Here is a 115,343-nt window from a genome sequence, read left to right as displayed (position 1 = left end):
CACCGCGCAGGGTCATGCGTTGGCCGATACCCAGATATTCAAGGTCGAAAACCTGTGTACCCGCACCGGGCACCACTGGCGGTGCCTGATTAAGCGGATCCCAGCTTAGCGGTTTATTATCGCCTCCGTAGCGCTGCCCCAGAAATTCACAGCTCAGTTCAAGGTTGAATTTGGGTTTGCCGTACTGTTTCACATAGGTCAGGGTGAATTGCGTAATCTTGATAAACCCGAGATCGACATTGAGCCCGATGCTGACGTTAATTTTGCGGGTTTTGAGATGTACGTTGACCGTCAGATTTGGAAGCGAAATTTTCTCCAGCGCATTCCAGGGATCGCCCAGCGCTATATTTCGCCCCGGTTGGGCAAAGGAGAGAAGAAACGCAAACAGATCGCCCACATTGCTCTTTTCCAGACTCACTGCAACGTAGGGATCGATGTCATCTTTGTGATAAACCACTTTAAGGTTGCGGTAGGCAAAAATAATGTCTGTCGTCGTCGGGCTAAAGATGTAAGAGCAGGTGAGGATCATGTTGTTGATATCAACAATGCCGGTTAACTGCCCGGAATAACTTGCCGGATCGCTGGCTTTCGCGCGGTCCGACCTGATCAACAGATCGGCCGTAATACTGATTGGCAGGAAGTCGAGCGTCCATTGCAGGGTGGTCTGTACCATGAAGGTGTTGGCGGCGGTATTAAACTTCACCTGCAGCGCATTCAGCGTAATATCCGTCGGCAGGGATTGCGGAATGAAGGGCAGCAACTGGCTGGCAACACTGATCAGACTCACCGGCTTGCTTGCGATCATTCGCCCCTCAAACACCCAGGCTTTGGATTGCGTCGAGGTTTGTGCGCTGACGATAAACGGGATCCCCAAAAATTCCGTGTGTGCCTGAATGGTGGCGGTTAAGTTGGTCGGCGTCCGCTCCAGATCGAGGCGCAAACTTTTCAGCGACACGGCTTTGATGCCGCGGCCAAACTCCAGTGTCCAGGCTCCCGATTTGGGCGCAATGGTTCCGCTGAACTGCCAGGCGCCGGTAGCGGGCTGGATCTGCGCAGATAATCCCCCCGCCGGGGTGACAATTCCTGACTCTGGCAGTGTTGGCAAACCGGGGACGATATTCAGTAATTGCAGGATATCGATCTCGGCATCGTTGTATGCCACTAACGTGACACTGTCACTACCGCCGGGTACAGAGAAACTTAATCCGCCGTAAAATTTCAGTTGTTCCTGGCCATTGAGTTTGAACAGGCCATTGATAGCGATCCATGCTGAGAGATCGACGCCCACGCTGAAGGTGAAGATGACACTCTCCAGCACCGCCAGATTGAGCGGCAGCAAATGGATTTCCGTGTGGGCTTTGACCGTCGCCGACACCTGCAACGTTCTGGACGCCGTAATGTCGAGGGTGAATGTCAGTTCTTGCAGCAGCAGATCGGTTCCCAGAGGAAAGCGGTTCGGCAGCAGGGCATCTGCGACTTCGCCCATCAGCAGGCTGGCGATATCGGCGACCGAACTCAGGGAGACCGCGAGCGAATCGTTGCTCAGCGCAAGGGGGTCGCCGTCATCAAGGAGAGGGAAATGCAACTCAATCCCCGACAGCGCCAGCGTTCCGGCATCAAAAGTGGCGATACCATGGCTGGTATCGTCGTCGGCTTGCGATGAAACAAACAGTAACCCCGCTTTTAGCGGTAGCAATCCGGCAGCCGGAACGGCGTCAACAGGCTCCGAACGTAACACAAAGGCGGGCGACAGCGCGCGATCCCTGGTCGGCCACTGGGTGATGCTCCCCTGCATCGCGGCGGGACGGGTTTTCCACATTCCCTGATAGCTGGAACCGGCGACCGGCTGCCCGCTGAACGTTACGCCTGTGCCAGCATCAGAGGACGAGGCGGTAAATACGGCATTGCGGAACAGGGTTATAGCCGCGGCAGAAACGTTTTGTTTTTTATCGTGGGGCTTCAGCCCCGGAAACGCAGTACCTAACGCAGTGCTGTTGTCGGGAAGGTGTGTGCTGACGCTGAGTTGCGCGACGCCGTTCGCCGTTACGCTAAAGGTGGCGCTGGCTGCCGGTTGGGAAACATTGAAAGAATTGCCATCAATTTGCCCCGTCAGAACAATCGTATTACCGTCGCCCGGTGGTTGCACCCCGCTAAGGGTCATCACCAGCGAGGCGGTGGGAAAGAGATCCGCATCATTAAGCAGCGCAGTGACAGGCGCTGAGTGCAGTGTATTGGCGGCCGGCAGGTTGAATTTTTTCTGATCGGCTGACAGGTAACCTGCCGACAGCAGGGTATTCCACAGATTCTGAATCGGCGTATCGATGCTGGATGGCGCGTTGCGCGTTTTTTTGCCGGGCATTATTGGCTCCTCTGTGCCGCCAGAAGTCGCTGCTGGAGTTGGGAAAGTGCGGATTCTGAGTGCAACTGTGTCAGGCGCTGCACCTGTTTTCCCCCCGCGCCGTCTGCGCCGTTTTTCACCCAGGCGGCGTACCAGCCCAGTGCGCCGCTGGTCTGCGCATCCGGGTTACCAAACATCAAAAGATCAATTTGCCCGTTCGGTGGAAAGCTCAGGGCAAGGAGTTTGAGGGCGATATCGCCCAGCTTGAGAATGTAGGTCGGCGGATCCACCAGGAAGGTGACATCAGCGAAAACCAGTTTGAGTACGCCTTCAATCGGGATAGCGCGCTCTCCACCTTTCACCCCTGGCAAGTGCAGGCCAATGTAGATCCCGGATTGATGCGTCTGGCTTGCCGGAGACCAGGCGAGGAGCAGGCCGGCGGTGAAATCGATTTTGGCGGCCAGCGCGCCCGCCGAGCCGAGATCCAGTTCATATTGCAACCCAAACCACGGCGCGGTCATCGCTATGCCGTTGAGCGGCGAATCCACCGGCATATACGCCATTTTGTCGGGTGTGACGTCGCCAGTCCCCTGAATCAGAGCCGTGAGTTTCATGGGAAAATGTGCCGCCAGGCTTTGCGCACGGACCTGGCTGGCGTTGGCATCCGGCAAAAGCGGCTGGGCATTAAACGTAAACTGACGGTACTGCGGCGTGGCAGGATCAAAGGTCATATCAATTGTCAGGCCGGAATAGGCCAACCCTTCCACATTGCCATTCCCCTGATTTGGCGTGGCGGCGCCATAGGAAAGCAGGTCAAACTGCGGCTGTTGCAGGAAACCGATGGTTCCATTGAGCGCAAACGTTGTGCGCGTTGTGCTGTTCTCCGCGTCGGCTTTACCGCCGCTGGCCGTAACAAAACTTGCCGCCCGGATACCGACGGCATCAAGGATCTGGCTGGTTATGCCGTAGGTGGTGTGATCCGCGGTCGTAAACAGATAACTTCCGCTGTTGCCGGATTTTTGATAAACGCCATACAGCAAAAGGTTGTTGCCGCTTGACGATGAATACTGTGTGGCGGGTTCTTCAAAGAGCTGGTTGATGAGCAGTTCGATTTTGCTGGAAAACGAGACGATCCCGGAGTTCGCTATCGCCACCTTCAGCGACAGGACTTTGAAGTCGTAAGGCGCGTTTCCTGAAAGGTGTTCACTGTCTTCATAATCAATCAGGCCAAAGACTGAACTGGGGTGGCTGGTCCAGGTGCTCTGGCCTGTTGCGATCGGCGTGACGGAAATACCGATGTGGTGCGCCTGAAAACGCGAGACATCAATTCCGGCGGCCAGCCCCTCAAGCTGAGGAGGAAGCCCGGTCAGCGGGACCTGGGCGTTCAGTGCGAGAACGCCATTCCAGCTTTCGCTCTCCATCACCGTATTAACGAAATAAGACAAATCGCCATCACCGGCCGCAACGCGTTCGGTGGCGGCAGCAAAAATCGCCTGAATCCGTTGTCTTGTGCCATCCGCTGAGCTGTTGAAACGATCTGCGTCCGCCCATTGCTCCGTATCGTCAACCAGTTGCGACAGCTTTTTATTACAGAATTTGAACAGTAACAGGGTGTTGTAATTGACCCAACGCCAAGGGGAGAGATCGAATTCCCAGTCTGCGACAAACAGGCTGAAATCACCCAGAGCATTGCGCACGGTGTCGAACACGTTTTCCAGTTGTTCCGGTGTAAACCTGGCCGCCAGATCGGCGCGCAGTGATGCTAAATCGGGCCACTGTGTCGGCACCATCGCGGCAAGTTTCGCGTTGACGTCCGGATCTGTTATTTGCAAAGCGAGCTGCCGCTGCCGCACGGCGGTGAGGGAATAGGGAATCGACGCGCACTGGCTCATGATCCCGGCGCCGGTGATGACCAGAAAAAGCTGGTTCGTCTGTAATGCGGATTTCAGTTCGCCGTTCACCTGGCTCAACAGTAGCCTGTCGGCGCGATGGGGCGGCGTGTTTGCCGCGCTGGATTGCCCCAGCGTCAGTTGCTGCCAGGTTAACCCTGTCGCGTCCTCACCCAGTGCCAGCAGTAATCCCTGCGGTGTCGTTGAGAAAGGTGGCGAAGGCAGCGATGCGCGTAAACGTCCGGCGCTTTCTCCTGTCTGAATCAGCGTCTGGACAACGGTGCGACGTTTCGGCGACAACACCTGAGTCTCCATATTTCTGATATCAGTGCCGGAGATGTTGGTCGCTTTAATCGAACGGTAAGGCGCCAATGGGAAGGACACGGGAGGTAAATCACCGTTATCTGAGCGGGCGAGGCGGGTTTTCTGGTCCTCAACGTCACCGACGGAAACGGGCAGGTAGGTCAGAAAATCAGTGTCTGCGGCAGCGTCGGGAGCCTGGTGTAAGACCGAGCTGTCGGGCTGGGCGAAGTATTCGCTGCTTTGCGCAGTTTGCAGTGTCACCCATGATGTCTTCCCGGCGCCTGTCAGAGTCCCGAATACCCGATCGCGCCCGGGGGCGGCATTTTGCAACGTACGGGCAAACGCATCCTGATGGGGAGTGAACGCCAGTATTGGGTTACCGGTATATTTGAAATACTCGACAGAGGATAATCCTCCCATCAGTGCGTTTTGCAGCGAGGCGGAGGTGGCGTCGGCTTGCCCCTGCGACGAGAGCAGAAATTCGAACTCACCTGCGGGCGTCAGATATAGCGACTGGTTACCGCGCAGAATGACGGGCTGACCGCTGGCATCGACCGCCGCCAGCCGTTCGGTAAACACCAGCCCGGCGCTGGCGAGTGGTTTTACCTCTACCGCCGCGCCTGCCGCGGATTGATAGTACGTGGGCAGCGAAAGCGCACCGCTGGACAGCTGCAGGAAGGAGCGCGTGGTGTCGCAGGGGGCGAGGGGATCAAGGGTCCCCTGAAGCGTTAACTGCGAAGTCGCATCCTGTAAATTAAAGATTCGGTACAGTGCGGTTTGGGTATAGCCGCCCTCTGCGGGCGCAGAGAAACTGCGTAATCCAATATCCAGAACATCACTTGCGGCTTCGCTGGTGACGGAAAACGCCAGCGACAGCACATTATTCGGCGCGGCGTCATTCAGCAATTCCAGCCCGAGATGATCGAGGGCGAACGGCTGCGGGGTTCGCTCGCCGATAGGGGTAACCAGCAGCGTACCGCGACTAAAGGTTAACGCCTGGGCTGACGCCACTATCGTGCTGTCTTTCGGCAATGAAAGGGCAAAATTGCCGAACGGCACTTCCGCCGTGCGCAGCAGGGTTACGTCGGTTCCGTTTTTACGGGCAAACAGGACGGTTGCGGTTAATCCCGCAATGCTGGTGAACCAGGCCGCCAGCGCATCCTTTCGCGCTGAGTTGCGAAACCAGACCTGCGCTTTTTGCTCAAATGCCGCCAGATCCGTAATGGCCGTGGCGGGAAGCTGAACAAACCATCCGTGGTACGCATAAAGCGCCTGTTCAACGGTGAGGCTGTCAGGCAGCGTGGTGACGTCTGTTGAGAGTAAAAAGCCACCAAAGCAGTTTTCGCCGCCCGGCGCGATGTACAAACGCGAACCCGCATAACACGGCACGAAATGAGCCATTTTACTCCTCCCCACTTTTTGTCACGCGTGTGGTGCTTAACGCGCCTGCGGGGTTAATCAGCTCCAGCGGGGCATCGTAGCGGTATTGGTGATCTTTATCGTAGACAGTGACCCAGTTCGCACCCTCGAGGAAAATCATGCACTGCAACTTGATGATCCCATTGTCATCCGCCTCTTCGGTTAGTGTCGGGGATGTGTCATCCATGCCAACTATTGCTGCGGTGAGAGCGGCGGAGTGAAACTGCACAAAGGCGCCTGCAAGCGTTGCGCTATGATCTTCGTTATAAATAGTCACATCCGCGACCGGAAGAAGTTCTGCATCCTTGGGTAGCGTGGCGGCTCTTGGCAGGGTAAAAGCTTTAACGCCAGGGGAACTCGCATTTTTTTGCACAAAAACGTTCAATAGCGGGGTATAAGAGACATCAAGGATAAACGAGCCCTTGTAGCCATTTTTGTTTTTAGTGACAGGTGGAATATTGATCTTCGCCGACCAAAACTTGCTATCCGGTATCGGGGAGACGCTATCGATGGAGAGAAATACGATATCCGGAGTCACAAGATCAACATAATACGCTGTGACTTGCGGCGGCAGCACGTCGGAAGGATTCTCCAGCCCGGCGCCGCTTGCCTTACCTTTACAGGCTTCCGGCACATAAAAATTCGGCTTATCGGCGTACACCATTAACGGGATCGCCAGACAGCAGGTGGCAAGTAAGTATGTTGATTGACGAAGCAAGCGCGAGACATTAAGAGGAGTCATGGGATGGTTACCTCTGCGCTAATTCCCAGGTGATCGGTCACGTTTTGACGCCATGAGAGATCCGAGGCGAAGGAAGCGCTTGTCAGAATTTGAACGTTATTTACCGTGAGGCTATCGGCATAAATAAAATGATCGTAGGCGCTGGCGCGTTTGCCTTTTGCACTCAGTGACGTTGGGACGTTCGGGGCTCCCTCCGCATTGTTCGTTGGCAGCCACTCGAAGCCTTTTGTGTATTTCCCGGCCTTATTTTTAAGGGGAATATTCCAGTCCCCGCCGATAATAAAGGGGTAGTTTTTTGCTTTGGGTGCGCCCGTTATTCGTACGTTTATCATGTATTGATAAAAATCTTTTACTTCAGCGGCCTCGTCGTATCGTTGCTGTACTCTTTTACCAAAAATAGAATGAATATTACCGACCCAGATATATTTGCTGGTGGCACTGACGGTGACTTTCAGTCCAATGGCATAAGGCGGTCGCTCAAAGGTTCCACCAGCCTGGTATCTATCATTGGTAAAGCTAACTTTCGGCGGTTTGATATAAAAACCGTAATACTCTTTATAAGAACTGGAACCCAACCCCGTCGAATTAACGATAAACTGGAACTTATTTTTTGTTGTTTCAGCAGGACAGGGATCAGCGTGCTGCATTAACTCCTGAATAATAATCACGTCGTTGGCTTGCATCATCTCGTCAAGCGCAAGACATTTATTTTTATTCACAGCGGATGTTCCCCATCCCAAATGGAGAAAGTTTTGCGAACGGATCGTAAACTTAACGGCTGCATACCCCTCTGTGCAGACCAACAGCAACAGAAAGCTCACGGGAAGCGTTGTAAAATAATTTTTAGTGCTGTTCATTTCCTGGCCCTCACCTGGGGTGCTGACGAACAAGAAGCGCGCGTGTACTACTCCGTAAGGCTAAGTTGATATCCATCTTTCGGGCCGACATAAATCCGATCGCCTTTTAACAGCGGAATATCGAATACGTCGCCGTCCGGTCCGCTCAGCGGCAGGCCTGAAGTGCTGTCTGGCGAGAAATCAAAATAGTCGACCTGAACCGTTGGGCCTGGCGAGGTGGAGGAAAAGGGTTTTTCGCTATTGGCCACCCAGCGTTGTAATTTGCAACTCAGCGATGTGCTATCGACATTCGAACCGGAAGTGACAATGTGTGCGGGCGGAACCAGCAAATACTGAAAGACGATGTCGCGCATCGATGTCCCCACCGGAACCTGTTGGGCAATATCATTGACAAAGATGCCAATAGCGGGCGTGACAAAAACCCGGCTGGTAAATGCGATGGCCACGATCGGATTATTGTCGGCGTCCGGCGTGATACAAAATTGCCCACCGCTAATCGCCGCCTCGGTGGCCGCCGCTAAATCGGTGTAGGTGTCAGCGCCCAGTAACAACGCGCTGTCAACGCTGCTGCTGCCGCTGTTATCCACATTCTGCGGCGATGGCAGCGATGACGGTGTAATCAGCCGCCAGTGTCGGCGGGCATTGCCGCTTAACTGAAGATCGATAGGGCTGGCGGCGAAAATCAGACACGGGTAGTTCTCATCGGGTGGCGTCGGCGGAGATAACTCAACGCCGTGCGTAAAACGGGATGCAAAACCGTTGAATGATAATTTCCCGTCTTGCTGCCAGCCGAGGCTGACTGTTTGCGTACCGGACAGGGTAAACGCATTCAATCCATAACCAGGGCTGGCGGGAGGCGCAATATATTGGTATCCGGCAGCGGCAATGGTCAGTGAAAAACCCGGCTCCAGATCAATATATTGATCATTAATATTAAAGTGATAAGTGAATTGCAGTAATTCACTTAATGTTAACGGCATATTGAGTGCAATTTGATAAAGCAACGCTTCTGTGACGCAGGGTAAAAGCCCGCCAGTCGCACTGGAAAGCGAAACTTCCAGTTTTTCAAGTTGCCCGGCAAATAGGCGAAATGAAGTGAGTAATATTTCACGATCGGCAGTCTGTGCACTAAAAATATATTGTTTAACTACGGTTATCTGCACTATTTTTATTACCGGATTAGGTGAGCTTCCTGACTGCGTAAAACTTAAACCAAACGCTTTCTGTTGCGGTATCTCGCCCGGCTGAATACCTTTGGTGGCTGAGGTTGTGGCGGGGACGCAATATCCTGAAAAGTACAACGCCAGATCGTTATTCGGGGTGGCATTTTTCAATCGCGGAGGAATAATAAAAGGACCGACGGCAGGGTTTGTTCCTCCCCCCTGATCCGGAAACGTAATGGAAAACGAAAATTTAGTGCTCGCAGCCCCGGACATGATTCCCCCTGAATAGCATGGGTAATTTATTCGTTAGTGACGGTAATCTGGAACGTCGCCGAGTTTGATTGTGAATTAATGGTATTGTAATCAATCTGTACCTGGTCGCTATCGCAGTAGGCATCCACTCGCAGAGGCGTGCCGGGTTCCCAGGTCCATTGCGCTATGAGGAACCCCCCAGAGGCGAGCTCAAATTTTACGGAGCCGCTGAGTGCGTCATAACTATTCGCAGCAATATTAACGGCATAAAAATAATTAGCGGGCGGGTAGGTTGAACCATTTTTTGGCGGCGTACCAGCCCAGGCTCCCTGATTTACGCTGGCCAGCACCAGCGTTAGCGTAGTGGCCGAATTATTACCCAGTGCAATGGCGAGATTTTTATTTTGTGAAAAATTGCCAGCAGTTATATTACTTGCCATTTGCAATCCTCATCAAATAATACTGGCAGGAAAATATTTCCTGCCAGTATTCATTCATTTATGAGCACGAAGTAATTTTGCTGCGGTATCGGCGCTGATCGTAACCTGTAATACAGGGTGATTTGATTGCGTATTGATCCACTGGTAACTGACTGCGAGTCCGGTTAAAGATTCCGTCCTGACGCCGCCAGAAACGCCCGAACCAAAAGACCAGTCCCATTTGATAGTAATAAGGCCACCTGAGGCGGGGGTCAGAACAATTTGGCCGCCAAGGGTTTCATAATTGCTCTCAACACCATTCACATACTCGACTTCTCCGGCTGGAGTAATGGTTGAACCGGGTTCTGGCGTTTTTTGCCACTGCCCACCGTTAAGGCGAACGTAATTTAGCGTCAGTGTCGCCGGGCTGGTATCTGCGATATCAACCGTAACTGACCGTGCAAAATCAGTCATTAGATAATTCCTTTGTTGGTTTGAAACTAACGGAACGACTAACTCAAAAAAATATAGACGGGGGAGAGGCCTTTGCAAATATAAAAATGTTTATTAAAACACTATTTTTAAAATAACCATTGATTTCCAGCGGTTACATGGAAGACTAAAAAAGTGGCATATTATATATAATATATAAATTTCTGAGTGTGCTTAATATTATTAAAGATTAACCGAAAAATTATTTTCAATATAATGAAAAATAACATGAATAGTTAATTTTTTAATAAAACAAAGTGATGGAGCTAATAATAATATTGTCATCTTTTTCAATGGGGAGGCGTTTGGCGCAGAAAAAATTTCATTTTCCTGGCAATATCTTTATCGCTCATTCGTCTACCCCATCACAGGCAACAATCCGCTACGGTAAGAGGAAAGAAGAAGATGAGAGATTTTGATATGCATGGGCACACTCGTGGACACGGTTTTGGCCGCCATCGCATGGTGAAACATGTGATTTTCGGTGTGGCGCTGGTCGTCATACTGGGGCTGCTGGTAATGTCGCTGTGGAATGCGCTGTTGCCCGCCATCCTCGGGGTAAAAAGCATTGGCTTCTGGCAGGCGCTGGGCGTGCTGGTGCTGTGCCGCATTTTGTTCGGCGGACTCGGTTTTCGGCCGGGGATGTTTGGCATGGCGCGGGCGCATCGCCGTATGCATGAGCGCTGGATGCAGATGACGCCGGAACAGCGCGAAGAGTTTATTCGCCATCGTCGCGACGGCTTTGGTCGTCACGGACATCGCGGACACTGTGGCTGGCGCGGACATCGCGATGAGCAGGCGGAAGATCGCACTCAGCCTGATGATAACCGCCCGAAAACACCGGACGCAGAGTGAACACAATGAAAGCCAGTGTGGCGGGAGAATCACTGCTCATGGCAGCGCTTAATGCCTGCCGATCGCGGCTGAAAGCCTTTATCCGTGGCCGCACTGCGGTTAGGGACGATGCCGACGATATCCTGCAGGAAGTGACATATCAACTGATGCAGGTGGAGCAGCCGGTGGAGAATGTCGCGGCCTGGTTGTTTCGCGCAGCGCGCAATGAAATGACCGATCGGGCGCGCAAAAAACGGGAACTGCCGTTATCCCGTTTTTTCACTGATGATGAGGGAGATGTTGCCGAAGATGAACTGGCGGAAACGTTGTTCGGTGTGCCGCAAACCCCGGAAGAGGAATTCCTGAAAACGCTGCTGTGGGAGGAACTGGAGCAGGCGCTGGCCGAGCTGCCGTCCGCACAGCGCGAGGTGTTCGAGAAAACAGAGCTTTACGGCTACAGCTATAAAGAACTGGCGGAGGAGAGTGGTGCCAGCCAGCAGGCGTTACTTTCCCGCAAACACAAAGCCGTGCTGTATTTACGCTCGCGCTTGCGCAGCGTTTACGAGGCACTGACGGAAGAGCCATGAAGCATGAAATGTCGTGAAAGTGCGGTTAATGCTTAAAAACTGAGGTGCTGCTTTATCTTGCTGAGGAAATAGTAATACTCCCGCAGCTCATATTGTTGCAGTTCGTACTCTAATGATTCATAACCGCTTTGCATGAGCCTGTCTGAGTTTTCATATTCCTCATTGCAACCGCGAATTTCTGATAAAGGTTTTTGCGGCGTTAAAGCGGTCGCAAGATTTTTATACAGATCGACAGGCGCAAGAACCGTGAAATCCGCAAAGCGATAATATTTAAAATGACTCAATTCATCAGCCCTGAGCCGTTTCCAGTTGTCGCTTTTTACAAAATCGGTATCGAGATTAGATAAGTGTAATGAAAAGGAGAAATACCAGATTTCGCTGTGGCCAGAGTAATCCGTAATTTCGATATAGCTATGGTATCGGTTGAGTTTTCTGTCTACCGGGTTGGCGGATGCCGCATGTTTACCGCTGGCTGAAAACCAGGCGAAAAACGGCGAGCTATGAAAGCTATAAAGATCATCGTGGGCATAACGGCGCGGAAATTTTATTTTCCGCGCGCGTTTAAATGCCGGATAGATCGTTTTGCTGATGCCGAGATTATTGCGGTTTTCGAGGCCGTCAAAAATCTGCGCCCGGCGGATACCGCCGAGCAGCGGGGTGATATGAATTTTATGATCGAGCTCGATAATATCGGATAAGGCGGAATTATAGATTTTTACGCTGAAGCCAGAGGAGGTGAAAAATTTTTTCAACCCCGAGATCTTGCTGAAATAGACAATATAGTTCCCGCGCGAATTGTAGCTGGTCATGCGGGAGGTCTTTTTATTCAGCGTCAGCGAAAGGGTGGCCACGCATAATGAAATGACTGACACCAGGACACTATTTTCTTTGATTAAATCCAGCATGCAACGCCTCTTCGTGACTCACCCTCTTAACCAGCGGGGGTTATTCCCCCCAGCGCTCCCGCAAATAGTTGACCGCTTGCTGCGTCTGCGGCCGGTTCAGGTAATCTTCGCGGAACAAAATCGTGCCGCTAATCTGCGGTAGCGATTCGTTTAAATCGAGCTGTTTTTTCAGCTCCGGTACACCGCCGTTGACCATCCAGTCCGGCTCCATCTTCGACGGTTCACCCACTTTATACAGCGCGATACCGATATACAGGCGCGTATGGGTGGGTTTGACGACATCGGCCCACCATTTTGCCAGTACGTCATACCGCGCAGCGCTGCGTGAGAAGGGCCAGTAAATTTGCGGGGCGATATAATCCAGCAACCCCTGCTGCACCCAGCGACGGGTATCGGCGAAGGATTCATCGTAAGCCGCCGCGCCGCGCGTGTCGGAACCCGCCGCATCGAAAGAGCGGTTGCGCCATACCCCGGCAGGGCTGACGCCAAATTCAACGCCCGGTTTCAGTTGTTTAATGGTGCGGGAAACCTGCTCAATCAGCAGCAGGGTGTTGTTGCGCCGCCAGTCCGCTTTGGCGCTAAAACCCTGGCCATATTGCTGAAAGGTCTGGTTGTCATTCAGTTGCGAACCGGGCGTTTCGGTATAGAAATAGTCATCAAACTGCACGCCATCGACAGGATAATGGGCGACCACTTCGGCCACGATGCTGGTGATCCAGTCACGCACATCGGGAATGCCAGGATCGAGCACCAGCCGGTCACCGGCGGTGCGGATCCAGTCGCGATGCAGCACAAAGACGCTGGCCGGGTGCAAAGGGAGCGTGCGGTTAAGCGCCGCGATGGTTGCAGGCTGCGTGTTAACCGCCACGCGGTACGGGTTAAACCAGGCATGCACTTTCATGCCGCGTTTGTGTGCTTCATCAATCACAAACTGCAACGGATCGTAGCCAGGATCCTGACCAATCGTACCGGTCAGCATGTCGGACCACGGCAAAATTTTAGAGGGCCACAGCGCGGTGCCGTCCGGCTTCACCTGAAAAAAGACGGTATTTATGCCAAGTCTTTTGAGTTTATCCAGTTTTTGCACCAGCGCCTGCTGCTGCATGCGAATGCGCGTATCGGCGCTGCTGACATTCACCGAGTTGACCGGCGGCCAGTCGAGGCGGGAAACCGTCGCCAGCCAGACGCCGCGTACCGGCTGTGAATTTTTTCCCGTTGCAGGCAGCGGCTGTTTTGCCACCGGCGGTAGTGGCGTGACAAGAGATTTAGGTGGTTTGGAGGAACAACTGACCAGTAAAAGCGCAGTAGCAAAAAGGACGACTGACTTTTTAAGGGACATCTTATTAGCTCTTATTGATGATTCGACTGCGGGTCCACGGATTGAAGGTGGGCTCATCCTTGTTGACCGGGGCGGCATCATCCAGGGAATCCAGATATAGCGCCTCGACTTCTGCGCGCGCCCAGGGCGTCCGGCGCAGAAACTTGAGACTGGATTTAACGCTTGGTTCGTTTTTAAAGCAATTAATATTGATGCGTTTACCCAGTTCGTTCCAGCCGTAACGGGCGACCAGCGCGTTGATTTGCATCTCCAGAGTGACGCCATGCAGGGGATCTTTCGACGTGTGAGCAGCCATGTGAAGTCCGGTAATTTCTGCTTTTCAACAGGTGAGATAGGTTGCGTGGAAGGGTACAAGAAAGCGTGTAAAGCGGCAATGCCCGACGATCCGTTCGTCCGGGCGGCCAGTGGAACAGGCCGTGTCTTCTTTTTCGTGCTGGCAGAGCGGGTTGTCTGCCAGCACTACGCCGGGTTTAAGCGCGGAGCTTGTCAATCGCCGTTATTCAAACAGACGGCGGTGTAAGGCTTTTACCGCGTCGTCTGCGGCCTCTGCGGGCAGCAGGAAACCGAGGCTGTGGCACGACGCGCCGTGGCAAATCAGCCGCACGGGATGATTTTCCAGCCCGGCGAACACCTCATGGCAAACGCCTTCAGCCTGCGACAGCGAATTACCGATCAGGCTGACTAAGGCAAGGCCGGTTTCCACTTCCACGCGGCAATGCGACGACAACTCGGTGAGCAGAGAGGTGGTCAGCAGGTTCGATTCACCGGAGGTGGCACTGGTGGCGTTCAGGATCAGCGCGATACTGGTTTCTGAGGTGGTGATGGAATCGACCGCCACATCGTGGCGTGCCAGCAGCGCGAAGGTATCCGCTAAAAAGTGGCAGGCGGGCTGCCCCTGCTCGCAGTGTAATTTCATCAGCGTCTGCTGACGGCGAACGGCCAGCGCGCGATAGCGCGGCGGGTTTTCGGCCTCGCGGCAGACCAGCGTGCCACCGGCTGAAGGGTGTTTACTTGAACCGACAAAGACCGGGATATTTTTGCGCATTGCTGGCAGCAGTGTCGCCGGATGCAGCACTTTTGCGCCAAAGGTCGCCATTTCGCTGGCTTCGGAAAATGAGAGCTGCTCAATGCGTTGCGCCTGGGAGACGATACGCGGATCGGTCGTGTAGATCCCGGCGACGTCGGTCCAGATATCCACACGCGCAGCGTGTAGCGCTTCACCCAGCAGCGAGGCGGTGTAATCACTGCCGCCGCGGCCCAGCGTAGTCGTTTGACCATTCGCCTCGCGGCCAATAAACCCCTGCGTGACCACTAATGCCTGCTCGATACGCGGACGCAGCCGCCTTTCAACGCGTTCTGCCGTTGCATCCAGCACCGGTTCTGCGCAACCAAAGCAGTCAGTGGTGCGAATAACTTTGCGGGCATCAAACCATTCGGTCTCGACATCGCGCTCGTGCAGCACTTCGACAAACAGCAGGCTGGACATCAATTCGCCGTGGCTGACCAGCGCATCGCTGAGCGCGGCCGAGCGGGCGGTACAGGCTTCTTCCGCCAGGCGACTGATGTTGTCGAGAAGGTGGTCGATCTCCTGGCGAATAGCATCCTGCTGTTTCAGGCGGGAGATAATGTTGTACTGAATGGTGCGCAGGGTTTCGATTTTGTCCAGGCGTTCGCGGCTTTCCAGACCGGCAGAAAGCTCGACTAAAATATTGGTCACGCCCGCAGATGCAGACAGAACAACCAGACGGACATCTTTATCGGCAAGAACGATGGTGGCGCTACGGCTCATCGCGTCAAAGTCAGCAACACTGGTGCCGCCGAATTTGGCAACGACGATGTGTGGAAAAGTGCGAGTCATAACAATCTCATATCAGGGCGCCATTAATTCATGGCAAGAAAATTTTCATTCTCGGCATAAGGTGAAATAACCAGTCCGGCTGCCCGGTGGTATTTGCCTTACGAAATGTCCGCCCGCGAACATTTCTGATGACAACCCAGGATTTGCTCCCGTTGTCGATAACCGGTATTGCCTGTCACGGGTTATCGGGTGATGCGCTTTATGGCTTAAATCGTTGACTTCCTGTTTACAGTGCGCCGCGCTTTGTACAATGTTTCGCCGCACAGGGAAATTTGGAGCGGGCATATTAAGTGATTTGCCCGGCTGAATCGATATTTTCCTTACGCTTTATGCACCAGAACTGAAAAATAACGCGTTAGCCGTTAATTTTCGCCATTATTAATGGCGATACCGCGCTTTGCAGGATAAAAAGCCAGCGCGCAAAGCGATAATTCCAGGCCTTTTATCCTTTGTTGGCGCTCCGCTTTGGTATTTGTAACAGAATTGCTTACAATTGAAGTAACGCAAATTCTGCGCAGATGTTATTTTTCTTATTGATTTTAAAGGTAATTATCGATAAGCGCCCTTGAAAATAAAAGATTGAGTCCGGCGTTAAAAAAACATATATTAGCCGCGTTTTTTTTTGAGCAAATCCCATAAACCATTATTCAATCAGGGTGAAACATCGCGCTGGTTGTAGGAGTGATATGATGACGGATAAAGTCCGTATTGATACTTTGAATGCAAATTCATTACCTCAGAACAATGAAACCTTCCTGGCACGACAAGCCGAGTTTGAATCCAATGTAAGGAGCTATCCGCGTAAATTGCCTCTGGCAATTGCAAAAGCGCAGGGCGTCTGGATCACCGATGTCGAAAATAATCAATATCTTGACTGCCTCGCAGGTGCAGGAACCATGGCTCTGGGTCATAACCATCCTGAAGTTCTGCAAAGCATCCAAAGTGTCATTACCAGCGGCTTACCGTTACATACACTGGATCTGACCACGCCGTTAAAAGATGAGTTCTCTGCTTATCTGCTGTCGCTGCTGCCGGGCCAGGGCAAAGAGTATTGCCTGCAATTCACCGGTCCTTCCGGTGCGGATGCGGTTGAAGCCGCGCTGAAACTGGCGAAAAAAGTGACCGGCCGTTCCGGCGTGATCAGCTTCTCCGGCGGTTATCATGGTATGACCCACGGCGCGCTGGCGGTCACTGGCAACCTGTCGCCGAAAGAAGCGGTTAACGGCATGATGCCGGAAGTGCAGTTCATGCCTTACCCGAACGAATACCGCTGCCCGCTGGGTATCGGCGGCGAAGCTGGCGTGAAAGCGTTGACCTACTACTTCGAAAACCTGATCAACGACGTTGAAAGCGGTGTGCGTAAACCGGCTGCGGTGATCCTCGAAGCCGTGCAGGGCGAGGGCGGCGTGAATCCGGCGCCGGTCGAGTGGTTACAGCGCATCCGTAAAGTAACGCAGGAACATGGCATTGTCCTGATCATTGACGAAGTGCAGGCGGGCTTTGCCCGTACCGGTAAACTGTTCGCCTTCGAACACGCCGGTATTGAGCCGGATATCATTGTGATGTCTAAAGCTGTTGGCGGCGGTTTGCCGCTGGCCGTACTGGGTATCAAAAAACAGTTCGACGCATGGGCGCCGGGCCACCACACCGGGACGTTCCGCGGCAACCAGCTGGCGATGGCGACCGGTCTGACGACGCTGAAAATCCTGAAAGACGACCGTATTGCCGACAAAGTGGCAGCGCAGGGCGTCTGGCTGAAAGACAAACTGGCCGGGCTGCAAAAACGTTACCCGGTTATCGGTCACGTGCGCGGTCTGGGCCTGATGATTGGTATTGAAATCGTCAAGCCGAACGAAGCGCAGGATCACATGGGTTGCTACCCGGCAGACGGCGAGCTTTCAGCGCTGCTGCAGAAAAAATGCTTCGAAAATGGTCTGATTCTGGAGCGCGGCGGCCGTAACGGTTGCGTGCTGCGTCTGCTGCCATCGCTGCTGATCAGCAATGACGAGCTGGAAATCTTCCTCGACAAGTTTGAGAACGCGTTGTTGGCAGCCGGCGTTAAGCCTGTTTAATCGGAGCAATTGAATGTCTGATGTAAATCCGATTCTTTCAGGTTCTGCGCAAAGTATTGCCGCCTATCAGGACGCCATTGAGCAGAGCACAAAAGCGGTTGTGCAGTGGCTGAAACAACCTGAGATGTACCAGGGCAAAACGGTTGAGCAGCTGAGTGAGCGCATCAATTTAGAATTTACCTCTCAGGGCCTGGGCAACCAGGCCGCGATTGAGCGCGCCGTTGAGTACTTCCTGAAAGACAGTCTTTCTGTGCATCACCCGCAGTGTGTTGCGCATCTGCACTGCCCGAGTCTGGTGATCAGCCAGGCGGCGGAAGTGCTGATCAACGCCACCAACCAGAGCATGGATTCGTGGGATCAAAGCCCTTCAGCCACCATCATTGAGATCAAGCTGATTGAATGGCTGCGCACCCAGGTGGGTTACCAGCCGGGCGATGCCGGGGTGTTCACCAGCGGCGGCACCCAGAGCAACCTGATGGGGTTGATGCTGGCTCGCGATGCGTTTTTTGCGCGCCAGAGCCACTCTGTTCAGCAGGATGGCTTAACAGGCGATCTGAGCAAAATCAAAGTATTATGCTCTGAAAATGCCCACTTCTCCGTGCAGAAAAACATGGCGCTGATGGGGCTGGGTTATCGCTCCGTGACGCTGGTGAAGACGGATGAGTTCTCCCGCATGGATCTCAACGATCTGGCGGCGAAGCTGGCGCAGGCGAAAGCGAACGGCGAACAGGTTCTGGCGATTGTTGCAACCGCAGGTACGACCGACGCCGGGGCTATCGATCCGTTAGCTGAGATTGCTGCACTGGCGGCGGAATACCAGACCTGGATGCACGTGGATGCGGCCTGGGGCGGCGCGTTGCTGCTGTCTGAGAAATTCCGTCACTACCTGGACGGCCTTGAGTTAGCGGATTCCGTAACGCTCGATTTCCACAAGCAGTTCTTCCAGACCATCAGTTGCGGCGCGTTCTTGCTGAAAGATCCGCGTCACTATCAACTGATGCGTTACCAGGCGGCTTACCTGAACTCGGACTTTGACGAAGAGCACGGTGTACCGAACCTGGTCTCGAAATCACTGCAAACCACCCGCCGTTTCGATGCGCTGAAACTGTGGATGGGCCTTGAAGCGCTGGGTAAAAAGCAGTACGCCGAAATCATTGATAATGGCGTAACGCTGGCGCAACAGGTGGCAGAATTTGTCGCGCAGGAGCCGCAGCTGGAACTGGTGATGCAACCTCAGCTTGCCAGTGTGCTGTTCCGCTTCCGCCCGCAAAACGATGATATGTCCGCCGTTGCGTTGCTGAACCAGCGCATTGGTGATGCGTTGCTGGCCTCCGGGGCGGCGAACGTTGGGGTAACGGAAGCTGATGGCATTACCTGCCTGAAGCTGACGCTGCTGAACCCGACGGTGTGTCTGCAGGATGTTAAAGTTCTGCTGGCAAGCGTAAAAGCCTGCGGAGAGCAACTGCTTAACGCTTAACATGTAGTGCAATATTAAAGCCGACAATGTTGTCGGCTTTTTTTTATCCTTTTTTAGTAGCCCTGCATATTCCAGCGTGCGGAGCTCATCACATCGTAGACTTTCTGATCGGTGAAAGGCGGGAAGACGGCTTTTTTCGCCGCCGCTTCCAGCGCTGCGCAATACTCTTTATCACCACCTCTGATAACCATATTTTGCAATTTACCGTCATAGTTAAAATCGAGATGCACAGTACAGGTTTTGCCTTTCCATGCATGGCGATCGGCGAGGGCGGAATCCAGCGCATTTTTAATTCCGGCCGCTTGTTGACCATAAATATCCGTATCGGTAACGTTGCCGGAACGATTATAAGCGCAGGACTCTAAGGCACTTTTTTTCAGGCAATCCGTCGGGTGAAGCGGCGTGCATCCTGTTGCAACGCTGACCAGCAGCGCCAGCATCATTAACTTCTCCATTGTTATTATTTCCTTTATTTCTGTTTACAGCGGTGTTTGTTCATCCGTAAAAAGCGCATCGTAACCTTTCCACCGATAGTTCAGCACAGAAAGCAGCCAGCAGAGAATAAACAATCCGACCACGAAAAACCCGGCGTTACTCAGGTTATTGTTCATCACGGCGATGATATCCCAGAATTTACCATGTAAATCAAGCTTATCCACGATTAGCCCCAGCGCTTCGCTGCCGCCGATAAATAACGCGACAATAACCGATGTGCCGGTGATGGTCATATTGTAATAGAGTTTGCGTTGCGGTTTGCTGAATGCCCAGCCATAGGCTTCGACCATCAGGATATTATCCAGCGTATCGATTAACGCCATGCCGCTGGTAAAGAGTGCCGGAAATACCAGAATAGACCACACCGACATGCCATTTGACGCACCGGCGGTGGAAATGCCCAGTACGCCAATTTCAGTGGCGGTATCAAACCCCAGGCCGAATAAAAAACCGACAAGGTACATATGCCAGCTTTGCGACACCAGGCGGAATGTCCGGTGAAAGATCCAGCTCATTACGCCGCCGGATGAAATTGTTTCGTCGGGAAGCGATTTATCACCGCTTTTGAATTGCCGGAAAGCGCGCCAGACATTACTGAGAATAAGTAAATTCACCAGCGCGATAATGATCAGAAAAAAAGCCGATACGCTGGTGCCAATCATTCCGCCAGTTTCATGCAGCCACGCCATGTGATGACGAAACGCCGTGGCGGTTGCCGCAATGGCAATGGTGGCGAGAATAACAATCGTGGAGTGCCCCAGCGAGAACCAGGTACCGATGCTGCACGATCTTTTCCCGTGCTGCATCATTTTACGCGTGACATTATCGATGGCAGCGATATGGTCGGCATCCACCGCATGGCGTAAGCCGTAGCACCATGCCAGCAGGCTTGCCGCCATCAGCGAGGCGCTGTCGCCAAAGGTGAAAAATGCCCAACCCCAGGCTGCGATATTCATCAGCAGCAACATAAGGATCAACAGGCAAGCGCGTGGATTCCTGACAAGTAAAGCGGAAAACATTTAAGGCCTCAAAGGGTTGCGTCGTTATGCGGCCAGGACATTTTGTAGCATCGCGCGGGCGGGGATGTTGATATCGATCTATCCGGCAGCGGTTCGCCCATTCCGGCGATGACGGAACAGGCGAAAGGAGCGCCGCCGTTAGCGGCGGGAAAGCGTCAGACGCTTAATTCATTCACCACTTCAGCGACACTTTTCACGCTGCGGATGCTGCCGATCCCGGTACCGAGCGCGATATAACCTTCGTCGCTGTTACCTTCCAGCATACCGACGCGTAAGCTGCTCACGCCGCCCATCGCGGCGGCGATCTCTTCCCGGCTGGCTCCGGCTTTGTCCATTTGCACCAGTTTTTCCGCCAGCTTTCCGGGCAGCGAACGGTAGTAGTCAGGAAGGGTGCGAAACAGCAGCATATCCAGCCCGTTTGCCGCGACGATTTTGTCCTTCACCGATTGCGGTACGCGGCTCTCATGGGTGCTGATAAACACTGAACCGGCAAACACCCCTTGCGCGCCAAGGGCATGAGCGGCGCGGGCAGTGCGGTTATCGGTAATACCCCCCGCAGCCAGCACGGGAACGTTTTTCACCGCATCGACAATCAGCGGCACGATGGAAAAAGTGCCTAGCGCGGTACCCGGCAGTGTTCCGCCTTCATCAAACCCTGTCGCGACGATAATATCGGCACCGGCCTCTTCAGCCTGGCGACTGTTTTCAGGCGTGGGATTGATATCCCGGTAGATGATTTTAATGCCTGCTTCTTTCAGTTCATCAAACAGTGCAGGGATCACCACGTCTTTGCCGTAGCCGGTATACACCACGGCCTGCACGCCTTCTTCTTTTATTACCTGCAGCATGGGCGGCGTCCAGATGTCATTTTCAATCGCCGGGATCAGATTAACGCCGAAGGGTTTCTCGGTGAGCATTTTGGTTTTGCGAATCTCTTCGCGCATTTTTTCAGCTGTCGCTTCCGGCGTCGAGACGGCGGTTTCCGCAGTCAGGCCGGCGTTTGGCCCCAGCACGCCCAGACCACCGGCATTACTGACCGCCGCTACCAGGCGGGCATCGGTCAGCCATGAGAGCGGCCCCTGAATAACGCTTTTTTCGATACCGAGAATATTGCTGACACTGTGATTTTGCATCGTCTGTTTCCTTAAAAAAAGATAGCGACAGGCCGGTATAATCCGCTGTTGATCAGTACCCTGACGGATTGTGTTCCGGAATAGCGCCATTCTAAGCGGCGTATTTATTATTAAAAATGGTCAATACGCTTCATCACTATTACGAAATAAGTAACAATAAGAGGTATTCCTTCCGGTAAAGAAGCGGGCTATGCAAATCAATGTCTACGAATTAATGCGGATCTTTATTGCGATCGTGGAGACGGGCAGTTTCTCGCAGGCGGCGGAAAATCTGCAAATCCACCGTCCCGCTGTGACCAAAGCCTTACAGCAACTGGAACAGCACTGCGGCGTGCGCCTGTTGCACCGGACCACGCGGCGCATCAATATGACGCCAGAAGGCGAGGAGTTTTATCGCAACAGCAAGCCATTGCTGGAGCAAACCGATGATTTGCTGGGATCGTTTGCCGCGGGACGCCCGCTCTGCGGGCCGTTGCGTGTCGATATGCCGGTTGCCATTGCCGCTTTGCTGGTCGCGCCCAATCTGCCGGATTTTTATCGTCGCTATCCCGGCATCGAAATTATTCTCAGCAGTTCAGATCGCCGTAAAGATATGCTGCGTGATGGTCTGGATTGTGTATTGCGCATGGGGGCGCTGGAGGAGGGGGATTATGTTGCCCGGAAACTGGGTAATATCCGGCTGGTCACCTGCGCCAGCCCCGTTTATCTGGCGGAACATGGCATACCGGAAACGCTGGAGGATTTGCAGCATCATCAGGGCGTGAACTGGGTTAACAGTAGCAACCGGCAAATTATGCCGTGGGTATTTCAGACGCCATCCGGAATAGAAGAAATTCACCTTCCGGGTAAGCTGGTGCTGGATAATTCAGAAGTGTACGTGGCGGCAGGTCTGGCCGGGGTTGGGCTGTTGCAGGGCATGGATTTCTTTTTACGTCCCCATATTGATGATGGACGGCTGATCGAAGTTTTGCCGCAAAATCCGGTTCCCGCGCGAAAATTGTCGATGCTCTATCCGCATCGCCATATCTCACCGAAAGTGCGCGTATTTACGCAGTGGCTGGAGGGGTTATTACTGCAGGTGTTGCACTGAGCGGTTGGTACATCATTCAACATTGAGAGGGCAGAATGGCTATTCAGGTGTTAATTCCGGACGACTATCAGCTTGCCACGCAGCAGCTCAGTTTTCTGCGGCAGAATGATAAATTCCATTGTTCTGCGCTGGGCGATTTAAGCAAAGAGACGCAGGCAGAGAGCGCGTTATTCAACGCCCAGGCATTAATCCTCATCCGGGAAAGAACCGTTGTTGATGAGGCGTTTTTGCGCCGCACACCGAATCTGAAGTTAATTAGCCAAACGGGTAAGCTGGCAAGAAATGTGGATATTGACGCCTGCACGCGGGCCGGTGTCGCTGTTGTCGAAGGTGTCGGTTCTCCGGTGGCACCCGCTGAATTAACGTGGCTCTTGATTATGGCATCCAGAAGAAAATTCGTTTCTTCGGTGAATGCCATGAAAGAGGGGCGCTGGCAAACGGAAATCGGATCGGCGGTGAATAAACAGGTTTTAGGGATCCTTGGATACGGCAAAATCGGTAAGCGAATTGCCAGCTATGCGCAGGCATTTGACATGCAGGTTCAGGTGTGGGGAAGCGAGCGTGCGCAGCAAGAGGCACGTGCCGCTGGGTTGCAGGTGCCGGAAAATCGCGAGCAGTTTTTCGCAACTTCCGATGTGATCACCGTGCATCAACGTTTGGTGGCGCAAACGGAAGGCAATATCACTTCCGCCGACCTCGCACTGATGAAAACGGATGCGTTATTCGTCAATACCAGCCGTGCTGAACTGGTTGCCGAAGGCGCGCTTTACCACGCGCTGCGCCAGGGGCGCCCCGGATATGCCGCGCTGGACGTCTACGAACAAGAGCCTGTATACGATACGCATAACCCTTACCTGGAAATGCCGAATGTGCTCTGTACGCCGCATCTGGGTTACGTGGAAACAGCCAGCTATGAGTTATATTTCAAAACGGCCTTCGATAACGTGGTGCGTTTTTTTGCCGGTGATACCTCACAGGTGATAAACCGCTGAAAACGGCCTCTCCGGCGGGAGAGGCGGGCAATGTTTCACAGCGACGCGGCGGTGCGGGCGGCCGTGTCGTAAAGGGATGAGATGGTGCGCAAAAGCTGCGCCGTTTCGCCAATGGATTGCCCCGGGATCCCGCTTTCCGCATGAATACTAATCAGGCAGGCTTCACGCACATCGCGGTATTTCATGCATAACGCTTTTCCTTCATCGGTCGTGGAGAAAAAGAGTTCCTTTCCGGCTTTTTCGCTCGTCACGTAGCCTGCTTTGATCAGCTTTTTCAGGGCGTAGGTCACCACATGCGTATCTTCTACGTTCAGGACGAAACAGATATCTGCCAGCTTTTTCTTGCGATTGCGATGATTCACGTGATGCAGAAGTGAGACATCAAAAGCCCCCATATCAGGTTCACCTGCTGCGGTCATACAGCGCACCATCCATTTGTTGAAGGCGTTGCTGGTCATGATCAATGCATACTCCAGCTCCGATAATTCAGCGCAGCGTTCGGAAACCAGATGGCGTGAAGAGACGATACGGCCATCCGCAATATCGTCGCTATTCGTTGATGTGGCGCTCTTTTTTGAGTTCATAAGGTTCCTTACTGGAGTGTGACTCTTAGCCAAAAATGTAAACGGAAAGCGATAAAATAAGAACATTTTATTGATAAATCGTTTACATGTTTTTGCGGTTCAGATATAGCTTTTCATACCGGTTCTGTGAACACCGCAGGGCTGTCGCAATACACAACATCGCTCGCCGCAATGCACCTCGCTTCGTTTGAATACGAAGTATTAAAAAAATCGCCATCGGCGCGCAACGCTCACTTTAGATAGGGTAAACGTTATGGACGGTTCTACACTGCTGCCACTTATCGGCATACCGATAGTGGTTATTGGTTTTGCACTGCGCTTCAACCCGCTGTTGGTGGTCGTTGTTGCAGGGTTGACTACCGGATTGTTAGTGGGAATGGATTTCGGGACGCTGCTGGAAACCTTTGGCGAAAAGTTCGTCAATAGCCGCTCGCTGGCCACTTTTATTTTGATCCTGCCGGTTATCGGACTGCTGGAGTATTACGGTCTGAAAGAGCGAGCGCAGGCCTGGGTGGCAAAGATTGCCAGCGCGACATCGGCACGGATTTTGATGCTCTATTTTGTCGCGCGTGAGGGAACGGCGGCTCTGGGCTTGATGTCGCTTGGCGGGCATGCGCAAACGGTTCGTCCACTGCTGGCGCCAATGGCCGAAGGGGCCGCGTTGAATGAATACGGCGAATTACCCCAGCATATCCGCGACAAAATCAAAGCGCATGCTGCCGCGTGCGACAACATTGCGGTCTTCTTTGGTGAAGATATCTTTATCGCCTTCGGCGCGGTGTTACTGATCGATGCGTTCCTGAAGGAGAACGGTATTGAAGGGATTGAACCGCTGCATATCGGCTTATGGGCCATTCCCACCGCGCTTTCGGCATTGATTATTCATATGACGCGCTTGCTGCGTCTGGATGCCAGCATCCGTCGCGACGTGATGGCATGGAAAGCAGAGCAGGGCGCGCAGGAGATCGTTCAATGATGACGTTGATGACCATTAACCGCGTTTATTACCTGATTGGTTTTGTCGTGATGCTGCTGGTAATCATGACATTACGGGATCGCGGCAATCCTAAGCGCTTTACGACGGCGCTGTTCTGGTTTTTGTTTGGCGGGATTTTTCTGTTTGGCGATCTGATGGTTCAGGAACTGGGTAAATCACTGGCCTACCGAATTATTGGCGGCGGCGTTATTGTCATCGCTCTGCTTGCAGGGTTTGGCCTGGTTGGAAAAGGGCATTACAAAATGTCTACCGAGGCTGAACGCATTGCCTCCTCGAATCGCCTGAAAAACTGGCTTTTCTTGCCAGCGCTGATGATCCCGGTAGTGACAGTGGTGGGGACGTTATTCCTGAAAGGGGTTGCTGTTGGCGGCGTTTATCTGCTCGACCAGAAACAACTCACGCTGGCTGCTTTATGCGTCGCCTGCGTCGCCGCGATCCTGACGGGCTGGTGGCTGACGCGCGGAACGCCGCTGCATGCTATTCGCCAGTCCCGGCGCCTGGTGGATACCATTGGCTGGGCGGTGATCCTTCCGCAAATGCTCGCCATGCTGGGCGGCGTATTTGTGGTGGCTGATACGGGCCAATCGGTGCAAAAGGTGGTGAGCCTGTTTGTGAATCCGGATAACCGCTTCATGCTGGTGGTGATTTACTGCATTGGCATGGCGCTCTTCACCATGATTATGGGTAATGCCTTCGCCGCTTTTCCTGTGCTGAGTGCCGGTATCGCCTTGCCGTTCCTGATTAATGTGCATCACGGAAACCCCGCCCCCTTGCTGGCGATTGGTATGTACGCGGGATATTGCGGCACGTTGATGACGCCGATGGCGGCGAATTTTAATATCGTTCCCGCCGCGTTACTGGAACTGAAAGATAAATACCAGGTGATTAAGATTCAGATCCCGACGGCGTTAACCCTGCTGGTGGTTAACGTGTTCTTAATGTATTTCCTCGTGTTTCGCTAAGCGCGGCAACGAATTAAGGAGCAGTTATGCAATTAACTCAACATCAGGCAGAAGCCTTTGCCCGCATGCCATTAACCTATTTACGTCAGGAATACCCGAATCACATTATGCATTTGCTTAATGATGATGGTGATGTCTTGCCGCCACGGGAACTGCATCCCATCTTTTACGGCTGCTTTGACTGGCACTCCGCGGTACACGGTTACTGGCTGTTGCTGCGCTGCGTGCGTCTTTACCCGGATCTGGCGTGCAAATCGGAGATCACCGCGCTTTTTGATGAGCACCTGACACAAGAGAAGGTGGCGCAGGAAGTGGCCTATTTTAACGCGCCGTTCCGCGCCTCGTTTGAGCGCCCTTATGGCTACGGCTGGCTGCTGGCGCTGGCTCAGGAACTGAAGCACTCATCACTGCCGCAGGCGCAAGGCTGGCATCAGGTGCTGGAGCCTTTAACCCAGGATATTCGCGACAGGCTGGTGGATTATCTCAGCAAGTTGACGTATCCCATCCGTGTTGGCACGCATTACAACACGGCGTTTGCGCTGGCACTGGCGCTGGATTACGCCCGTGCGCTTGCGGATCGGCCGCTTGAGCAGGCCATTCTGGATGCTGCAAACCGCTATTATCTGGCAGATACCGATTATCCTGCGCACTATGAGCCAGGCGGCGATGAGTATATTTCGGGCGCGCTGACCGAAGCGTTGTTAATGAGTAAAGTCACCGCCAATTTCCCGGCCTGGTTCGATGCGTTCTTACCGGATGTGGCGTCGGTTTCGGCGCTGATGAATCCGGCGGAAGTCAGCGACCGTACCGATCCGAAAATTGCCCATCTTGACGGGCTAAATCTCAGCCGCGCCTGGTGCATGAAACATATCGCGCAGGCGTTACCGGAAAATCATGCCGGGCAAAAAGCGTTAAACGATGCTGTGAAACGCCATCTTGCGGCAAGCGTAGAACATGTAGTGGGAAGCCATTATAGCGGCGGCCACTGGCTGGCCAGTTTCGCGCTGCTGGCGCTGGAGTAAAGGGTAGGTGGGTGCAGCGTGATAGTGCTGCACCCAAGCCGATGCTGAAAAACGTTTGCATCAGCATCTCAAGTTTTAACGCATTATTTTTGCTTCGATGCCCACAGAGCCAACACTGCTGAGATGATGAGTATCCCTGCGCTCAGTCCGAACGTGCTCTGAAAACCAAACTGGTCAAACAAAACCCCACCCAACGTAGAACCTAGCGCAATCGAAAACTGGACTGTAGCAACCATCAGACCTCCACCTGATTCAGTATCAGATGCAGTCGCATGAGCAACCCAACTCCACCATCCTACCGGTGCAGCTGTTGACAGCACACCCCATACCCCCAATAAAACACATACTGCCAGTACGTTGTTACCCATGGGGATAAGAATCACTGCAACTGAAGCCATAACCAGCGGTATTGTAATGAGTGTCTGATAGAGGCGGTTTTTGATCACAAACCCAATCGCCGTCGTTCCCACGACTCCTGCTATTCCAATCATTAACAATATCAGCGTTACTGCGCCTGAATTAACTTTAGTGACATTCTCCAGGAAAGGTCTGACATAGGTAAAAAGAGTAAATTGCCCCATAAAAAAGATACCGGCGGCGCACATACCCATTGCGACATTTTTCTTCCGTAAAAGCGAGGCAATGGTTGAGCCAGTATTACGGGACTTGCCAGTTTCCATGGAGGGGAGGCTTACCCATTGCCAGACGAACGTGACCATAGCTACAGGCACTAAGCACAGAAATGCACCTCGCCAGCTGATGACAGCCGTAAGATAGCTACCAAGTGGAGCGGCCACTACCGTCGCCAGGGCATTTCCGCCATTGAAAACGGCCAGCGCACGCGGAACGTGGCTGATATGTACCAGTCTTACAGCTGTGGCGACAGACATTGACCAGAAGCCGCCAATCACCACACCGATCAGCGCGCGGCCCAACATATAGACAGCAAAGTTAGGCGCCAGAGCGACGATCATGGCCGATATGCCCATCAGGGCGGTTAATGCCAGTAAAAGAAACTTACGGTTCAGCCCTCCAGCGAGCCTGCGTACGGTAAGACTTGTCACGACGGCAAAGACCCCCGAAATCGTCATTCCCTGGCCGGCAGTGCCTTCAGTGATCCCTAAATCTCTGGCAAGCGGCGTTAACAGACTGACGGGCATGAACTCTGAAGCAATCAGGGCAAAAACGCAGAGTGAAATAGCAAATACGCCATTCCAGTTAGAGTCATTTACGGTATTAGCATCATTCAAAGTTGGTTGATTTATTTTTGAATGTTTTGTTTTCATTGTGACTACCTTTAATGCAGAACATCAAAAAAAAGGGGCACAGGCCCCGAAAAAAAAGAGGGTTATTTTCATTGCGAACGAGGGTTAATATCTACATCAAAAATAAAATTAATTTACGTTGAAAGGGAAGGGACTTCTTATTCTGAATAATATTTGATATTAAATTGTCGATGCATCTATAACATAGCGATATCGCGCTTTCTTATTAAAGACGTTATCCCACGCCTCATTAATTTGATCAGCTTTAATAATCTGAATTGTGGGCAATATTTTGTTTTGTGAACAGTAATTAACCACTTCCTGAGTTTCTTTCATGCCGCCTATCATTGACGCGTTGAAATTAACCCTTGATGCAGCAAGCCCAAGTGCATTAAGTGTAATCTGAAAACCTTCAGGCATCCCGACCTGAGTGAATGTCCCGTATGGCTTCACGACTGATGCGTAGGCCGCGACATCATACTGATAGGGGATCGTGGATATCATATAATCCAGCGTTCCCTGATAAGCTTTGAATTTTTCCGGGCTATCGACCACAATAACTTCTTTGGCCCCGAATGAAAGAATGTCGTCGGCTTTTGACGGTGTGGTTGTAAAAGCGTATACCTCGGCTCCTTTGGAAACAGCAAGTTTTATGGCCATGTGGCCCAGACCACCAATTCCTGCCACTCCTACCTTCATGTTTTTGACGATACCTGCCTTCATGAGCGGGGAGTATGTGGTTATTCCTGCACACAGCAACGGTGCCGCTTCCTGAAAGCTGATGTTATCCGGAATATGGACAGCGAAATGATCCCGTACCACGATGTTTGTGGAATATCCGCCCTGAGAAATTCCCGTCGGGGAATCACTTTCAGGGAAACCATATGTAAATACAGTAGCCGGGCTGTATTGTTCTGTATTCTCCAGGCTCATCAACTGTGAGTTTGGCAGCGTGCTGTTAACCATACATCCAACACCTGCTCTATCACCGACTTTAAACCGGGTGACATTCTTTCCAACCGCAGCGACAATGCCTACAATTTCATGTCCGGGAACCTGAGGGTACTTTTGAACACCCCAGTGTCCTTTCATCTGATGAATATCAGAATGGCAAATGCTGGCATATTTTGTCTCAATCAGAATATCGTTGTCGCCAACGGCTCTGCGTTCAAAGGACCAGGGTGCAAGTTTCCCCGAGGTGTCAAAAGCCGCGTAACCGCGCGTTCTTACTCTCGAACCATTTGTGTCTGCTGCAAGTGAACCAAGAGGAGTGCTCAGCAATACTCCTGCCCCAATTACCGCACCAGAACGAACAACAAACTCGCGACGGCTGAGATTCTTTTTATCATCCATCAATATACTCCTGCTCATAAGTTTGACCGGGTTAGATTTCTGCTTCTGAAAGAGAGGCAGAATGTATTCTGGTAAGGACTGACGTCAGTCAGAGAAACCTTTCTTAATTACCGCAGGATGCTAGTGGGTTTCTTCGGATAATCTGACTAAAGAGCAATTTACATACTTGCGTTAGCATAAAATACACAAATACGACAAATTATTTGTCCGATCCTATGAGTGCTTAATTTTGTTGTCATATATGCCTGACAATAGCGCTATGTTAAACATGCAGTTCGTGGAAATAGTTCGGTGGGATATTAAAGCTCACTGACTGACTTTCTCAGAACAGTGATATCCCTTTTAGGGGATAACCCAAACATCCTCGTATATTCGCGGCTGAAATGGGATAAGCTTTCATAACCGACAGCAAATGCTGCGGTAGTGACATCATAGTGCTCATTCAGCATCAGTCGTTTTGCCTCATTGAGTCTCAGCCATTTCTGGTAACGAAGCGGACTCATTCCAGCAAGTTGCCTGAAATGGTGATGAAAAGAGGGCGTACTCATTTGCACCCGACTCGCAAGTTCCTCGATACGTAAAGGCGATGCAATATTGGTCTTTAACCAGTCAATAGCTTTGCCGATACGGTAGCCATTACCGTCTACGGCCGCAATCTGCCTGAGATGATCGGACTGGTCACTCATCAGAAGCCGGTAATGTATTTCCCGCTGAATAAGTGGGCCAAGAACCGGGATTGCTTCTGGCTCGTCAAGCAATGAAAGCAGACGGCAGAAAGGCTCTAACAGAACATCAGTAACGGTACCTATTCCGACTCCTGCCCCGATGTCTCTTTTTTTGGCTGGCGGCAGGCTTCCCTGTGCAATTAACTCAATCAATACGCGCTGATCGAGTTGATAGGCTATACCGACGCAGGGCCGGGATGACGATGCTTTAAGCACTTCTGAACTTGCGGGCAAGTCGAGAGACGTGATCAGGAATTTTTCCACATCATATTTATAAGGCTCCCCCCCAATCCACATGATTTTCGCACCATCGACCACCAGAACGACACTGGGAGGGACCAGGCAGCTTACTGGAGAAGCAGGTTCGTTCCGCCGGAATAATTCCAGTCCTTCTACTGCTGTGGGGAAATCACCGGTACCAGGCGTGCGCTGCGCGATATCCCGGGAAAGCCTCCCGAGTAAATCTTCAACCGATTTGTCCAAAACCATTTTGAAATGCCTCTCATTTGCCACGTCTTTACGACATTAACTTATCAGTTTAAAAAAATGGAATATACACTTTCACGACAGGCTAATAGGATCAGGCAAAAAACTCATAGTATTTTAATAACACATTTCCTAAGAGCTATCCAAAATAGCAATACCGGAATGAGACCCTCACCGGGTAAGCCATTTCATCACACTGCACTATTTAAGTCGGGGATGAAAAAGAACGCATTCAAATGCAAGGAAGATAATCCGAAGAAAACTCGCTGCCATCGTAGAGAACGTCCAGATTAATATTAAGGCGTTTGGTATCACCAGTGTTTATCCGCAGGATGTTGTGACTGAAATACTCATGCGTGCGATTTAAAAATAGCCCTCCTTATCAACGAATGAAAGGTTTTAATACCATGACAATAAAATCTTCAAAGCGCTTTTTTAATGGCGCACTCCTTGCCGGAGCGCTGGCCATGATTTCAGCAGAATCTGCGGTCGCCCAGCCTGCGCCAGGTACAGCAGCTTCTCCAGTGCGTCTGGTACAGACGTGGGATAAAACATTCCCAAGGAGTGATAAAGTGGATCACCAAAAAGATGCGTATGATGGCGTTGACAGGGTCATATTTATGTATCCGACACACTGGTTTAACCTTACCCCCAATCTCAAATCTTATTTAAACGAGGTCTGGAGTTATGGGTGGGCATTTGGTCCTGAGGGGCATGCACTGAAGAACAAGGAAATGATGGTAGTCACTTCAGCCGGTGCCGCGGAGCAAATGTATTCAGCAGACGGGCTTATTAAAAGCAGCATGGCTGACGTACTGGCTCCGATGAAAGCCTCTGCACTATATGTAGGAATGAAATATCTCCAGCCACTGGTGATTTATAATGCCGTGAATGTTTCTCCCGAAAGAATGAATCATTTGAGTAGCGAGTTAGTCAGCCATTTATCTGCCTGAGTGCTATAAGCGAAATAGACGCGATTTTATTTACTTATCCGCATGTATTGACAAGGTCTAATTATGCAAAATTTTATTTTTCATAACCCGGCCAAAATTATTTTTGGCCATGATCAGATTTCCTCAATTGGTAATGAAATTCCGGGTGATAAAACCGTAATGATTGTTTACGGCGGAGGGAGTGTTAACCGTAATGGCACGCTGAAAAAGGTACGGGATTCGCTGAAAAACTATAGGGTTTATGAGTTCGGAGGAGTCCAGGCTAATCCACATTATGAAACGTTGATGGAAGCTGTTGCGCTTGTTAAGGATAAAGGTGTCAATTTTCTGCTTGCAGTGGGTGGGGGATCAGTTATTGACGGCACCAAATTTGTCGCAGCGGCTGCGTGCTATGACGGTGATGCCTGGGATATTGTTAAAAGTTACGGGAGCGTAGTGAAAAGGGCTTTACCGGTAGGTTGTGTACTGACCATTGCCGCAACAGGCTCAGAAATGAATAATGTCGCAGTTGTTACTAAAGCAGAAACAAAAGATAAGCTGTTTTTTGCATCCCCGTACGTTATGCCACAGTTCTCGGTTCTGGAGCCTGAACTGACATTTACTTTACCCCCAAATCAGACGGCTAATGGTGTGGTTGATGCATTCGTGCATGTACTTGAGCAATATGTGACTTATCCGGTGAATGCCAAAGTACAGGATCGCCTGGCAGAAGGTCTGCTGAACACCCTGAAAGAAGAGGGCCCAAAAGTCCTGACAGATCCTGAGGATTATGATGCCAGGGCGAACATTATGTGGGCCGCAACGATGGCGCTGAATGGCCTGCTCAGTACGGGGACCCCCGCAGACTGGGCATCACATTTGATCGGACAGGAAATTACAGGTCTGTACGGCCTTGATCATGCCCGCACGCTGGCGGTAATGATCCCGGCTATCTGGAAATACGCGCTGGCTGACAAGAAACAGAAACTTGCCCAGTATGGTGAACGTGTCTGGGATATCCCGGCATCTGATATTGAAACGATGGCTCTTCAGGCTATCGACGCAACGGTCGCATTTTTCGAAACCATGGGGGTTAAAACCCGTTTATCTGATTATGGTCTGGGGGATGATATTATTCCGGCGGTAACCAATAAACTGAAAGAGCACGGCCATGTTGCCCTGGGTGAACATGCGAATATTACGACAGAGAAAGTAGAGGAAATACTGAAACTGGCGTTGTAATAAAAATATCCACGTTCTATCGGCAGCATTTCGCCCTCTGAGCTGAAGCACATGCGCCAGCTGAAAGAGGAAAATCTGCGGCTGAAGAAACGGGGGGCCGATCTGAGCCCCGAGAAGGCGATGTTGCAGGACGTGCTGGCAAAAAGAACTGACGCTGGCACGCCTGCGTGAATGGGGCCGGGAGTATTTGATGGAGTGTAGCCTGGGTTTATGAAGTTACTAACCCATACATGCCATTTAACATAATATACATTATGCGTACTAACATGTAATCAGGAAGAATCCAGCATTTCGCACCTGTGATTGTGTTGCTTGTTTTATCCTTGGTTTACGGCTTTTCAGACCCGCCGCAGACCGCTCAATCCGCTTCAGGCGTTCCCTGATGAAAAATCATTTGCCAGCGGTCATCTTCATTTCTGACCCATAACGATGTGCGCAATGTGCGGTGCATTTTCTCTCCCGACGGACTTTGCCTGAACGTCCGGTATGTCAGTAGCAGCGCTCCGCTTTCGATCTGCGTTAATGCGAATTCCTCCGACGCGATTTGCTGTCGGTCGGTTTCTGCCAATAATGAATCGATAACTTGTTGTCTGCCGTATCGTTTCCCCGAACGACCAATCTCGAAAAAATGTCTGTGCAGTAATTTCTCAATGGCAATCTGCTGGCTACGAATTTCTGCCTGATGGAGCTGCCGTTCGTATTGGACAATTAGCGACTGTAAATCCTCTGTCATAGTTCACCTTTTCCATTTCCACCGATAAATGCCGAACTGCGCGTTTTCGCCCCGGCACCCGATCTGTAAGCTTCATCCATTTATCGGCTGTATATAATTCATTCAGATTATTCTTAATTGTTTACCGCGTTATGCCATTTATTCTTAACATCTCAAATACATAAGAACATTAACGATGGAGCGACTCGATGACCTTCCCCGGCCAACTCTCTGGTAACAACCTTCCCGATTACGGTCTTGCACGCAGCCTGGGCCTGGCCCCCGGTGATGACTTTGACTTTACGTCACTGGGCAATCAACTCGACTGTACCCGCAGTTTTCACCAGGTCGGCATCATTTATTCGGATGGGCCGCGTCAATGGCTGGTGCGTCCTTCGCGGCGGATCGCCACGCCGAATCAAAGTACTGTTAGCCATGTTATTGTTACAAAAGTAAATTCTCAATCCACCTACAGCGCAGCTCAAGCCATCAATACGACGATTCAGGCACCTTCACTGGCGAATGAAATTACGTCGACGGCCATTTCTTGCGGAGCCGCAGTCGTCACCGGCGTTCTCGCGCTGGGCGCTGGCGCAGCCGTACCGCTGACTGCCGGGGCTTCAGGCGTGGTGGCGGCGATCATTACTGCCGGAACGGTAGCCACCGTGGCGCAATGCGCTATCGGGCTGGGGCGCATCTCACTGATCGCCACCAATAATGACGACGTGGTAACCTGGCTTGACAGCGAATCTTGGTATGTCACGACCAGCACCGCGCTGGATATTCTCTCACTGGCTGGCGCCGGGGCCGGATTAAAAAGTACCCTGGAAACCTACAAGCTGATGAAAGGCGCAACGTCTTCCAGAGTAACAAACTGGCTGAAGAATTTAAGCCGCGCCGAACGTAAACGCATTACCGAGGAAATTATTCGCGCGCAAAACCCGGGAATATCCAACACCGGCGTAAAAGCAGCGATGAAAGCAGGATTTTACCCGAAACGTTATCCTTCAGAAGCATTACAAACTGCGTTGCAGCGTGAGCTGACGGCGGCACTGGTTAATACCTCAGCCTTTGCCGGTAGCGCGTTAACCGGAACGATCCGCAACCCTGGCAATATGAAAACCTCTGGGCAGTACATTATTGGTCTGATACAGTCATTTTCCTTTACAGGAAGTAATTGGTAGATGATGAAATATATAAAAAGAAGCCTTACGTTAAGTGCTGTGGTAGCAGAGAAAATAAAAACGAACGATCCGGAACGGCTGGAAAAATTAAAGGATCGTTTAAAGGATCGGCTGGGGATTCCTGCGGGCTGGCATATGATGGGCCTGCCGTTGATTGCCAGCATGATCCTCGCGGTGTTTAGCTTCGCCCTTCCCCAACCCTTTATCTGGCTGGCGATTTTTAGCTGGCTGTCGTTGCCGCATTATGCCGTAATGGCCGCAGTGATCCCTGTATCACTGCTCTATAGCGCCATCATTATTATCGCTATGGTATTAATTTCTCGGGGTTTTTTATCGGCGATGAAGGTTTATCTGTGCACGCTTTTTGTGACGTCGCTGGTCGCCATGATATTCTTTCTGACAGCCTTTGTTCCGGCATTGTTTGGCGCTGAACGTCAACTGTGGTTTGTTATCAGCTCATTGTTGGGGCTAATTTTCATTGGTTGTAGCGTTAAATGTCTTAATAGCGCCATGTTTTGCCGCACCAATGCGTTATATTTGCACAACCGGGTCTGGCGCAAGCAATTGAATATTCAGCGTCAGAACATATCCCTTTCAAAACGATAAAATAAAGCCGCTGCGATTATTATTCCGCAGCGGCAATACCGGATTCAAAATATCCGCTTCGACGCCTCCTGCGCCTTACAGATCCAGTTCAACCCACACAGCGGCATGATCCGAACCGGCATTGACCGGTTTTTTCAGTTCGGCGTAAGTTTCCCACTTCGCCGGACGCACGCCGGGCCACATCCCTTTACGGTATACGCCGCCCTGCTTTACTGTTTCCCATAACGCCGGCGACAACAGGATATAGTCGATTTTGTTATTGGCGGTACAGCTTCCCCAGGTACCCGGATAGCCGCCATTATCAAATTTTGCGTGGGTGAAAATATCTCGTAGATCGGTATCTTTCAGCAGTGGCGCAAGCGGCTGGCTGTCGGGCGTATCGTTAAAATCCCCGACAATGGCAATCAGCGTTTCTCCCGCTTTGATGCGTTGCTGGTAAATTGCTTTCACCCGTTCGGCCTGTTCACGGCGGCGGGCGTCCGAGCTGCTTTGCGATCCAAAGCCTTTACTTTTCAGGTGATTCACTAACACATGCAACGTTCTGCCATCCTTTAACGGGATAGCAAACTCCGGGCAATCACGGGAGAAAATCAGCGCGCCATCAGCATCTTTATCATCAACATGGCTACGGATGGTCGCAATCGGGAATGCGCTGACGGTCATCAAACCGACATCGATCCCGCGTTCGTCGTTACCATCAATCACCATCACATGCTCAAACGGCTTGCCATTACGGGCAGGAATGATTTCGCGGTTAAACGCCAGCAACGCGGGTCGGCTTTCCGCTTCGACGACAGCCAGAATATCGGCCTGCAGATCAATCATCACCTGCGCGGTCAACAGCATGGCCGTTTCATCCACCGGCGCGGCGCGCAGCTCCAGCGATCCAACCCAGTCGGCCCGCCCTTCGGCGATAATACGGATCTCCGAGCCATCTGTCGGCCGCGTCAGCAGTTTGCCACGGTTACGGCGCAGGATCACAAACGGTCCAGTATCAGACTTTTTCAGCCCCAGCTCGTTAAGCAAAACCACCATTTTTTGTTTCATTTCGGCGGTATAGGTTAATTCGCCGAGTAACGCATTCAGGGCGGCAAACTTTTCCAGAATCGGTTTGCCTTCGTCCCAGTCGGCCAGATTCATGGCCTTCGCGCGATCGAATAAGTTTTCCACATTGTAAGACGCCAGCCGCATCATATACCCTCCCCTTGAGTTCAGCCGCTTCTGTTGCGCCAGAACGCTGTCGCACAGGCAGTTTCCGGTTATGATTGTAGTCGTCGGCTGTGTCTTCAGCATGACAGAAACAGCCAGCCACCGGGAGAGCAGAATGTTCAGCGGACTCAACAAAAAAGAAGCCAGACGGCTTGCAGCGCTGGAGTTGTTGAAGCACGAAGATAAAGAACGTGACAGCGCACTAGGGGAATTTGCGGCATTTGCCAGCCAGCTTATGGGCGTCGAAGGCTGTTTTGTCACGGTAATTGATGATGTGTTCCAGTACGTCAAATATGCTGCCAATCTCCCGGAAGTTGCGGGAATCACGCCGCTTGAGGAGACAATGTGTAAACACGTCTTCGCGCAGTCTGCGCCGGTGATTTGCAGCGACACGCGAAACGATCCCCGGTTTGCCCACCATCCGCTGGTGAAAGATGGTGCGGTGATTTTTTATGCCGCCGCTCCGCTCAGAGATAAAGAGGGCGACATGCTCGGTACGCTCTGCGTCAGCAACCGAACGCCGCTTACCCCTTCGACACAACAGATTGCGGATTTCCTGAGCATTGCCGCGCTGGCTTCTTCCTGGCTTGAATGCTGGAACTCGGTCGGCCAGATTGATGCTTTAACCGCTCTGCCGAACCGGCAAAACTTGCTCAGGGCGATCGAACGCATTGCGGCGGATGAACCGTCCGGTGAGTACACGCTGATCATTTTCGACTGCATTGATATGCCGAGAGCGTATGAATTGTCGCGCTATCTTGGGTTGAGCGCCGTCGAAAATATGCTGAAAAGCTTCGCGACTTTATTACAAGTGCGGCTCGGTTTGCGCGATCAATCGCCTCTCTATGCTTTTGCCACCGGTCGTTATGCCCTGTTAGTGAAAACCGATGAATCAGAAGCCGTTTTGCGTAAAGCGGCAAATCTGCCGCCCACCAGCGCGAAAATTACTGGTGATATTGAGATTTCGTTGAACATTCACGCCGGGTTTATTCATTTTGTGGCGGGCCAGACGGCGGTCAGAGAAATCTTTCGCCAGGCGATCAGCGCCCTGCACGAAGCGATACGACAAAATATCCCCCTGCTTGCCTTCGATTCCGCCATGGATCAAAAGCGCAATCGCGATTTCAAAATCCTCTACGATCTGGGCGAAGCCATCAAAACAGATAACCAGCTTTATCTGGTGTATCAGCCGAAAATCAACCTGCATAGCGGGCGTACCGAAGGGGTTGAAGCCCTGCTCCGCTGGAAGCATCCGCAGTTGGGGAATATTCCGCCGACGGTGATTATCTCGCTGGCGGAGCGTACCAGCCTGATGTCCGATATCACCCAATGGGTGGTGACCACTGCCATCAAACAACTGGTGGCGTGGCGCAAAAACCACATCACCATCCCGATTTCGGTTAATTTAGCCGCCAGCGATTTGTCCAACGCCGGGTTTGCAAATGCGCTGGAAGAGAAAGTTCTTCAGGCCGGGCTGACCACTGCCGATTTGCGGGTTGAATGTCTGGAGACGGAGAAAGTGCTGGAAAACTCCATCGCCCTCGAAGAGCTGGATATGTTAAAAATGCGCGGCTTTAAAATCCTGCTCGACGACTTTGGCGCGGGCTACAGCAATATCAGTTATTTGCGTACTATTCCTATCGATATCATTAAGTTAGATCGTTCGCTTATTTGTAAAGTCACCAGCGATCGGGGCAGCCAGATTATCGCCCGCAACATTATCCAGATGCTGAAAGAGCTGGATTACATTGTGCTGGCGGAAGGCATTGAGGATGCAGAAACCGCGCAACTGCTTAAAGATTTCGGCTGCGATGAAGCACAGGGATACTTCTTCTCAAAGCCCCTGCTTCCTGAACAGATCCCGGCCTGGCTGGCGCAAAACGATGGTTAAGCGTCAATCTTCCTGTAATTTGCGCCACAGGCTCATTTTACTGATCCCAAGGTGCCGGGCCACTTTCTGCTGATCCTGATTGTAACGTCGCAGATAAAGGGTAATAACCTGCCGCTCAATGTCGCGAACCAGCGCCTTGAGCGATCCTTTGTTCAGATCCACGGTCACAGCATCATTAATCGCTGCGGGTTTGTTACTGCCCGCCAGCGAAAAACCGGTCAGTGTCAGCAATTCATACAACGAATAGGTCGGAAATTCCCCTGACAACAACGCCAGACGCTCAAGGATAAAACGCAGTTCGCGGACATTGCCCGGCCAGTGCCAGCCGGTGAACAGATCGAGAAATTGCTCCAGCAGATGTTCTGCCTGCCACTCACAAAGAAACATCCCGGCCAGATAACGAATATCTTCCGGACGTTCCCGCAGCGGCGGAACCGCCAGCGGCAGCACATTCAGTCGGTAGTAGAGATCGCGGCGAAACCCGCCTTCCTCGCTCATCTTCTCCAGCGAACGATTGGTCGCGCCAATAATTCTGACATCGACCGGGATCACGTCTTTGCCGCCGATATGCATGATTTCATACTCCTGGAGCACCCGTAATAAGCGGCTCTGGATGGTCATTGGCAGTTCGCCAATTTCATCGAGAAACAGCGTTCCCTGATGCGCCAGCTCGATAAGCCCCGACTTTCCTTCCCGCCTGGCACCGGTAAACGCGCCGCCTTCATAACCAAAAAGCTCACTCTCCAGCAGGCTTTCCGGGATCGCCGCGCAGTTGATGGCGACAAACGGCCCGCGACTGCGCAGACTGTGGTCATGTATGCTCTGGGCAAACAGCTCTTTGCCGGTGCCGGACTCCCCGTAAATCATCACCGGAGAATCGGTGCGGGCATAAATTTGCGCCAGCTTTTTGATCGCCTGCATTTCACCGTTGGCGGTGAAGATATGATCGAAGGTATAGCGGGCATTGAACCCTTTTTTCTTAAGCTTGCCGCGCAGGATACGCTCCACCTTCTCTATCTGCGGCGTATCCGTAAAAGAGCAAACCACGCCAATGCAGCGTTTGCCCATAAATATCGGCACCCGGCTGGTGATAATGGAGGTGCTATCCAGCTCCTGCAATTCGCGGATCTCCGGCGCTGCGGTCAGCAGCACCTGGTTTATCCGTGTGTTTTTAATAATTGAATCAACAGGTTTACCTATTACCTGTGTTCCGCTCAAGCCGAAAATCTTTTCTGCGCTGCGGTTAAACACCTGAATTTCATTATTTTCATTGGTGACAATGATGCCTTCCGTAATGGACGACAAAATGATCTCCAGCCTGGCGGTATCCTGCGCTTTGCGTTTCGTTGTTTCCACTATCGCCAGTGCTTCACGCAGCGCGCTGTTCACCGATTCGACACCATTTTCGATCAGGATGCCCTGCATCGCATATTGCCTTGCACTATCGGTGACCGGAAAACCGCCGGTCACCGTGGCATAGCGGCGGCGCCGACACTGCTCCAGTTTTTCGGTCATATCGGCGTGCGATAAAAAAACAAATTCATCGATGGTGATATTCAGCGCCTGCGCAATAAGTAATACATCCGTTAAGTAGGTCTGGTAATTAAAAAAGGCAATATGCTGCGGATAATTTTTCAGCGGAATGAGCGATTTCAGTAAATCGGCAGTCGATGTCAGTATTTTAACCACCGGAATCTGCGTTGATTTTTCGATATATTCCGCTGTCCCTCCCCGGCTCAGAATAACATCGTAATACTCTGTATCAAGATTTCTGGCGATGCTGGCCGCTTTCTCGAGGCTGCCATGATAAACGTGGCAGTTAAAAATACCCGTACATTGTTCAGCGACTATTTCGCCCAGTTGCGGGTAAGGTGTAATTAATGCAAGGTTTGGCAGAGGATTCTTGTTCATGGCGATAATTTTCAATGTTGTCGTTTTATTAAATCAATATCACAGTTGATATTTCTAACACAATTGATATTGAGTCTGGCGTAGTGTTTTTTATTTTCATCAATTAAAAACATTAAAATTCATGCTGTTAAGTCATTTCTTTCCTTTTTTGTTTTTTGGCATGGCGATTGGATTAATAACACCCGTGTGAAGTATATGCTTCCACAAATTATATTTTTATCTTACAAGGAAAAGGAATGAATAATAAGTCTGGTGTATTAAGTGGCGTCCGCGTTCTCGATCTTACTCGCGTTCTTGCCGGTCCTTACTGTGGAATGATGTTAGCTGATTTTGGCGCTGACGTGATTAAAATTGAATTACCGGGTAAAGGCGATGATGCCCGCGCAAACGCGCCGCAAATAAATGGCGAAAGCGCCTACTTTATGAATCTTAATCGCAATAAACGCGGTATTACGTTGAATCTGAAGTCTGAACAAGGGCGCGCTATTTTTCTTGAGATGGTGCGCAACAGCGATATTGTGCTGGAAAATTACCGTCCGGGTGTGATGGAAAAACTCGGCCTCGGTTATGAAGATCTGCGCAAGGTGAATCCAGCCATTATTTATGGCGCGGTGTCGGGTTTCGGCCACACCGGGCCGTACGCTAAACGCGCGGGATACGACATTATCGGCCAGGCGATGAGCGGGCTAATGAGCACCACGGGCTGGGCCGATACCCCACCTACCCGCACCGGCACAGCGATTGCCGATGTGGTGGGCGGTATGAGCTGCGCCATCGGTGTCCTTGCCGCCTACGCCAACCGCCTGAAAACCGGGGTCGGCGACAAAGTGGATATCGCGCTAGTTGATGCGATGGTCTCGTCGCTGGAGATCATCAATATTATCTATCTGAACACCGGACGCATTCCGACGCGCATCGGTAACCGTTATGAGGCGATTTATCCCTACGATTCATTTCAGGCGCAGGACGGTTACGTCATTATCGCCTGTGGCAACGACAAGTTGTTTGGACTGCTGAAACAGACGCTGAAAATCAGTGAACTGGAGGATGCCAGATTCAGCACCAATATCGCGCGCGTCACCCACCATGCAGAACTGAAAGCCATCCTTGAGCGCTGGACCGGCGAACACCCGATTGACCAGATCGTTGAATTGCTGCTGGCGGCAGGGATTCCCGCGGCCCCTATCAACACCATCGACCGCGTCACCAAAGATCCACATATTGCCGTGGCGCGTGAAATGTTTGTCGATATTGAACATCCGGTGGCCGGTAAAATTACCATGACCGGTAATCAGGTTAAATTCTCCAACAACAAAACTTCCATCAGAATGCCCGCGCCAACGCTGGGCCAGCACAACCACGAAATATTAAAAGAACTGCTCAATTATTCCGATGCGGAAATAGAGCAGCTTATCAACGATGGTATTCTGTAAGGCCAACACCATGGGAAAATTTATTCAACTTACCGAAGTCGGACCGCGAGATGGCTTCCAGAATATTAAGCAGCCGATTCCGACAGAATTGAAAATTCGTATTATCGATAAACTGATCGCCGCCGGTGCGAAAAACATCGAAATAACCTCGATGGTCAGCCCGAAAGCGATCCCGCAAATGTCGGATGCCAAACAGGTCATTGCGCATGTGCTTGAAAAGCACCCGACGATAACGCCATGGGTGCTGGTACCAAATAGCCGGGGAGCGCAATTAGCGGTGGAGAGTCAGATCTCGCGGGTGAATTATGTTATCTCCGTCAGCCCGGCGCATAACCAGGCCAATATTAACCGTACGCATCCGCAGTCGCTGGATGAGCTGGCGGCCATTCGCCAGGCGCATCCGGATCTGGAGATTTCGCTGTCGCTGGCCACCGCGTTTGGCTGCCCTTTTATCGGTGCCACCTGCACCGATACGCTGCTGGAGATGATCCGTTTCGCCGCGGATCTTGGCATTCACCACATTACGCTGTGCGACACCATCGGCGTGGCGAATCCCCGCCAGACTGCAGATCTCCTGCAACGCATCAGCGCCCGGTTCCCGCATCTCGATATCGGCCTGCATATGCATAACACGCACGGTATGGCGCTGGCCAACATGATGGCTGGCCTGCAAAACGGCGTGACGCGTTTTGAAACGGCGGTTGGCGGTCTTGGCGGTTGCCCCTTCGCACCGGGCGCCGCCGGAAATGCCGCAACGGAAGATGTGGTAAATATGTTTTCCCGCATGGGGTTCGATTGCGGAATATCACTCGATGCGCTGCTGGAGGTCTCTGCATTAATTCGTGAGTCCATTGAACCTGCGTTATTAAGCAGTTTATCGCGTGCCCGAACTTACCGCGAATTTGCTTTTTACGATCCGCAATGCTGAATCTCCCGGGAATGAAATATGAAAAATAATATGGATAAACCCACCATGACGCATTACCGGTGGTGGGTAATGAGCTTTATCTTTGTTATCTACACCGTGGCAAATGCCGACAGGGCAAATATTGGTTTTGCCCTGCCCTTTATTCAGGAGGAATTTAATATCTCCAATACCCTGGCCGGTTTATTAATCAGCCTGTTCTTTGCCGGATATGCGCTGTTTCAAATCCCGGCCGGGTATGTCATTAAAAAATATGGTATGCGCAATGCATTTGCGCTCGGCATGTTTCTGACCTCCATTTTCACCGCCTTAATGGGCGTGGTGAATAATGTGCTGGTGCTGAAATTGCTGCGCTTCTTTGTTGGCGTCAGCGAAGCGCCGGTGGTGATTGGCTCGACGGCGACCATTAATCAGTGGTTTCCGGCGAAAGAAAAAGGCACCGCCACCGGCCTGTTTCTTGCTGGTTCAAAGTTCGGTCCGCTGATTGTTCCCGCCCTCTGTGCGTGGATCATCATGACGTGGGGCTGGCGTTATATCTTCGTCTTTTTCGCTATTCCCGGGGTTTTGTTGTCCATCTTTTGGTATTTCATGGTGCGTAACAAACCGGAAGAGAGCCGCTTTGTGAACAAACAGGAGGCGGCATACATTCGCGACGAGTTACCGGGTAATACGCCGCAACACGGAGAGGCGCCGCAGAAGGCCTGCTTCCGCTACTGCTGGCTGGACACCCTGATCCGCACCCGCCAGGTGGAGGAGCTCACCACTTCGAAGCAGGTGTTCAGGTGCTGGGATATTTATGGCGTGGCATTAGGCTACTTCTCGATGGTCGGCATTGTCAGCGTGCTGATGTCGTGGCTGCCGAAGTATTTGATCACCGAGCGCGGCTTCGATCTCACCAGCTCCGCCGCGCTGGCGGCCGCGCCTTTCCTCGGCACCGTGCTGGGCAATTTTCTCGGCGGCGTGCTTTCAGATCGGGTGCTGAATAAAAGACGTAAGCCGCTGATGTTGCTGAGCGCAGGTGCGACGATTTTCACCATGTATTCGCTGGTGTTTGCCCCTGAAAGCAAAGCGATTCTTTCTCTGATGCTGTTTATGCTCGGGCTGATGCTTTCTCTCGGTTATTCCGCCTATTCGGTGTATGCCATGGGCCGCGTCAGTAAAGAGATCTATCCCGTGGCCTACAGTGTGATCAATATGGGTGGACAACTCGGCGGCATGTGCATGCCGCTGATTGTCGGGGTCATCCTTGATCGCTGGAACTGGGATGCGGTGTTTATGACCATGACCGGCTTCTGCATGTTGTGTTTTATGCTTGTTGCCACGGTCATTGAACCGTTATCGAAAGAGGTCACGGTGGTGCGTCGTTAAACGTCAGGGGGCGAAAGCCCCCTTTTCAGTCTGGCCGCAACGTGCGGCAAACGTTCAGCACAAACTGCCGTAGCCAGCGGTGCGCCGGGTCAACTTCCGAACGCGGATGCCAGAGCTGTGAAACGGTGATGCCGCGGGTTTTGACCGGCAGTTCAAATACGCAGAGCCCCTCGCTTGTCGCCTTATTCATCAGGAACGAGGCCGGAACCAGCGCAATCAAATCAGTGGCGCGCGCTACCGCCAGCGCAGCCGGAAAGCCCGGCACTACGGCGGCTATATTGCGATTCAGCCCGGCATCGGCCAGCGCTTCATCCACCGGTCCGCTCAGTAGCCCGCGCCGTGAGGCGACAACATGCGCAAACGAGACATACTGTTCAACGCTCACTGCCTGCTGTTGCGCCAGCGGATGGCCGCTTCTGACGACGCCGACAAAACGATCGCGAAACAGCGCCTGTACGCGAATTTCCGGCCCCATTTCCCCCAGCACGCCAATCTCCAGATCGACCCGCCCCTCGCGCAGCGGTTTATCGCTTTTCTCCGCTTTCGGCGTAAAGCGCAGCGTTACGCCAGGCGCAATGGCAGCGGCTTGTGCAATTAGCGACGGGCCAAAGGCTTCAACAAAACCGTCGTTGGCACGCAGCGTAAACATCTGTCGCAAGCTGGCAATGTCCAGCACCGGCGTTGCCGGGCGCAATACCGCCCGCGCCTCGAAAACGGCGTTTTGCGTGCGTTCGCGAATGGCTTCGGCATAAGGCGTCAGCACCATCGTCCGCCCTGCCCGCACCAGCAGCGGATCGCCGGTGGTTTCCCGCAGGCGGCTCAGCGTGCGGCTCATCGCCGATGCGCTCAGCCCCAGCCTTCGGGCGGCAGCGGCAACGCTTCTTTCGGCCAGCAGAATATCCAGCGCAAACAGCAGATTCAGGTCCGGTTGTGTCATAGCAGGCTGTTTCTCATAGTGATTAATAAGATATGGCGTTTGCTGCACTGTATCAATGCAACTGCTGCGTCTTCCGCCATGTATCCCGCGAAAGTAGAGTCAATGCAAGCACAACTTATCCTGAGGTAATGATGGAATTGTTTACAGACCTGCCTGGCGACGAAGGGTTAGCGGGGCGTCAGCGCGCGCTGGCGCTGATTGCGCTGATGACCAGCACCACGATGGCCGTTTTTGATGGCACGATGGTGAATATTGCCCTGCCGCAAATCGCCCGTGCGCTGCATGTCTCCGCGGGGGACGCCGTTTGGGTGGCGAATGGTTATCTGCTTTCTGCCGCCATGACGCTGGCTATTTTTGCTGCGCTTGCCGCCCGCATGGGGTTCCGCCCGCTGTTTGCCTGCGGGTTACTGCTGTTTACGCTGGCATCGCTGGGGTGCGCGTTATCCTCATCACTGTCGGTGCTGGTGACCATGCGCGTACTGCAAGGGATTGGCGGCGCGGCCACGCTCAGTATTGCACCAGCGATCCTGCGCTCAATTTTCCCCACGCGTCTGCTGGGACGCATTCTCGGCATCAACGCCCTGCTGATCGCCACCAGCACGGCGATTGCGCCGGTCATTGGCGGCGCTCTGCTGAGCGCACTGGGATGGCAATGGCTGTTTGCCATCAATATTCCGCTGGGCGCTATCGCACTGGCATTTGCCCTGCGCGTCATTCCGGGAAAAAGTACCAACGTTAGCGGGCCGTTTGATGTGCAGGGCGCGCTGTTCTCGGCGCTGATGCTGGGGGCGGCCATCATGGCGTCGACAGACATATCCTGCACAGGCACGGCCTGGGCTGCGATCGCGGTGGCGAGCGGGCTGGCGTTTGTGCGCCGTCAACAGCGGGCGCCGCAACCGTTGCTGCCGCTGGGGCTTTTTGCCTCGTCCCGTTTCTCTCTTGCTGCGCTCACCTCGCTGGCCTCGTTTATCAGCCAGGGCGTGACTTTTGTCGCGCTGCCATTTCTCTTTCAGAATGTTTATGGCTACAGCGCCTTTACCTCGGCTTTGCTGTTTACCGCCTGGCCGGTCGGCATCATTCTGGTGGCGCCGCATGCCGGGCGGCTGGCAGATCGCTATGCGCCCGCAAAGATTGCCACTGCCGGGTTACTGCTGTTCGCCGTTGGGTTGCTGCTGCTGGTGCTGCTGCCGCAAAATGCGGCGGCGTGGGATATCAGCCTGCGCGGACTGATCTGCGGAATGGGTTTCGGCTGTTTTCAAAGCCCGAACAACCGGGAGATGCTCGCCAGCGCCTCACGCGAGCACAGCGGCTATGCCTCTGGCGTGTTAGCCATTGTGCGCACCTTTGGACAGTGCCTTGGCGCGGCGCTGGTAGGCGTGATGCTGGCACTCTGCACGCCAACGCAGGAAGCGCTGGCGATACGGCTGGGATTGTGGCTGGCGATGATAGCGACGCTGCTGGCAATCGCCTTCAGTCTGAGCCGCCTGCGTCGCTTGCCGAATCAGGCCGTACGCTGAGCCAGCCAGACCGTGTGGCCGGCACAGTCGGGATCTTCCGCCCGCATCTCCAGCACGCGAAAGCCGATTGCCGCCAGGTGTTGCCGGTACTCTTCAGGCGCGAGGCTGGCGTGAAACAGCGGTTCGCCCTCAAATTGCCCGATGGCGATACCGTCCTCCGGCCCGCAGGTAAACATCAGTACACTGCCGGGATGGCTGTGGCGGGCAAAGTGGGCAAACATGCTGCGCTGATCGTCCTGGGTCAGATGGAAAAAGCTGTCCCAGGCGATCAGGCCGTCGAAGGTTTCCCCCAGCGTAAGCTGGCGCATATCCTGGTGAACCCAGCGCGCAGACGGAAAAGTCTGCCGGGCCCTTTCCAGCATTGCCTGCGCGCCGTCCACGCCGGTGAGATGAAAGCCCTGAGCGATAAACCATGCGGCGATCGGTTGACCATTGCCGCAGCCTATATCCAGAATCCGCCCATTCTCTGGTAAGCGCGCGGCGAATTTCTCCAGCCAGCTTTTTTCAAACAGCGCTTGCGAACGTTGCTGCGCGAACGCAGCGGCGTGACGTTGATAGAGGGAAAGAATGGCACTGGCGGCCTCAGAGCGACTCATACCAGCATTCCTTTCAGCTTCGCCAGCAGATACGCAGTCACCGACGTGGCGTCGCTGATTACACCTTCTGCGATCAGCGCTTCAAACTCACGCAGCCTTATTTTACGCGCTGTCAGGCCGACTTCTTCCGGTTCCAGCGAGGTCTGATGCTGGGTCAGATCTTCTGCAAGAAAGATATGATAGCCCTGGTTGGAGTAGCCCTGTGCCAGTTTCTGATAGCCGACATGGCGCATACGTCCGGCAATCAACCCGGTCTCTTCCTGAAGTTCCCCGGCGGCAACGCGCAACGGATCTTCCTCAGGCGCGCACTCCCACGATCCCTGCGGCAGTTCGAGGGTGCGTTTGCCAATCGGGTAACGGTACTGCTCAACGATGTACAGTGCATCGTCCTCGCGGGCAATAATCACCACGAAGTCGGGTTTCTCCACCACGGAATAGATCCCTTCATTGCCGTCGGCACGCAGAATACGGTCTTCGCGCAGGCGCATCCATTTATTGCGGTAAACTTCGGTGCTGGCGAGGGTTTTGATGTCGGACATCATTATTCTCCTGGGATGAGTTCGCATTCCATATCAAAGCAGCGCAGATCGGCTCGCGCCATTTTTGAGTGATACCGGCTTTCCTGTATAACGCGAAACCCTTGTTGTTGATAGAAACGGCAGGCATTCGGCGTTGATGCCAGCGTCAGGCGGGTAAAACCGCGGCGTCGAGCTTCCTGCTTCAGCGCAGTGATGATGGCCGAAGCCAGGCCTCTGCCGCTCCACTGCGGCAGGGTGAAAATGGCTTCCACACTGCAGGTGCGCAGATCGAGATACCCGCTGGCAACGGGGATATTCTCCGGCGTGACGGCAACATAGAACGGGTTCTCTTCGATCACCACACGGTAATTGTCCGGCATGGCTTGCGGTGTCCAGGCCTCGATCACTTCCGGTGAATAGACCGCTTTACACCCCTGCTGGATCGCTGCGTTGCGAATGTGCCACAACGTTTCGGCTTCTTCAGGCACCGCCAGTCTGATCGTCATACGCGCTCCTTTGCTGAAAATGATATTTACCATATCAATACCAGCCGCGCTGTGTTCGCTTTTTTCGCCCGAAAATTCGCCGGAAGGATTCTGCCAGAGAATGCAGCACCCCATAAAAAAGGAGATGGCGCCTGGATTACCGCCATCTCCTTCGGGGTTACGGCTGGCGGCAATCAGGGAATGAGATCACAGTTGCAGGCAGCGCCGCCTTCACCGGCCAGACAAAGGATATGACACACCTCGTTCCAGTCCGGTTCGCTGCTCCTTTCCGGGGGCGCTGCCGCGATATTCATCGATAATCCAAATAACAGCATTGAGAGTAATGCCTTGAATTTTTTCATAATACATCTCCTTTTGTATTACGGGTTTCATGGTGCCCTTTGAAACCTAACATGCAACCGCAGCCAGAAAACATTATGGCTATCCGATTCGCTGTGTTTTGCGCTGTACTGGCGTAAAGGGTGCTGGCGTAAGATTAATCTTATTTTTTGCGTTGAGATGGTAAAGCAGGAGATAATTGCGTTGGTTGACAGTAACGCTACTTTTGCAACATTTGATTAAACGATGTGCAACATTCAATGCCTTAGCGCAAATTTCATTCGAAAGTTTCGCTGAGAAATGATGTCGTCAACCGGAGTGAAAAATCGCTGTTTACCTGAATAAAAATCACACAGTTTGTAAGGAAATTCTCGTCATTTCATCCGGTTAAAAATTATGTTATCAGTATCAGCCTGCAAACTGAAAGACGTGCATTTTCAGGCGCGTCGCCCCTGTGAGGCCGAAAGATGATGGAACCTGTCGTTTACGTTGTCGATGATGATAATGCCGTCAGAAAATCAATTGTCCGGCTGTTGGCATCCGAAGGTTATCGCGCCATCGACTTCGCGTCCGCGGAGTCATTTCTCTCTCATCCCCTTGTCGGCGTTCCGGCCTGTTTGATCCTCGATTTAAACATGCCGGTGGTGAATGGTTTTGATGTTGCCAGCGCGTTAAAAGATCGCGGGCGCGAGCTGCCGATTATCTTTCTGACGGGATTTGGCACCATTCCACTAACCGTGCAGGCAATGAAAGCCGGTGCGCGAGAGTTTCTGACTAAACCCGTGGAACCGGAGCGTTTGCTGGCTGCGGTGGTGGATGCCCTGAAAGGCGCCGAGCAGGAGTTTGAACAGCAGCAGGCGAACTTTGCGCTCAAACAGCGCCACCTCTCTTTAACGCCGCGCGAGCAGGAAGTGTTTGAACTGGCGATCAGCGGCTTGCTGAATAAGCAGATCGCCGCAGAGCTCGGCGTCAGCGAAATCACCGTCAAAGTGCATCGCCGTCGGGTGATGGACAAAATGCAGGCCCGCTCGCTGGCGGATCTGGTGCATGCCGCCGGAAGCCTGCAAATCGCCAAATCCCGCAGCCGTTAATCGCTGGCGGGCACGGTAAAGGAGAACAGACTGCCAAACGGCGTTCTTGCCTGCGCCGTCAGCTTCCCCTGATGCCGTTCAATAATGGTGTGACTGATGGTCAGCCCCATCCCCATTCCCTGCGCTTTGGTGGTGTAGAACGATTCAAACAGGCGGGCCTGCACTTCGGCATCCATTCCGCTGCCGGTATCGGCAATGGCGCACAGCAGTTCACCCGGCTGCGGGTTTTGCGTGCTGAGCGTCAGCACCCGCGGGCGCGAATCCACCTCGGCCATCGCTTCAATGGCATTCATTACCAGATTCAGCAGCACCTGTTGGATCTGCACGCTGTCGCCGCAAAACAGGCTATTGGCGGCCTGCAACCGGTAATCGACAGCAATATGCCGCCGCTCAAGTTCGCTGCGCGACAGGGTCAGAATATGGTGCAGCAGCGCGTGCAGATCGAGGCGTTCAAACACCGGCGGCTGGCGGCGCGTCAGGGATTGCAGGCTGCGGATCACCTCGCCTGCGCGCTGCCCTTCGCTAATAATTTCCTCCAGCCCGGTGCGGATGTTTTCAATCGGCAGCGGATCGCGGTTAAGCCAGCGCAGGCTGGCGCCCGCGTTGGAGACAATCGACATCAGCGGCTGGTTAATCTCATGGGCAATTGATGAGGTCAGTTGCCCGACGGTGGTTGCCCGCGAAACGCGCGCCAGTTCGGCCTGTGCCACGCGTACCGCATCTTCATTTTGCCGTTGGGTGGTGATATCGGTGATGGTGCCAAAATATTCATGCACCGTTTCACCGCTGGCCGCCACCGGATCGCCAATGCCGAGAATATAACGCACCTCGCCGTCGGCGCGGATAATACGGAATTCCGCCTGCATGGTTAACCCCTGCGCGACGCTGCGGGTCACCAGCGCGCTGATATGCGCATGGTCGTCAGGATGCACATAGGTGAGAAACTCGGCCATCGAAATCAGCTTGCGTTTCTCCGGTAGCCCCAGAATGCGCGCATACTCATCCGACATATGCATCAGATCCTGCTCCAGCTCCCAGCGCCAGGTTCCTGTGTGGCTGATCTGCTCGCCGAGCATCAGCGAGGTCTGGCTGGCGCGCAGCTCTTTTTCCACCCGGCGGCGCTGAATATTCTCCTCCAGCAGTTCGGCGTACAGACGCGCCGTTTCCAGCGAAACCGCCGCATGCGCGCCAAGCAGGTTTACCACTCGGGAGTGCCCGGCGGTAAACACGTCCGGCATCAGGCGATTCTCCAGATAGAGTGCCCCCACCAGCCGCGCCTGTTTAAACATCGGCACGCACATTACAGCAGCGCCGGAGGTTAACAGATAGGGATCCTGGCTGAATGGGCTGTACTCTTCCGGCCTGCCGGTGCGGATCTCCTGCCCGGTACGGATCACTGCCGCCAGCACCGACAGCGGTAAATCCGTCGCCAGCGGCGTTTCGTTCAGTACCTGTACGCGCACCCCTTCGTTGCTGGTGTGTGCGCTGGCTTCAATCAGCGGGATAGTGTCGTCCAGTACGCGGATTAACAAGCCGCGCTGTGCGCCTGCCCGTTCCAGCAACATGGTCATCAGGATCTGGATCAGCCGCTCAAGATTGATCTCTTCGGAGAGCGCGCGCGAGGCTTTGATGATGCTTTGCAGATCGCGAATTTCATCATTTTGCGCAAACGCAATGGTGTCATACGGCGTACTGGCCGCCTTCGCGACAAGATGCGGGTGCGTCTGTTCGAGCTGACGCACTTTGCCGTGCGCGCCAACGCGGCCCCAGGCGGCGATTGCCCCGCGAAACCAGGCATCGGCAATCGTTGGATAACCGCAGGTGCGGGCAAATTGCCCGGCCAGTTCGTGCGCCAGCGCGTTGCTTGGGTTAAAGCCCGCTTCGCGCGACAGCTTGATGGCTTTCTCATACTGACCAATGGCGATACTGTTCATCCCGTCAAGCCGGACGATCTCGGCGTACAGTAGTGCCTCTTTGTCGCTGAAGGTCGCCGGATTGAGTCGCGCCCAGCGCGCGATCGGGTTGTAGTGCTGATTAAGCCGCTGGCGATGCGCGGCGGAAAAGGTATCCGGCGTCAGTTGCATCGACAACGACAGCGCGCTGTAGAGATGGTAATCGAGCAGATTGACGTGTCCGGGCGCGGACCAGGCAAAGCGTCCCGCTTCCAGCAGGCTGCTTTCCGCCTGCGCATATTCACCGGCAAAGAAGTGCGCCATTCCGCCATAAAGCCAGAACCAGAACAGCATGGTCGGCGGCGGTGTTGCCGGTAGCAGTGATTCCGGCAACACCGCTTTACCGCTAAACACCGGCTGGGGTGTTCGCAGGTACTCAACAAAGTGACGTTGTAACAGAAGAACGGTATCCATATCCGAAAAACGTGTTTCGCGCACGAAGGCCAGCCCGCGTTCTATATAACTCAGTACCACATCAAGCGGGTCGCCGCAGGCCAGGCTGTTGCTGACCTCACGGAAGGAGGCGAAGCAGGCAATAGTGAGATCGCCATGCGCAACCGCAGCGGTGAAACAGTTTCTGGCGCACTGGACGGTATGCGACAACGGCTGGATCCAGACGCTGCTGCGCCCCAGCGCCACCAGTGTTTTGGCGGCGTAATCATGAAAACCGTGGCGCGTGACCAGATCCTGTGCCAGCGTGCCGTAGCGAAAGCCCTGCTCATACTCGCCATACCGCTCGCCAATCATCACGCCAAACCACGCCAGCGCGGCAGTGGATGCGCCCGTCAGCCCGCGCTCCAGCGTCAGTTGCAGTATCCGGCAGAGCAGCAGGAAATGCAGGCGTGGACAGTGAAAACTGGCGTACAGACTGGCGCTTCCCAGCAGGTTCATCAGCACATCTGTTTCGCGGTGGTTCATGCGCGGCAACGCCATAAACGCGCTGGCGGGCTGCGTACCGATAAGGGATGAAATCTCCTGCCAGGCTTCGTCGCACTCCGCATCGTCCGGCTGGCGGCTCACGTGAATACCGAACACGGAGAGCCAGCTCAGCGTGGTGTCGAGCGCCTGTGAATAGCTGGAGCGGCGGATATGCACCTCCGCCAGTACACTGGCGGCATGGGCTTTTTCCACCAGCCCGCCCGGCGAGGCCAGCAGCGTTTCGCACGATGCGCGTGCGGTAGCGAGATGGCCCAGCAGAAGTTCGCATTCTGCCCGCTGTAAATCGAGCGCGAAGAGATCGCCGCTGTCGGCGCTGAGCGTGCGCGCGGTCTGTAAATAACCCAGCGCGGAAGCGTAATCGCCGCTGCGTTTGGCCTGCCGGGCGGCATGGGCACAAAGTTCGCTGAACTTCTGCCGCTGTGGCGCAAGCTGGATACTGTCGATCGCCGCCGTGACATGGTGGATGGTGCGAAACAGGATCTCGTTACCTGGGGTTTGCCGCGCTTCATCAGCCAGCAGGCTGGCGGCCCGCAGATGTAACTGACGGCATACGGACAAGGGCAGCGCGGCGCTTGCCGCCTGCTGAATGCGCTCATGGGTAAAAGTGTATTCGTCGGCGTTGAGAGTAATTAACTGCACGGCCACCGCCGGATGCAGGTGCAAACGGAGCTCGCCAGGCGTTATCTCCAGTATGCGGCTTGCCAGCGACACCCCGCCCGCGCTGCCAAGGCAGGCCAGATGAGCGAGCAGCGTACGGGTCTCATCCGGCATCTGTTCCAGTTGTTGCAGCACCAGACTGATAACGTTTTCGCTGTAGTAACGGGCGCGAATCGCCGCCAGATCATAGTGCCAGCGCCCCTGATAGCTGTTATGACTCACCAGCCCGTCTTCGACGATGCGTTTAAAAAATTCATGGGCAAACAGCGGATTACCGCCGGTTTTTTCATGGATCAGTTTTGCCAGATCAACGGTCGATGCCGGGCGGGTCTGAAAAACGATCGCCAGCCAGCGCGCCACGGCTTTGACGGAGAGGGGTTGCGGCTCGCACGCTGTCGTTCGCCGGGCGGCGCTGCGCAGGCGTACCAGCGTGGCGGCAAACTCCTCATCCCCGAGCGACGGCAGATCGCGGTGCGATACCACCATCAGCAGCGGCAAGGCGTGGCTGTGCTGTAACAGGTACTCCAGCAGTTGCAGGCTGGCGTCATCGATCCAGTGCAGATTGTCGATCAGTATGACCAGCGGGCAACCGGGCGTGGCAAATACACTCACCAGGCGCAACACCATATGATTAAAGCGGGCGCGGGCATCCAGCGCGACGCTGTCAATGAAAGGCGCGGGTTTACTCCCCAGCAGCAGACCCAGTTCCGGCGCGAGGCTGACCGCCAGCCCTTCATACCCGGCCAGCGCGACGGAGAGCCGCGATTTCCAGCGCGTCACCTCTTCGGCGGGTAGCCCCAGCAAATGCAACGCCAGCGAGCGAAACGCCGCTGTCAGCGCGCCAAGCGGCAGCACCGAGCTGTACTGCTCCACTTTGCCAAGCGCAATTAGCGTCGGGCGTTGCAGAAACAGTTTCAGCGCCGAGGCCATCAGCGAAGATTTCCCCATCCCGGACGGTCCGCTGAGGGTGACCAGCATCTGTTTACCACTGTGGTTAACTCCTTCCAGCGCCGCAACCAGTTCGCCCGCCTGCGGATGTGCGCGGTACAACGTATTGGCAAAGTGCAGCGACGGAGAGCGATCCTGTAAACCGGGCGTAAACGCCGGAATGCCCTGCTCCGGCGTCAGCGTGGCCTGGCATCGGCGCAGATCGGCGATCAGGCCATCAATGGTCTGATAACGTTTCTCCGGCGATTTGGCCAGCAGCTTCAGCAGGATGGTCGACAGCATCGGCGGTAACCCTTCCCGCAGGCTGTGCGGCGCGGCAGGTTCAGAGGCAATATGATGCAGCGTCCACTCTGCCTGCCCGCCTTCGGGCAGATCGAACGGCAGCACGCCGGTCAGTAATTCATACAGAACGATGCCCAGACTGTAGAGATCGCTGCGGCTGTCAACGGCATGATGGGTGCGGGCGGTGTGCTCCGGTGACATATACGCCAGCGTGCCGCCAGAAAGCGGCAGCCAGTTTTGCGCCTGCGCTTCACTGCTGCTGGTGGCAAGGCCAAATCCGCCGAGACGGCAGTGCTCCCCGCTAAGAAAAATGTTTCCCGGCTTGATATCGCCGTGAATGAGATTGCGGTGATGCATCTGGCGCAGCGGCGCGCAGATACGTAAGGCCAGCTCCAGCCAGCTGGCGATGCAGGCCATCGGCTGAGCGGTCATCCGGGTGAGCGTCTCAAAAGCAAATGTCGGATAGACCAGCGCAAAACGGCCATGATATTGCGCGCTGGCGACAGGCGTGACCGCCCAGTTACTCTCCAGTTGCGCGCGCAGCGCCAGCTCATTTTTCAGCAACTGGCTGGCGCGCGGTTCGGCATCGTCGCTGACGGCGGTGGCGAGGATAAAGGCGTCGCTGCCCCACGGGTAATGGGCATTCATCCAGGCAATGCATCCTTCCTGCGCCAGTGGCGTATAGATGGCGTCATCCTGCACAGTAAAAGGCTGCCCTGCGTTGTGTTCACTGGTTTCCGGCCGCAACCGAAGACGCGAAGCGTCGCTCATGGATTATCCTCGATGTTGGTCAACACGCGTTGAACATATTCAAGGAGGATATCGATATCGATGGGTTTGCGCAAAAAAGCAACGGCACCGGGTTTGCCCGCGTACCGTTGCCAGGTTTCGTCGTCGTGGCCGGAGATAAAGATCACCGGCGGCGGTGCCGGGCTAAGCTGCAACCTCTCAAACAGCATTGCGCCGCTCATGCCCTTCAGTTTGAGATCCGCAATCACCAGCGCAATCGCAGGCTGCGCCGGGCCATCGTTGAGAAACGCTTCCGCCGAGGGAAATGCTATCGTGGCGTAGCCCTCCGATTGCAGCAAATTACTCAATCCGCTACGGACGGAAGGTTCATCATCAACAATGGCAATACGCCGGGGTTGCGTCATGCGATTTCCTCTGGCCTCAGTCATCCTGGCGCGGCGGCGAGTCTGGGGGTTCAGGCCGCGGCGCACCGCTAATTTTCGGGACACACTCGTGGCGGAACCACGTCATGGTCAGCGGCTGTCGGGCCAGCAGACGGCGGGTTACCGGTACGAGTTGCTCCCCCACCAGCATGCCGAACAATCCGAGTAGCGCAACCACCGGCGGCGCGGGTGAGTGAACGCCCAGTAAAGCATAAATAACGCCAGCCAGAAGACCGACCAGGAGAGAAACGATCCAGGTTTTCATGGGTTTACCCCGCCGTTGTGTGGGTCATTAGCGTGGCGATCAGCCCTTCGCCCACCAGCATGCCGAGCAGCCCGACCAGCGCAATCGCCGGCGGCGCGGGAGAACGTACCTTCAGCAGCGCGTACATCACGCCAATCAGCACGCCTGCGGCAAAGGAAATCAGTCCGATACTCATGGCAAACTCCTGCCGAAAAGGGAAATGCTGACCGGCGAATACCGGCCAGCGTGCTGCTTAGCGTGCCGGAACCGGCGCCAGCGTGCGGTGACCCGCTTTGGCGCGGGACGGCGCTTTATGCACCATGGTGTAGGCGTAATCAACGCCCATGCCGTAGGCGCCGGAGTGCTCTTTAACAATCGCCATCACTGCGTCATAGGTTTCGCGGTGCGCCCAGTCGCGCTGCCACTCCAGCATCACCTGCTGCCAGGTTACCGGGATCACGCCCGCCTGGATCATGCGCTGCATTGCGTAGTCGTGCGCTTCTTTTGAGGTGCCGCCGGAGGCGTCCGCCACCATATAGATTTCGTAATCGCCTTCCAGCATCGCGCACAGGGAGAAGGTGTTGTTGCACACTTCGGTCCACAGACCGGAGACCACCACTTTGCGTTTGCCGTTGGCAGCCAGCGCGTCACGCACTTTTTGATCGTCCCAGGAGTTCATGGAGGTACGTTCCAGAATGTCCTTCTCCGGGAATACATCCAGCAGTTCCGGGTAGGTATTGCCGGAGAAACTTTCGGTTTCAACGGTGGTGATGATGGTCGGGATATTGAACACTTTGGCGGCTTTCGCCAGCGCAACGGTGTTGTTTTTCAGAACCTGGCGGTCAATGGACTGTACGCCAAAGGCCATCTGAGGCTGGTGATCGATAAAGATTAACTGACAGTTAGCCGGGGTCAGGACTTCAAGCTTTGAGGTTGTCATATTTACACCCATTAGGTTAAAGGAGCTGGAGCTACGTTCAGACAGCAAACGACAGGGCTTCGCTATCGGTGGCTGCATGGTAGGCTGCGCTCCCGCGGCCCGACTATTATCTGATGGTATAACTATCCTTTCGTATACCTATACTTTGGTACAACTGGTCTTTTTTCCGCCGCGCTTTACATAATTCATTCCAGATGCTTATCGGCTCAACAGGGCCGCCAGACTGGAGGAAGTATGGATTTGCTCGCACATGCAGAACTGATATTGCTCAATGGCCGGTTTCACACCGTTGATCGGGAAAACCCGCTCGCCGATGCGGTCGCCATCCGTGACGGAAAATTCGTTAAAGTGGGCAGTGAAGCCGAGGTGATGGCGTACCGCGGCGAACGCACTCAGGTTGTCGATTTACACGGCCATACGGCGATACCCGGATTAAACGACTCGCACCTGCACCTGATTCGCGGCGGGCTTAACTACAATCTCGAACTGCGCTGGGAAGGCGTTCCGTCGCTGGCCGATGCGTTGCGCATGCTGAAAGAACAGGCATTGCGCACGCCGTCACCGCAGTGGGTGCGCGTAGTCGGCGGCTGGACAGAGTTCCAGTTTGCGGAGCGCCGTATGCCGACGCTGGATGAAATCAACGACGCCGCGCCCGATACCCCGGTCTTTATTCTGCATCTCTACGATCGCGCCCTGCTCAACCGCGCGGCGCTGAAAGTGGTGGGTTATACCCGCGATACGCCAAACCCGCCGGGCGGCGAGATCCAGCGCGACAGCAACGGTAATCCGACCGGCATGCTGATTGCCCGCCCGAATGCGATGATCCTTTACGCCACGCTGGCGAAAGGGCCGAAACTGCCGCTGGAGCAGCAAGTTAACTCCACCCGCCAGTTTATGCGCGAGCTGAACCGTCTGGGGCTGACCAGCGCCATTGATGCGGGCGGCGGTTTCCAGAACTACCCGGAAGATTACGCGGTGATCGCCGAACTGCATGAGAAAAAGCAGATGACGATCCGCATCGCCTACAACCTGTTTACGCAGCGGCCCGGCCATGAACTGGAAGATTTTGAGAAATGGACCGACATGCTGACGCCAGGCCAGGGCAGCGATTTCTTCCGCCATAACGGCGCGGGCGAAATGCTGGTCTTCTCGGCGGCGGATTTTGAAGACTTCCTCGAACCGCGCCCGGATCTGGCGCCGGGAATGGAAGAGGAGCTGGAACGTGTGGTGCGTCATCTGGTTGAGCACCGCTGGCCGTTCCGTCTGCACGCCACTTATAACGAATCCATCAGCCGCATGCTCGACGTGTTCGAAAAAGTGAACCGCGAGATCCCGTTCAACGGCCTGCACTGGTTCTTTGATCACGCCGAAACCATTACCGAAGCTAATATCGAACGCGTAAAAGCGCTCGGCGGCGGTATCGCCGTTCAGCACCGCATGGCGTTCCAGGGCGAATATTTCGCTGAGCGCTACGGCCAGCAGGCCACCAAACAGACGCCGCCGGTGGCGAAAATGCTGGAAAACGGCCTGCCGGTTGGGCTGGGCACCGACGCCACCCGCGTGGCGAGCTACAACCCGTGGACGGCGCTCTACTGGCTGGTTTCCGGCCGCACTGTCGGTGGCATGCAGATGTACGATCACAGCGCCCGTCTCGATCGCGATACCGCCCTGCTGCTGTGGACGCAGGGTAGCGCCTGGTTCTCCAGCGAACAGGGGAAAAAAGGCCAGATCAAAGCCGGTCAACTGGCGGATCTCGCCATTCTGAGCAAGGACTACTTCCGCGTGCCGGAAGAGGAGATCAAAGGGATTGAGTCGGTACTGACGGTGGTGGGCGGCGATATCGTCTACGCCGCAGGTCAGTTTGGCCCGCTGGCGCCGCCGGCTATTCCGGTGGTGCCGGAGTGGTCGCCGGTGGTCAAGGTTCCGGGTCATTATCGTAGCGCACCGCCGCAGGCGGCCCGTGTCGGTCAGGCGGCGGGTGTTCATCACTGTTCCGGCCCGTGCGGAGTTCACGTTCATCAGCACGATATCGCCCGTGGCAATGCCATGCCGGTATCCGATGAGAACGCGTTCTGGGGCGCGCTCGGCTGTAGCTGCTTTGCGTTCTGACATCATGAAAACGTCAACTGACTTTGCGCCCCGTATTGATGCGGGGCTGTTCTTCCTGCGCCTGACGGGCAGCCTGTTACTGCTGTATGTGCACGGGCTGCCGAAGGTGTTCCATTTCAGCGAAGAACTGACGCGTATCGAAGATCCGTTTGGTCTTGGGCCTTATATGAGCCTGCTGCCCGCGATTTTCGCCGAGGTGATCTGCCCGCTGTTTATTATGGCGGGCGTGGCGACGCGACTGGCCTGCGTGCCAATCATCGTGGTGCTGCTGGTGGCGATGCTGGCGGTGCATCCTGACTGGTCCATTGCCGAAGGGCAATTCGGCTGGCTGCTGCTGATCATCTTTACTACGCTTTTGCTGACCGGCCCTGGAAGCTGGCGAATACGACGGACGGCAAAAGGAGCGATTGCATGACCCAGCAAAACGAACTGAAAGCAGCGGTGACAGTGTCACCTGCTCAACCTTCCGCCTCAGCGTGGCAACCGTTGCATCAGCGCGTTTTCCGCATGCTATGGATTGCGACCGTGGTCTCCAATATCGGCTCATGGATGAGCGATATCGGCGTGAACTGGACAATGCTCTCGCTGAGCGCCGATCCGCTGGCGGTGGCGCTGGTGCAGGCCGCCAGCAGCCTGCCGATGTTCCTGTTTGTCCTGCCCGCAGGCGTGCTGGCCGATATTATCGAGCGACGCAAGATCCTGCTCTTCTCTCAGGTATGGTCGTTCTGTGCGGCTGCCGGGCTTGCCCTGCTCTCTTTTACCGGCAACGTCACGCCGGAAGTGCTGCTGGCAGCGACCTTTTTACTCAGTACCGGCGCGGCGCTCAGCTCGCCCGCCTTTCAGGCGATTGTGCCGGATCTGGTCGACAAGCAGGAGCTGAGCCCGGCGATTGCCCTCAACTCGCTGGGCATCAATATCAGCCGCGCAATCGGTCCGGCGCTCGGCGGGTTGATCCTGTCGTTTGCCGGCCCGTGGATGGTGTTCCTGCTTAATGCTCTGTCGGTGGTCGGCGTGGCGGTAGTGTTGCACCGCTGGAAACCGCAGGCCACGGTGCAGCGCCTGCCACCGGAGCACTTTTTCACGGCCATTCGTGGCGGCCTGCGCTACGTTCACGCCGCGCCGGTGCTGCAAAATGTGCTGGCGCGCACCGTGGCGTTCTTTCTGTTTGGCAGCGCTGGCTGGGCGATGCTGCCGCTGGTGGCGCGTCGTGAACTGGGCCTTGGCCCGGGCGGTTACGGCATTATGCTGGCCTGTATTGGCGTCGGGGCAATTTGCGGCGCGGTAGTACTACCGAAATTGCGCAAACGGCTGAATGCCGATCAGATGATGGTGGCGGCGAGCCTGCTGTTTGCTATCACCATGCTGGCGCTGGCGTTTATCCGCCATGTCTGGCTGCTTAATGCCTTTGAATTTTTCACCGGCTTTTCCTGGATTGCCGTGCTCTCGACGCTGAATGTCGGCGCGCAGCGCAGCGCCGCCCGCTGGGTGAAAGCGCGTGCGCTGGCGGTCTACCTGACGGTGTTCTTTGGTTCGATGACCGTCGGCAGCGCGATCTGGGGGAAACTGGCGTCGGAATTCGGCGTGGCGTGGTCGCTGTGTGCGGCAACCGTTGGCATGGTGCTGGGCGCGACGACGGTCTTACGCTGGCGGCTGGAAAAAGATGCCGCGCTGAATCTCGATATTCTCGATCCGGCAGGCGGCACGGCGAATATCACCATCCCCCACGAGCGTGGGCCGGTGATGGTGAGCTGTGAGTACCGCATTGATCCGCAGGACGCCCATGAATTCACCCTTGCGATGCAGGATATGCGCCGCGTCAGACGTCGTACCGGCGCGATGGGCTGGGCGGTGTATGAAGATGCGGTACAGCCAGGTGTGTTTGTCGAAACCTGGGTGATGGGATCGTGGATAGAGCATTTACGTCAGCACGAGCGGCACACGGTGAACGATCAACGTATCCGTGAGCGCGTGCTGGCTTTTCATCAGAGCGATGAACCGCCGGTTGTCCGGCATCTGGTTGCGCCCGCCGGGCGATAATCGGTGTTAACCCACTACTTAACAATGAGGTAAGCAGATGAGCACAATCAAAACGCAGGATGGTACTCAGATTTATTACAAAGACTGGGGTGCGGGTAAGCCGGTTCTCTTCAGCCACGGCTGGCCGCTGGATGGTGACATGTGGGATAGCCAGCTTAATTTCCTCGCTGAGCGTGGTTATCGTGTTATTGCCTTTGACCGTCGCGGTTTTGGTCGTTCCGATCAGCCGTGGAACGGTTACGACTACGACACCTTTGCCTCCGACATTAACGATCTGATTACGGCGCTGGATTTGCAGGGCGTGACGCTGGTGGGCTTCTCGATGGGCGGCGGCGATGTGACGCGTTACATCGGCCGCTACGGCACCTCTCGTGTGGCCGGGCTGGTGCTGCTTGGCGCGGTGACGCCGATTTTCGGTAAAACCGCCGATCACCCGGAGGGTGTCGATAAGAGCGTATTCGATGGTATTAAAGATGGCCTGCTCAAAGATCGCGCGCAGTTTATCAGTGATTTTGCTACCCCGTTCTACGGCCTGAATGCCGGGCAGAAAGTTTCCGACGGTGTACTGACGCAAACGTTGAATATCGCCCTGCTGGCGTCGCTGAAAGGTACGCTGGACTGCGTTACCGCCTTCTCCGAAACCGACTTCCGCCCGGATGTAGCGAAAGTGGATGTCCCGACGCTGGTGATCCACGGCAGCAACGATCAGATCGTACCGTTCGAAGCCACCGGTAAACTGTCCGCGCAACTGATCAAAGGCGCGGAACTGAAAGTGTACGAAAACGGCCCGCACGGTTTTGCCGTTACTCATCAGGATCAACTGAATGAAGACCTGCTGGCGTTCCTGAGCAAACTGTAACGTCTGAGTGAAAGCAGAAACCGGGCCTCAGCGCCCGGTTTTTTTTACGATTTTTTGTGGAACAACTGGCTGGCCGTATCGCTTAGAACCTGCACCGCGCCCCGATCGCCCTTCATCATCGAGGCCATAAAGGCTTTGGCCTGTTTCAGGGTGATATGCGGCGGTAACGGCGCGACTTCCGGATCGGTTTTCACCTCCAGCAATACCGGGCGATCTGCCTGCAATGCCTGTAGCCAGGCCGCCCTTAGCGCCTCCGGCGTATCGACAAAAATACCCTGCAAGCCCAGTGAGCGGGCAAACTCGGCATAGCGAACATCCGGCACCTGTTGCGTGGCTTCAAAGCGCGGATTGCCTTCCATCACCCGCTGCTCCCACGTTACCTGGTTGAGATCCTGGTTGTTGAAGACGCAGATAATCAACCGTGGATCCTGCCACTGCTGCCAGTATTTCTGCACGGTAATGAGCTCGGCCATGTTGTTCATCTGCATTGCGCCATCGCCGACCAGCGCCACGACGGGTTTTTCCGGCGCGGCAAATTTCGCCGCAATGGCGTACGGCACCGCCGCGCCCATACAGGCCAGCCCGCCAGAGAGCGAAGCGCGCTGCCCCTGCTTCACACGGTAATCGCGGGCGAACCAGTTGGCGCAGGAGCCGGAATCGGAGGTCACAATGGCGTTTTCCGGCAGCAGTGGCGACATTTCCCACACCACGCGCTGTGGGTTTACCGGCCTGGCTGGTGCCATCGCGCGCTGCTCCATCACCTGCCACCATGTCTGAACCTGACGGGCGATCTCCTCCTGCCAGCTACGGTCTTCTTTGTGCGTCAGCAACGGCAACAGCGCCTGCAACGTTTCTGCGGCATCGCCGTGTAGCGCCACCTCGCAGGGGTAACGCAGGCCGAGCATCGCCGGATCGATATCAATTTGCACCGCGCGCGCCTGGCCTTCCGGCGGCAGAAACTCCGTCCACGGGAAACCGCTGCCGATCATCAGTAGCGTGTCGCACTGCTGCATCAGTTTCCAGGAAGGCTCCGTTCCCAATAGCCCAATCGAGCCGGTGACAAACGGCGCATCATCCGGCAGAACGTCTTTACCAAGCAGCGCTTTGGCGACGCCTGCGCCAAGCACATTGGCGGCCTGTACCACTTCCACGGCGGCATTGCGTGCGCCCGCGCCGATCAGAATGGCCACTTTTTTCCCGGCATTCAGCACCTCTGCTGCGCGTTGCAGATCGCGATCCTGCGGGATAACGCGCGGGCGCTGATAACCGGCAGCCGAGTGGGTAAACCCGTGCGTATGCGCCGGTGGCTGCCACTCCTCATCCTGAATGTCTTTCGGCAGGATCACCACGCCAACGCCGTTCTGCGCAATGGCAATACGGACACCGCGGTCCACCAGATGGCGAACCTGCGCCGGTGAGGCCGCTTCCTGCACGAAATTCGCCACATCAGCAAAGACGCGGTCGAGGTTCATCTCCTGCTGATAACTGGCACCGCGCGCGGTGCTTTCTGCCTGGCCGCTGATCGCCAGTACCGGGGCGTGATCCATTTTGGCGTCATACAGCCCGGTTAACAGATGCGTGGCGCCTGGCCCGCCCGTCGATAAGCAGACGCCCAGCTCACCGGTGAATTTGGCATGGCCGACCGCCATAAACGCGGCCATCTCTTCATGGCGTACCTGGATAAATTCGATGCCGTCCCCGGCTTTGTTGGCGCGCTGGATTGCCCCGAGCACACCATTTATGCCATCGCCAGGGTAACCGTAAATGCGCGTTACGCCCCACTCTTTCAGGCGTTTGACAAAGAAATCGCTTGTTTTCATGCTCACTGAAATGTTCTCCTTGCGCGTGGATAACAGTCTTTAAAGGTAGACGATGCCAGGCGCGGCTCTGGCGGTTATCCGCTGAACAAACGCGGGAATAAGGAAGAAACGGATGAATCTTATCGTTAAGCACGAAGTGACTGAGCAGGACCAGAGCGAGCTGTTTGCCGGGCTACGGCGTTACAACCAGCAGTTTGTTAATCTCAGCGAGTGGTCGCATCTGGCAGTCTATTTCCGCGACGACAGCGGTGTCATGCAGGGGGGCGTGATTGCCCGCCAGGAAGGGGAATGGCTCAATATTCATTATCTCTGGGTGCATGAATCGCAGCGCGGCAACGGGCTGGGGCGCGATCTGTTGCTGCGGGCCATGCAGGAAGCGCTGGCGCTCGGCTGTCGCCACGCGCTGGTCGATACCTTCAGCTTTCAGGCGTTGCCCTTCTACCAAAAACTGGGGTTTGAGGAGCAGATGACGCTGGCGGATTTCCCGCATAAAGGGATGCAGCGTCATTACCTGACCAAAGATTTACTGGCCTGATGTCAACCCGCCAGATCTTGCAAATTCTCAGGTGCGGTTCCGCTGGAGTATGCCGAAAGCTGGCCAAACAGCGGATCCCACTGCGCGATCTCCAGCGACGCAATTAGCCCCTCGCGGGAAAAGGGATCGGCTTCCACCATCGCTTTCACTTCGCTGATGTCGCGGGCGCGAAACAGGATAAAACCGCTGCGCAACGCCGCGCCTTTTATCGGCCCGGAGGCGATGATTTTCCCCGCGTTGATAAGCCCTTTCAGGTACAGCACATGCTCACGGACATGCGTATCCCACCCGCTGCCGTCCGGGTGTGACATAGTGACGGTATAAACATTCATTCAATGATGCTCCTCTCTGCTCAGTGAAAATCGAGTGTAGTCATCCCTCATGGTATTTAAAATGGGCTGGTAATGGCTTCAGAAACAACCAGGAGTAGTGAATGCTGGATAAAATCACCGGAATGCGCGTTTTTGTTAGCGTGGTGAAAAAAGGATCCTTTGCCGCGGCGGCACAGGCGTTAACCCTCTCTCCGCAAATGGTGGCGCGCCACATTGCGGCGCTGGAGCAACACCTGGCGACGCGGCTGTTAAACCGCACGACGCGTAAACAGAGCATAACCCCTACCGGGCAGGACTATTTCTACCGCTGCGTAGCCATACTGGATGCGCTGGACGAGGCCGAGCGGGCCGCGCGCGGGACGGCGCTGCTCCCCTCCGGCACGCTCAGGCTGAACGCTCCCGTCACTTTTGGCCGCTACGCGCTGGCCTCGTTTCTGACGGCGTTTCTGCAACGTTACACGCAACTCCGCGTGGAGCTGACGCTGACGGATGCGCTGATCGATCCGTTGGAACATGGCATTGATGCCGTGATCCGCATTGGAGAACTGGCGCCTTCCCTGCGGCTGGTGGCCAAACCGCTTTCACCCTACCGCCTGATTGCCTGCGCCTCGCCGCGCTATCTGGAAAAACAGGGCACGCCGCAACATCCCGACGAACTACAACAACACAACTGCCTGGGTTTTACGCCCTGGCTGCACGACAACGCCTTCCACTGGCCTTTTACTCATGGTGATGATCGGGGGGGCGTTCAGGTCAGCGGTTCGTTAACGATCAATGACTGGGGCGCGATGCTGGAGGCCGCGCTGTGCGGCGGCGGCGTGCTGCTCGGCTACGAGCTGGCATTATCTGAACCGCTGCGCCGCGGTGAACTTGTCCGTTTACTGCCGGAGTATGCGTTTCCGCAAAAAGCCATGCATCTGCTGTATGACCCGCGCCGCGCAGGCGAAACCCGTTTACGGGTGCTAATTGATGAGCTGTGCGCCCGCTTTCCCTGAGCCGCTCGGGAAAACGCCCTCCGGAGTGAGGAAAACCAGCGGCGCGCAATTATTCGCAGTAGTAGCAGTGATTACGGGGCTGCGGTGGTATATGAACCGGTCACATGGGTAACACTTTCTGATTTAATCGGCCCTGATTATACGATGGTTTCGTCTGGCATCCGTTTATGCCTTTTGTAGCATCGCTTCGTTGGCCGCTACCGCACGGTTACGCCCCTGCACTTTCGCCTGATAGAGCGCCTTATCCGCGCCCTCTTTCAGCCGCTGCGCTTCGTCGGTGTTCAGTTCGGCGGTGATGCTGTAACACCCGGCGCTGATGGTCAGCGTGCCGTGCGTGCCGCCGGTTTGCTCATGCGGTATTTGGGCACCGCGTACGATGTTAACCGCCTGGCGTGCGACGAAAAGCGCCGCTTCCGGGCCGGTATCCGGCAGAATAATGGCGAATTCTTCACCGCCGTAGCGGGCAATCAGATCGCGCGTGTTCAACTGCAGTTTATGCAGAATTTCACCCACCGCCCGCAGGCAGTTATCGCCAGCAACATGGCCGTAATAGTCGTTATAGTGCTTGAAATAATCGATATCGATCATGATAAGTGATACCGGTTTTTGCTTCAGCGCAGAGGCTTTCAGGCTTTTTGCTAAAAAGAGATCAAACTGCCGACGGTTGGCCAGGCCGGTCAGCCCGTCTGCCAGCGCCATCAGTTGCAGCGTGTGGTTGATGCTGGTCAGTTCATCACGCAGTTCGGCAAGTTCGTTCTGGTTGCGAACGTTCATGCGTACCTGGCGGAAAATAATCGCTCCCATCAGCAGCGTACCCAGCAGCAGCATAATATTCAGCACCAGATCCGGCAGGCTCTCTTTCACCCAGTTCGCCCACAGCGCCGGTTTGTCATAGCCTGCGGCCACCACCAGTGGATAGCGCTCCAGCCGCGCAAATCCGTAAATGCGCTCAACATGGTCCAGCGCGGAAACCCAGGTGCCGTTGCCGCGATCTTTTTTCTCCAGTTCCTGCGTAAACAGCGGGCTGGCAGAGAGGTTACGGTTAATCACATCATCCGCAAACGGGCGCACATACAGGGTATTGCCGTCGGTATTTAACAGCGCCAGAAGATCGCGGTTTTGCAGCTCAAAATAGCTATAAAAATGACGGAAATAGTCGAGTTTCACCGTTGCCAACAGTACGCCGATAAAGCCGCCAGCGCTGTCACTGATGCGTAAAGAAACCGGGATCACCAGATCGCCGGTCGAACGGCTGCGGATCACATGCCCGATATGAATACTGCCGTGGCCGTTACGCCGATGATAGATAAAGTATTCGCGGTCACTGTTGTTGGACTGTGCCGGAATTTTGCCAAACGACGTGGCGATCATATTGCCCTGCGGATCGTAGACCATGAGTCCATGCAGTTGTGGAATATGTTGCTGGAGTTCTGACAGATAGTTATTGAACTGATGGTTATTGATGTCGCTGAGGCCCGTGGCGGGCAGATTACGCCGGATATCCCGCAGGGCCGTTTCTGCCTGCAGAAACGTGTCTTCAGCCTGGCGCGCCTGCGAAACCGATAAGTTAATGGCTTCGCGTTCGGCATCCGCCACTTCCTTTTGCCATGAGCGGGTCAGTGTCCATGCGCTGGTTGCGATACCCGCCACCAGCAGCGCAACCATACAGAATGTAATACTACGTCCCAGGGAAGAGTTGAGCGCCAGCCCACGTGCGACCCGTTTCCTGAAATTCATCGTCTCCCCTTCATCACGTCTCCCGATCTGTAATTAATCATAGAAGCACGATGATTTATAAACCAAATAACTCAGACTTTTTTGCGGCTCGTCAGCGATGGAGAAATGCGTTGAGGCCAGTTGATGGGGGAAACGCCATTGAGTACCGGGCGGGCAAACAGGAATCCCTGGAAGCGCTGAACGCCTACCGCTTCCAGCCAGCACCACTCTTCGATTTTTTCGACGCCTTCAGCCACCACGGTGATTTGCAGTTCGGCGCAGCAATCGAGAATGGCTTTCACAATCGCCTGCTTCGGGCCGTGCAGATGAATGTCGGTGACAATGGTGCGGTCGATTTTGAGTTTGTCGGGCTGGAATTTGGCCAGCAGCGACAGCCCGGCAAAACCGGAACCAAAATCATCGATCGCCAGGCCGATTCCGGCGGCGCGAAGCTGGCGAATGGCCCAGGTGAACTCTTCGTAGCCGGAAATCACCTCATCTTCCGTCACTTCAACGATGATTTGCCCTGGATTGAGATGATTGCGGGTGATGTGGTTGAGCAGAATGTCCACCGCGCCGGGAATTTTCACCAGCGACATCGGTAACAAATTAATGGCCACTTTGTGGTTGCCAATTCCCAGGCGGCTGGCCATTGCCAGCGCCCAGCCTTTGGAGGCGAGATCCGCTTCATGCAGCTTGTTGGGCGCAATGGTGGCGAAATACTCCTGCGGGCTGCCGCCGTTCGGACCGCGGATCAGCGCTTCCAGCGAAGAGATATTGCCGCGTAGCGGTTCAATGATCGGCTGGAAGGCGAACTGACACGGCTGGCCTTCAGTAATCGGCGCGCTGACGTTGGCGAACGGTGGGCTTTTAATGGTGAAAGACCATTGTTCCGGCTCGGTATTGCGTATCCCGCCATTGCTCTTCGGCGAGGCGATAAAATTGCGGATAAATTTGTAAACCCGATCATTGCTCGCCAATTGATACTTCAGCGTGCCAAAACGCAGAATTGCGCGCAGAACGGCGGGCGCTGTCATCGAGCAGAGATCAAACAGCATCATGCCGCGATCGACGAACCGGCGGCGCGGCGCATAATCACGCAATAATTCAACCACATTGCTATGGCGGGTATCACGGTTTATGCGCTCATAGACCACATTCACTGCGGTCAGCGGCCCTTCAAGAACCTGTAAGAAATGATCGCCATCGAACAGTAAAATCCCCGTGACCTGCAACTGTGAATTGCGCAGATTTGCTCGCTCGACAATTGCAGTCAGTTGAGAGGGATCTAATGTGTGATTCAGGCGGCTACGGTAAATCAAAGTCGCTAACACGAGAAGCTACCCTCAGAATGCCTGGAAAAAAACGATTAGATGATGCAATCGCGCGATCTTAGCAAGATTGAAAGCATTCAGTTCGTTGATTAAGGGGCATTCTGTTAGCGTTCTCGCTGGCTTAAAATGGTGAGTCGGGCACGATAACCGTTACGAATGTGTTGACAAGCCGCTTCCTGTGCGGCAAGGCGGTCCCGGCGCGCCAGCGCATCAACAATCGCCTGATGCTCGCGCTTTGCCTCTTCGGCCCGCTCTTTTAGCTCGTAGGTGGTGCCGCGCAACAGCGACAGATGGATGCGCAAATTATCCAGCATTTCGTTCAGATAGGGATTGTGCGTGGCGCGGTAAATCTGGCGGTGGAACATTCGGTTATGATCGTGCAGCGCTTTGCTGTCGGTAAGCGTCGCTTCTTTGTTGATCATCTCCTGCAACAGCGCAATCTCTTCCTCCGACGCGGCGGCAACCGCCAGATCCATTGCCAGACGTTCCAGCCCTTCGCGCACATCAAACAACTGGCGAAGACGTTCATAGCTGATATGCGCAATGATCAGCCCGCGTTGCGGACCGGGTTCGGCAAGACCCAGCGTTTCCAGCCGGTGCAGCGCTTCACGGATGGGAGTACGGCTCAGGCCAAACTGCTCCGCCAGCCGCGTTTCCTGCAAACGTTCTCCGGGTTGCAGTTCCCCTGCCTCAATGGCGGAAAGCAATATTTCAAAAGGCGTCAAGCCCGCGTCGCGACCCGTCGATTTCACGTTTTTAGCTCCGTTTAACTGTTCTTTATTGGCCTTAATTAAGGCTGTGCACCCTGCCGTAGCATCTTGCCACAGGAAAGGTAACGCTTTTGCTTTTTTTGTTCTGAGCTTATCCAGAAATTATCTTTTGACGTTTATCTGATGGCTGCTATGTTTAATTTATATTCATTGTATACAAATGAATTCAATAAAAGACAAAACGAATTTCTGACATTTTTATTTGTAAGCCAATACTAGGGAAATCTTGTTTCACAATGACAAATAATGCAGATGTTGAACTAACCCGCGGAAAACAGTTAAGCCATTTTATTAGCCATGCGAACCAACTCACCGTGCCGCCAGCCGTGCGACATGAAGCTAAACGCGCACTGATCGATTTTCTTGGCGTCGCGCTCGGCGCCGTTAATGATGATGCGGTTAATGCAGTTCGCAAGGTGGCGAAAACATGGAATGCTTCCGGCGAATCGCGCATTTTCCTTTCCGGTACAACCACTCCCGCGCTTGCCGCAATGATTAACGCCACCATGGCGCATGCCGCCGATTACGACGATACCCACCCTGCTGGCGCAGGTCATCCGGGCGGCCCTTGCTGGTCTACTGCGCTGGCGATGGCGCAGGCATATCCGCTGGATGAAGAGCAGGTGCTGCTGGCATTTATTACAGGCTTTGAAGTGATGGCGAAACTTGGCGGCGGTTGGGTGCCTGGTGTCGGGCGTAATCTGCAGCGCCGTGGTTTTCATCCCACTTCCGTGGTCGGACGCGCCGGTGCCGCGGCCGTTGCTGCGGTAATTTTGCAGCTTTCACCAGAGCAGGTATGCAATGCGCTCGGCGCGGCAGCCACCATGATGGGCGGTTTGCAGAAATCGTCTGGTACGCACGGCAAACCTTTCCACGCCGGTAAAGCGGCAATGGATGGCATTCTCGCAGCGCAACTGGCGGCTGAAGATTTTGTCGCTGCACACCATTTTTATGAAGCGGATGGCTGGGTAAAAATCTTTATCCAGGACGGCAGCGCCGAGATCCCTCCCCTCGACTTCGGCGAAAGCTGGGAACTGCTGACCAATGGCTACAAGCTGTACGCCAGTTGTCGCGGCACGCATGCCTCCATCGAAACGGCGCGCAAAATTTATCCGCAATTACAGGGGCGGAAAATCACCCGTATCACTGCGAAAGTCCACCCGATGGGGATGGTGAATGCCGGGATCATGAATCCCCGCACGCCGCTGGAAAGTAAATTTAGTATTCCACACTGCATCACACTTGCCCTGAGTGGTTATGCGCTGACCGACACCGATTTCACCCAGACCACGGTTGACGATCCCCGCCCGCGCGCCCTGCTGCCGCTGCTGGAGATTGAGGCGGTAGACGGGCAATCCGCCAGCTCGGCATTTATTGATGTCTGGCTGGATGACGGTTCGGTTATCCACGCACATACTGATGTTTATCGCGGACATGCGCAAAACCCACTGAGCGATGAAGAGCTACACGCCAAGTTTGACGCTCTGACTATCCCCGTCCTCGGCACAGCACGTAGCGCCGCCCTGTATGACGCTGCCGCACATTTTGAGCGCCCGGGTTCTCTGGCGCTGATCACCGGACTGCTGGCCGGCGATAACTGATTCATTTTTGGTACAGGACATTATCATGACCATTGCCCGACAACTTGCCGGTAATTTGCTGGCGTTCTCCCGGCAGGCTTTCCCGCAGGCGGCGTATGCCCAGGCACGCACCGCGATTATTGACACGCTCGGCGTGACGCTGGCCGGTGGCGTTCAGGAAGGCGCTGTAAAATTGCGCAGCGTTATTGTTCCGGGTGCCGCCAGCGGCAATAGCCGCGTATTCGGCACCGACCTGAAACTGAACGCGCTGGATGCCGCGCTGCTGAACGGTGTCTCTTCTCATCTGCTCGATTTTGATGATTCTAATTCATGGCTGCACGGCCATATTTCCGTGGCGGTTTTGCCTGCGCTGCTGGCGCTGGCGGATGAACGGGATCTGAATGGCGATGCGGTGCTGCGCGCCTATATTACGGGCTATGAAACGGCGGTACGCATGGGCAAGGCAGTCAGCCCTTTTCAGTATCGTCACGGCTGGCACCCGACGACCACGGTCGGGGTATTTGCAGGCGTTGCCGCCTGTGCGGTGATCCTCGCGCTGAATGAAGAGCAGACTGCTACCGCGCTGTCGATTACCGCGTCGCTGGCCAGTGGCATCAAATCCAATTTTGGCAGTGAAACCAAAGCGCTGGCGGTAGGTCAGGCGGCACGCAGCGCAGTCATGGCCTGCAAACTGGCACAAAGCGGTTTTACCGCCGGGCAGCGCGCATTTGAACAACACCAGGGTTACTTCCATGTTTACAACGGGGTGGAGAATGTGGATTCGCTACCGCTGACCGAAAGCTGGAATGAAACGCCCTTTATTCTCGATACCGTGAAAAGCAATAATTACAAATACTTCCCCTGCTGCTACGCTATTTTATCACCGCTTGATGGTGTGCTGGCATTACGCGAAGAGACCGGCCTGCAACCGCACGAGGTTGAGCGGATCGCCGTGCAGGTTCACCCGATTCGTTTTCCGCATATCAATATTCCTGAGCCGGTCAATCCGCTGGCCGGAAAGTTCAGCCTGCACTACTGCGTGGCGCGGGCGTTTGTTACCGGTTCGCTGACGCTGGATGATTTTATTGATGATGCGCTGTTCGCCGATCCGGCCACGCAAACGTTAATGCGCAAAGTGACGCTGGAGCGTCATGATGAAGAGATCACCCATAGCGCGTTTGTGACGCTTACCACCACCGACGGGCGTGAGTTTATACGGCGTGTCGCCGGAGCGCGGGGTTCCAGTCCGGCTATTCCGCTCCCGGATAATTTGATTGAACAGAAGTTTCTTGACTGCGCCAGCCGCGTGTTGTCGAAAGAAGCCGCGCAGGCGCTCTATCAACGCCTGCTGCACGATGATTTCCGCTAACGGGACGCAAAATGGGCCTGACGTTAATTCCACCCGAGATCACACCGATGTTTGCGGCAGTGATGGTATTTTGCAGTTTCCTCACCTCGGCGCTGACAGCGGCAATGGGATTGGGTGGCGGTACGGCCCTGCTGGCGATCATGGGGCTGGGCATGCCGGTCAGCAGCCTGATGCCGGTGCATGGTTTAGTGCAACTCGGTTCAAACCTGAGCCGGACCCTGATCCAGCGCCTGCATGTCGTGTGGCCGCTGGTGCTGTGGTTTCTGCTTGGTTGCGCCGTCGGCATTGCCGTTGGCGCGCCGGTGGCCGCGGTGATCCCGGACAGCGTTGCGCGCATTGCGCTGGGGCTGTTTATTCTCTGGTCGGTGTTGCGCAAACGTGGCGAACAAAAACCGCTCAGCCGTCCGTTTTTCATCATCGGCGGTGGGATCAGTAGTCTGGGCACGATGATCGTTGGCGCAACCGGGCCAATGGTGGCCGGGCTTATCAGCTCGCAAGGGTTGAAACGCCAGCCGCTGATCGCCACCCATGCAACCTGTATGGTATTGCAACACGGGCTGAAAATTCTGGCATTCGGGGTGATGGGATTTGCCTGGGCCAACTGGTTACCCGTGCTGACGGCGATGATTATCAGCGGCGCGCTTGGTACCTGGCTGGGAACGCGGGTACTGGATAATGTGCCGGAGCGGCTGTTCCGCATTTTGTTCCGCCTGACCATGATCCTGCTGAGTGCGCAGTTGCTGTGGCAAGGTGTACAGCGCTGGTAATAATGCCTTCGGTCGCGTGTGAATATGCTTTACTAAATTCGTTCTTTGCTAAATGCGCTATGGATGGCGAACATAGGTATACAAACGGACACGCGAGTAAAACTAGTAATAAATACAGTTAATTAATCGGATAGCCACTTTTAAAAAGGATAGCCCATGCTGAAAAGAACCCATCTTGCTGCGTCAGTTCTGTTGCTGGCGCTGGGCAGTTTGTTGATGCCTGCTCAGGCGGAAAATGCCCCTGTTACAAATGGCGATACCCTGAAGAAAATCAAAGCCCGTGGTGAACTGGTTTGCGGTGTTCACCCTGCCCGCCACGGTTTTGCCGCCATCAACAGCAAAGGTCAGTGGGAAGGCCTGGATGTTGATTTCTGCCGCGCGCTGGCATCGGCGGTATTTGGCGATCCGTCAAAAGTACGTTTCACCCCGCTGTCGACGGCGCAACGCTTTATGGCGCTGCAATCCGGCGAAGTGGACGTGCTGTCGCGTAATACGACGGCGACATTAACCAATGACGTTGCGCTGGGCATCAGCTTCGCGCCACCTAACTTTTATACCGGTACCGGTTTTATGGTGCGCGCCAATAGCGGCGTGAAGAAAATTGAAGATCTCGACGGCGCAACCGTTTGTGTCACGCCGAGCAGCACCGAGCGTAACGTGGCGCAGATTTTCGGTTCGCGCAATTTGCACTACACCCCGGTGGTTATCGAGAACAATAAAGAGTATGTGGCGGCCTATCTTTCCGGGCGCTGTGACGTGATTGCCCGCGATAAAGTGGCGCTGCCGGGTATTCTGGCATTTGATACTGACAAGCCGCAGGATCACGTGATCCTGCCGGGGATGTACTCAAAAGAGCCGCTGGCGATGGCGGTGCGTAAAGGCGACAGCCAGTGGTACGACATTGTGAAATGGGTGGTTTACGCCACCTTTGATGCCGAAGAGATGGACGTCAACCAGGGCAACGTTGACGAAAAACTGAAGTCCACCGATCCGGATGTCCAGGCACTGCTGGGCGTGACCGGCGGTTTTGGTCAGAAACTCGGCCTCGATGACAAATGGGTGTACAACATCGTCAAACAGGTGGGCAACTATGGTGATATCTACAACCGTCATTTTGGCCCCAACAGCCCCGAACCGCTGGCTCGTGATTTAAATAATCAGTGGAACAAAGGCGGCTTGCTTTACGGTCTGCCGATCCGCTAACCGCAAGGCTGTCCTCATCCGGGGGCAGCCCCTTTCACCCCGCTAAGAACAACGTTTAATGATGAAACAGTCTGACAACTCCGGTGCTACGGTGATGGCGTCTGCCACCACGCAACCGGCCGCCGCGTTTCGCCTTTTCACCTTTTTCGGCGGCAAAACCGTACGTAGCTGGTGCTATCAGCTGCTGCTGGCGCTGCTGTTAACGGGTTTTAGCTACTGGCTCTACAGCAATGTGGTGGCGAACCTGCATGCGCAGCGCATTGCGACCGGTTTTGGTTTTTTGCATCAGAGCGCGCAGTTCGCCATTGGCGAAACACTGATTAACTACACGCCGCAGGACAGTTACGCCCGCGCACTTGCCGTCGGCCTGCTTAATACCCTGTATGTGACGCTGTGCGGCATTGTGCTGGCAACCGTGCTGGGGTTTATCGTCGGCATTGGCCGCGTCTCGAAAAACTGGCTGCTGGTGAAAATCTCGGTCACCTACGTTGAAATGTTGCGTAACGTGCCGGTGATTTTGCATGTGATTTTCTGGTCGATGGTGATCCGCAACCTGCCCGCACCGCGTGACGCGATTGCGCTGCCGGGCGGTTTTTTAACCAATCGTGGATTAACCTTTACCGTGCCGGCCGCTCACAGTGGCTGGCTGTGGGCTTTTGTTGCACTGCTGGTGGCCTGTGCGCTCAGTTTGCTGCTTTCGCTGGTGGCGCGCCGCTGGCGTGAGCGCCACGGCAAAATGCTGCCCACCGGGCGCATTCGGCTGGCGCTGATTATCGGCCTGCCATTACTGGCTTGGTGGTTGTGCGGCGCACCGCATGAACTGAATCGCCCGGCGCTGCGCGGTTTCAATTTCCGCGGCGGGTTTAATATCACCCCGGAGTTTACTGCCCTGCTGCTTGGCATTGCACTCTACTCATCTTCCTATATCGCCGAGATCGTTCGCGCAGGCATTCAGTCTGTACCGAAAGGCCAACTGGAAGCGGCGCGCGCCCTGTCGTTTTCGCCGTGGCACGTGATGCGTCATGTGGTGATCCCGCAGGCGATGCGGGTGATGGTGCCGCCGCTGGCGAGCAAGTATGTCAGCCTGGCGAAGAACAGCTCGATTGCCGTGGTTATCGGCTATCCGGAACTGGCGAATATCAGCAACACCATGATGAGCCAGACCGGCCAGGCGCTGGAGGCGATCGCCATTATGATGGTGGTCTATCTCATCATCAGCGGAACGACCTCACTGCTGATGAACCTGTTTAACCGCTACGTCGCCATTAAAGAGCGCTAAGGAACCGTTATGCAAAATACCGTGGTTTTCTGGCTGCGCCGTAATCTGTTCAGCAGCGTTGCGCAGACGGTACTGACCTTGCTGCTGTTAACCGTAATAGGGCTGGTCGCTTCAACGCTGATCCGCTGGGGCATTATCGACGCCGTTGGTTTTCATGGCACGGCAGAACAGTGTCGGGCCGCCACCGGTGCCTGCTGGGCAGTGATTGGCGAAAAGTATCGCCCGATCCTGTTTGGTCTCTATCCCTATGATGAGCAGTGGCGTGCAGCGCTGGCGATGCTGGTGTGGTTTATCACCATTGGTTTATCGCTCTCGCCGATGTGCTGGCACTCGCGCTTATTGTGGCCGCTGTGGCTGGTGTCGATTGCGCTGATGTCGGTGTTGATGAGCGGCGGTCTCTTTGGGCTGAAAGCGGTGCCTTCTTCTGACTGGGGTGGCTTGCCGCTCACCCTGCTGCTCTTTTCCGGTACGGTGATCATTGGTATGCCGGTTTCGGTAATCCTCGCGCTCGGACGCCGTTCGCCACTGCCGTTTCTGCGCGGCCTGTCGGTCATTTTTATTGAAGGTCTGCGCGGTGTGCCGCTGATCACCATTCTGTTTGTCGCGGTGAATGTGTTCCCGCTGTTTTTACCGGCGGGAATGGAGGTTAATAAACTGCTGCGTGTGATTATTGGTATCGCACTGTTCTTTGCCTGTTACCAGGCGGAAGTGATCCGTGGCGGTTTACAGGCAGTGCCGCGCGGTCAGTATGAAGCCGCTGCCGTGCTGAATCTGGGGTACTGGCACACCACCACGAAAATCGTGCTGCCGCAGGCGCTGCGTATCTGCCTGCCAGCGGTGACCAACCATATTATTGCGGCAATGAAAAACTCGTCGTTTGTCATCATCATTGGGTTGTTCGATGTGCTGACTGCCACTACCGCTGCGATGCAGGATCCGCAGTGGCGTCGCTACTACATCGAAACCTATGTGTTCATTGCCAGTCTCTATTTAGTGTTTGGCTTTTTGCTTTCCCGTTATGCCGTGTGGGTAGAAAAACGCATTGATGCCAGCCGTAATCCTGAAGGAGTTTCCTGATGCAAGCCACTTCGCCCGCGCAAGACGCGATTATTCAATTAACCGGTGTCAGTAAATGGTACGGGAAATTTCAGGTGCTGGATGAGGTGTCGCTCAGCGTGAAAAAAGGGGAACGCGTGGTGATCTGCGGCCCTTCCGGCTCCGGTAAATCAACGCTGATCCGCTGCATCAACCGGCTGGAAGAGCATCAGAAAGGCCAGATTCTGGTGAACGGCATCGAAATGAACGACAACGTACGCAATATCAGCCGTATCCGTCTGAGCATTGGCATGCTGTTTCAGCAGTTTAATCTGTTTCCGCACTTAAGCGTGCTGGATAACCTGATTATCGGGCCGACGCTGGTGCGCAAGATGAGCCGCGCGCAGGCAACGGAACTGGCGATGCATTATCTGGAAAAAGTGCAGATTGCCAATCAGGCGCATAAGTTCCCGCTGCAACTCTCCGGCGGCCAGCAACAGCGCGTGGCTATCGCCCGCGCGCTCTGCATGCAACCGGAGATTATGCTGTTTGATGAACCCACTTCGGCGCTCGATCCAGAGATGATCAAAGAAGTGCTGGATGTGATGCTCGATCTCGCTGAGAGCGGCATGACGATGATTGTGGTGACCCATGAGATGGGGTTTGCCCGTACCGTTGCGGATAACGTGGTGCTGATGGCCGACGGGCGCATTGTCGAATCCGCTCCGCCAGAAACCTTTTTTACCCAGCCTGCGCATCCACGTACCCGCCAGTTTCTCGACCAAATCCTTAGCCATTAATTATTGCGCGGCGATACTTACGCCGCGCAGTATCCCCATTCCCATATTCTCGCCTGTCCAATACCCCTGCAAAATATAATGTTTTTTTGACTGTTGTTGAGGCAATATTTAATCGATGCTGCTGTTTTACTGATATTTGGCTGCGCAAAAATGTAAACACATTAGCCTGCTATGTTAATGTTTCTATTTTTCGTCGCTTAATTTTTAGGCTTTTATGCATGGCTGGCTGGTAATTTAGCTTAAGGATTTACTTATGGCTGGTGAATTTTCATTTCATCATTTTTCTTTCGCAAAATCATAACAATATTTATCAACAGAACTGTAAGCCTGACTTAAAAAATATTTATCACAGCTACTTTCCGTCAGCCTCAGGTTTGTGGAAAATGCATCGGTAATAACAACAAATCGACTGGCCGGTAAATTATAAAAAAAGCCATTACCGCGTCAGCAATACTTTTTGATCGCGGTATATTGTGGGGAATATTCATGAAGCGTAACACTCCTGTTACACAGAAAGAGTTTTTGCTTAACGATGGCACGACACTGTTGTCGACGACTAACACACACAGTCATATTACTTATGCTAACTCCGCTTTTATTGATGCCAGCGGATATAGCGAAGATAAACTTATGGGTGAGGCGCATAATATAATTCGTCACCCTGATATGCCGCCTGCGGCATTTAGCGATATGTGGTTCACCATTCAGCAGGGAGACAGCTGGACCGGGATTGTTAAAAACCGCCGTCTCAATGGTGATCACTACTGGGTTCGCGCCAACGTCACCCCGGTATATCAGCAAGGGCAGCTTACGGGTTATATCTCGGTGCGAAATATCCCAACCCGTGAAGAAATTGACGCCAGCGCTGAGCTTTATCAGCAGGCGAATGAAAACAAGCTCCGCGGACATCGTTTTTATAAAGGTCTGCTTGTTCGCCGGGGTTTATTTTCTTTTTTCTCGATCTTCCAGCGAATCAGTGTTTCAAAACGCATAAATGTTGGCACAATTATTACTGCTGCCCTGCTTGTTGCGCTGCAATTTGTTCCTTTCGATGCCGCAGAAAAAGCCGGAAGTGCAATTATTATATTAGGTTTGTTGTCAGTTTTTTTGCACAGCCAAATATCTCGTCCGCTGAAAATTGTGCTGGAACAAATGCAGAAAGTGGTTTCCGGACGCCAGAGCGATTATGTGCGCTTTAATCGTGTGGATGAAATTGGCTTATTGATGCGTCTGGTTAACCAGGCCGGGTTAAATCTCAGTTCACTGGTGGGCGATGTATCAACGCAAATCAACGGCATCCGTGTGATTAGCGGGCGCATTTCCAGTGAAGGCGAATCCCTGCAGCGCCGCACGGAAGAAACCTCCGGCGAACTGCATCAGACCGCCGCCGCGGTAGAAGAGATCGCCAGCGCTGTGCGCCAGACCGCGGAAACCGCTGCCGAAGCGATGGGCAGAGCGGATGAAGCCAGCGCCAGCGCGATGGAAAGCGGTAATGTGATGAAAAAAACTATCGGCATGATGCAGTCTGTTTCTGCGGACAACAGCAAAATCGTCGATATCATTAGCGTCATCGACAGTATCGCCTTTCAGACCAATATCCTGGCGCTGAATGCGGCGGTGGAAGCGGCGCGCGCCGGGGAGTCCGGTCGTGGCTTTGCCGTGGTTGCCGCAGAAGTCCGTAATCTGGCGCAACACTCGGCCTCTGCCGCGCGCGAGATCCAGACGCTGATCGAACATAACGTGGCGAACGTGAAAAGCGGTGTTGAGATGGTTGCCAATACGGAAACGCATCTGACAGCGATGATTGACAGCGTGATTAACATGTCCACGATGATCAAAGAGATTAGCACCGCGACCAACGAACAGACGCAGGCGCTGGAGCTGATTAACCAGTCTGTTTCCCGTATCGGGACAATGACCCACAACAACACGTCGATGGTGGAACAGGTGACCAGCGCAGCGGAAGATCTTTCGGAACGTGCTGCCCGCCTGCATCGCGCGGTACATGTGTTCGGCGGTAGCTGATCAACACATGCTATAGTCGCTGCGGGCATTTTTGCGCAAAAGGCGAAGTATGATGTTACTCAGAGCGGTACTGATTTTTATCCTGACGGCGGCCACCTGTGCCGCCGCTTCTCTGCATCCTCCCGCCGGATTTATGCAGCCGCCGGAACAAAAGGCTTCAGGCGATAAAGCGGTAAAGTGCCCGGATGTCCCCACTCCGTTTACCGGCGTGCTCGATTTTCCCAGTAAATATGCAGGTTCCGACAGCGCCCGCGCCACGCTCAATCCGCAGGCCGATGCGGCGTTTCGCCAGCAGACGCAGCTCATCACCGATATGGAGCGCTATATCAGCCGTCAGGTCACCGCCTGGGCGCACAGCGGTAATACGCAACATGTTACCTGCGCGGTGGCCGCGCTGGATCAATGGGCCCGCGCGGGCGCGTTAACGGAACGCGCCAATAATCATACCGGCAGGTCAATGCGCAAATGGGCGCTGGCCACCTTCTCCTCCGCCTGGTTGCAACTGGAATACGCGCCACAGCGTCCGCTTAACGCTTACCCGGCACAGCAGAAAAATATTCAACGCTGGCTGGGGAGCCTGGGGGATTTGGCCGTGAAGGAGTGGCATGATTTGCCGCTGGATAAGGTAAACAACCATAGTTACTGGGCGGCCTGGGCGATCATCACCACTGCCGTGGTAACGCAACGACAGGATCTGTTCGCTGCCGCGCTGGATATCTATCACACCGCCATGCAACAGGTGGATGACGAGGGCTTTTTACCCAATGAGTTGCGCCGCCGCCAGCGCGCCCTTTCCTATCATAATTACGCGCTGCAACCGCTGGTGATGATCGCTCTGTTTGCGCGGGCGAACGGCGTTGATGCGCTGGCAGAAAATCACGGCGCATTAAAACGCCTCGGCGTGCGGGTTATTGGCGGTCTGGATGATGCCAGCGCATTTATGCAACGTACTGGCGCAACGCAGGATATGGCGTTTTTGCAACATCCGACGAATCTGGCCTGGCTGGAAGCCTGGTGCTCGCTGTACGTCTGTGACAGTGCGCTGAAACAGCGCCTGGCCAGTTTGCGTCCGTGGCAAAATACGCGTCTGGGCGGCGACCTGAGCCGTCTGGCCGGTGCCGCCAGATCCGGGTGAATCAATTATTGCCCATTTCCGGCAATCGCCAGGTAATCCGTATAGAGTTGCGGCGCGCCGGAGAAGGAGGCCATCGTGCGCCATTCGTCATACATGCGTTCTGTATCCTGGTGCGCTTTTACAAAGGTCAGCGCTTTTTCCGTGGAAACATCAAGCTCCGGATGAAATGAATTCAGCGAGTCGAGGCTTTCGATTTCCAGCATCACCGCATATTGCTCCTGGCGGTTGCCGCCCTGACCTTTCAGCAGATGAAACTTCCAGCCGGGATAATCTTCAACGCGGTGAATGTTATCGATAATAAATTGTTCAAACGTGTGCGGTTTTACGCCAGCACGTAAGGCCAGATTATGAATGCCCACCACGCGCGAGCGCGGTTGTTGCCCGGCGACAACCTGATAATTTGCCCCTTCCGCCAGTGAACTGTTGCTGTTCTCGGCGAGTAACGAATAGGTGGTGAAAAGGGTCGGTAGTTCCGCGAAAGTGGCGTAGGTTTTCCACTCAGCAATCAACGCCAGCGCCTGTGGATGCTGTTGCCAGAAATTTTGCGCCTCTGCCGTTTGTTCGCCACTCTCTGCAATATAACGGGCATAGAACTGCGAATTTGGGGCTGCGTACAGCATCAGATACTGGTTTTCTCGCTCTCCGCGCAACCCTTTCAGTAGCGTCCAGCGCCATCCCGGATACGCGGGGATCTGCACGCCGCGCTGGCGGACAAACTCTTCAAAATCAGCCTCAGTAACCCCTTTCTTTAAATTCAGGCCGATGTAATGCAGGCTAAAAATAGCCTGAGATGCAGTGTTCATAAAGACTCCTTTCTTTCAGTGTTATCAATTAATTACCGTGTGATGGCGTGCGCCAGCAGGCCTACCGCGAGCAGGATCGCAACCCCGGCGCTAAACACGGTGACCAGGCTGGTATGCTGCGCAAAGAAACCAATTAACGCCGGGCCGCTTAACAGCCCGACATAGCCAAACAGTGTTACTGCGGGCAGCGCAAAGTGCGATGGCACTGGCTGATTACCCGCGATCGAGAAGAGAACGGGCACGATATTCGCCAGGCCCGCACCCACCAGCGCAAACCCAGCAAGGGAAACGGCTGCGCTATCAACCGAGACTACCAGCAGCAGCCCTGCGGCGGCGCTTATCGCGCTGGCAATCAGCATTCTCAGATGGCCATAGCGACTAATCAGGCGATCGCCGAACAGCCTCGCCAGCGCAACGGCGATGGAATAAAGCGTGAAACCAAACCCAGCATGGTGCGTTGCCAGCCGCCGTTCGCTGTGGAGAAAAACCGCAGACCAGTCGAGCATCGCGCCTTCGATCATAAAGATAAAAAAGCAGACGATGGCGATAAGCCGCAGACCCGGTTGCGCCAGCGCCTGGCAAGTGCCGCCTGCCGCGCCCCTCTGCTGCGGGCGTTTTGCCAGCAGATGACCCGATACCGTGAAGACGATAATCGCCATCGCGAACGCCACCAGAACGCTGGCATAGCGTGGCGGCACATTTGCCCACAGCAGCAGGCTGATACTTCCGGCACCGGCAATGCAGCCGAAACTAAAAAAGCTGTGAAATCCGGCCATTCGCGCCTGCCCGGCTTCGCGCTCAACCACAACGGCCTGGCTGTTCATTGATACATCCAGCAGGCCATTTGCTGCACCGAAAAGCAGTAAAACCCCGCCCATTACGGCGGAGGAAGTGACAGACAGCAGCAGCGACAGGCAGACGCACAGCAGCAACGCGCAGGACAGGATCAACACCCGGCAGCCAACGCGGTGAATCAGGCGGCCGCTAAATGGCATCGCCAGCATCGATCCTGCGGCCACACAAATCAGCAGCAAACCGAGCGCGCCATCGTCAAGCTGAAGCCCGCGCTTGACCAACGGAATCAGCGGCGCCCAGGCCGACACGCCCAAACCGGCAACCAGGAAAATTGCTCGCGTCGAGCGTTGTTGACGCCGATTATCCGTCGGAAAAGCTCCAGAGAAATGACGCGTCATGGCTCAGATTCCCCTGTTATCTTCGGCGGGCTGACTTTCAGCAACCGCCAGGTAATCGGTGTAGATCTGCGGCGAGCCGGAAAACGAAGCGAGTTGTTTCCACTCTTCGTACATCTGCTTGGTATCCCGGTGCGCCCTGGCAAAAATGGCCGCTTCATCGGTGGCGATATCGGGTTGCGGGTAGAACTGATCCAGCGCCGCCAGGCTGGCAATCTCCATCATCACCACATATTGATCGAGCCGGTTACCGCGTTCACCTTTCAGCAAACGAAACTTCCAGTCCGGGTAGTCCTCTATGCGGTGGTGATTCTCGGCGATGAAGGTCTCGAAGGCCTGGGCTTCAACATCCGGACGCAGCGCCAGATTGTGGATGCCAATGACCCGTGCCTCCGGCTCTTCACCGGGACGCTCCCGATAGCGCGGGCCGTCGGTGACGGTGCTTTTTTTATTTTCTGCCAGCAGACGATAATCGGTGTAGATCGTCGGTAGCGCGCTAAATGTTCCCAGACGCTGCCATTCACGCAGGATCTCTTGCGCCTGCGGACGATCGCGCCAGAATTGGCGCGCCTGCGGCGTGAGATTACCGTCTGCGCGCTGATAGCGATCGCGACATTCCGCGCTTTCAATTTCGTACAGCATCATAAATTGCCCGGTACGCTCACCGCGTAAACCGCGCAGCAAGGTCCAGCGCCACCCCGGATAACAGGGGATCTTGCACCCTTTTTCGCGAACAAACGCCTCAAACTGCGCATTGGTAACGCCAGCTTCGGTATCGATCGCAATGTAATAGAGGCTAAAAACTGGTGTCGATACGTCCGTGCTTGTCACTGGTGATTTCCTGATGTCGCCGGAAGAGAATTGGGTGTTGATGAGCGCTTCAACCAGCGTCACACCGTTTGGCGTGAGCGTGACGACATCATCGTGCACGGTGAACAGGGTTTTTGGGGCTAACGTCTTCAGCGCGCGGCAGATAAACGGGTTACTGAAAAAGCTACGCCCGTCAAAGCGTTTTCTGAATTCGTAATTGCATACCGGACGTAAGGTCGACAGCGCCATTTTGAAGGCATTCACTTCACGCTGAAGCGGAGAAAAGCCGTGGCAGCTGTCGATGGGCAGTTGCCCTTCGTCGAGCGCGGCCTTGTAGCGCCGGTAGTCCGTGATATTAATGGCTTCCGCCAGCGAACATTTGGAGCTGCCGCCGAGACCAATGGCCACTTCCGGGTACTGCTTATCCAGATCGGTAATCAGCCCCTTCCATTTTTCTGCGGGCTGCGTGTTGCGGTGGAAATACATGGTGGGATGCTCGCGATAATCCGCTGCGAGGTAGCGTTCAATCAGTTCCCGCATCTGGTACTGCTTGCCCAGCCCCGGAAAAGCCTGGCTGTTAGCCCCCTTTTTCTGCCATAAACTTTGCCGCTGCCCGGAGACGCCAGTGCGTCGCTGCATAAACTCTGCGAGGTGCAGTTTGGTGCAGACGACATGAGAAATCGCCAGCTCACGGCATTTTTCCATGTCATATTTCACATCATCAACGCTTTGCCCCGGCAGACCGTAGATCAGGTCGATGCTGATCCAGTCAAATCCCACTTCGCGCGCGTTAGCGATGGTTTGTTCGCAGGTTTCGGCCGTATGTCTGCGCCCGCAGGCAGCGATGATGTCATCATTGAACGACTGAACGCCGAAACTGATTTTGCTGAACCCCAGCGTTTTAAGCATCTCCAGATAGGGTCTGGTCAGCGTTGCCGGTTCGCCTTCAAAACGCAGCGTGGCGGCAGAAAGATTGAAATGCTGCCGGTAAAACGCCATCAGACGCTGTAGCTCCGCTGCCGGTAACAGCGATGGTGTGCCGCCGAAAATGTTAAATTCCCCCACTTCCGCCCCGGCAAGCGTCGGCACCTTATCAAGCCACAGCGTGGCTTCCTTGATGTTGTAATCCACCAGTTGACGAAAAACCGCCTGCGAGGGTGCGCTCTGCGGATTGAGGATAATGGTCGGAAACTGGCAGAAATGGCAGCGGTAGCGGCAGGTCGGGATCGACACCCAGAGGTGGATCTGCTTCGCCTGTGCAATGTCGTGCGCCATGTCCTGGAAATAGGTTTCCAGTGGGTAGCCTTTAATGTCGCCAGGAAAGACATGGCAGCCGAAGGGATCGCGGTAAACATATTCGAGTATGTCGCGGTTTTCGGGCGAAGCGAGAAAATCGTACACCTGCGGAACCGGATAGCGCGGATCGAGATCGTTGAGCGAATCGAACAGAATATCGTTCATCAGAACACCCCTCCGTTGGCAAAGTAGTTATGTGCCATGCCGGATTCACGATCTTCGCTGAAATAGCGAAAAAATCGCTGAAAGTCTTCGTTTTTAACGTACTCAAAACAGGCCGGAAGCGGCGGTGGGAAACCGATGTCCTCGCCCACCGCGCGGCGCAAGGCGCTGAAAATATCGTCACGAAACTCGAAATAGAGCCGCCAGGCTGGTGTTTTGTAGGCATGAATCGGACTCAGATCGATCAGACGCATCTCATGGAGAATTTCATAGATACGCCGGAACAGACGTTCGGCGACCTGTGGGGTAAAAAATTCGCGAACAGCGTGATTGTCCAGCAGGATTTGCGGGTTGAGTAACGCCGGCAGCACGATGTTTTTCGGCACATAATCCTTGATCGAATAGTGCCAGGCCTGCATTGACTGGGCGGGCGTGGTATCCCTTAACACTGGCTGCTGTGTGTTTTCCGGACGGACATCTTTCATGGTGATGACGCCATCCTGCCCGTAGGCAACGCCGGTGATCACCTCTTGCAGAATGGTATCCACGCGGCGACTGTTAATTTCAACCCGGGAATCGCGCGCGTAAACGGGTTTACCGCCTGCCGCGATCACCCGAATACCGAAATCCCAGTCATCCGAAAGATGTTCAACAAACCGGCCCTTATCAAGCTGGTAAAAGATTTCGATACCGCCCACTTTGTCGTAAAGCGCGCGTTCAACGGCGAACCCCTTGCCGTCGGGAAAACCGCCAAACAGCGAAAATGAGACGTCACGGCAACGCAGCGTTTTCTGAATCTCCGCAAACAGATTGGGACGAAGCCGGAACGCGTTCTCGTTGTAGTAGTAATTACAGGTGCCTAAATCGCCCTTTTCCGCGATCATTTTTTCAATCAACGAGTGTAGCCACCAGCTATCAACGGTGCAGTCGGCATCTGCCGAGACGATGTAGTGTTTACGGCTAATGCCCAGCCGTTTGTCCCTGGCTTTTGAGCGCAGCGATGCGTAATCCATACCGCATTTTCGCGCAGAAGAAACACCCTGCGTGGGCTCTTTAATAATATGAATATCCAGCGCCGGATGCAGACGCTGAAATTCGCTGATTTTGGCAACGGAATCATCGGTTGAGTTATTATCCACCACGATCAGTTCATACTTTTCGTGCGACAACATATTGCTGCATGTTTTTTGATTAAATAGCGAAGTGAGAACTGCATTGATACGATCGCTTTCATTATAAACCGGCAAGACAATTGATATGTAAATGTCCTTACGCATACAACCTCCCTGAATGATTACTATCTGAATCGCTGTTGTTATCGATGAGCACTTTCTTGCCAATAAGAAAGTTTCGATAAGCAATTTCTTTCATTAATGATTTATTGGTGATGAGTTTAAAAACGCTTGAAATAAACGCATCGTCCGGATAACCATCATGTTCGGCAGTGATATTCATTATCGGCGCCTCGAAGCCGTACTGGCCGTATACCTCATCATAATATTCATAGCGTGTCGAAATGTAACAGCGGCGGTGACTTATTGCTTCACCAACTGGATTACCGTAGCTGTCGTAATCCCATGAAGTCAGAAAAGAGACAAGGTCACAGGAATAATACAAATCCTCAATGGTGTAAGTGTTATAACCAGGCGGCATATAATTGTGCTGCAGCCAGCCAATAAAATGAATAAAAGATTCGACCTGTAATTGAGTCGACAGATTGACCAGTTGCTGATAACAGAATGGCGCCTCATTCATATCGCCTGCAACGACGAGATGAACACGCCGTGCAGAATTTTTCTGCTGGAACAGTTGGTTGAGCCGCCAGACGAGGTAAATGTCGCGATCCAGCCGTTTTTGCGGAATAAGGCGCGTAGTTCGGGCAATAAGAATGTCATCGTCACCAATGTTAAGACTGTGCCTGATATTGCTGCAATTTCCTGTTCCTGTAAAATCGCAGGTATTCTTTTTTACTTGTACTTCAATGGTATAGTTGCACCACTCCTCAAGTCTTTCTTTTAATTCCTGATTAAGCGTCACATAGCGTATGTACGGAGAGTTAACCGGTTTGATGGCATAAGGCCAGGGATGTGTGCCATATTTCTGTACGCTTTTTTCGCTATTCCACATCAGGTCATGATCACGCCAGGTAACAAAATCGGCCAAGTTATAACGCTTGCCATATATATCAATTGCTAAATATATCGCTTTTGTATATATAATGTTTTCTGGCAGTGTGCCATTTTCAACGAAAAGATAACCAATATTCAGGCATTCCCATTGCTGCACCATTTTTTCGGCCAGTACTTCAGCCGCCACATCAATTTTCGCCAGAATAGTGTTCAACTCTGTTTGTGGAACAACCGTTTTCTGGCTTATCAATACATTGTGCGCATAATTTATAAAATCAACGTTGTAATTCGGTACGTTGGTAATGTCATCTATTCGCACTAATATAAAACCATCTTTATATATCGATTTCTCCCATTCGTATGGTTTATTGAACTTTCCTTTATCCAGCTTTATGTCATAACCAAGATCCAGATAGTTTTTAATTCCCTTTCGTGACAGTAATTGTGCGGTTTTAAATGCCTCAACGGTAATTCCAGAAAAGGCAACACCATCGAATGATATAAAAATTGCTCCATTGCGTTCATCCATGAAATTTCCCTTATTATGTGGTGTGTGGAATTTTCAATTATCCTTTTAGTTAAGGAAAACATATATTTTATTGGTATTAAAGAGACCTGAATCGTATCAACGGATATATTCTCGGAGTTTTAAAGATGAGCCCGGAGAGTGACAGTTTGCTTATTTTATTGAGACACATTTTCATTCATTTTCCCCAGGATTTTTCTCCAGAGGGACAACATCGGCGGTTGAATTAAGACAATCCTGAAATTCCTTTTTTCGATTGCGCTTTACGTCACAATGATCGAGGATGGCGGTTCGGTATGTTTCTTGTACCGAATTGCAATGATGAGATTGAATTTCGCCCGGCACTGTTACCGGGCTTGTCCTTGAAACATTGAACTGGATTAAGGAGTAAGCATGAAATCGAACCGTCAGGCACGCCATATCATGGGGCTGGATTACAAAGTGTCAAACACGCGTAAAATTGTTACCAAAGACAATCACGAAGAGACGGTGGTTGTTCATCGCTCCGGGCGTCATCGCCGCGCGGGTTAAGTTTTCCACCCTGAACCACCCCTGGCGGGGTGGTTTTTTGTTTTCCCTCCTTGATAACAATTCATCAACGAAATCCGCGAACAAGAAGTATTTGCTGACAGCTTGCTTTATACTCTCGCCCGTCGCACACCTCCCCGCGAAACGCTCTCGCAGGGATCGTTGAACAAGGAGCTGTAAAATGAATGCCAAACATAATAAAAACCGATCGTTATATATTCCTTATGCCGGGCCGGTGCTGCTGGAGTTTCCACTGCTGAACAAAGGCAGCGCCTTCAGCATGGAAGAGCGCAGTAATTTCAACCTGCTGGGCCTGTTACCGGAAGTGGTTGAAACGATTGAAGAACAGGCCGAACGCGCCTGGTTGCAGTACCAGAGCTTTAAAACCGATATTGATAAGCACATCTATCTACGCAATATCCAGGATACCAACGAAACCCTCTTCTACCGCCTGGTGGAAAACCATCTCGATGAGATGATGCCGGTGATCTATACCCCGACTGTTGGCTGGGCCTGCGAACGCTTCTCTGACATCTACCGCCGCGCTCGTGGCGTGTTTATCTCCTGGCAGAACCGCAGCAGCATGGACGACATTCTGCAAAACGTGCCGAACCACAATATCAAAGTGATCGTGGTGACCGATGGCGAACGTATTCTCGGCCTTGGCGACCAGGGGATTGGCGGGATGGGGATTCCGATTGGCAAGCTGTCGCTCTATACCTCTTGCGGCGGCATCAGCCCGGCTTACACCCTGCCCGTGGTTCTGGATGTGGGCACCAACAACCAGCAATTAATTAATGATCCGCTCTACATGGGCTCACGCCACCCGCGTATCACCGGTGATGAATATTACGCTTTCGTCGATGAATTCATTCAGGCGGTGAAACAGCGCTGGCCGGATGTGCTGCTGCAATTTGAAGACTTCGCGCAGAAAAACGCGATGCCGTTGCTGAATCGCTATCGCGATGAGATCTGCTGTTTTAACGATGATATTCAGGGTACGGCAGCCGTCACCGTCGGTACGCTGATTGCCGCCAGCCGCGCGGCGGGTAGCCAGTTGAGTAACCAGAAGATCGTCTTCCTCGGCGCAGGTTCTGCCGGTTGCGGTATCGCTGAGCAGATCATCGCCCAGACGCAGCGCGAAGGCCTGAGCGAAGCGGCGGCTCGCCAGAAAGTCTATATGGTCGATCGTTTCGGTCTGCTGACGGACGAAATGCCGAACCTGCTGCCGTTCCAGAGCAAACTGGTGCAGAAACGCGAAAACCTGCAAAACTGGGATACCGGCGCGCAGAATGAAGCGCTGTCGCTGCTGGACGTCGTGCGTAATGTGAAGCCGGACATTCTGATCGGGGTTTCAGGCCAGGCGGGTCTGTTCACCGAAGAGATCATCCGTGAAATGCACAAGCACTGCCCGCGCCCGATCGTGATGCCGCTCTCCAACCCGACTTCCCGCGTGGAAGCCACGCCGCAGGATATCATCAGTTGGACCGACGGTATGGCGCTGGTCGCCACCGGCAGCCCGTTCGCACCGGTACTGTGGAAAGAGAAAACCTACCCGATTGCCCAGTGTAATAACGCCTATATTTTCCCCGGCATTGGTCTTGGCGTGATCTCCTCCGGCGCGTCGCGCATCACCGATGAAATGCTGATGGCGGCCAGTGAAACGCTGGCGGAATACTCGCCGCTGCTACTGAACGGTGAAGGCCTGGTGCTGCCGGAACTGAAAGATATCCAGTCCGTTTCCCGCGCCATCGCGTTTGCCGTCGGTAAAATGGCGCAGCAACAAGGTATCGCGGCGAAAACCTCGCCTGAAGCGCTGAAGCAGTCGATCGACGACAACTTCTGGGAACCGAAGTACCGCAGCTATCGCCGTACCTCCATCTGATCCTCCCGCGCCCGGCGTCCTTGTACGCCGGGCTATTTTCCTTGCTGGTAAAAGATTCATTTCCTCGCTAAACTCCTTCTCACCCATCAACTTACTGAATATAAAAGGAGGCTAATTATGCTGTATTGTGAACTGTTCAATGTTTCACATACTTTTGGCGATCGTGCCAGCTCAAGCGTTATCGGTATCGTGCTGCGATAACTTCGGCTTGAGCGAAGCTTAAAACCCCCTTCTCTCGGGCTTACCGGGTTATCGTCAGCGATGTTTGACGAGGCACTCTCGTGCCTGTAACTCTTGAGTAAGCAATGAGCACATTACTATCTGCACAATCACTCCGTGTTGAAACGGCTTTTGGCCCGTTATTCTCCGATCTCTCCTTTACCCTGAGAAAAGGCGATCGCCTTGGACTTATTGGCGACAATGGCTGCGGCAAAAGTACCCTGCTGAAAGTGCTGGACGGCTCGCTGTCTCCGCTTTCCGGCAACGTTACGGTTGCACACCACTGCCTGCTGGCGCGCGTGGAACAGCATCTGCCCGATGATTTGCTGGCGACGACGCTGCTTGATGCCGTGCTGGCGCAGTTGCCTGCCAGCGAGCGCGACAACCAGCGCTGGCGCGCGGAATCGCTGCTTGCCAGCATGGGGCTGAGCACGACGGAAATCGCTCTCACCGCTGCCACTCTCAGCGGCGGCCAGCATACCCGCTTGCTGCTGGCGCGGGCGCTGATCCGCGAGCCGGATCTGTTGCTGCTGGACGAACCGGGTAATCACCTTGATCTGCCGACATTGCTATGGCTGGAGCAGTTTTTGCGTAGCTGGAGCGGAAGCTTTGTGATGGTTTCGCATGATGCCGCCCTGCTGGATGCTGTTACCAACGGCAGTTGGATCCTGCGCGACCACACGCTGCACCACTTTGCTTTACCGTGCAGCCAGGCGCGTCTGGCGCTGGAAGAGCGTGATGCGAGCGACGCGCTGCGGCACAAAGCGGAACAAAAGGAGATCGACCGCGTGACGGCAAGTTCTAAGCGGCTGGCTATCTGGGGACGGGTCTACGACAACGAAGATCTGGCGCGGAAGGCAAAACAGATGGCGCGGCAGGTTGAGCGCCTGAAAGAGAGCCAGACCACGCTAACCGAAGGCAGTGCCTGGCGGCTTTCACTGCATGGTGAAGCGCTACCTGCGGATCGACTGCTGGAGATGGAACAGCTGGCCGTGCCGCCCGCAACGGGATTACCTGCACTATTCCATGTTCCGCTCGCGCGGCTAAAAAGCGGCGATCGCGTGGCGGTGATGGGACGCAACGGCTGCGGCAAATCATCGCTGTTGCGGTTGATCTGGCGGGCTTTGCACGGCGAAGCGTCTACGCTGCGGCTGCATCCGCGTCTGCATGCGGGATATTACGACCAGACGTTACATCAGCTAGCGGATGATGCCACGCTGTTTGACGCGCTGGAGCCGTTTGCCCCGATGCCCGCCGATCGCAAAATGGCACTAATTAGCGCCGGTTTTGCCTGGGCGCGTCATGGGCAACGGGTGGCGACACTGAGCGGCGGCGAACGTTCGCGGCTGCTGTTTGTCGGCCTGTCGCTGGCGCGTTTTAACCTGCTGTTACTGGATGAACCCACCAACCATCTCGATATGGCGGGCAAAGAGGCGCTGGGCGAAACCCTGCAACAGTTCAGCGGCGGTTTTCTGCTGGTCAGCCACGATCGCCAATTGATTAATGCCTGCTGCAATCGCTTCTGGCTGGTGGAAAACGGCGAGCTGAACGAATGGCACGACGCTGAAGCGGTTTATGATCGCTTACGGGAAAGTGTCGCGGTTTCTGCCACTCAGTCACAACCGCATATTGTTGCGGCTGATGAAACGGATGACGACGATGCCCTTCTTCTGCGTCTTATCGAACTGGAGACGCGGTTAGCAGAGGATCTGGCGCGTAAGGAGAAACATCAGAAGCCGCAGTTGCAGGCGCAGTGGCGCGAGGAGATAGACCGTATCCGCCTTATCCTGTAGGCCGGATACGTGCAAACTCGTGTGGTCACTTAACGCAAACAGGCGCCCTTCGGCGCCTGTTTTTTTTACTGCTGTGGATTTTTCGCTTTCCAGGCTTCCCATGCCTGTTTGATTTCTTGTTTGGCGGTGGCGGCGTCGTTAAAGCCGTTCAGCTCCACTTTTTTGCGACCGTCCGGCAATTGTTTATAGACGCGGAAGAAGGCTTCCAGCCGCTCCTGCTCGATCTTCGGCAGATCGGTGATGTTCTTGATGTCGTCATAGGTTGGGTCAATTTTGCTGGCCGGAACGGCAACAATTTTGTCGTCGGTCTCGCCGCCATCAATCATTTTCAGCACGCCAATCGGGCGTAGCTTGATCAGCGTTCCCGGAGCCAGCGGCGCGCGGGTATAGAAAATCACATCCAGCGGATCGCCATCCCCGGCGAGCGACTGGGTCAGCGAACCGTAGTTCGCCGGATAAGCGACCGGCATTGACTGGAAGCGATCGGCGATAATAAAGCCGGTTTTCGCGTCCGTTTCATATTTGATAATGCCGCCCGCCGGGATCTCCGTTACCGCATAAAACTCGTCCGGGTTGTTTTCAGGCTGCGGGAATTCGAGGATATTTTGCGCCTGCACGGAAGCCGAAATCAGTACGCTCACCGCGAGGATTTTTTTCACCAGATGCATTGTTGTTCACTCTTTTGTTATTAGAAAGCAACAATCTGGCGACAATAGATGACAGCCGTATGACATTCCTTTCCTGCCCACTAATAGCCTTATTAATAAGGTGGTTATAGCATTTTTTGCCCCTACCTGAATTGGGGGATTTCCCACAGAATGTTTACAGTATGTTGCCAGCCTATTGAATTCACTGCCTAATCTCTTAATCCTTGAGGATATAGATAACGGTTGAAGCCGAACGCCACACCCGGATCTCAGTTCTTATGCTTATCAAAGGAGAAACACCATGAAAGCTGCTGTAGTTACGAAAGATCATCAGGTTGATGTCACTGAAAGGACACTGCGTCCGCTGAAACATGGCGAAGCGTTACTGAAAATGGAGTGCTGTGGGGTATGTCATACCGACCTGCACGTGAAGAACGGTGATTTTGGCGATAAGACCGGCGTTATCCTCGGTCATGAAGGTATTGGCATCGTGGCTGAAGTTGCAGAAGGCGTTACGTCGCTGAAAGTGGGCGATCGCGCTTCTGTTGCCTGGTTTTTCCAGGGCTGCGGCCACTGTGAATACTGTAACAGCGGTAACGAAACCCTCTGCCGTGAAGTGGTCAATGCCGGGTATACCGCCGATGGCGGCATGGCGCAGGAGTGCATCGTGGTGGCGGATTATGCGGTAAAAGTGCCGGATGACCTTGATTCCGCGGCAGCCAGCAGTATCACCTGCGCGGGCGTCACTACCTATAAAGCCGTTAAAGTCTCGCAGATCAAGCCCGGCCAGTGGATTGCTATTTATGGCCTCGGCGGCCTCGGAAATCTTGCGCTGCAATATGCGAAAAATGTCTTTAATGCCAAAGTCATTGCGCTCGATGTTAACGATGAGCAATTGAAGCTGGCAGCCAGCATGGGCGCAGACCTGACCATCAACTCGCGTAGCGAAGATGCGGCGAAGATCGTGCAGGAAAAAACCGGCGGCGCGCACGCTGCGGTCGTGACGGCGGTAGCGAAAGCGGCGTTTAACTCTGCGGTCGATGCGGTGCGTGCCGGTGGCCGTGTGGTGGCAGTTGGCCTGCCGCCGGAAGCGATGAGCCTCGATATTCCGCGCCTGGTGCTGGACGGTATTCAGGTGGTGGGTTCGCTGGTTGGCACGCGCCAGGATCTGACGGAAGCCTTCCAGTTTGCCGCCGAAGGCAAGGTGGTGCCGAAAGTGGCGCTGCGTCCGCTGGAAGATATCAACGCCATCTTCACAGAGATGGAACAGGGCCAGATCCGTGGCCGCATGGTGATCGATTTACGCCATTAATTATCGTCTATTGCCTATAATCACGGGGGCGCTGATGCCCCCTTTTTTATGACGCAGAGGTAATGATGACCACGACGATCCCCGGGCTTGAGGTGTTGTTTATCGCCGGTTTCGGCCCTGTTCCGCAAAATGTGGCTGCCAGCCAGACATTTTACCAGCACACGCTTGGGCTGCCGCTGAAACCGATGGAAGGCACCAGTGACTATCTGGTCGCCGATCATGATGCACTGGATGGCGCGAAACATTTTGCTCTGTGGCCGTTGCATCATGCCGCCGAATCCTGTTTTGGCACGGACAAATGGCCGGATTCGCACCCTGTTCCACAAAGCTGGGTTGAATTTGAAGTCAAAGAGTTAGCGAGCGCCACTGATGTGCTGGTCAACAAAGGTTATCAGTTGCTGGTCGCGAATCGCCTGGAACCCTGGGGGCAAAGTGTCACCCGTCTGCTGGCGCCGGAAGGCGTCCTGGTGGGGCTGACGATCACCCCCTGGTTGCGTTAATACTGATGCCAGACCGGGGCGTCTATCACGCCCGGTTTTGCGCTTTTCTGAAAAGCTTATCTCAATTCCTTGGTTCCTTTGTGAATGCCTGCGCCGGATGATGAATCCGACATTAAGACAATAGATAACAAAGGAATTCACCATGCACACCCCTTTTCGTTTGCCGCTACTGACGGTGCTGATAATGGCCGCTTCCGTTCACGCCTGGGCGGTGGATACGCCAGTAAAAGGCGGCACACTGATTTATCTTGAACAGCAGGCGCACACCAATTTGTATCCTCCGGCGGGCGGTTTTTACCCCAATGGCGGTATTCTGAATCAGATCACCGATAAGCTAACCTGGCAGAACCCAAAGACGTTGCAGGTTGAACCGTGGATTGCCGAAAGCTGGACGTCGAATGCCGATAAAACCGAATACACCTTTAAAATTCGCCCCGGCGTGACCTTTTCTGACGGCACGCCGCTGGATGCCAATGCGGTCGCAAAAAATTTCGACACGTACGGGCTGGGTAACAAAGCGCAGCGTTTACCGGTATCGGAAGTGATCAATAACTATGATCACAGCGAAGTGGTGGATGCGCAGACGGTGAAGTTCTACTTCAAAAAGCCGTCGCCAGGCTTTTTACAGGGCACGGCCACCATCGGTTCCGGGCTGGTTTCATTGAGTACGTTACAACGTAACTTTGATGAGCTGGGCGATGCGCGCCATATTATCGGTTCCGGGCCGTTTGTCGTTAGTGATGAAAAGCTGGGGCGCGAAGTGACGCTTGCGAAGCGTAAAGATTATCAGTGGGGGCCGAAGAATCTTACCCAGCAAGGCCCGGCCAATCTCGATGGCATCAAAATTATCGTCACCCCGGAAGACAGCGTGCGCATTGGCGCGTTGCTGGCAGGCCAGGCCGGATTTATCCGCCAGGTGCAGGCTTACGATGAGAAACAGGCCACCGATCAGGGGTTTCAGATCTACGCCGCTCCGACGCGCGGCGTGAATGATAGCCTCAGTTTCCGCCCGGATAACCCGCTGGTCGCCGATCTGCGCGTGCGCCAGGCATTGCTCCATGCGACAAACACTAAACAGGTTGTCGATACCCTTTTCTCGCCCAACTACCCGCAGGCCACCTCGGTTATTGCCCGCTCTGCCGCCGGTTACACCGATCTGAGCGACAAACTGACCTTTGATCCGGCCAAAGCCAACCAGCTACTGGATGACGCAGGCTGGAAAGCCGGCAACGATGGCATTCGTGCCAAAGAGGGCCAGCGTCTGGCGCTGACGGTGTATGAATCCCTGCCGCAACCGCAAAACAAAGAGGTGCTGCAATTGGTGGCGCAGCAGTGGCGACAGGTCGGCGTTGCGCTGAGCGTTAAAGCTGGCGACGCCGGAAGCCGCACGCTGGATAACCTCGACCCGCTAAAAACGCCGCTGACCGTTTCTGAGGTTGGGCGTGCGGATCCGGATGTCGTGAAAAGCATGTTCTATCCGGCAAACCGCGATGCGCTGCTGCAAAAAGGCGGTTCCAGCGACAAGGTAAAAAGCTTCCGCGACGACAAGCTCAACGATCTGCTGGTCTCTATTTCTGCTGAAGTCGATGCAAAAAAACGCCTGCAACTGACCGGCGAGGCACAGCGCTATCTGCTGGATAACGCTTATGTGATCCCGGTTTTTGAAGAGCCTCAGGTCTTTGCCGGTGCGCCCTGGCTGAAAGGCGCAACCTTCGAAGCCGTTGGCCGCCCGTCGTTCTACGGCGCGTGGATCGCGAAACACTGAGGAGGCTGCAATGAGCCACTATCTTCTGCGGCGTGCGGGACAAGGCCTGCTGGTGCTATGGGCGGCATTTACCCTCTCTTTTGTGCTGCTCCAGGTGCTGCCGGGCGATGCGGTATTGATTAAGTTTCAGAATCCCGACCTCGGGCTTAGCCCGGCACAGATTGAGGAAATGCGTATTGCCTATGGGGCGGACAGCCCGCTGTGGCAACAATATTTTCATACGCTGTTTGCGATGTTGCGCGGAGATTTTGGCTATTCGGTACAGGCCGGTGTTGCGGTGAGCGAGCTGATTACCAGTAATCTCCCCGATACACTGCAACTAGCCGCACCGGCATTCGCGCTCGCCGTGGCGCTGGCTTTTGTACTGGCGTTTGTCTCGCGGTTGCCCGCATTACGCTGGCTGAGTAATGTCATCCAATCTTTGCCGGTACTATTTATTTCGCTGCCCACCTTCTGGCTGGGCATTGCGCTGATTCAGCTTTTTTCCTTCCAGCTGCGGCTGATCCCGGTCATTAACCCTTCGCCGTTGCAAGGGTTGATCCTGCCGATTATTACCGTGGCGATCCCTATTTCCGCTCCGTTGGCGCAGATCTTGTTACGCAGTATCGACCAGGTGTCGGCTCAGCCGTTTGTGGGCGTGGCGCGCGCCAAAGGGTTGAGCGAAACCGGCGTGCTGTGGCGGCACGTTATCGGCAATGCCCTGCTGCCGGTGCTGAATATCGCCGGGCTGTTGCTGGGGGAATTGATTGCCGGTGCGCTGATCACGGAAACCGTCTTTGGTCGTGGCGGGCTGGGACAACTGACGCAGCAGGCGGTGAACAATCAGGATATTGCCGTATTGCAGGCGGTAGTGATGATCTCCGCGCTGGGGTTTGTCCTGATTAATCTGCTGGTGGATCTGCTGATGCCGTGGTTTGACCCGCGGCTGAAAACCGTTACCGGAGGTGCAGTATGAGTCTGGTCGATTACGCTACCGCCGCGCGCAAGCACGTTCCCGCCTGGCGCGCGCACGCCTGGCAGCCGGGATTATGGCTGGCCTGGGCGGTGGTTGCTCTGGCGGGAGTTGCCGCTTTTTTCCCTGCGCTGCTCACGCATTACAGCGCGGTTGAAGGTATTGCCGGAGCACAGCGGCTGGCTCCACAAGCCGGTCACTGGTTGGGTACCGATCAACTGGGGCGCGATCTTTTTGCGCGCATTGTCTACGGTGCTTCACATTCGCTTTCCGCCGCGCTGGCGGCCGTGGCGATGGGACTGTTTGCCGGAACGCTGATCGGCGTGATTGCCGGAGCGCTCGCCGGGCGCGTGGAATCCCTCCTGATGCGGCTGGTGGATGTGTTGCTGTCGATTCCGTCGCTGTTGTTGTCGCTGACGGTGATTATTTTACTTGGCTTCGGCACCGTCAATGCAGCCATTGCCGTGGGGGTGGCTTCGATTGCCAGCTTTGCCCGCCTGGCGCGCGGTGAAGTGGTGCGTATTCGCCACACCGAGTATGTGGAAGCGGCCTGGGGCAGCGGCGGTACTTTCTGGTCGGTGCTATGGCGGCATATTTTGCCCAACTCGCTCACCGCCGTGCTGGCCTTTGCCACGCTGCAATTTGGTCAGGCGATCCTTGCCCTCTCCACCCTGAGCTTTCTCGGTTACGGCACGCCGCCGCCAGTGCCGGAATGGGGATTGTTGATCGCTGAAGGCCGCAATTACTTATCAACTGCCTGGTGGCTGACCACCTTTCCCGGCCTGGTGGTGATCGCCGTGGTACTGGCGGTTAACCGGCTCAGCCGTCAGTTCAGTGGAGGTCGCGTATGAGCGTGTTGTCGGTAGAAAATTTAACCCTCAGCTACCACAGCGGTGGCGTCTGGCGCGAGGTGGTTCATGACGTGAGTTTTACCCTGCAACGGGGGGAAATGCTGGCCTTTGTCGGCGAATCCGGTTCCGGCAAAACCACCACTGCGCAGGCGATTATTGGGCTGCTGGCTGCCAATGCCCGACGCGACAGCGGCACGATTGTGCTCAACGGCGAAACAATAAGCACGTGGTCGGAAAAACGGCTTGATGCCCTGCGCGGCGCGCGCATCAGCCTGGTGCCGCAGGATCCAGGCAATTCCCTCAACCCGGTGCAAACCATCGGTACGCAAGTGGGCGAAGTCCTGCGACTGCACAGCAAATTGCGTGGCCGCGAGCGCGATGCTCAGGTGCTGGCGCTGTTAACGAAAGTGGGCTTAAGCCACCCGGAACAGCGCATGAAACAGTACCCGCACCAGCTCTCCGGCGGGATGAAGCAGCGGGTGTTGATCGCGATAGCCATTGCGCTGCAGCCGGATGTGATCATTGCCGACGAGCCGACCAGCGCGCTCGATGTGACGGTGCAAAAGCGCATTCTCGATTTACTCGATGTACTTCGCCGTGAATCCGGCACGGCGGTGCTGTTTGTCACCCACGATCTGGCGCTGGCTGCTGAGCGCGCCGATCGGCTGCTGGTGTTTCGCCACGGCGAGATTCAGGAGCATGGCGCGACGGCGGATATTCTGCGCGCGCCGCAGCATGCTTATACCCGCCAGCTACTGAGCGATCTCCAGGGCAATGCGCTGACGATTGCGCCGGTTTCCGGGCGGCCGCTGGCGTCTCCGGCGATCCGCGCCAGCGGTATCAGTAAGCGTTTCTCGTTGGGCAAAGGCCATCAATTGCAGGCGCTTGATGACGTCAGTTTTGCCGTGCAGCGCGGCAGCACGCATGCGCTGGTTGGCGAATCCGGTTCGGGTAAAACCACGCTGGCGCGCATTCTGCTTGGCTTTGAGCAGGCCGACAGCGGCCGGGTGACGATTGATGATATCGAAGCCACGCAACTCAGCCAGGAGGCGCGCCGCCAGTTGCGCCGCAAAATACAGTTTGTCTATCAGAATCCCTTTTCTTCGCTCGATCCTCGCCAGACACTGTTTGAGATCATCGAAGAGCCGCTGAAGAACTTTGAACGCGTTGAAAAAGCCGAACGTAAAGCACGAGTGGAAAATGTCGCGCGGCGCGTTGCGTTGCCGCTGGAGTTGCTCGACCGTACGGCGCGTGAGCTTTCCGGCGGGCAGCGCCAGCGTGTGGCTATTGCCCGCGCGCTGATCCTCGAACCGGGCATTCTGGTGCTGGATGAAGCCACCTCCGCACTGGATGTTACCGTGCAGGCGCAGATCCTCGCCCTGCTCCAGCAACTGCAACAGCAACTGGGGTTGACGTACCTGTTTATCACCCACGATCTGGCGACGGTGCGGCGCATCGCGCACAGCGTTACGGTGCTGCGTAATGGTTGCGTGGTCGAGCAAGGTTCCGTGGCGAGCCTGTTTGCCGCGCCGCAAAACGACTATACCCGCGAGTTAATTCACGCTATTCCCCATCTTTCACCCGCTACGGAGGAGTTCGCATGACGCGAAAACGCCTGGGGTTTTTTACCCGTCTGCTTGACGATGCTGCACCCAAAGAGCGCTACCGGCTGGCCACAGAGCAAATCCGCCATGCGGAACGGTACGGTTTTGACAGCGCGTGGATCGCGCAGCACCATTTTCACGAACATGAAGGTGGTCTGCCTTCGCCGCTGGTCTTTCTGGCACACGTCGCGGCACATACGGAAACTATCCGCCTTGGTACGGCCATCATCACCCTGCCGCTGGAAAATCCGTTGCGCGTGGCAGAAGATGCCGCCGTACTCGATCTGCTGGCCGATGGACGGCTGGAAGTGGGGTTTGGCTCGGGTGGCACGGCGACCTCTTTCCTGCCCTTTGGCCTGACAATTGATGAACGGGCGACGGTATTTGCTGATGCGCTGCACTTGATCCAGAGCGCCTGGCGCGGTGATTCGCTGACGCACCCGGATAACCACCTTTACCCTCCAGCGCCACAGTTGGCTGAACGGATATGGATCGCCACCTTTTCCGTTGACGGCGCAATCCGTGCAGGCCGGGGCGGACACGGGCTGATGCTGTCCCGAACTCAGCCGCGCCCGGCCGACAACCCTTCGCTCACGCTCAATGCCATCCAGAATCCGATGGTGGATGCTTACCTTGATGCGCTTCCGGCGGGCGTTGCGCCGCGCATACTGGCTTCGCGCACGGCGTTTGTCGCCGACAGCCGCGACTATGCGCTGAAGATTGCAGCGCCGGGGTTGACCCGCCAGGCCGCGCAACATCGCGCGGCAGGCCATACGGTTTTAGGTGACAACGTCACGGATTATATCCGCCAGTTTGACGCGCATATCGGCGATGCGCAAACGGTGCTCGCATCGCTGGCGCAGGACACCATCCTGGCCCGCGCCACCGATATCTCTTTTCAAGTGCATTCCGTCGAACCGTCGCACCGCGACACGTTACGTTCCATTGAACTGATTGCTGAGCATATCGCTCCGCACATTCTATAAGGAGCCTCTATGGCGCTAAGTCTGGATATTCTTGCTGAGCTGGCGGAGATCGCCGCGGGTTCAGAACTGCAACGTGCGCGTGAAACACGCGATGCGGCCACTCGCCATGCCCAGGGCAGCTATGAAGCACTGTTCAGTGACCAGGAGCACGCCTTTGCGCTGGACGAACGCTTTATTGTGGCGGCGAAAGTGGCGAAGTGGCACGAAGCCAACGATCTGGCGGCCCATTACGCCAGTTTTGGTCTTGCCGACCCGACTTCTGCCCGCCTGACACCGGCGCTGGAGTTCGCACGGTTGCTGACTTTTTCCCCGGTGGAAGCGACGCCGCAGGCGCTGAAAACGCTGACGGCGGCGGGCTGGAACAAAGAGAGCATTGTTACGCTGGCGCAACTGGTGGCGTTTGTCAGCTTCCAGAGCCGCCTGCTGGCCGGGTTACGTTTGCTCAATGGCAAGCCCGTTTCCTCCAGCGGAAAACCGGTGGTGGCAGGTATCTGGCATACCACACCGACCACGCAAACCGGGAAACCCGCGCCGGTGCAGTTTACTCAGCAGGAACTGGGCTGGGAACCGTGGATTGCTGCGAAACCGCTGGCGGAGTTTACAGCGGCTGAACAGGCGATTCTGGCGAAATTCGGCCATACCGATTCTGACTATTTTCGTCTGTTAGGCCGCAATCTTCCGGTGCTTGAGCAACGCACGTTGACGGATAAGGGCATCTTCTACACCCCTGGCGGCTTGCCGCGCGCCGAGCGTGAGCTGGCGGCGACGGTCACCAGTAAAATTAATGGCTGCATCTATTGCGCTTCAGTCCATGCGCGCAAAACCAGCCAGTTGTCGAAGGATGATAATGCCGTAGAGACGCTGCTTGCTGTGCAACCAGGAGATATTCTGAGTGCCGGGCAATCAGCACGCTGGCAGGCTGAAATTGATGCCGCCGCCGCCCTGTCGGTGACGCCACCGGCACTGACAACGCAGCATCAGGCAAAGCTGAAAGAACAGGAGCTGGACACTTTGCAGCAGCTTGATCTGCTACAGTCCGCCGCGTTTTTTGCCTGGGCCAACCGTCTGATGCTTACGCTGGGGGAACCCTGGTTGCCCTGAAGGTGTCGCCGCTGGGTAAGCGTCGTGCTTACCCGTTTTTTTATGCCTGCGCGACAGATTCAGTTTTCAGCTTTGTTTTCAGCCGACCATACACCAGCAATGCGCTCATGGCGGCAAAGGTCAGCACTGCTGCTGGCAGCGTAAGATAGCGATAAGTCAGGCCGAAAGTGATGATCAAGCCACCGAACCAGGCGCCCACCGCGTTACCGAGGTTGAAGGCCATTTGCCCCCCGGCTGCGCCCAACATCTCACCGCCCTTCGCATTTTGCAGCAGCATAATTTGCAGCGGCGCGGAGAGCGCAAACAGGCCTGCGCAGCAGATAAAGCCAAGCGACAGCGCCCCGACTTTGTTTTCTCCGGCGACAAACAGCGCCAGCATCGCCAGCATAATGAAAAACTCAGTTGCCGCCGCAATGCGTAAGGGGCTGAATTTGACGGAGAGCTTGCCGCTGAACATATTCCCCAGCACCATTCCCAGCCCCATCAGCGTCATGATGAAGGTCATCGAGGCTTCGGAGAAGCCAGAGACAGTGACCATATAGGGTTTCACATAGCTGAACCAGGCAAACACACCGGCATTGCCAAACATCGTGGCGGCGAAAATCAGCCACGGTTCGGGTTTTTTCAGGAAATGAAACTGCTCGCGCAGGCGGCTTTCGGTGTTATCAAACAGCGCCGGAACCCAGAAGATCACCGAGACAATCACGGCGATGTCGAACAGCGAAATCAGTAAGAAGGTGTAGCGCCAGCTAAAGCTGTGACCGATCCATGTACCCAGCGGAATACCGATCAGGTTCGCGACAGTCATGCCGGCGATCATACCTGCCACGGCCATCGTCACCTTGCCGGGTGGAGCAATTTTCGACAGGATAATTGCGCCAACGCCAAAGATTGCCCCATGCGGAAAACCGGAAATTAAGCGGGCGATAATCAGCATCGGATAAGCGCTGGAGAACGTGAACATGGCATTACCGATGACGCACAGCACCACCAGAAACAACAATATGTTTTTCAACGAAAACCGGTTGGAAACAAGCGCCATGATCGGTGCGCCGATCACCACGCCAGAGGCGTAAGCCGAAATCATATGTCCTGCCGACGGAATCGAGATGCCGACATTGGAGGCCAGTTCCGTCAACACGCCCATAATGCCAAATTCCGCCATTCCCAGACCAAAGGTCGCAAGTGCCAACGAAAAAATCGTTTTTTTCATACTACAAACCACTTGTTAAAAGAGTGTTGCGGGCATTATTGACCATTCAACCACAGCAGACCAGACGAAAAGCCGCGCCTGACACATTAATCCATAAAATCAGATAACAACATGCAGCCCGCAGGATTATGTCGGTCATCTGCGCAGGGAAAGAAGCTGTGTTGTGGGTGCCATTGATGCGCCTGGCGATATAGATAAAAAAACCGCTCCGAACGGGCGTCCGGAGCGGGTTTAAAGTCACTTGATCCCTTCGGTGCTCTCTTTTTTCGCTTCCAGACGCTCCACGTCGTTATACCAGCGCGGATGGTGCTTCTGCGCCCAGCGGCGGCTTACCTTCCCTTCGATCATGCCTTTAATGGAGCCTTTCACCCAGAAAGCCATATACATATGGATGAGGATGGCATGGATCAAAATAATGGCGGATGTCGCGTGCAGCAGCAGGCTGTAGCGGATCACCTGAATCGGGAAATACTGTGCAAAGTAAGGACGCCAGATGATGACGCCGGTCACCAGAAGCACGGTTATCATGCTCATGATGGTCCAGAACATCATCTTTTGTCCGGCATTGTATTTTCCGACCTTAGCGACCTTGTGCTCATTCCCCTTCAACACTTCGACGATGTTTTTCAGCCACGGCAGATCTCTCTTGTCCGGGATGTTGTGATGCACAAAGTGCACAAACATAAACATCAGCGCGAAGAAGATCGCCACACCAAAGAAGGGATGCAGAATGCGCCCCATCTGCGGCGTACCGAAGGTTTCCGTCAGCCACTGTAATGTCGGGAAGAAAAACGAGATGCCGGAGAGCGCGACCAGAAAAAAGCAGATCACCACTGTCCAGTGACAGGCGCGATCGATAAATTTGGTGCGCACAATCATTTTTGACTTACTCATGATGATCCTCTTCGTCGTCATCCACTTCTTTGTTCGGCCCAATTCCGATGTAGTGGTAAATCAAACCGGCGAACGTGGCGAGGAATCCCGCCGCCGACAGCGGTTTCAGCACCCCTTTCCACAGATTGACCGAGGTATCGATACGCGGATTTTCCGGCAAATTGTGGTAAAGCTGCGGCTGGTCAGCGTGGTGCAGCACATACATCACGTGTGTGCCGCCGACGCCCTGCGGGTTATAGATCCCCGCGCTGGCGTAACCGCGCGCTTTCAGCTTCTCTACCCGCTGTTCGCCCAGCGCCAGCATTTCCGCTTTGGTACCAAAATGGATAGCGCCGGTCGGGCAGGTTTTCACGCAGGCAGGCTCCTGGCCGACGCTGACCCGATCGACACAGAGCGTACATTTGTAGACCCGGTTATCCTCTTTATTGAGGCGCGGGACGTTAAACGGACACCCGGCGATACAGTAGCCGCAGCCGATACAGTTATCCTGCTGAAAATCGACAATACCGTTGGCGTACTGAATGATCGCGCCCGCAGAAGGACACGCCTTCAGGCAGCCCGGCTCGGCACAATGCATGCAGCCATCTTTGCGGATCAGCCACTCCAGTTTCCCATTCTGCTCGGTTTCGCTAAAGCGCATCACTGTCCAGGATTTAGCGCTCAAATCGGCCGGGTTGTCGTAAACCCCGACGCAGTGCCCCACTTCATCGCGGATGTCGTTCCATTCTGAACACGCCACCTGGCAGGCTTTGCAGCCCACGCAGGTGGAAACATCGATAAGCTTGGCAACTTCAGCCTTATAATCACGCGCCCGTGGGGGCGGCGTGATCGGGTTGGTCGCGGAGCGCTTAAGAATGTCCTGAGTTTCCATCGCCATAATCTCGCTCCCTTACGCTTTCTCGATATTCACTAAAAACGCCTTATATTCCGGTGTTTGCGAGTTCGCATCGCCCACGTTCGGTGTCAGGGTATTGGCGATGTAGCCCTTTTGCGCCACACCTTCAAAACCCCAGTGCAGCGGAATACCAATGGTCTCCACCGGCTGTCCATGAACCTGCAATGTGCGCAGCCGACGCGTGACAACCGCCACCGCGCGAATAAAGCCGCGCTTGCTGCTGACCCGAACGCGATCGCCGTTGCTGATCCCTTTCGCTGCCGCCAGCGTTTCGCTGATTTCAACAAACTGCTGCGGCTGGGCAATCGCATTCAGGCGCGCGTGCTTAGTCCAGGTGTGGAAATGTTCCGTCAGACGATAAGTGGTGCCGACATACGGGAATTGCTCCTTTTTCCCCAGCCGTTTCACATCGTCCTGATAGATGCGCACAACCGGGCTGGAGACAACATTCGGATGCAACGGGTTGGTTCCGAGCGGGGTTTCCATCGGTTCGTAATGCTCCGGGAATGGCCCTTCTGCCAGCTTGTCGAGGGCAAACAGACGCCCCAGCCCTTCCTGCTGCATAATAAACGGCCCGGTATTGCTGCCCGGCGGCGCGGTGTTGAAGTCCGGAATGTCGTTACCGACCCACTTCGTACCGTTCCACTGAATCAGCATCCTTTTCGCATCCCACGGTTTGCCCTGAACGTCAGCCGACGCGCGGTTGTAGAGCACGCGACGGTTGAGCGGCCAGGCCCATGCCCACCCCAGCGTATTCCCCAGGCCGGAAGGATCGGCATTATCGCGATTGGCCATCTGGTTACCCTGCTCTGTCCAGCTACCGCTGTAGATCCAGCAGGATGACGCCGTTGAGCCATCGTCACGCAGCAACGCAAAGCTGCTCAGTAGTTGCCCTTTCTTCGCCAGCAGTTGCCCGTTGGCATCATAGAGATCCGCCAGCGCGTAACCGTTGTTCTCTTTCGCCACCTCTTCCGAATGTGGATTGTGCGGCTGGCTGTAGTTCCAGCTCATCTTCAGTAACGGCTCTGCGCCTTTACCGCCTTCGGTGCGGTACATTTCACGCAGGCGGTGGTAAATCCCGGCGAGAATTTCACCGTCATTCAGCGCTTCACCCGGCGCATCCTGGCCTTTCCAGTGCCACTGTAACCAGCGACCGGAGTTGGCAATGGAGCCATCTTCTTCGGCGAAGCAGGTCGACGGCAAACGGAACACCTCCGTCGCAATGGTTGCAGGATCGACATCATTCATTTCGCCGTGGTTCTGCCAGAAGTTCGCGGTTTCGGTCACCAGCGGATCGATGACCACCATGTACTTCAATTTGCTCAGCGTACTGACGACTTTGTTTTTGTCCGGGAAGGAGGCCACCGGGTTAAAGCCCTGGCAGATATAACCCGTCACATCGCCTTTCGCCATCATATTGAAATACTTGATAACGTCGTAAGACTGATCCCACTTTGGCAGCCAGTCAAAGCCCCAGTCGTTCTCCTTCTGTGCCGCGTCGCCGTAGAACGATTTCATCAGGCTGACGAAGAATTTCGGATAATTACTCCAGTAGTTAACCTGATCCGGCAACAGCGCTTTCGGCGTATTGGCCGCCAGATACTGTTGCAAATCGACCTGTTTTTCCGAAGGCAGCGTCAGGTAGCCCGGCAGGCTGGTCGAAAGCAGTCCTAAATCCGTCAGCCCCTGAATGTTCGAGTGGCCGCGCAGCGCATTCACTCCACCGCCCGCCATCCCCATATTGCCGAGCAGCAACTGGATCATCGCCATGGTACGAATGTTCTGCGCACCGACGGTGTGTTGTGTCCACCCGAGCGCGTACAGGAACGTGGTCGTTCTGTCCGCCGCGCTGGTTGAGGCCAGCACTTCACACACTTTCAGGAAGTCTGCTTGCGGCGTACCGCAAATGTTTTCGACGGTTTCCGGGGTATAGCGATCGACATGCTGTTTCAGCAGGTTCCACACGCAGCGCGGATGGCTGAGCGTGTCGTCACGTCTGGCATAGCCGTTTTCATCGAACTGATAGTTCCACGAGGTTTTATCGTACTGGCGCTTTTCTGCGTCGTAGCCGCTGAACAGACCATCTTCAAAGGCAAAATCATCGCGCACCAGTAATGCGGCGTTGGTGTAATGTTTGACGTATTCGGCGTTGATCTTGTTGTTTTCAATCAGATAGCGCAGCACGCCGGAGAGGAAAGTAATATCCGTTCCGGAGCGTATGGGCGCATAGATGTCCGCCACTGATGCCGTGCGCGTAAAGCGCGGATCGACAACAATCAGCGTGGCATCATTGTTATTTTTGGCTTCCATCGCCCAGCGGAAACCGACCGGGTGGGCTTCAGCGGCGTTACCGCCCATCACCATCACCACATTCGCGTTTTTGATATCAACCCAGTGGTTGGTCATCGCACCGCGACCAAATGTTGGAGCAAGACTTGCTACCGTTGGTCCGTGTCAGACGCGCGCCTGGTTATCTACCGCCAGCATGCCGAGGGAGCGCACAAATTTCTGCGTCAGCATGCCGGTTTCGTTACTGGCCGCTGAAGCGCAAAGCATACCGGTGGAAAGCCAGCGATTGACTTTCACGCCTGCGGCGTTGTTTTCCACGAAATGCGCATCGCGATCGTCTTTCATTAACCGGGCGATGCGACTAAAAGCCTCCTCCCAGGAGATGCGCTGCCACTTATCGGAGCCTGGCGCGCGGTATTCCGGGTAGCGCAGCCGGTTTTCACTGTGTACGTAATCAAGCAGGCCAGCCCCTTTCGGGCATAACGCGCCGCGACTGACCGGATGATCCGGGTCGCCTTCAATGTGATAAATCGCTTCTTTGGCGTTCTTCGCGCCATCACCCAGGCTATACATTAATAGCCCGCAACCCACGGAGCAGTATGTGCAGGAGTTTCGGATCTCTTTTGCGCGCAGTAATTTATAATTTCGCGCCTGAGCCAGCGCCATTTTCGGGGCGAACCCTAATGCGGCAACTGTGGTTCCGGCCATACCGCCCGCGCAGATTTTGAAAAATTGTCTGCGGCTGACGTCCATTGCTTTCCTCATTATTTGTCTTCGACTGCGGCGGGAAACTAAACATTCCGGCAGGCGAAATAATTGCGGTAAATCAATAACGCCGGATGGCTGACCCCTAATAGTCGCACTTATCGGATTTTATTAAGCCATAAGGAGTAGATGGCGCAGTGATGAATTCACCCCAGGTCATTAATTCGTGTTATAAGTTGAGGCTTTGTTTTCGCCGATAAAGTGCAGCAATGAACAGAAAACGTGCAACGTTAATTGGTTTACTGGCGGTATTATTATGGAGCACCATGGTCGGTTTTATCCGCGCTGTCAGTGAAGGTCTTGGGCCAGTTGGCGGCGCGGCGCTGATCTATACCCTGAGCGGTATCCTGCTGATCTTTACCGTCGGGTTTCCCGATTTACGGCGCTTCCCTCGCAAATATCTGCTGGTCGGCAGCCTGTTATTTGTTAGCTATGAACTCTGTCTTGCCCTGTCGTTGGGATTTGCCGCAACCCGCCAACAGGCAATCGAAGTGGGAATGGTCAATTATTTATGGCCGAGCCTGACCATTCTTTGCGCCATATTATTTAACGGACAAAAATCGACTTTCTGGGTTATTCCAGGGCTATTACTTGCTTTACTTGGCGTTAGTTGGGTGCTTGGCGGCGAGAACGGTCTGAATATTGCTGACATCCGGGAAAATATTATTTCCAGCCCGCTCAGCTATGCGCTGGCATTTGCCGGGGCATTTATCTGGGCAATTTATTGTACGGTAACGGCCAAATATGCGCAGGGCGCCAATGGCATTACGCTGTTTGTTCTGCTGACGGCGGCAACGCTATGGGTGAAATATGCCTTCTCACCGCAACCGGAGATGGTTTTCAGCCTGTCGGTAACGGTGAAATTAGTCATGACGGCGGTGGCGCTGGGCTTTGGTTATGCGTCGTGGAATATCGGTATTCTGCACGGCAATGTCACGGTGCTGGCCGCCGCTTCTTACTTTACTCCGGTGCTCTCTTCGGCGCTGGCCGCCATGATGCTGAACGCCCCGCTCTCTTTCTCCTTCTGGCAGGGCGCTGTGATGGTGTGCGGCGGGTCGCTGCTCTGCTGGTGGTCGACCCGCCAGGTATCCCGCACGGCGTAAGCGGGCTGCCACTATTTATGCTTCACCTGCGCAAGGCTAAACCAGATGCCGACCGCCAGCAGCATGAGTAATGCGCCTGCGGTGCTCAGCGCAACGCTGTGCGAGCCGGTAAAGGCCGTTTTGGCGGCGCTAATGATTTGCTGCGCCATCAGCGGTTGTGCATCCTGCGCCAGGCGAAACGCCTCGCCAATGGATGAGGAAGCCTGGGCGGCCTGTGTGCTGCTCAGCCCTTGCGGTAACTGGATCGACGCGGCGAAACTGCGGCTCAGGATCAGGCCGAATACGGCGATCCCCAGACCTGCGCCAAGCTCATAGGCCATCGACTCAATTGCTCCGGCAGCAGCCGCTTTCTCCGGCGGCGCTGCCGCCATAATCGCAGCGGTAGAGGCCAGCAACGCGCTGGCGGCGCTGAATCCCAGCAGCGCCATCAGGCTTCCGGCTTGCCACGGTTGGGTAGCGAAATCGGTCATCGATAAGCCGAGAAAACTTAGCGCGCTGAGCGCCATACCGCCCGTCGCCACGCGACGCAGGCCGAGTTTTGACACCAGTATTCCGGCTATCGGCCCGCTAAAACCGCTGGCCAACATCAGCGGCAGCATAAACATTCCGGCGGCGAAGGGCGTAAAACCATGGACAAATTGCAGTTCCTGCGCCATCAGCAATTCAAAACCGACCAGCGTCACCATGGCGGTAATCGCCATCAACGCCCCGGTCAAAATCACGCGATGGGTAAAGAGGCGCATATCGATCATCGGCGTGGCGGCGGCAAGCTGGATACGCACAAAACCGGTCAGCAGCGCCGTGCCGCTTATCAGCGTGCCGACAATCATCCACAGTGGTAACGTCCCTTTCATCGCTGTTTTTGCGCTCCATACCAGCAGCAGGATGGCGACAATCAGCACCAGCGCCTGGTTCAGATGCAGCGGCTGTTCAGCGCGACCGGCCTGGCGCGGCACATAGCGGGCGGTCAGGATCATCACGCCGATCACAATCGGTACGTTGAGCAGAAAAACCGATCCCCAGTAGAAATGTTCCAGCAAAATGCCACCAATCAATGGCCCGAACGCCGCGCCGCCAGAACCGATCGCCGCCCAGACGCCCAGCGCGGTATTACGATGCCGCGCTTGCGAAAAGGTGGTGCGAATACCGGCCAGTGTTGCCGGAACAATCATCGCCGCGCCGACGGCCAGCAGTGCGCGTGCGGCGATCAGTTCGCAGGCGCTGGTGACCAACGCGGCCAGCAGCGATGCGCTGCCAAACAGTGCGCTGCCGATAAGCAGCAAGCGTTTAAAGCCGATTTTGTCGCCCAGTGCGCCCATCGGCAGCACCATGCCCGCCATCACCAGTGAGTAGATATCAATAATCCACAGTAGCTCATTTCCGCTGGCGTTCAGCTCCGCGCTGAGCGTTGGCGCGGCAACATGCAGCACCGTTGCATCAATCGCTACCGGAATATAAACCAGCACAATAATGACCAACGTTAACCACTGACGAAACATAACTTCTCCGTAATTGTTTAATTCTGGACGCGCGTCCAGAAAGGGCGATCCTACGCAATGTTGAACGCATGTCCAGCTTTTTGTTACACTCCGTTTCGCATCCATTGAACCGAGGTTATATGCGCTATTTAAACCGCGACGATCGCCGGGAGGTGATCCTCAAAGCCGCCATGCGCGTCGCGTTAGCGGAGGGATTTTCCGCCATGACAGTGCGGCGAATCGCCACCGAAGCCGGGGTGGCGACCGGGCAAGTCCACCACCATTTCGCGTCGGCAAATGCGTTAAAGGCGCAGGCTTTTATTCGTCTGATTGACGAACTGCTGAATGTGGAGCTGTTACCCGCCAGCGCGCCGTGGCGCGATCAACTGCATGCCATGCTGGGCAGCGATGAAGGTGGTCTTGAACCCTATGTGCATTTGTGGCGCGAAGCGCTGCTGCTGGCGAATAAAGATCCGGAGTTCAAAGGGGCTTATCTGACCACCCTCGAAATGTGGCATGTCAAAGTGGTTCAGTTGATAAACCTTGGCCGCGCGGCGGGCGCGTTTTCCGACAGCGACAGCGCCGAAAATATCGCCTGGCGTTTGATTGCGCTGGTCTGCGGTATGGACGGGATTTGCATGCTGGGCATGCCAGATGTCGATGAAGCGGCCTTCAATCGCCATCTGGCGGTAATGATAGCAAAAGAGCTGTGTTAAGCGTGTTCACCGTTTAAGTCGAAGCGGCTCATGACCGCTTCGAGTTGCTGGACGCTGAAACCGTACTGCGGATCGCTGACGCCCAGCCCGAAACGTGTTTGCAAGGTTTCGTACAACGCCGGAACATCCGCCAGCACCTTATCTTCCTCAACCTGCCCTTTTTTCCAGTGCGTGAAGTGGAAATTGGTCAGCGTCAGCTTTTCGCCGTCCGGCAGATGGCGGCACATCAGCAGATGGTGGCGAAAATGCGATGCGGGCCAGTGGGCGGAGTGGAAATTACCCATCACGAAATCGGCCTGGTACTGCGGCCCGATTTCAAACTGATACATCGATTGCCAGCGTTGATGATGGCGGAACTGCAACACCCAGTCTTCACCTGCGCGTTGCAGCCGATAAAGACCGTGTGGCGTTGCCTGTTCCACCTCCGCCAGCAGACGAATCGGCGCGGTCAGGGTTTGCCCGCCAAAACCGACATCAGCAATCCACTGCTCACCCTCCAGGGTAACCAGCAGAACGCGATGGGTGCGCGGCGGCATCTGTGGCGGATTGGAAATGATCACCCGCCCTAACAGGCTGCGTACCGTAAAACCGACCTCTTTCAGTGCACGTTCAAACAGCCCGTTCTGCTCAAAGCAGTAGCCGCCGCGCCGGGCGACGACCAGTTTTTGAAAGAGGGCTTCATCGCTGAGTTCGATTTCACGTGGCAAAACAACATCAAGGTTTTCAAAGGGAATGGCGCCGTTATGCTGCAAATGCAGCGCCCGCAGCGTTTCAAGTGAGACATCGGGCGTAAAATTCCAGCCAATCCGGGCCAGATAAGCGGTCAAAAAAGGGGTCATACAGGCTCCTTGTGCGTGGTGTCCCTTTGTTATACCGCATTTTTTTGCGCCGACAGGCGATTTCGTGCCCTCTTAATGCTTTGTGTTGCGCTGCAGGAGCCACAGTGCTGTCAGCATTAACGCCAGCCCGACGATCAGCGTCAGCGTGGCCATTGCCATGCCTTGCCCTACCGAACCCTGCTCAAATTGCCGCCAGATAAACACCGCGACGGTTTGCGTTCCTGCTGGCGACAGCAGTAGCGATGTCACCAGTTCGCGTGAAGCAATCGCGAAGACCATCAGCATTGCTGCCAGCATCGCCGGGAAGATCAGCGGCAGCACAATCAGACGCAGCGCCTTGAATGCGCTGGCACCGTGTACTCGCGCCGCCGGCTCGAGGTTACCGCCTAACTGACGCATGGCGCTGCCGATATAGCGCACCGGCCACGGTAACAGCAGGCAACAATAAGAGATAAGTAAAATCCCCCAGGTGTTGTACGGTGAAACCGGCCAGAAACTGCGGTTCCACAATAAGATCAACCCGACACCCACCACCACGCCGGGCAGCGCCGCAGGCATCAGCGACAGCGCATCGATCACCGCGCGCCCTTTTATCTTCTGCATCACCACCAGCCAGGCGGCACACAGCCCGAGTAACCCGGTGAGCAGCGCCGCGCCCAGCGCCAGCGATAAGCTGGTACCGAGTGCAGGCAGCGCATCACCGCGTTGGGCGAAGAGCGCCGCAAAGTGTTTAACTGTCAGATTATCCAGCGTCAGTCCGCCGGAAAGCGTTGCGCTAAAGCCGCTTAACGCCATCGACAGGCCCGGCAGCACTACGGCCAGAAACCCCACACAACTCATAACCAACAGTACCGGCAGCGTGAAAAAGCCCAGTTTCGCACCCACATGTTCGGTGGGTTTGCCGGAGACGCTGGTCACGTCTTGATCGCCCGTCAACAGACGTTGCAGCCACCAGCCGCAGAGCGCAATAGCGATCAACATCACCGACAGGATCGATGCGCCCGGCAAGTCGATCGGCCAGTCTGCCAGCTTCTCTTCAATGCCGACGGTCAACATCACTACGCCCGCCCGGGAACCAAGCGCCGCCGGAACGCCGAACTCTTCCACCGCGAGGGTAAACGCCAGCAACATCCCTGCCGCCAGTGCCGGAGAAAGTAACGGCAGTGTGATATGGCAAAACGCCTTCCACGGTGTGGCGCCATGAACGCGGGCGACTTGCGCCAGCCGCTGCCCGCTGGCCAGCAAACTGCGCGATACGGCAAAATAGACTACCGGGAAAATGTTCAGCGTCATGACCAGCACTATACCGGTTTTACTGAACAACAAATTATTGAGATCGATCCCGGTAAGCTGCATCAGATAGCCCTGCGTTTGCAGGACCAGCATCCACGATAAGGCGGCAATATAAGGCGGCGTTAAAAACGGGATCAGAAACAGCAGATCCCAGGCTTTTGGCCACGGCAGGTCAAACAGCCCGCGCACCACGCCGAGCGGCAAGCCGATGACCACACTCAGCAGTGCCACGCCAGTGGCGATTTGCAGCGTGCCACCAAGCATTAACGGCAGTTGCGGTTCCGCCAGCAGGAGCGGAATGCCGGAAAACGCGCCGCTAAAATTCCCGGCGCTAAACTGCGGAAACACCGCCTGTAAGAGAATAAACAGTAACGGTAGCGCAACCAGTATCACCAGCAGCCCTATCGTCACCCGCGCAATCAGTTTCTGGTTCACAGCAGGTATCCTGAAAGCGGGGTTGCCCCCGCTATAAATGGCGTGGATTACTTCGCAAATAGGGCGTTAAAACGCTTCAGAACGTCGCCGCGCTCGCTGGTACCGCTGCTTTGTGTCGGCAGAATCTTGAGTTCGGTAAACAGCGGGCGTTTTGCTTCCACATCCGTACGCGCTGGCATCAACCAGGCATCGGCAACCATGTTCTGCCCTTCCGGCGACAGGACGTAATCAACAAACGCTTTTGCGTCATCGGCATGCTGGGTGGTTTTGAGGATCATCATCGGGCGCGGCGCAATCACCGTGCCGCTGGCCGGGAAGATCACTTTCAGCGACTCACCCTGCGCGATATTGCCGTAAGTGACGTAATCAACAGCGCCAAAGACGGCGACTTTCGCCCCCTGCATTACCGGCGTTACCGCCTGCGCGTTCGGGCCGCTGACCACCATGCCGTTGCTTTTCAGTGCATCAAACAGTTGCCAGGCTTTCTCACCCATGCCGTTTTGCAGACCGATCAGCAAATCCAGCGAGGCCCCGGACAGCGCCGGATCTGGCGTAGTGACTTTATCTTTGAAGGCTGCCGACGTCAGATCCTGCCACTCTTTCGGTTCCGGCGTGCCGCTTTTGGTGTTCCAGACAATGCCCAGTGCAGAGACGCCCTGCGCGACATAATCCGCACTTTTCAGCGCGGCAGGAACCTTATCTGCATTGGCGCTGGCAAACGGCAGCAACCAACCGCGATGATGCAGATCTTCCGCCGTATCCCAGGAGGCTGAAATCAGAATATCGGCCTGCGGGTTGGCCTGTTCAGCTTCGAGGCGCGCCATCACTTTGCCGGTGGTAGCCTGGAAAATATTGACCTTCACACCGGTTTTTTGCTCGAACCCGGTGGCCAGGCTTTTCGCCAGCGAACCGGGACCTGCGGTATAAACGGTCAGCGCATGCGCGCTGGACATCATCATGGACGACAACACCATGGCTAAAGCGACTCCTTTTTTCACGGACAGTAAGGCTTTCATGCGATTTCCCCTGAGGATGAAGTGATGTTTCTGACGGATTCCACCTTTCCGGATGCTAAATGCACGATGCGATCGGCGAGCCATTCGGCTTCCCGGCGATCGTGCGTGACATAAACGGCCGTTGTACCGAGCTGGCGCAGCAGGCGCGCCATCTCATGGCACAAAGATTCTCGCAGTACGCTATCGAGATTGGAGAGCGGTTCATCGAACAGCAGCACGCCAGGTTCGGCGACTATCGCCCGCGCCAGCGCGACACGCTGCTGCTGGCCGCCAGAAAGCCCGGCCGGTTTGCGCTGGGCCAACTCCGCCAGCCCGACCATACTGAGCGCCTGCATTACGCGCTGTTCGCGTTCACCGCGCGGTACGTTGCGCATCTTCAGCGGAAAGGCAACGTTTTGCGCCACGCTCATATGCGGCCACAGGGCGTAATCCTGGAAAACCATGCCGATATCGCGCGCTTCCGGCGGTAGCGACCAGCCCGCTTTCGCGACCAGGCGATCGCCAAACCAGATTTCACCTTCTGCCGGTTCGCTTAAACCTGCCAGCAAT

General features: G+C 54.7%; 98 protein-coding genes and 3 pseudogenes (2 of these 101 only partly in view). 49 read left to right on the top strand and 52 right to left on the bottom strand.

Annotation, left to right across the window (positions count from 1 at the left end; all coding sequences use genetic code 11):
* The 7 genes in view from Y71_RS13810 to Y71_RS13780 are tightly spaced (at most 54 nt apart) and all read right to left on the bottom strand, a layout consistent with a single transcriptional unit that may run on beyond the window.
* Window positions 1-2,359: the 5' end (the start) of a LysM peptidoglycan-binding domain-containing protein gene (locus tag Y71_RS13810; RefSeq protein ID WP_007374996.1), read on the bottom strand. The gene continues 10,646 nt to the left of window position 1, outside the view; the window shows 2,359 of its 13,005 coding nt (coding positions 1-2,359); it begins with the start codon at window positions 2,357-2,359; its stop codon lies beyond the left edge, outside the window.
* Complete coding sequence (locus tag Y71_RS13805; RefSeq protein WP_007374997.1) at window positions 2,359-5,931, bottom strand: hypothetical protein; 3,573 nt, start codon at window positions 5,929-5,931, stop codon at window positions 2,359-2,361. Before Y71_RS13805 ends, Y71_RS13810 begins: the two co-directional genes overlap by 1 nt.
* Window position 5,932: 1 nt before the next feature.
* Window positions 5,933-6,691 carry a hypothetical protein gene (locus Y71_RS13800; protein WP_145954140.1) on the bottom strand — a complete coding sequence of 253 codons (759 nt, stop codon included), beginning with the start codon at window positions 6,689-6,691 and terminating at the stop codon, window positions 5,933-5,935.
* Window positions 6,688-7,548 (bottom strand): endonuclease/exonuclease/phosphatase family protein, encoded by an 861-nt coding sequence (locus tag Y71_RS13795; RefSeq protein ID WP_050998954.1) that lies wholly within the window; start codon window positions 7,546-7,548, stop codon window positions 6,688-6,690. The genes Y71_RS13800 and Y71_RS13795 overlap by 4 nt, the downstream gene beginning before the upstream one ends.
* Window positions 7,549-7,595: 47 nt before the next feature.
* Window positions 7,596-8,984 carry a hypothetical protein gene (locus Y71_RS13790; RefSeq protein ID WP_007375001.1) on the bottom strand — a complete coding sequence of 463 codons (1,389 nt, stop codon included), beginning with the start codon at window positions 8,982-8,984 and terminating at the stop codon, window positions 7,596-7,598.
* A 26-nt stretch (window positions 8,985-9,010) separates the two neighbouring features.
* Complete coding sequence (locus Y71_RS13785) at window positions 9,011-9,403, bottom strand: hypothetical protein (protein WP_007375002.1); 393 nt, start codon at window positions 9,401-9,403, stop codon at window positions 9,011-9,013.
* 54 nt (window positions 9,404-9,457) lie between these two features.
* Entirely contained in the window at window positions 9,458-9,856 is a 399-nt protein-coding gene (locus tag Y71_RS13780) for a hypothetical protein (protein WP_007375003.1), read from the bottom strand.
* Between the two features lie 423 nt (window positions 9,857-10,279).
* On the opposite strand from Y71_RS13780, the gene Y71_RS13775 reads away from it, so the two are divergent.
* Window positions 10,280-10,729 carry a hypothetical protein gene (locus Y71_RS13775; RefSeq protein ID WP_007375005.1) on the top strand — a complete coding sequence of 150 codons (450 nt, stop codon included), beginning with the start codon at window positions 10,280-10,282 and terminating at the stop codon, window positions 10,727-10,729.
* A 5-nt stretch (window positions 10,730-10,734) separates the two neighbouring features.
* Window positions 10,735-11,295 carry an RNA polymerase sigma factor gene (locus Y71_RS13770; protein ID WP_035943649.1) on the top strand — a complete coding sequence of 187 codons (561 nt, stop codon included), beginning with the start codon at window positions 10,735-10,737 and terminating at the stop codon, window positions 11,293-11,295.
* Window positions 11,296-11,327: 32 nt separating this feature from the next.
* Here Y71_RS13770 and Y71_RS13765 read toward each other — a convergent pair whose 3' ends face one another.
* From Y71_RS13765 to lysC, 4 genes are all read right to left on the bottom strand, one after another.
* Window positions 11,328-12,200 carry a hypothetical protein gene (locus Y71_RS13765; protein ID WP_007375007.1) on the bottom strand — a complete coding sequence of 291 codons (873 nt, stop codon included), beginning with the start codon at window positions 12,198-12,200 and terminating at the stop codon, window positions 11,328-11,330.
* 40 nt (window positions 12,201-12,240) lie between these two features.
* Window positions 12,241-13,539, bottom strand: coding sequence for a glycoside hydrolase family 10-like protein (locus Y71_RS13760; protein ID WP_035943447.1), 1,299 nt, complete (start codon window positions 13,537-13,539; stop codon window positions 12,241-12,243).
* 4 nt (window positions 13,540-13,543) lie between these two features.
* Window positions 13,544-13,834, bottom strand: a complete 291-nt coding sequence (locus tag Y71_RS13755) for a VF530 family protein (protein WP_007375009.1) — start codon at window positions 13,832-13,834, stop codon at window positions 13,544-13,546.
* A gap of 201 nt (window positions 13,835-14,035) precedes the next feature.
* The gene (gene lysC / locus Y71_RS13750; RefSeq protein ID WP_007375011.1) at window positions 14,036-15,397 is read right to left on the bottom strand and encodes a lysine-sensitive aspartokinase 3; all 1,362 of its coding nucleotides are present in this window, start codon (window positions 15,395-15,397) and stop codon (window positions 14,036-14,038) included.
* Window positions 15,398-16,086: 689 nt separating this feature from the next.
* On the opposite strand from lysC, the gene Y71_RS13745 reads away from it, so the two are divergent.
* Together Y71_RS13745 and Y71_RS13740 are read left to right on the top strand one after the other, a co-directional pair.
* Window positions 16,087-17,469 carry a diaminobutyrate--2-oxoglutarate transaminase gene (locus Y71_RS13745; protein ID WP_186298798.1) on the top strand — a complete coding sequence of 461 codons (1,383 nt, stop codon included), beginning with the start codon at window positions 16,087-16,089 and terminating at the stop codon, window positions 17,467-17,469.
* A gap of 13 nt (window positions 17,470-17,482) precedes the next feature.
* Complete coding sequence (locus tag Y71_RS13740) at window positions 17,483-18,946, top strand: pyridoxal phosphate-dependent decarboxylase family protein (RefSeq protein WP_007375013.1); 1,464 nt, start codon at window positions 17,483-17,485, stop codon at window positions 18,944-18,946.
* 53 nt (window positions 18,947-18,999) lie between these two features.
* Here the strand turns inward: Y71_RS13740 and Y71_RS13735 are convergent, their stop codons facing one another.
* From Y71_RS13735 to Y71_RS13725, 3 genes are all read right to left on the bottom strand, one after another.
* Window positions 19,000-19,401: a cell envelope integrity TolA C-terminal domain-containing protein gene (locus Y71_RS13735; protein WP_007375014.1), complete on the bottom strand. Its 402-nt coding sequence runs from the start codon at window positions 19,399-19,401 to the stop codon at window positions 19,000-19,002.
* 24 nt (window positions 19,402-19,425) lie between these two features.
* The gene (locus tag Y71_RS13730) at window positions 19,426-20,460 is read right to left on the bottom strand and encodes a HoxN/HupN/NixA family nickel/cobalt transporter (RefSeq protein WP_035943451.1); all 1,035 of its coding nucleotides are present in this window, start codon (window positions 20,458-20,460) and stop codon (window positions 19,426-19,428) included.
* A gap of 155 nt (window positions 20,461-20,615) precedes the next feature.
* A complete protein-coding gene (locus Y71_RS13725) occupies window positions 20,616-21,593 on the bottom strand; it encodes an NAD(P)H-dependent flavin oxidoreductase (RefSeq protein ID WP_007375016.1) in 978 nt (325 codons plus the stop codon).
* 190 nt (window positions 21,594-21,783) lie between these two features.
* On the opposite strand from Y71_RS13725, the gene Y71_RS13720 reads away from it, so the two are divergent.
* Entirely contained in the window at window positions 21,784-22,683 is a 900-nt protein-coding gene (locus Y71_RS13720) for a LysR family transcriptional regulator (protein ID WP_007375017.1), read from the top strand.
* Between the two features lie 35 nt (window positions 22,684-22,718).
* A complete protein-coding gene (locus tag Y71_RS13715; RefSeq protein ID WP_007375018.1) occupies window positions 22,719-23,675 on the top strand; it encodes a D-2-hydroxyacid dehydrogenase family protein in 957 nt (318 codons plus the stop codon).
* Between the two features lie 35 nt (window positions 23,676-23,710).
* On the opposite strand, the gene Y71_RS13710 is transcribed toward Y71_RS13715, so the two are convergent.
* Window positions 23,711-24,259: a winged helix DNA-binding protein gene (locus Y71_RS13710; RefSeq protein WP_007375019.1), complete on the bottom strand. Its 549-nt coding sequence runs from the start codon at window positions 24,257-24,259 to the stop codon at window positions 23,711-23,713.
* Window positions 24,260-24,512: 253 nt separating this feature from the next.
* On the opposite strand from Y71_RS13710, the gene Y71_RS13705 reads away from it, so the two are divergent.
* The 3 genes from Y71_RS13705 to Y71_RS13695 are packed head-to-tail and all read left to right on the top strand — an operon-like array spanning window position 24,513 to window position 27,240.
* Window positions 24,513-25,235, top strand: a complete 723-nt coding sequence (locus Y71_RS13705; protein WP_007375021.1) for a DUF969 domain-containing protein — start codon at window positions 24,513-24,515, stop codon at window positions 25,233-25,235.
* Window positions 25,232-26,218 (top strand): DUF979 domain-containing protein, encoded by a 987-nt coding sequence (locus tag Y71_RS13700; RefSeq protein ID WP_007375022.1) that lies wholly within the window; start codon window positions 25,232-25,234, stop codon window positions 26,216-26,218. Before Y71_RS13705 ends, Y71_RS13700 begins: the two co-directional genes overlap by 4 nt.
* 26 nt (window positions 26,219-26,244) lie before the next feature.
* Window positions 26,245-27,240 carry a DUF2891 domain-containing protein gene (locus Y71_RS13695; protein WP_007375023.1) on the top strand — a complete coding sequence of 332 codons (996 nt, stop codon included), beginning with the start codon at window positions 26,245-26,247 and terminating at the stop codon, window positions 27,238-27,240.
* An 83-nt stretch (window positions 27,241-27,323) separates the two neighbouring features.
* Here Y71_RS13695 and Y71_RS13690 read toward each other — a convergent pair whose 3' ends face one another.
* The 3 genes from Y71_RS13690 to Y71_RS13680 form a co-directional block, all read right to left on the bottom strand.
* The gene (locus Y71_RS13690) at window positions 27,324-28,526 is read right to left on the bottom strand and encodes an MFS transporter (RefSeq protein WP_007375024.1); all 1,203 of its coding nucleotides are present in this window, start codon (window positions 28,524-28,526) and stop codon (window positions 27,324-27,326) included.
* Window positions 28,527-28,685: 159 nt separating this feature from the next.
* On the bottom strand, window positions 28,686-29,858 hold the full coding sequence (locus tag Y71_RS13685; RefSeq protein WP_007375025.1) for an NAD(P)-dependent alcohol dehydrogenase: 1,173 nt from the start codon (window positions 29,856-29,858) through the stop codon (window positions 28,686-28,688).
* Between the two features lie 299 nt (window positions 29,859-30,157).
* The gene (locus tag Y71_RS13680; protein WP_007375026.1) at window positions 30,158-31,072 is read right to left on the bottom strand and encodes an AraC family transcriptional regulator; all 915 of its coding nucleotides are present in this window, start codon (window positions 31,070-31,072) and stop codon (window positions 30,158-30,160) included.
* Between the two features lie 386 nt (window positions 31,073-31,458).
* Here Y71_RS13680 and Y71_RS30725 point away from each other — a divergent pair.
* The 4 genes and pseudogenes from Y71_RS30725 to Y71_RS30720 form a co-directional block, all read left to right on the top strand.
* Window positions 31,459-31,656 (top strand): annotated as a pseudogene (locus tag Y71_RS30725) (alpha/beta hydrolase); the annotation flags it as partial.
* A gap of 33 nt (window positions 31,657-31,689) precedes the next feature.
* Entirely contained in the window at window positions 31,690-32,022 is a 333-nt protein-coding gene (locus tag Y71_RS13675; protein WP_354000866.1) for an NAD(P)H-dependent oxidoreductase, read from the top strand.
* Window positions 32,023-32,085: 63 nt separating this feature from the next.
* A complete protein-coding gene (locus tag Y71_RS13670) occupies window positions 32,086-33,243 on the top strand; it encodes an iron-containing alcohol dehydrogenase (protein WP_007375028.1) in 1,158 nt (385 codons plus the stop codon).
* A gap of 21 nt (window positions 33,244-33,264) precedes the next feature.
* Window positions 33,265-33,390 (top strand): annotated as a pseudogene (locus tag Y71_RS30720) (IS3 family transposase); the annotation flags it as partial.
* 211 nt (window positions 33,391-33,601) lie between these two features.
* Here Y71_RS30720 and Y71_RS13665 read toward each other — a convergent pair.
* Entirely contained in the window at window positions 33,602-33,976 is a 375-nt protein-coding gene (locus tag Y71_RS13665; protein ID WP_007375030.1) for a nuclear transport factor 2 family protein, read from the bottom strand.
* Between the two features lie 188 nt (window positions 33,977-34,164).
* On the opposite strand from Y71_RS13665, the gene ssp4 reads away from it, so the two are divergent.
* Complete coding sequence (gene ssp4 / locus Y71_RS13660; protein ID WP_007375031.1) at window positions 34,165-35,139, top strand: Ssp4 family T6SS effector; 975 nt, start codon at window positions 34,165-34,167, stop codon at window positions 35,137-35,139.
* Window positions 35,140-35,745 carry a hypothetical protein gene (locus tag Y71_RS13655; RefSeq protein WP_007375032.1) on the top strand — a complete coding sequence of 202 codons (606 nt, stop codon included), beginning with the start codon at window positions 35,140-35,142 and terminating at the stop codon, window positions 35,743-35,745. It begins immediately after the preceding gene.
* A 75-nt stretch (window positions 35,746-35,820) separates the two neighbouring features.
* Here the strand turns inward: Y71_RS13655 and Y71_RS13650 are convergent, their stop codons facing one another.
* Window positions 35,821-36,936, bottom strand: a complete 1,116-nt coding sequence (locus Y71_RS13650; RefSeq protein ID WP_007375033.1) for an endonuclease/exonuclease/phosphatase family protein — start codon at window positions 36,934-36,936, stop codon at window positions 35,821-35,823.
* A gap of 133 nt (window positions 36,937-37,069) precedes the next feature.
* Here Y71_RS13650 and Y71_RS13645 point away from each other — a divergent pair, with 133 nt between their 5' ends.
* Window positions 37,070-38,845, top strand: a complete 1,776-nt coding sequence (locus Y71_RS13645) for an EAL domain-containing protein (RefSeq protein ID WP_007375034.1) — start codon at window positions 37,070-37,072, stop codon at window positions 38,843-38,845.
* 3 nt (window positions 38,846-38,848) lie between these two features.
* Here the strand turns inward: Y71_RS13645 and Y71_RS13640 are convergent, their stop codons facing one another.
* Complete coding sequence (locus Y71_RS13640; RefSeq protein WP_035943454.1) at window positions 38,849-40,756, bottom strand: sigma-54-dependent Fis family transcriptional regulator; 1,908 nt, start codon at window positions 40,754-40,756, stop codon at window positions 38,849-38,851.
* A gap of 236 nt (window positions 40,757-40,992) precedes the next feature.
* Here Y71_RS13640 and Y71_RS13635 point away from each other — a divergent pair, with 236 nt between their 5' ends.
* Genes Y71_RS13635 through Y71_RS13625 form a run of 3 tightly spaced genes read left to right on the top strand, consistent with a single transcriptional unit; the run spans window position 40,993 to window position 44,482 of the window.
* On the top strand, window positions 40,993-42,189 hold the full coding sequence (locus tag Y71_RS13635; RefSeq protein WP_007375036.1) for a CaiB/BaiF CoA transferase family protein: 1,197 nt from the start codon (window positions 40,993-40,995) through the stop codon (window positions 42,187-42,189).
* 10 nt (window positions 42,190-42,199) lie between these two features.
* On the top strand, window positions 42,200-43,117 hold the full coding sequence (locus Y71_RS13630; RefSeq protein WP_007375037.1) for a hydroxymethylglutaryl-CoA lyase: 918 nt from the start codon (window positions 42,200-42,202) through the stop codon (window positions 43,115-43,117).
* Between the two features lie 18 nt (window positions 43,118-43,135).
* The gene (locus Y71_RS13625) at window positions 43,136-44,482 is read left to right on the top strand and encodes an MFS transporter (RefSeq protein WP_236946460.1); all 1,347 of its coding nucleotides are present in this window, start codon (window positions 43,136-43,138) and stop codon (window positions 44,480-44,482) included.
* A 25-nt stretch (window positions 44,483-44,507) separates the two neighbouring features.
* Here Y71_RS13625 and Y71_RS13620 read toward each other — a convergent pair whose 3' ends face one another.
* A complete protein-coding gene (locus tag Y71_RS13620) occupies window positions 44,508-45,419 on the bottom strand; it encodes a LysR family transcriptional regulator (RefSeq protein WP_007375040.1) in 912 nt (303 codons plus the stop codon).
* A 131-nt stretch (window positions 45,420-45,550) separates the two neighbouring features.
* Between Y71_RS13620 and Y71_RS13615 the strand changes: the two genes are divergently transcribed.
* Window positions 45,551-46,936, top strand: a complete 1,386-nt coding sequence (locus Y71_RS13615; RefSeq protein WP_007375041.1) for an MFS transporter — start codon at window positions 45,551-45,553, stop codon at window positions 46,934-46,936.
* On the opposite strand, the gene Y71_RS13610 is transcribed toward Y71_RS13615, so the two are convergent.
* From Y71_RS13610 to Y71_RS30390, 4 genes are all read right to left on the bottom strand, one after another.
* Window positions 46,921-47,532 (bottom strand): class I SAM-dependent DNA methyltransferase, encoded by a 612-nt coding sequence (locus Y71_RS13610; RefSeq protein WP_007375042.1) that lies wholly within the window; start codon window positions 47,530-47,532, stop codon window positions 46,921-46,923. The two genes, Y71_RS13615 and Y71_RS13610, sit on opposite strands and share 16 nt — an antisense overlap.
* A complete protein-coding gene (locus tag Y71_RS13605) occupies window positions 47,529-48,071 on the bottom strand; it encodes an NUDIX domain-containing protein (protein ID WP_007375043.1) in 543 nt (180 codons plus the stop codon). The genes Y71_RS13610 and Y71_RS13605 overlap by 4 nt, the downstream gene beginning before the upstream one ends.
* A gap of 2 nt (window positions 48,072-48,073) precedes the next feature.
* Window positions 48,074-48,556, bottom strand: coding sequence for a GNAT family N-acetyltransferase (locus Y71_RS13600; protein ID WP_035943654.1), 483 nt, complete (start codon window positions 48,554-48,556; stop codon window positions 48,074-48,076).
* A gap of 173 nt (window positions 48,557-48,729) precedes the next feature.
* Window positions 48,730-48,897, bottom strand: a complete 168-nt coding sequence (locus Y71_RS30390; RefSeq protein WP_007375045.1) for a hypothetical protein — start codon at window positions 48,895-48,897, stop codon at window positions 48,730-48,732.
* A 447-nt stretch (window positions 48,898-49,344) separates the two neighbouring features.
* Here Y71_RS30390 and Y71_RS13595 point away from each other — a divergent pair, with 447 nt between their 5' ends.
* Window positions 49,345-49,965, top strand: a complete 621-nt coding sequence (locus tag Y71_RS13595) for a response regulator transcription factor (RefSeq protein ID WP_007375046.1) — start codon at window positions 49,345-49,347, stop codon at window positions 49,963-49,965.
* Here Y71_RS13595 and Y71_RS13590 read toward each other — a convergent pair.
* From Y71_RS13590 to Y71_RS13570, 5 genes are read right to left on the bottom strand one after another with little or no spacing between them, the layout of a single operon-like run.
* Entirely contained in the window at window positions 49,962-55,514 is a 5,553-nt protein-coding gene (locus tag Y71_RS13590) for an AAA family ATPase (RefSeq protein ID WP_007375047.1), read from the bottom strand. The two genes, Y71_RS13595 and Y71_RS13590, sit on opposite strands and share 4 nt — an antisense overlap.
* Window positions 55,511-55,897: a response regulator transcription factor gene (locus Y71_RS13585; protein WP_007375048.1), complete on the bottom strand. Its 387-nt coding sequence runs from the start codon at window positions 55,895-55,897 to the stop codon at window positions 55,511-55,513. Before Y71_RS13585 ends, Y71_RS13590 begins: the two co-directional genes overlap by 4 nt.
* Before the next feature lie 16 nt (window positions 55,898-55,913).
* Window positions 55,914-56,180, bottom strand: a complete 267-nt coding sequence (locus tag Y71_RS13580) for a XapX domain-containing protein (RefSeq protein WP_007375049.1) — start codon at window positions 56,178-56,180, stop codon at window positions 55,914-55,916.
* Between the two features lie 4 nt (window positions 56,181-56,184).
* Entirely contained in the window at window positions 56,185-56,355 is a 171-nt protein-coding gene (locus Y71_RS13575; RefSeq protein ID WP_007375050.1) for a DUF1427 family protein, read from the bottom strand.
* 57 nt (window positions 56,356-56,412) lie between these two features.
* On the bottom strand, window positions 56,413-57,099 hold the full coding sequence (locus Y71_RS13570; protein ID WP_007375051.1) for a hydrolase: 687 nt from the start codon (window positions 57,097-57,099) through the stop codon (window positions 56,413-56,415).
* A 234-nt stretch (window positions 57,100-57,333) separates the two neighbouring features.
* Here Y71_RS13570 and Y71_RS13565 point away from each other — a divergent pair, with 234 nt between their 5' ends.
* Genes Y71_RS13565 through Y71_RS13550 form a run of 4 tightly spaced genes read left to right on the top strand, consistent with a single transcriptional unit; the run spans window position 57,334 to window position 62,104 of the window.
* Window positions 57,334-59,208, top strand: coding sequence for an amidohydrolase (locus Y71_RS13565; RefSeq protein WP_007375052.1), 1,875 nt, complete (start codon window positions 57,334-57,336; stop codon window positions 59,206-59,208).
* A gap of 4 nt (window positions 59,209-59,212) precedes the next feature.
* Window positions 59,213-59,623 (top strand): DoxX family protein, encoded by a 411-nt coding sequence (locus Y71_RS13560; protein ID WP_007375053.1) that lies wholly within the window; start codon window positions 59,213-59,215, stop codon window positions 59,621-59,623.
* Window positions 59,620-61,245: an MFS transporter gene (locus tag Y71_RS13555; RefSeq protein WP_007375054.1), complete on the top strand. Its 1,626-nt coding sequence runs from the start codon at window positions 59,620-59,622 to the stop codon at window positions 61,243-61,245. Before Y71_RS13560 ends, Y71_RS13555 begins: the two co-directional genes overlap by 4 nt.
* Window positions 61,246-61,282: 37 nt before the next feature.
* Window positions 61,283-62,104 (top strand): alpha/beta fold hydrolase, encoded by an 822-nt coding sequence (locus Y71_RS13550; RefSeq protein WP_007375055.1) that lies wholly within the window; start codon window positions 61,283-61,285, stop codon window positions 62,102-62,104.
* 44 nt (window positions 62,105-62,148) lie between these two features.
* Here Y71_RS13550 and Y71_RS13545 read toward each other — a convergent pair whose 3' ends face one another.
* Window positions 62,149-63,930 (bottom strand): thiamine pyrophosphate-requiring protein, encoded by a 1,782-nt coding sequence (locus Y71_RS13545; protein WP_007375056.1) that lies wholly within the window; start codon window positions 63,928-63,930, stop codon window positions 62,149-62,151.
* Window positions 63,931-64,036: 106 nt separating this feature from the next.
* On the opposite strand from Y71_RS13545, the gene Y71_RS13540 reads away from it, so the two are divergent.
* On the top strand, window positions 64,037-64,459 hold the full coding sequence (locus tag Y71_RS13540; protein WP_007375057.1) for a GNAT family N-acetyltransferase: 423 nt from the start codon (window positions 64,037-64,039) through the stop codon (window positions 64,457-64,459).
* Window positions 64,460-64,461: 2 nt separating this feature from the next.
* Here Y71_RS13540 and Y71_RS13535 read toward each other — a convergent pair whose 3' ends face one another.
* Window positions 64,462-64,791, bottom strand: coding sequence for a YciI family protein (locus Y71_RS13535; protein WP_007375058.1), 330 nt, complete (start codon window positions 64,789-64,791; stop codon window positions 64,462-64,464).
* A gap of 101 nt (window positions 64,792-64,892) precedes the next feature.
* Here Y71_RS13535 and Y71_RS13530 point away from each other — a divergent pair, with 101 nt between their 5' ends.
* Complete coding sequence (locus tag Y71_RS13530) at window positions 64,893-65,786, top strand: LysR substrate-binding domain-containing protein (RefSeq protein WP_007375059.1); 894 nt, start codon at window positions 64,893-64,895, stop codon at window positions 65,784-65,786.
* Between the two features lie 165 nt (window positions 65,787-65,951).
* Here Y71_RS13530 and Y71_RS13525 read toward each other — a convergent pair whose 3' ends face one another.
* The 3 genes from Y71_RS13525 to Y71_RS13515 form a co-directional block, all read right to left on the bottom strand.
* Window positions 65,952-67,523 (bottom strand): GGDEF domain-containing protein, encoded by a 1,572-nt coding sequence (locus Y71_RS13525; RefSeq protein WP_035943463.1) that lies wholly within the window; start codon window positions 67,521-67,523, stop codon window positions 65,952-65,954.
* Window positions 67,524-67,594: 71 nt separating this feature from the next.
* Complete coding sequence (locus tag Y71_RS13520; RefSeq protein ID WP_007375061.1) at window positions 67,595-68,836, bottom strand: diguanylate phosphodiesterase; 1,242 nt, start codon at window positions 68,834-68,836, stop codon at window positions 67,595-67,597.
* 104 nt (window positions 68,837-68,940) lie between these two features.
* Window positions 68,941-69,588: a GntR family transcriptional regulator gene (locus Y71_RS13515; protein ID WP_007375062.1), complete on the bottom strand. Its 648-nt coding sequence runs from the start codon at window positions 69,586-69,588 to the stop codon at window positions 68,941-68,943.
* 254 nt (window positions 69,589-69,842) lie between these two features.
* Between Y71_RS13515 and Y71_RS13510 the strand changes: the two genes are divergently transcribed.
* From Y71_RS13510 to Y71_RS13470, 9 genes are all read left to right on the top strand, one after another.
* Window positions 69,843-71,207 carry an MmgE/PrpD family protein gene (locus Y71_RS13510; RefSeq protein WP_007375063.1) on the top strand — a complete coding sequence of 455 codons (1,365 nt, stop codon included), beginning with the start codon at window positions 69,843-69,845 and terminating at the stop codon, window positions 71,205-71,207.
* Window positions 71,208-71,232: 25 nt separating this feature from the next.
* Window positions 71,233-72,555: an MmgE/PrpD family protein gene (locus Y71_RS13505; protein ID WP_007375064.1), complete on the top strand. Its 1,323-nt coding sequence runs from the start codon at window positions 71,233-71,235 to the stop codon at window positions 72,553-72,555.
* Between the two features lie 11 nt (window positions 72,556-72,566).
* Complete coding sequence (locus Y71_RS13500) at window positions 72,567-73,322, top strand: sulfite exporter TauE/SafE family protein (RefSeq protein ID WP_007375065.1); 756 nt, start codon at window positions 72,567-72,569, stop codon at window positions 73,320-73,322.
* A gap of 156 nt (window positions 73,323-73,478) precedes the next feature.
* Window positions 73,479-74,525: an amino acid ABC transporter substrate-binding protein gene (locus Y71_RS13495; RefSeq protein ID WP_007375066.1), complete on the top strand. Its 1,047-nt coding sequence runs from the start codon at window positions 73,479-73,481 to the stop codon at window positions 74,523-74,525.
* Between the two features lie 58 nt (window positions 74,526-74,583).
* On the top strand, window positions 74,584-75,804 hold the full coding sequence (locus tag Y71_RS13490; protein ID WP_007375067.1) for an amino acid ABC transporter permease: 1,221 nt from the start codon (window positions 74,584-74,586) through the stop codon (window positions 75,802-75,804).
* Between the two features lie 9 nt (window positions 75,805-75,813).
* Window positions 75,814-76,881, top strand: a complete 1,068-nt coding sequence (locus Y71_RS13485) for an amino acid ABC transporter permease (protein ID WP_007375068.1) — start codon at window positions 75,814-75,816, stop codon at window positions 76,879-76,881.
* Window positions 76,881-77,639 carry an amino acid ABC transporter ATP-binding protein gene (locus tag Y71_RS13480; protein WP_007375069.1) on the top strand — a complete coding sequence of 253 codons (759 nt, stop codon included), beginning with the start codon at window positions 76,881-76,883 and terminating at the stop codon, window positions 77,637-77,639. The genes Y71_RS13485 and Y71_RS13480 overlap by 1 nt, the downstream gene beginning before the upstream one ends.
* 486 nt (window positions 77,640-78,125) lie before the next feature.
* Window positions 78,126-79,664: a methyl-accepting chemotaxis protein gene (locus tag Y71_RS13475; RefSeq protein WP_007375072.1), complete on the top strand. Its 1,539-nt coding sequence runs from the start codon at window positions 78,126-78,128 to the stop codon at window positions 79,662-79,664.
* A gap of 49 nt (window positions 79,665-79,713) precedes the next feature.
* A complete protein-coding gene (locus Y71_RS13470) occupies window positions 79,714-80,799 on the top strand; it encodes a mannuronate-specific alginate lyase (RefSeq protein ID WP_007375073.1) in 1,086 nt (361 codons plus the stop codon).
* 5 nt (window positions 80,800-80,804) lie between these two features.
* Here the strand turns inward: Y71_RS13470 and Y71_RS13465 are convergent, their stop codons facing one another.
* From Y71_RS13465 to Y71_RS30560, 6 genes and pseudogenes are all read right to left on the bottom strand, one after another.
* Window positions 80,805-81,602 (bottom strand): hypothetical protein, encoded by a 798-nt coding sequence (locus tag Y71_RS13465; protein ID WP_007375074.1) that lies wholly within the window; start codon window positions 81,600-81,602, stop codon window positions 80,805-80,807.
* A 32-nt stretch (window positions 81,603-81,634) separates the two neighbouring features.
* The gene (locus tag Y71_RS13460) at window positions 81,635-82,795 is read right to left on the bottom strand and encodes an MFS transporter (protein WP_007375075.1); all 1,161 of its coding nucleotides are present in this window, start codon (window positions 82,793-82,795) and stop codon (window positions 81,635-81,637) included.
* Between the two features lie 3 nt (window positions 82,796-82,798).
* Window positions 82,799-83,623: a hypothetical protein gene (locus Y71_RS13455; RefSeq protein WP_035943660.1), complete on the bottom strand. Its 825-nt coding sequence runs from the start codon at window positions 83,621-83,623 to the stop codon at window positions 82,799-82,801.
* A gap of 738 nt (window positions 83,624-84,361) precedes the next feature.
* Window positions 84,362-84,877 (bottom strand): annotated as a pseudogene (locus Y71_RS30715) (radical SAM protein); the annotation flags it as partial.
* Between the two features lie 185 nt (window positions 84,878-85,062).
* On the bottom strand, window positions 85,063-86,337 hold the full coding sequence (locus Y71_RS30565) for a glycosyltransferase family 2 protein (protein WP_007375077.1): 1,275 nt from the start codon (window positions 86,335-86,337) through the stop codon (window positions 85,063-85,065).
* The gene (locus tag Y71_RS30560; protein ID WP_007375078.1) at window positions 86,330-87,718 is read right to left on the bottom strand and encodes a glycosyltransferase family protein; all 1,389 of its coding nucleotides are present in this window, start codon (window positions 87,716-87,718) and stop codon (window positions 86,330-86,332) included. The genes Y71_RS30565 and Y71_RS30560 overlap by 8 nt, the downstream gene beginning before the upstream one ends.
* 390 nt (window positions 87,719-88,108) lie before the next feature.
* Between Y71_RS30560 and sra the strand changes: the two genes are divergently transcribed.
* From sra to Y71_RS13425, 3 genes are all read left to right on the top strand, one after another.
* On the top strand, window positions 88,109-88,246 hold the full coding sequence (gene sra, locus Y71_RS13435) for a stationary-phase-induced ribosome-associated protein (RefSeq protein WP_007375079.1): 138 nt from the start codon (window positions 88,109-88,111) through the stop codon (window positions 88,244-88,246).
* 178 nt (window positions 88,247-88,424) lie between these two features.
* Complete coding sequence (locus tag Y71_RS13430) at window positions 88,425-90,128, top strand: NAD-dependent malic enzyme (protein ID WP_007375080.1); 1,704 nt, start codon at window positions 88,425-88,427, stop codon at window positions 90,126-90,128.
* 305 nt (window positions 90,129-90,433) lie between these two features.
* Complete coding sequence (locus Y71_RS13425) at window positions 90,434-92,140, top strand: ABC-F family ATP-binding cassette domain-containing protein (RefSeq protein WP_007375081.1); 1,707 nt, start codon at window positions 90,434-90,436, stop codon at window positions 92,138-92,140.
* A 65-nt stretch (window positions 92,141-92,205) separates the two neighbouring features.
* On the opposite strand, the gene Y71_RS13420 is transcribed toward Y71_RS13425, so the two are convergent.
* The gene (locus Y71_RS13420; protein ID WP_007375082.1) at window positions 92,206-92,808 is read right to left on the bottom strand and encodes an inorganic diphosphatase; all 603 of its coding nucleotides are present in this window, start codon (window positions 92,806-92,808) and stop codon (window positions 92,206-92,208) included.
* Window positions 92,809-93,088: 280 nt separating this feature from the next.
* Here Y71_RS13420 and adhP point away from each other — a divergent pair, with 280 nt between their 5' ends.
* The 8 genes from adhP (at window position 93,089) to Y71_RS13380 (ending at window position 101,858) form a co-directional block, all read left to right on the top strand.
* Entirely contained in the window at window positions 93,089-94,099 is a 1,011-nt protein-coding gene (adhP, locus tag Y71_RS13415; RefSeq protein ID WP_007375083.1) for an alcohol dehydrogenase AdhP, read from the top strand.
* 65 nt (window positions 94,100-94,164) lie between these two features.
* A complete protein-coding gene (locus Y71_RS13410) occupies window positions 94,165-94,599 on the top strand; it encodes a VOC family protein (protein WP_007375084.1) in 435 nt (144 codons plus the stop codon).
* Window positions 94,600-94,741: 142 nt separating this feature from the next.
* On the top strand, window positions 94,742-96,364 hold the full coding sequence (locus Y71_RS13405; RefSeq protein WP_007375085.1) for a TIGR04028 family ABC transporter substrate-binding protein: 1,623 nt from the start codon (window positions 94,742-94,744) through the stop codon (window positions 96,362-96,364).
* Window positions 96,365-96,374: 10 nt separating this feature from the next.
* Entirely contained in the window at window positions 96,375-97,319 is a 945-nt protein-coding gene (locus Y71_RS13400; protein ID WP_007375086.1) for an ABC transporter permease, read from the top strand.
* The gene (locus Y71_RS13395; RefSeq protein ID WP_007375087.1) at window positions 97,316-98,167 is read left to right on the top strand and encodes an ABC transporter permease; all 852 of its coding nucleotides are present in this window, start codon (window positions 97,316-97,318) and stop codon (window positions 98,165-98,167) included. Before Y71_RS13400 ends, Y71_RS13395 begins: the two co-directional genes overlap by 4 nt.
* Window positions 98,164-99,771 (top strand): dipeptide ABC transporter ATP-binding protein, encoded by a 1,608-nt coding sequence (locus tag Y71_RS13390; RefSeq protein ID WP_035943469.1) that lies wholly within the window; start codon window positions 98,164-98,166, stop codon window positions 99,769-99,771. The genes Y71_RS13395 and Y71_RS13390 overlap by 4 nt, the downstream gene beginning before the upstream one ends.
* Window positions 99,768-100,757: a putative FMN-dependent luciferase-like monooxygenase gene (locus Y71_RS13385; RefSeq protein WP_007375089.1), complete on the top strand. Its 990-nt coding sequence runs from the start codon at window positions 99,768-99,770 to the stop codon at window positions 100,755-100,757. The genes Y71_RS13390 and Y71_RS13385 overlap by 4 nt, the downstream gene beginning before the upstream one ends.
* A 9-nt stretch (window positions 100,758-100,766) precedes the next feature.
* Window positions 100,767-101,858 (top strand): alkylhydroperoxidase domain protein, encoded by a 1,092-nt coding sequence (locus Y71_RS13380; protein ID WP_007375090.1) that lies wholly within the window; start codon window positions 100,767-100,769, stop codon window positions 101,856-101,858.
* A gap of 40 nt (window positions 101,859-101,898) precedes the next feature.
* On the opposite strand, the gene araJ is transcribed toward Y71_RS13380, so the two are convergent.
* From araJ to fdnG, 4 genes are all read right to left on the bottom strand, one after another.
* Complete coding sequence (gene araJ, locus Y71_RS13375; RefSeq protein ID WP_007375091.1) at window positions 101,899-103,071, bottom strand: MFS transporter AraJ; 1,173 nt, start codon at window positions 103,069-103,071, stop codon at window positions 101,899-101,901.
* A 237-nt stretch (window positions 103,072-103,308) separates the two neighbouring features.
* Window positions 103,309-103,965, bottom strand: coding sequence for a formate dehydrogenase-N subunit gamma (gene fdnI / locus Y71_RS13370; RefSeq protein ID WP_007375092.1), 657 nt, complete (start codon window positions 103,963-103,965; stop codon window positions 103,309-103,311).
* Window positions 103,958-104,842: a formate dehydrogenase subunit beta gene (gene fdxH / locus Y71_RS13365; protein WP_007375093.1), complete on the bottom strand. Its 885-nt coding sequence runs from the start codon at window positions 104,840-104,842 to the stop codon at window positions 103,958-103,960. Before fdxH ends, fdnI begins: the two co-directional genes overlap by 8 nt.
* Before the next feature lie 12 nt (window positions 104,843-104,854).
* Window positions 104,855-107,902, bottom strand: a complete 3,048-nt coding sequence (gene fdnG / locus Y71_RS13360) for a formate dehydrogenase-N subunit alpha (RefSeq protein ID WP_145954139.1) — start codon at window positions 107,900-107,902, stop codon at window positions 104,855-104,857.
* A gap of 221 nt (window positions 107,903-108,123) precedes the next feature.
* Here fdnG and yddG point away from each other — a divergent pair, with 221 nt between their 5' ends.
* Window positions 108,124-109,017, top strand: a complete 894-nt coding sequence (yddG, locus tag Y71_RS13350) for an aromatic amino acid DMT transporter YddG (protein ID WP_007375096.1) — start codon at window positions 108,124-108,126, stop codon at window positions 109,015-109,017.
* Between the two features lie 11 nt (window positions 109,018-109,028).
* On the opposite strand, the gene Y71_RS13345 is transcribed toward yddG, so the two are convergent.
* A complete protein-coding gene (locus Y71_RS13345) occupies window positions 109,029-110,516 on the bottom strand; it encodes a SmvA family efflux MFS transporter (protein WP_007375097.1) in 1,488 nt (495 codons plus the stop codon).
* A 119-nt stretch (window positions 110,517-110,635) separates the two neighbouring features.
* Between Y71_RS13345 and Y71_RS13340 the strand changes: the two genes are divergently transcribed.
* The gene (locus Y71_RS13340) at window positions 110,636-111,211 is read left to right on the top strand and encodes a TetR family transcriptional regulator (protein ID WP_007375098.1); all 576 of its coding nucleotides are present in this window, start codon (window positions 110,636-110,638) and stop codon (window positions 111,209-111,211) included.
* On the opposite strand, the gene Y71_RS13335 is transcribed toward Y71_RS13340, so the two are convergent.
* The 4 genes from Y71_RS13335 to Y71_RS13320 form a co-directional block, all read right to left on the bottom strand.
* Entirely contained in the window at window positions 111,208-112,050 is an 843-nt protein-coding gene (locus tag Y71_RS13335; RefSeq protein ID WP_007375099.1) for an arylamine N-acetyltransferase, read from the bottom strand. The genes Y71_RS13340 and Y71_RS13335 overlap by 4 nt on opposite strands.
* Before the next feature lie 72 nt (window positions 112,051-112,122).
* Window positions 112,123-113,778, bottom strand: coding sequence for an ABC transporter permease (locus tag Y71_RS13330; protein ID WP_007375100.1), 1,656 nt, complete (start codon window positions 113,776-113,778; stop codon window positions 112,123-112,125).
* Between the two features lie 47 nt (window positions 113,779-113,825).
* A complete protein-coding gene (locus tag Y71_RS13325; protein WP_035885684.1) occupies window positions 113,826-114,794 on the bottom strand; it encodes an ABC transporter substrate-binding protein in 969 nt (322 codons plus the stop codon).
* On the bottom strand, window positions 114,791-115,343 hold the 3' portion of the coding sequence (locus Y71_RS13320; RefSeq protein ID WP_007375102.1) for an ABC transporter ATP-binding protein. It continues 149 nt past the right edge of the window; the window shows 553 of its 702 coding nt (coding positions 150-702); its start codon lies beyond the right edge, outside the window — the gene reads right to left on this strand; it ends in the stop codon at window positions 114,791-114,793. Before Y71_RS13320 ends, Y71_RS13325 begins: the two co-directional genes overlap by 4 nt.

This window comes from Kosakonia radicincitans DSM 16656, from assembly GCF_000280495.2.
Lineage (GTDB): Bacteria > Pseudomonadota > Gammaproteobacteria > Enterobacterales > Enterobacteriaceae > Kosakonia > Kosakonia radicincitans.
The sequence above is the reverse complement of the archived record's forward strand: the minus strand, read 5'-3'. Positions and strand labels throughout refer to the sequence as shown.

Bases quoted from the DNA above. Each gene is read 5' to 3' on its own strand.
- Y71_RS13805 (WP_007374997.1), bottom strand. From the start codon at position 5,931: ATGGCTCATTTCGTGCCGTGTTATGCGGGTTCGCGTTTGTACATCGCG.
- Y71_RS13800 (WP_145954140.1), bottom strand. From the start codon at position 6,691: ATGACTCCTCTTAATGTCTCGCGCTTGCTTCGTCAATCAACATACTTA.
- Y71_RS13795 (WP_050998954.1), bottom strand. From the start codon at position 7,548: ATGAACAGCACTAAAAATTATTTTACAACGCTTCCCGTGAGCTTTCTG.
- Y71_RS13790 (WP_007375001.1), bottom strand. From the start codon at position 8,984: ATGTCCGGGGCTGCGAGCACTAAATTTTCGTTTTCCATTACGTTTCCG.
- Y71_RS13785 (WP_007375002.1), bottom strand. From the start codon at position 9,403: ATGGCAAGTAATATAACTGCTGGCAATTTTTCACAAAATAAAAATCTC.
- Y71_RS13780 (WP_007375003.1), bottom strand. From the start codon at position 9,856: ATGACTGATTTTGCACGGTCAGTTACGGTTGATATCGCAGATACCAGC.
- Y71_RS13775 (WP_007375005.1), top strand. From the start codon at position 10,280: ATGAGAGATTTTGATATGCATGGGCACACTCGTGGACACGGTTTTGGC.
- Y71_RS13770 (WP_035943649.1), top strand. From the start codon at position 10,735: ATGAAAGCCAGTGTGGCGGGAGAATCACTGCTCATGGCAGCGCTTAAT.
- Y71_RS13765 (WP_007375007.1), bottom strand. From the start codon at position 12,200: ATGCTGGATTTAATCAAAGAAAATAGTGTCCTGGTGTCAGTCATTTCA.
- Y71_RS13760 (WP_035943447.1), bottom strand. From the start codon at position 13,539: ATGTCCCTTAAAAAGTCAGTCGTCCTTTTTGCTACTGCGCTTTTACTG.
- Y71_RS13755 (WP_007375009.1), bottom strand. From the start codon at position 13,834: ATGGCTGCTCACACGTCGAAAGATCCCCTGCATGGCGTCACTCTGGAG.
- lysC (WP_007375011.1), bottom strand. From the start codon at position 15,397: ATGACTCGCACTTTTCCACACATCGTCGTTGCCAAATTCGGCGGCACC.
- Y71_RS13745 (WP_186298798.1), top strand. From the start codon at position 16,087: ATGACGGATAAAGTCCGTATTGATACTTTGAATGCAAATTCATTACCT.
- Y71_RS13740 (WP_007375013.1), top strand. From the start codon at position 17,483: ATGTCTGATGTAAATCCGATTCTTTCAGGTTCTGCGCAAAGTATTGCC.
- Y71_RS13735 (WP_007375014.1), bottom strand. From the start codon at position 19,401: ATGGAGAAGTTAATGATGCTGGCGCTGCTGGTCAGCGTTGCAACAGGA.
- Y71_RS13730 (WP_035943451.1), bottom strand. From the start codon at position 20,460: ATGTTTTCCGCTTTACTTGTCAGGAATCCACGCGCTTGCCTGTTGATC.
- Y71_RS13725 (WP_007375016.1), bottom strand. From the start codon at position 21,593: ATGCAAAATCACAGTGTCAGCAATATTCTCGGTATCGAAAAAAGCGTT.
- Y71_RS13720 (WP_007375017.1), top strand. From the start codon at position 21,784: ATGCAAATCAATGTCTACGAATTAATGCGGATCTTTATTGCGATCGTG.
- Y71_RS13715 (WP_007375018.1), top strand. From the start codon at position 22,719: ATGGCTATTCAGGTGTTAATTCCGGACGACTATCAGCTTGCCACGCAG.
- Y71_RS13710 (WP_007375019.1), bottom strand. From the start codon at position 24,259: ATGAACTCAAAAAAGAGCGCCACATCAACGAATAGCGACGATATTGCG.
- Y71_RS13705 (WP_007375021.1), top strand. From the start codon at position 24,513: ATGGACGGTTCTACACTGCTGCCACTTATCGGCATACCGATAGTGGTT.
- Y71_RS13700 (WP_007375022.1), top strand. From the start codon at position 25,232: ATGATGACGTTGATGACCATTAACCGCGTTTATTACCTGATTGGTTTT.
- Y71_RS13695 (WP_007375023.1), top strand. From the start codon at position 26,245: ATGCAATTAACTCAACATCAGGCAGAAGCCTTTGCCCGCATGCCATTA.
- Y71_RS13690 (WP_007375024.1), bottom strand. From the start codon at position 28,526: ATGAAAACAAAACATTCAAAAATAAATCAACCAACTTTGAATGATGCT.
- Y71_RS13685 (WP_007375025.1), bottom strand. From the start codon at position 29,858: ATGGATGATAAAAAGAATCTCAGCCGTCGCGAGTTTGTTGTTCGTTCT.
- Y71_RS13680 (WP_007375026.1), bottom strand. From the start codon at position 31,072: ATGGTTTTGGACAAATCGGTTGAAGATTTACTCGGGAGGCTTTCCCGG.
- Y71_RS13675 (WP_354000866.1), top strand. From the start codon at position 31,690: ATGTATCCGACACACTGGTTTAACCTTACCCCCAATCTCAAATCTTAT.
- Y71_RS13670 (WP_007375028.1), top strand. From the start codon at position 32,086: ATGCAAAATTTTATTTTTCATAACCCGGCCAAAATTATTTTTGGCCAT.
- Y71_RS13665 (WP_007375030.1), bottom strand. From the start codon at position 33,976: ATGACAGAGGATTTACAGTCGCTAATTGTCCAATACGAACGGCAGCTC.
- ssp4 (WP_007375031.1), top strand. From the start codon at position 34,165: ATGACCTTCCCCGGCCAACTCTCTGGTAACAACCTTCCCGATTACGGT.
- Y71_RS13655 (WP_007375032.1), top strand. From the start codon at position 35,140: ATGATGAAATATATAAAAAGAAGCCTTACGTTAAGTGCTGTGGTAGCA.
- Y71_RS13650 (WP_007375033.1), bottom strand. From the start codon at position 36,936: ATGCGGCTGGCGTCTTACAATGTGGAAAACTTATTCGATCGCGCGAAG.
- Y71_RS13645 (WP_007375034.1), top strand. From the start codon at position 37,070: ATGTTCAGCGGACTCAACAAAAAAGAAGCCAGACGGCTTGCAGCGCTG.
- Y71_RS13640 (WP_035943454.1), bottom strand. From the start codon at position 40,756: ATGAACAAGAATCCTCTGCCAAACCTTGCATTAATTACACCTTACCCG.
- Y71_RS13635 (WP_007375036.1), top strand. From the start codon at position 40,993: ATGAATAATAAGTCTGGTGTATTAAGTGGCGTCCGCGTTCTCGATCTT.
- Y71_RS13630 (WP_007375037.1), top strand. From the start codon at position 42,200: ATGGGAAAATTTATTCAACTTACCGAAGTCGGACCGCGAGATGGCTTC.
- Y71_RS13625 (WP_236946460.1), top strand. From the start codon at position 43,136: ATGAAAAATAATATGGATAAACCCACCATGACGCATTACCGGTGGTGG.
- Y71_RS13620 (WP_007375040.1), bottom strand. From the start codon at position 45,419: ATGACACAACCGGACCTGAATCTGCTGTTTGCGCTGGATATTCTGCTG.
- Y71_RS13615 (WP_007375041.1), top strand. From the start codon at position 45,551: ATGGAATTGTTTACAGACCTGCCTGGCGACGAAGGGTTAGCGGGGCGT.
- Y71_RS13610 (WP_007375042.1), bottom strand. From the start codon at position 47,532: ATGAGTCGCTCTGAGGCCGCCAGTGCCATTCTTTCCCTCTATCAACGT.
- Y71_RS13605 (WP_007375043.1), bottom strand. From the start codon at position 48,071: ATGTCCGACATCAAAACCCTCGCCAGCACCGAAGTTTACCGCAATAAA.
- Y71_RS13600 (WP_035943654.1), bottom strand. From the start codon at position 48,556: ATGACGATCAGACTGGCGGTGCCTGAAGAAGCCGAAACGTTGTGGCAC.
- Y71_RS30390 (WP_007375045.1), bottom strand. From the start codon at position 48,897: ATGAAAAAATTCAAGGCATTACTCTCAATGCTGTTATTTGGATTATCG.
- Y71_RS13595 (WP_007375046.1), top strand. From the start codon at position 49,345: ATGGAACCTGTCGTTTACGTTGTCGATGATGATAATGCCGTCAGAAAA.
- Y71_RS13590 (WP_007375047.1), bottom strand. From the start codon at position 55,514: ATGAGCGACGCTTCGCGTCTTCGGTTGCGGCCGGAAACCAGTGAACAC.
- Y71_RS13585 (WP_007375048.1), bottom strand. From the start codon at position 55,897: ATGACGCAACCCCGGCGTATTGCCATTGTTGATGATGAACCTTCCGTC.
- Y71_RS13580 (WP_007375049.1), bottom strand. From the start codon at position 56,180: ATGAAAACCTGGATCGTTTCTCTCCTGGTCGGTCTTCTGGCTGGCGTT.
- Y71_RS13575 (WP_007375050.1), bottom strand. From the start codon at position 56,355: ATGAGTATCGGACTGATTTCCTTTGCCGCAGGCGTGCTGATTGGCGTG.
- Y71_RS13570 (WP_007375051.1), bottom strand. From the start codon at position 57,099: ATGACAACCTCAAAGCTTGAAGTCCTGACCCCGGCTAACTGTCAGTTA.
- Y71_RS13565 (WP_007375052.1), top strand. From the start codon at position 57,334: ATGGATTTGCTCGCACATGCAGAACTGATATTGCTCAATGGCCGGTTT.
- Y71_RS13560 (WP_007375053.1), top strand. From the start codon at position 59,213: ATGAAAACGTCAACTGACTTTGCGCCCCGTATTGATGCGGGGCTGTTC.
- Y71_RS13555 (WP_007375054.1), top strand. From the start codon at position 59,620: ATGACCCAGCAAAACGAACTGAAAGCAGCGGTGACAGTGTCACCTGCT.
- Y71_RS13550 (WP_007375055.1), top strand. From the start codon at position 61,283: ATGAGCACAATCAAAACGCAGGATGGTACTCAGATTTATTACAAAGAC.
- Y71_RS13540 (WP_007375057.1), top strand. From the start codon at position 64,037: ATGAATCTTATCGTTAAGCACGAAGTGACTGAGCAGGACCAGAGCGAG.
- Y71_RS13535 (WP_007375058.1), bottom strand. From the start codon at position 64,791: ATGAATGTTTATACCGTCACTATGTCACACCCGGACGGCAGCGGGTGG.
- Y71_RS13530 (WP_007375059.1), top strand. From the start codon at position 64,893: ATGCTGGATAAAATCACCGGAATGCGCGTTTTTGTTAGCGTGGTGAAA.
- Y71_RS13525 (WP_035943463.1), bottom strand. From the start codon at position 67,523: ATGAATTTCAGGAAACGGGTCGCACGTGGGCTGGCGCTCAACTCTTCC.
- Y71_RS13510 (WP_007375063.1), top strand. From the start codon at position 69,843: ATGACAAATAATGCAGATGTTGAACTAACCCGCGGAAAACAGTTAAGC.
- Y71_RS13505 (WP_007375064.1), top strand. From the start codon at position 71,233: ATGACCATTGCCCGACAACTTGCCGGTAATTTGCTGGCGTTCTCCCGG.
- Y71_RS13500 (WP_007375065.1), top strand. From the start codon at position 72,567: ATGGGCCTGACGTTAATTCCACCCGAGATCACACCGATGTTTGCGGCA.
- Y71_RS13495 (WP_007375066.1), top strand. From the start codon at position 73,479: ATGCTGAAAAGAACCCATCTTGCTGCGTCAGTTCTGTTGCTGGCGCTG.
- Y71_RS13490 (WP_007375067.1), top strand. From the start codon at position 74,584: ATGATGAAACAGTCTGACAACTCCGGTGCTACGGTGATGGCGTCTGCC.
- Y71_RS13485 (WP_007375068.1), top strand. From the start codon at position 75,814: ATGCAAAATACCGTGGTTTTCTGGCTGCGCCGTAATCTGTTCAGCAGC.
- Y71_RS13480 (WP_007375069.1), top strand. From the start codon at position 76,881: ATGCAAGCCACTTCGCCCGCGCAAGACGCGATTATTCAATTAACCGGT.
- Y71_RS13475 (WP_007375072.1), top strand. From the start codon at position 78,126: ATGAAGCGTAACACTCCTGTTACACAGAAAGAGTTTTTGCTTAACGAT.
- Y71_RS13470 (WP_007375073.1), top strand. From the start codon at position 79,714: ATGATGTTACTCAGAGCGGTACTGATTTTTATCCTGACGGCGGCCACC.
- Y71_RS13465 (WP_007375074.1), bottom strand. From the start codon at position 81,602: ATGAACACTGCATCTCAGGCTATTTTTAGCCTGCATTACATCGGCCTG.
- Y71_RS13460 (WP_007375075.1), bottom strand. From the start codon at position 82,795: ATGACGCGTCATTTCTCTGGAGCTTTTCCGACGGATAATCGGCGTCAA.
- Y71_RS30565 (WP_007375077.1), bottom strand. From the start codon at position 86,337: ATGCGTAAGGACATTTACATATCAATTGTCTTGCCGGTTTATAATGAA.
- Y71_RS30560 (WP_007375078.1), bottom strand. From the start codon at position 87,718: ATGGATGAACGCAATGGAGCAATTTTTATATCATTCGATGGTGTTGCC.
- sra (WP_007375079.1), top strand. From the start codon at position 88,109: ATGAAATCGAACCGTCAGGCACGCCATATCATGGGGCTGGATTACAAA.
- Y71_RS13430 (WP_007375080.1), top strand. From the start codon at position 88,425: ATGAATGCCAAACATAATAAAAACCGATCGTTATATATTCCTTATGCC.
- Y71_RS13425 (WP_007375081.1), top strand. From the start codon at position 90,434: ATGAGCACATTACTATCTGCACAATCACTCCGTGTTGAAACGGCTTTT.
- Y71_RS13420 (WP_007375082.1), bottom strand. From the start codon at position 92,808: ATGCATCTGGTGAAAAAAATCCTCGCGGTGAGCGTACTGATTTCGGCT.
- adhP (WP_007375083.1), top strand. From the start codon at position 93,089: ATGAAAGCTGCTGTAGTTACGAAAGATCATCAGGTTGATGTCACTGAA.
- Y71_RS13410 (WP_007375084.1), top strand. From the start codon at position 94,165: ATGACCACGACGATCCCCGGGCTTGAGGTGTTGTTTATCGCCGGTTTC.
- Y71_RS13405 (WP_007375085.1), top strand. From the start codon at position 94,742: ATGCACACCCCTTTTCGTTTGCCGCTACTGACGGTGCTGATAATGGCC.
- Y71_RS13400 (WP_007375086.1), top strand. From the start codon at position 96,375: ATGAGCCACTATCTTCTGCGGCGTGCGGGACAAGGCCTGCTGGTGCTA.
- Y71_RS13395 (WP_007375087.1), top strand. From the start codon at position 97,316: ATGAGTCTGGTCGATTACGCTACCGCCGCGCGCAAGCACGTTCCCGCC.
- Y71_RS13390 (WP_035943469.1), top strand. From the start codon at position 98,164: ATGAGCGTGTTGTCGGTAGAAAATTTAACCCTCAGCTACCACAGCGGT.
- Y71_RS13385 (WP_007375089.1), top strand. From the start codon at position 99,768: ATGACGCGAAAACGCCTGGGGTTTTTTACCCGTCTGCTTGACGATGCT.
- Y71_RS13380 (WP_007375090.1), top strand. From the start codon at position 100,767: ATGGCGCTAAGTCTGGATATTCTTGCTGAGCTGGCGGAGATCGCCGCG.
- araJ (WP_007375091.1), bottom strand. From the start codon at position 103,071: ATGAAAAAAACGATTTTTTCGTTGGCACTTGCGACCTTTGGTCTGGGA.
- fdnI (WP_007375092.1), bottom strand. From the start codon at position 103,965: ATGAGTAAGTCAAAAATGATTGTGCGCACCAAATTTATCGATCGCGCC.
- fdxH (WP_007375093.1), bottom strand. From the start codon at position 104,842: ATGGCGATGGAAACTCAGGACATTCTTAAGCGCTCCGCGACCAACCCG.
- yddG (WP_007375096.1), top strand. From the start codon at position 108,124: ATGAACAGAAAACGTGCAACGTTAATTGGTTTACTGGCGGTATTATTA.
- Y71_RS13345 (WP_007375097.1), bottom strand. From the start codon at position 110,516: ATGTTTCGTCAGTGGTTAACGTTGGTCATTATTGTGCTGGTTTATATT.
- Y71_RS13340 (WP_007375098.1), top strand. From the start codon at position 110,636: ATGCGCTATTTAAACCGCGACGATCGCCGGGAGGTGATCCTCAAAGCC.
- Y71_RS13335 (WP_007375099.1), bottom strand. From the start codon at position 112,050: ATGACCCCTTTTTTGACCGCTTATCTGGCCCGGATTGGCTGGAATTTT.
- Y71_RS13325 (WP_035885684.1), bottom strand. From the start codon at position 114,794: ATGAAAGCCTTACTGTCCGTGAAAAAAGGAGTCGCTTTAGCCATGGTG.